Consider the following 112,030-nt stretch of genomic DNA (forward strand, 5'->3'; position numbering starts at 1 on the left):
GTACCGCCAGGTCACTTCCGCCACCCGCTTCGATGCCATCGAGAAAGGCGAGGTGGACCTGGAATGCGGCTCCACCACCAGCACGGCGCAGCGCCGCCAGCGCGTGGACTTCACCATCCCGCACTTCATCGCCTCCTCGCGCATGGTGGTGCTCAGCGCCAGGCCGTACGAGCGCATCGAGGACCTGGACGGCAAGGTGGTGGCCTCCACGGCCGGCACCACCAACATCGACTCGCTGGCCCGGGAGGCGCTGGCCAAGTCGGTGCGCCTTCGCATCGAGCCGGCGCGCGACCATGGCCAGGGCTTTGCCTGGGTGGTCGAGGGCAAGGTGGACGCCTTTGCCATGGACGACGTGCTGCTGTTCGGCCTGCGCGCCAGCCACAGCCGCCCCGAGGACCTCAAGGTGATCGGCAAGCCCATGACCATCGAGCCCTATGCGATCGCCTTCGAAAAGGGCAACCCCGCGCTCAAGGCCCTGGTGGACGCGGAACTGCGCCGGCTCATCGCGACGCGGGAGCTGCACCGCCTCTACGACAAGTGGTTCACCGCGCCCATCCCGCCGCGCGGCATCCACCTGGGCATGCGCATGCCGCACCTGCTCGTGGATTCGCTCAAGTACCCGAGCGACTACGTTCCCCCGTAGTGCCGAAAAGCCGTTCGCTGCCCCATGGGTTTGGGCGGGCGATGGCAGCCGCCGCGCAAACCGCCTAGACTGCGCGCTCGCCTTGCCCCATTCATTTTTGGAGATCACCGATGCTGAGCGACGACCACCGACAGGATGCCGAGGCCCTGGTACCCGGCCGCACCACCGACGCCGGCCCCTCGCGCCGCCTGGCCCTGCAGACCGCCCTGGGCCTGGGCTATGCCGCCGCGGCCACGCCGCTGATGGCGCAGACGGCCATTGCCACCCCGGCCGACGGCCTGACGGCGGGCGAGATCAGCTTCCCTGTGGGCGACTTCAAGGTGCCCGCCTACCGCGCCGCGCCGGCCGGCAAGACCGGCCTGCCCGTGGTGCTGGTGATCCAGGAGATCTTCGGCGTGCACGAATACATCGCCGACACCTGCCGCCGCTTCGCCAAGGCCGGCTACCTGGCCATCGCCCCGCAGCTCTACGCGCGCCAGGGCGACCCTTCCAAGTACACCGAGGCCGCCAAGATCACGGCCGAAATCGTCTCCAAGGTGCCCGATGCACAGGTCATGGCCGACCTCGACGGTGCCGTGGCCTGGGCCACCGCCAATGGCGGCGACGCCGCGCGCATTGGCATCACCGGCTTTTGCTGGGGTGGCCGCATCACCTGGCTGTATGCGGCGCACGGCCCGGTCAAGGCCGGTGTGGCCTGGTATGGCCGCCTGGTGGGCCAGCAGAGCGACCTCACGCCCAAGCACCCCGTGGACATCGCGCCCATCCTCAAGGCGCCGGTGCTCGGCCTGTACGGTGAAAAAGACACCGGCATCCCCCTTGACACGGTTGATAAGATGAAAACAGCCCTGGCCGGTGGCACCGCCGCCGGCAAGGCTTCGGAATTCGTGGTGTACCCCGACGCGCCCCACGCCTTCCACGCCGACTACCGCCCCAGCTATCGCAAGGAAGCGGCCGAAGACGGCTGGAAGCGTGCGCTGGCCTGGTTCAAGGCGAACGGCGTCGTCTGACCGACCGGCCGCTCTCCTACAATCAGCCGCCCCTGCATCCAGGGGGCGGCTTTTTTTGAGCCCGTGGTGCCCCCCGATTGACATAAGAACATCTATCTATCGCTCAATGGACGGTCACATACAGCTATGACTCTGATAGCAATCATCCTCGCCACCCTGGCCGCCGGCATCGGCAGCGTGTGGCTGGCCGCGCTGCTGATGCGCCTGGGCCTCGGCGGCCGCAGCGACAGCGTGGGGCCCCAGCACCTGCTGAGCCTGGCGGCCGGCGCGCTGCTGGCCACGGCCTTCATGCACCTGCTGCCCGAGGCCTTCGAGAGCCAGGCGGGCGCGCACGACCTGTTTGCCACGCTGCTGATCGGCGTGGTGTTCTTCTTTCTTCTGGACAAGGCCGAGCTCTGGCACCACGGCCATGAGCACAGCCATGCGGCGCCGGCCACCGGGCACGACCATGAACATGGCCACGACCACGGGCATGGCCACCACCATCACCATGGTGCCCCGCGTGCCGGCGGCTGGGCCGTGCTCACGGGCGACAGCGTGCACTGCTTTGGTGACGGCATCCTGATTGCCTCGGCCTTCATGGCCGACATCCGGCTGGGCATGATCGCGGCCGTCTCGGTGCTCGCGCACGAGGTGCCGCACCACATGGGCGACCTGGTGGTGCTGCGCCAGACCAGCCCGAACCGGCGCATGGCCCTGGTCAAGGTGTCGCTGGCGGGCGCCGTCACGGCCCTGGGCGGCATCGTGGGCTACTTCCTGGTGGGGCAGCTGCAGGACCTGCTGCCCTACTTCCTGGCGGTGGCATCGAGCAGTTTTGTCTACGTGGCCCTGGCCGACCTGATTCCCCAACTGCAAAAGCGCCTGTCCGCGCGCGAAACGGTGGCCCAGGTCGCCTGGCTGATCGCGGGCATGGTGATCGTCACCTTAGTCAGCGGCGCGGCCCATGCGCATTAGAGTGGCACCCCCTGAGTCGCTTCGCGCCTTCCCCCTCTCTCTCCTCGCTGCGCGAGTCGGGAGGGGGACGCTCCCAGCGCGGCGGGGCGGCCCTTGCGCGGGAGCACTGGCCTAAGCCATGGCAATTCAACGGCTGCCAACGGTGGCTCGCGAAGAGCTGAAAGACAAGAATCGATGACTACTACGATCTACCACAACCCCCGCTGCGGCACCTCGCGCAACACCCTGGCCCTGCTGCAGGAGCGCGGCGTGCAGCCTGAGATCGTCGAATACCTCAAGACCCCGCTGGACCGCGCCGCGCTGCAGGCGCTCATCGCTTCCATGGGTGTGCCTGTCATCGATGTGGTACGCGCCAAGGAGCCGGTGTTTGCCGAACTGAAGCTGGGCGAACCGGGGGTGAGCGACGAGCAGCTCATCGACGCCATGGTGGCCCACCCCATCCTCATGAACCGGCCCATCGTGGTCACGCCGCTGGGCGCGCGGCTGTGCCGGCCGGCCGAGGCGGTGCTGGAAATCCTGCCTCGGTAGGCTCAGCGCGCCAGCTCTTCGCGCACGGCCGCCACCTGGCGACGCGAGACGGTGAGCAGCTCCGTCATGCCCTGCAGGCGCACGGCCCAGCCGTCGCCTTCTTCCGGGTCGTAGTGCTTTTCGAGCGCGCGCACGGCGCGCCGCGCCACCAGCGCATTGCGGTGGATGCGCAGGAAGCGCGTGGGGTAGCGCGCCTCCAGCTCGCTCAGGGCCCCGTCCATGATGTAGCTGCGCGTGGCGGTGCGCACCGTCACGTACTTCTGCTCGGCCTTGAAATACAGCACTTCGGCCAAGGGCAGGCGTTCGGTGCGGCCGCGGTCCTGGATCACCAGGGCCTCGCCATCGGCGGCCGAAGGGGCGGCCGGGGTGTGCGTGGGGCGGGCGGAGCGCTGCACCTTGGCCAGGGCCTGCTGCAGGCGCTCGCGCCGCACGGGCTTGGTGAGGTAGTCCACCGCATCGAGCTCGAAGGCATTCACCGCATGGTCGGCATGGGCCGTCACGAAGACCACGGCCGGCGGGCGTGCCAGGGCCTGCAGGGCGTGTGCCAGGCCCAGGCCGTCCTGGCCGGGCATGTGGATGTCGAGCAGCACCAGGTCGAAGGCGCTGCCCCCGGTGGGGCCGAGCAGGGCCATGGCTTCGCCGGCATTGCCGGCCTCCGACACGGTGGTGTGCAGGGTCTCGGCGCAGTCGCCCAGCAGGGTGCGCAGGCGGCTGCGGGCCAGGGCTTCGTCGTCAACGATCAGGATGTTCATGGCGCGGCATTGCGGGTGGGGGCAGAAGGAGAGGGCGACGCGGCCGGCGCGGCGGGGCGGCCAGGGCGGCGGGGGCGGCTGGGCACGCGGGCCGGCCGGTCCTGCACGGGCAGGGTGATGCGCACCTGGTAGAGGCCGTCGAGCACGCCGGCCGTGAATTCGCCCTGCACATCGTGCAGCAGGGCCAGGCGCGCGCGCACATTGGCCAGGGCAATGCCATGGCCGCGCGGCACGTCGTGGTAGCGGATGTCGCTGGCCGGCAGGGTGTTGGTGATGCGCACCACCACGCGGTTGCCGCGCAGCTCGGTCATCACCTTGAGCTTGCCGCCGCGCGGGCTGGGCTCCACGCCATGCTTGACGGCGTTCTCCACCAGCGGCTGCAGCAGCAGGGGCGGCAGGCGGGCGCTGTCGGTGCGCGGGTCCAGGCTCCACTGCACCTGCAGGCGCTTGCCGAAGCGCACCTCCTCGATGCCCAGGTAGCGGCGCGCGAGGGTGATCTCCTCGCCCAGGGTGGTCACCTCGCCCTGCTCGACCAGGGCCACGCGGAACAGGTCGCTCAGGTCTTCGAGCAGTGACTCGGCCTTGGCCGGCTCCTTGCGCACCAGCGCGATCGCGCTGTTGAGCGTGTTGAACAAAAAGTGCGGGCGGATGCGCGACTGCAGCTCGGTCAGGCGGGCCGTGGTGGCCGCCGGCGTGCGCCCGCGCGCGCGCAGCACCAGGGCCGCGACCAGCAGGGCCGCGAGCAGGGCGCCGCTGGCCGCGCTGGCCACCCAGGGCGAGCGCTCGGCCACGCCGGCCAGGGTCAGCATGGCGCAGGCATACAGGCCCGCCAGGGCGCCCAGGGTCACGCCGGCCGCGTACTGCTGGCCCGTGCCCAGGCCTTGCAGCACGGTCTTGAGGCTGCAGGCCGTGATCAGCCAGGCCAGCGTGGCCGGCAGGGCGCCGCCCGTGACCAGGGCCATGCTGGCCAGCCACTCGGCGGGATTGCGGGCGCCGAACAGGGTGCCCACACCCACCACGACCTCGACGAACAGCACCGCCCGCAGCACCACGCCGACCTGGCAGGCGTCGAACACCAGGGCCCTGCCGGCCGCCGGCGGGCCACTGCGCGAAGGGCCTCTGGACGGGGCCGATTCGGCCTCGGGGGGCTGGGTCGATAAAATTTGCGTGTTTTGCATTGCGGCATCCGGATGTTCCGGGTGTCAGAACTACCGGATTATTGCCCTCCCATGTCCAACAGCCAAGCCAATAGCGCCCCGTCCGCGCCTTCCCACAACCAGCTCGACACCAAGGCCCAGGCCTGGTCGGCGCTCTTTTCCGAGCCCATGAGCGACCTGGTCAAGCGCTACACCTCCAGCGTGTTCTTCGACAAGCGCCTGTGGCAGGCCGACATCGCGGGCAGCCTGGCGCATGCCGAGATGCTGGCCGCGCAGGGCATCATCGGCGCCAGCGACCATGCCGACATCCAGCGCGGCATGGCGCAGATCACGTCGGAGATCGAGTCCGGCGGCTTCGAGTGGAAGCTCGACCTCGAAGACGTGCACCTGAACATCGAGGCGCGCCTGACCCAGCTCGTGGGTGACGCCGGCAAGCGCCTGCACACCGGCCGCAGCCGCAACGACCAGGTCGCCACCGACGTGCGCCTGTGGCTGCGCAGCGAGATCGACCTCATCGCAGACCTGCTCAAGGAGCTGCAGCGCTCCCTGGTGGACGTGGCCGAGCAGAACGTGGAAGTCATCCTGCCGGGCTTCACCCACCTGCAGGTGGCCCAGCCGGTGAGCTTTGGCCACCACATGCTGGCCTATGTGGAGATGTTTTCGCGCGACGCCGAGCGCATGGCCGACGTGCGCCGCCGCGTCAACGTGCTGCCCCTGGGCTCGGCCGCGCTGGCCGGCACCACCTACCCGCTGGACCGTGAGCGCGTGGCCCGCACCCTGGGCATGGACGGCGTGTGCCAGAACAGCCTGGACGCCGTGAGTGACCGCGACTTCGCCATCGAGTTCACCGCTGCCGCCAGCCTGTGCATGGTGCACGTGAGCCGCCTGAGCGAAGAGCTCATCATCTGGATGAGCCAGAACTTCGGCTTCATCCGCATCGCCGACCGCTTCACCACCGGCAGCTCCATCATGCCGCAGAAGAAGAACCCCGACGTGCCCGAGCTCGCACGCGGCAAGACCGGCCGCGTGGTCGGCCACCTGATGGGCCTGATCACGCTGATGAAGGGCCAGCCCCTGGCCTACAACAAGGACAACCAGGAAGACAAGGAGCCGCTGTTCGACACCGTGGACACGCTCAAGGACACGCTGCGCATCTTCGCCGAGATGGTCGGCGGTCAGCTGAACCCCGCCACTGGCCAGAAGGAGGGCGGCATCACCGTCAACGCGCCGGCCATGGAGCAGGCCGCGCTCAAGGGCTATGCCACCGCCACCGACCTGGCCGACTACCTGGTCAAGAAGGGCCTGCCCTTCCGCGATGCGCACGAAACCGTGGCCCACGCAGTCAAGGCCGCCGTCTCGCACCAGGTGGACCTGTCGGAGCTGCCCCTGGCCGTGCTGCAGGGCTTCCACCCGCAGATCGAGAAGGATGTGTTCGATGCGCTGAGCCTGCGCGGCTCGCTCAACGCGCGCAACACCCTGGGCGGCACGGCGCCGGCCCAGGTGCGTGCCCAGCTGGCACGCCACCAGGCGCGGCTGGGCTGAGCCCCGGCTGGGCGTGCTTCTTGCATGGCGAGGGTGCCGCCCACCGGCGGCGCATGACAGCGCAGCGGCGTGCGGCTACGATCCTCGCCTGTTGCATCTGATTACCTGTTGGAGCCCTCGCATGACCTCGCCCCGCCGCCGCCTTTTCGTGAACACCCTGCGCACCGGTGCGCTGCTGCTGGGCCTTGCGGCCGTGGGCCTGGCGTCGGCCCAGCCCAAGCCGATCCGGCTGTTGGTGGGATTTCCCGCCGGTGGCGGCACCGATGCCATCGCGCGCACCCTGGCCGACAAGCTCAAGGACGAGCTCGGCACCTCGGTGGTGGTGGAGAACAAGCCCGGCGCCGGGGGCCAGATCGCGGCCCAGACGCTCAAGGCCGGCCCGGCCGATGGCACGGTGTTGTTTCTCACCCACGACCACACCATCTCCATCCTGCCCCAGGTCGTGAAGAACCCGGGCTACGAGCCCGCGCGCGACTTTGTTCCCGTGGTCGGCCTGGCCACCTTCGTGAACGCCTTCGCGGTCTCGGGCGGCACGCCCGCCAAGTCGTTCAACGAATACGTCAGCTGGGTCAAGTCGGCCGGTGGCGGCAAGGGCGCCGTGGGCATCCCGGCGCCGGCGTCCACGCCCGAATTCCTCGTGAAGCTGGTCGGCGGCAAGTTCGGCATCGACCTGGTGTCGGCCCCCTACCGCGGCAGCGCGCCCATGATGGCCGACATGCTGGGCAACCAGATCGGCGCCGGCGTGGCCTCCATCCCCGACTTCATCGAGAACCACAAGGCCGGCAAGGTGCGCGTGGTGGCCGTGCTGGGCAAGAACCGCCAGGCCGCCATGCCCGATGTGCCCACCTTCGACGAACTGGGCCTCAAGGGCTTCGAGGACCTGCCCTACTACGGCATCTACGCGCCTGCGGGCACGCCGCAGAAGTTCGTCACCGACTTTTCCAACGCCGTGGCCAAGGTCATCGCCATGCCCGAGGTGCGCGAGCACCTCACGGCCATGGGCCTGACCGTGGGCCACATGCCGCCCGCGCAGTTCGCCGCGCGCGAGAAGGCCTACACCGCGGCCTGGACCAAGATCATCAAGGACACCGGTTTCGTCGCCCAGTAACCCTTCCCCTGCCGCCGGCCCCGGCCGGCGGCGGCTCCTCGCCATGCCCACCACCCGCTTGCCAACGCACTGGCAGCAGTCGCGCTACCTGCCCTTGCTGGCGGGGCTGTGCAGTGCTGCGCTGGCCATGCTGCTGGCCTGGCTGGTGATCGACATCTCGCACACCAAGGCGCGCACCGAGATCGTGGCCCGCGCGCAGTCCCATCTGCTCGAAATCCGCGACCGGCTGGACCGCCAGTTGCAGAGCACGCTGTCGGTGCCCGAAACCGTGGCGGCCTTCGTGGCCGCGCAGGGCCATATGCCGCCCGAGATCTTCGCCTCGGTAGTGGGGCGGCTGCTGGAGAGCCAGCGCAACATCCGCAACCTGGCGCTGGCGCCGGACAACGTGATCACCGACATCTACCCGCGCCTGGGCAACGAGAAGGCCCTGGGCCTGCGCTACCTGGACAACCCGCAGCAGCGTGGGGCGGTGGAGCGTGCCATCCAGACCCGGCGCACCGTGGTGGCCGGCCCCATCCAGCTGGTGCAGGGCGGGCTGGGCATCGTGAGCCGCACGCCGGTGTTCCTGGTGGGCGTGCCGGGCGCGGCCGTGGTGGCCGAGCCGCGCTACTGGGGCATCGTCTCGCTGGCGGTGAACGCCGACACCTTGTTCGCCGACGTGGGGCTCAACACCGAGCAGGCGGGCTTCCAGGTGGCTGCGCGCGGCCTCGATGCCCTGGGCGCCCAGGGGGCCGTGTTCGTGGGCCGGGCCGGCCTGTTCGATGAGAAGCCGGTCACGCTCGACGTGCCCCTGCCCGGGGGGGGCAGCTGGATTTTGGGCGCCGTGCCCGTGGGCGGCTGGAAGGCCGCGGGCAGTGCGCCGGCGCTGGTGGTCATGCTGTCCTATGTGTTTGCGCTGCTGCTGGGGTTGCTCAGTGCCTGGCTGGTGCGGGCGCACCAGCAGGTGCTGGCCCTGGCCAGCCACGACCGGCTCACCGGCCTGCCCAACCGCCGCCTGTTCGAGGACCGCCTGTCCCAGGCCGTGCTGGCGGCCCACCGCGACCGCCGCGCGGGCGCGCTGCTGCTGGTGGACCTCGATGGCTTCAAGGCCGTCAACGACAGCATGGGCCATGGCAGTGGCGACCAGGTGCTGGTGCGCGTGGGCCAGCGCCTGGCGGGCCTGGCCCGCGCCAACGACACCGCGGCACGGCTGGGGGGCGACGAGTTCGCGCTGGTGCTGAATGCGGTGACCTCGCCGCAGGCGGCGATGGAGGTGGCGCAGCGCGTCATCCAGGACATGGTGGCGCCCATCGGCCTGGACAATGGCGAGCATGTGCGCGTCGGTGTCAGCATCGGCGTGGCGGTGTTCCAGGGCGATGCGGCCGAGGCCCTGCCGGCCCTGATCGACCGGGCCGACCAGGCGCTGTATGCGAGCAAGCGCGCGGGCAAGGGCCAGGCAATGCTGGCGGCGCCGGCCGAACTGCACACCTACGCGACCCAGCCGATGAACGGCCCCAATTCACGTTGAAACCATCTGCCCGGATGGCCTGGGCAGTGCGTGGGGCTGGCCCGGCGTGGCACAGCCGCCGAAGGTGTAACACATCGGGCGGCCGCGGTGAAATTGCCGAAAATGGTCCCATCTGACAACGATGTACCACTTCCTGGAGCCCCTGCCATGAAGCGATTCCCCCGCCTTTCCCGGCTCGCCCGGCGCCTTGCGCTGTCGGGGGTGCTGGTGTCCAGCACGGCCGCGGTGCACCCTGCGCCCGTGGGGGGGCCGGGCCCTGCGCCCGGGTCCAAGACGGCGCAGTCGTCCTCCTCATCCTCCCACTACGCGCGCTGGCAGGCCAGCATGGATGCGTTTGCCGCCGCCGACAAGGCCCAGGCCCCGGCCGAAGACGGTGTGCTCTTCGTGGGCAGCTCCACCATCCGCTTCTGGACGCAGCTGCCGCAGGACTTTCGCGACGTGCCGGTGCTCATCAACCGCGGCTTCGGCGGCTCCACCATGGCCGACTGCCAGTATTTCGTGAAGCAACTGGTGCTGCAGTACCGGCCGCGCCAGGTCTTCGTCTACGCGGGCGACAACGACCTGGCCGAGGGCCGCTCGCCGCAGCAGGTGCTCGAAAGCTTCGAGGGCTTTGTCGCCGCCGTGCGGGCCGAGCTGCCCGGCACGCGCATCGCCTACATCTCCATCAAGCCCAGCCCGCTGCGGGCCGAGCTGATGCCCCGGGCGCGCGAGGCCAATGCCCTGCTGGCGGAGTATGTGCGCACCTTGCCCAACAGCGACTACATCGACATCTTCACGCCCATGCTGGGCATGGACGGTGCCCCGCGCGCCGAACTGTTCGGGCCGGACCGGCTGCACCTGAGCGATGCCGGCTACCGGCTGTGGCGCTCGGTGATCGCTGGCTATGTGGGGCGCGGCCCGGCCACGTTGCAGGCCGGCCCGGACAAGGCGGGCAAGAACGCCGCGGACGACACGGCGGCGGCAGCGCCGGTGGCCCTTCCGGCCACCGCGGCCGTCCAGGTCAGCACTGGCCGCTGAAGAGCCCGCCGCCTTATCCCGGAATCGCTTTTGCCGGGGGTGGATCCTGCGCTGCAGTGGTGCGGGCGGGCGCCGGCGGGTACATCGGGGGACGCCTCTGGCCTGGCGCCAGCACGGCGGGCGGCGTGGTGTCTTCCTTTTGGTGGCGTTCGAGCCACAGGGTCGCGCGGGCTACCGCATAGAGCACCCCGAAAGCGGCGGCGAGCAAGGCGATGTCCTGCACCCAGGGCCGGTCGTACTTCGCGCCCAGTCCGGCGAGCACCACCAGCACCAGCACCAGGTGGGCGCAGAACACGGGCAGCGAGGCCGAGCCCAGTGTCTCCAGCCAGCGCTGGCGCGGCATGCGGGCGGCCATCCGCGGGCCGTAGTGGATGGCGAGCACCACCAGCGCGAACAGGTTGAGCATGCGCAGGGGCCCCAGGGCCCATTTGTCGAACCAGGGGTTGAAGGCGGCGTACGGCCCATCGGGATGGAACGGGACCTGCCCGACCAGGTGGCGCCAGCCCATCAGGAAGAGGGCCAGCGCAATGGCCAGCAGCACGGACCAGCGCGGGAAGGCGAACGCCGGCGCATTCGGGTCGTTGCGCGTCGCACCCATCCACAGCCCCAGCATCCACAGGAACTGCCAGCTCCACATCACGAAGGCCCCGGTCTCGTTGAACGGCACGGGCAATGGCACGATGGCGTGGACCGCGTCGTAGACCTCCCGGGACAGCCCGAACTGCGCGAGCAGCCACACCAGGCCGCTCACGGCCATCACCGGCCGCCAGCCCCAGACGAAGGCGATGACCATCACCCAGGGGCTGGCCAGCATGAACAGCACGTACAGCGGCAGGATATCGAGGAGCGGCGGCTCGTAGAGCAGCAGCAGGCCGCCCACCAGGGCCGTGAAGGGCTGCTTGACGTAGAAGTTCAGCAGGTCCACCACGGCCGGCTGCTCGATGCGGATGCCGATGAAGGCGATCACCGTGAACAGGAAGATCAGCAGCGCCGCATGGCAGGCGTAGATCTTGAGGGCACGACGCCAGAAGGCGTGGTGCATCTCGGCCACGCTCCTGCGCCAGGCCACGCGGCCGTACACCATGCCCGCCATGTAGGCCGAGAGCAGCACGAAGCCCTCGGCCGCCGAGACGTAGCCGAAGGGCTGGCCCAGCGGCGAGGTCAGCCGCGTGGGCAGGTGCGTGACCGTCATCAACAGCAGCATCAGCCCCCGGGCTGCGTCGATTTCCCAACTGCGGGCGCTGGCGGGGGCGGGGGGCATGGCCGTGGTGCCTCAGGCGAGGGTGCGCACCTGGGGTTCACGCTCCCACTGGCGTGTCTGGGCGGCGGCGATGAAGGCCTGGGTGTCCTTGGGGTCCACCACCCCGGCGTCGGGCTCCACGCCGCCCGCCTGCAGAATGGCCCGTGTGCCCTGGCAGGCGGCAATGGCCTTGAGATGGCCGAAGGCATCGCGGAACCAGTCCACCGCCGCGGCCTCGCGTGCCAGCTTTTCCCCCATGGCGGGCGACAGGATGGAGGCCACGGCATCGAACACCGTGGACGGCGTGCCGGCCAGTTGCCCATCGGCCGGCAGGCGGCTGCCATCGTCGAGCACCGCGCCACCCACCTTGGGTGCGACGATCTTCACCGTGGCGCCGGCCTTCTCGACCGCCTTGCGCAGGGCGGCCACCGATTTCGCGCTGGATCCATCGTCCACCAACAGCCCCACCGAGCGGCCCTGCAGCGTGGGCTTCATGCGGTCGATGATGCGCAGCGCGGGCGACAGCGGCAGATCCTGCGGTTTCACGGCGGCGGGGGGCTTGGGCGGCATGGCCTCCATGCCCAGGCCGTCGGCCACGCGCTGGGCGAGGGCCGGGTCCACATGCTGCAGGTGGCCGACCACGGCTTCGCGCACATGCTCCGTGGCCACCTTGGACAGCTCGAACACGATGGCCGAGGCGATGTGCGCCTGCTCCAGCTCGCTCTGGCTGCGAAAGAACATGCGTGCCTGGCTGTAATGGTCGGCAAAGCTTTCGGCCCGGATGCGGCCCTTGGCACCCTCATCGGCAGGCTCGGCAAAGTGGCGGAATCCTTGCGCTTGCGACGCACGGGGCGTATCCCCCTGCAGGCTGCTGGGCTCGTAGTTCACGCGGCCCTTGGGCACGTTCATCTGCATATGGCCATCGCGCTGCATGTTGTGAAAGGGACATTGGGGCGCGTTGACCGGGATCTGCGCGAAATTGGGCCCGCCCAGGCGCGACAGCTGCGTGTCCAGGTACGAGAACAGCCGGCCCTGCAGCAGCGGGTCGTTCGAGAAATCGATGCCCGGCGGCACGTTGGCCGGGCAGTAGGCCACCTGCTCGGTCTCGGCAAAGAAGTTGTCGGGCCAGCGGTCGAGCACCATGCGGCCGATGGTCTTGAGCGGCACCAGCTCCTCGGGGATGAGCTTGGTCGGGTCCAGGTGGTCGAAGGGGAACTTCGCCGCCTCTTCCTCGGTGAACAGCTGCACGGCAAAGTCCCACTCGGGGTAGTTGCCGGCCTCGATGGCCTCGAACAGGTCGCGCCGGTGGAAGTCGTTGTCCGCGGCCTGCAGCTTCACGGCCTCGTCCCACACGGTGGACTGGATGCCCAGCCGGGGCCGCCAGTGGAACTTCACGAAGGTGCTCTGGCCCTTGGCGTTGATGAGCCGGAAGGAGTGCACGCCGAAACCTTCGATCATGCGCAGACTGCGCGGAATGGCGCGGTCGCTCATGGCCCACATCACCATGTGCAGGGTCTCGGGCATCAGCGAGACGAAGTCCCAGAAGGTGTCGTGCGCACTGCCGGCCTGGGGGTAGCCGCGGTCGGGCTCCATCTTCACGGCGTGCACGAGGTCGGGGAACTTCATGGCGTCCTGGATGAAGAACACCGGGATGTTGTTGCCCACGAGATCCCAGTTGCCCTCCTGCGTGTAGAGCTTGACGGCAAAACCGCGCACGTCGCGCGGCGTGTCCACCGAGCCGGCGCCGCCGGCCACGGTGGAAAAGCGGGTGAACACGGGCGTCTTCACGCCCACCTCGGTGAGCACGCGGGCCGTGGTGTACTTGGCCAGCGACTCGGTCAGCTCGAAATAGCCGTGCGCCGCCGTGCCGCGCGCATGCACGATGCGCTCGGGAATGCGCTCGTGGTCGAAGTGGGTGATCTTCTCGCGCAGGATGAAGTCTTCGAGCAGGGTGGGGCCGCGTGGCGTGCTGCGCAGCGAGTTCTGGTTGTCGGCGATCGGGATGCCCAATTGCGTGGTCATCACCGGGTGCGTGCCTCCCGCCTGTTGTTGCAATTCGTCACCGTTTCCGCGCTGTTCGGTGGCAGCTTGGGACGGAACTGGCTTGGCCGCAGAGGTGCGGCTGGCAGGGGACTTGGCCATGGATGCTCCAGAGATGGGTGTGTGGGGTGGGGGCTCCTGGCATCTTTCTGCGGCCTTGCCGGCAGGCGGGTAGGACCATGAGCCGTTCTGCTGTCGGCGGCGCAAAATGCGCCGAGGGCGTGAACTGGTGCACGCCATGGACACGTAAGTGCTTGCAACGCAGGTCAGCTTGCCATGCCGTTTTGTTACGCTTGCAGGTTCCTTTGGAGGGGATCGTGTGAAAGCCAAGAACTGGATGTTTGCCGCCGGCCTGTCGCTGGCGACCCTGGGGGCCATGGGCTCCGCCCATGCCCTGCAGATCACGAGCCTGTCCCCCCAGGGCGAGGTGGCGCGCGTGCGCCAGGTGGTGGCCAAGTTCGATGCGGCCGCCGTCAATTTCGGCGATCCCAAGGCGCCGCCGCCACTGAGCCTGAGCTGCAGCGATGCCGCCGCCACCAAAGGCAATGGCCGCTGGACCAGTGAGAAGGAATGGGTCTTCGACTTCGAGAACGACCTGCCGCCCGGCGTGCGCTGCACGGCCACGGCCAAGGCGGGGTTCAAGTCGGCATCCGGTACGGCGCTCACCGGCACCACCAGCTTCCAGTTCAACACCGGCGGGCCGTTCGTGCAGAACATGCGCCCCGGCACCTACCAGGAGATCGACGAAGAGCAGGTCTTCGTGCTGCAGCTCAACGGCCCGGCCACGCTGGACAGCATCAAGGCCAACACCTGGTGTGCGCTCGAAGGCGTGGGCGAGAAGGTGCCCGTGCGCCTGATCGAAGGCAGCCAGCGCGACGAGATCCTCAAGTCCCAGGGGCTGGACAAGCGGGCCGCCCAGCAGCCCCTGCAGTTCGCCACCCTGGCCTGCAATCGCCGCCTGACCTCGGGCTCGCGCATGCAGTTCGTCTTCGGCAAGGGCGTGGCCACGCCGAGCGGCGTGGCCAATGCGGTCGAAAAGCGCTTTGCCTACAAGGTGCGCGAGCCTTTCTCGGCCGAGTTCAACTGCGAGCGCGAGAACGCCCAGGCCGCCTGCCTGCCCATCCGCCCGATGAGCCTGTCCTTCAACGCGCCGCTGGCGCGCAAGCTGGCGGCCGGCATCCGCCTGAAGTCGGGCAAGGAAACCATCAAGCCTCAGCTCGAAGGCGGTGCCGACGAGGACAAGAACCCCGACTCCGTGGTCACCAGCCTGCAGTTCGCGGCACCGCTGGCCGAGAACACGCAGTTCACGATCGAGCTGCCCAAGGACTTCAAGGACGCCTCGGGCCGCACGCTGCGCAACGCCGACAGCTTCCCGCTCAAGGTGGCCACGGGCGGCCGGCCGCCGCTGGCCAAGTTTGCGGCCGCGCCCTTCGGCATCGTCGAGCGCTTCGCCGAAGGCCCCGAGGGCCCGGCGCTGCTGCCCGTGACGCTGCGCAATGTCGAGGCCGCCCTCAAGGTGCAGGGCCTGCAGGCGGGCACGGGCACGCCCGCGGCCCCCGCCGGCAAGGTGAGCACGCTGCGCCCGACCAGCGATTCGGACATCATCGCCTGGTTCCGCAAGGTCAAGCGCTACGACAACTACAACGTGGACCGCCAGGACGCGCGCCGCGACAGCAAGGTGCCGCTGCCCAAGGTGCTCGACAACGACCGCGACTATGTGCAGTCGCGCATGGTCTCGCTGCTGGGCGGGCAGAACGGCGTCAAGACGCTGGAGCTGCCCAAGCCCGCGAACAACGACCCGCGCCCCTTCGAGGTGGTGGGCATTCCTCTGGCGCCCGGCTTCCACGTGGTGGAAATCGCCTCGCAGTTGCTTGGCAACTCGCTGCTCGACGAGCGCCATGGCAATGCCCGCACCATGTATGTGCGCACTTCGGCCCTGGTGACCAACCTGGGCGTGCACTTCAAGCTCGGCCGCGAGAACGCGGCGGCCTGGGTGACCACGCTGGACAAGGGCCAGCCCGTGGCGAACGCCACGGTGCGCGTGTCCGACTGCAGCGGCCGCGAACTGGCCACCGGCACCACCAATGCCCAGGGCGTGGCCAGCATCGAAGGCCTGTCGCCCGAGCCCGAGGCCTGCGGCGAGGAGGGCGAGCGCTCCTACTTCGTCAGCGCGCGCAGCAAGGGCGCCGACGGGGTGGAGGACATGGCCTTCACCTGGACCGACTGGCAGCGCGGCATCGAGCCCTGGCGCTTCAACGTGCCCACCAGCAGCGAACCCAATCCCAACGAGCGCGCCCACACCATCTTCGACCGCACCCTGTTCCGCGCGGGCGAGACGGTGTCGATGAAGCACCTGCTGCGCACCGAGACGCGCAAGGGCTTCGACATCCCCGAGAGCCGCCCCACCACGCTGGTGATCACCCACACCGGCAGCGGGCAACAGTACACCCAGCCCCTGGCCTGGCGCAGCACGGCCACGGGGGGCTTCAGCGCGCAGAGCAGTTTTGCCGTGCCGCCCGCGGCCAAGCTGGGCATGTACTCGGTGGAGCTGCGCAATGCCGAAGGCAGCGAGCGCAGCTTCAGCTCGGGCATGTTTCGCGTGGAGGAGTTCCGCCTGCCCGTGCTCGAAGGCCGCATCGCCCCCGCCGACAAGAAGGCCCTGGTGCGCGTGCGCTCGGTGCCCACCGATGTGCAGATCAACTACGTGGCCGGCGGCGGCGCGGCCAACCTGCCGGTGCGCGTGTCGGCCATGGTGCGCAGCAAGTCCCTGCAGTTCAACGATTTCGACGCCTTCAGCTTCAACCCGCCGCGCAAGCGTGGCCAGGGCAGCAGCGGCAACAGCGACGATGAAGAAGCCGCCGCCAGCCAGGACAGCCGCGTCATCGCCGACAAGCTGGCCGTGACCCTGGACCGCAATGGCGCGGGCAAGGTCACCATCGACAACGTGCCCCAGGTGCGCCAGCCCCAGGACCTGGTGATGGAAGCCACCTACGCCGACCCCAATGGCGAGGTGCAGACCCTGCGCAGCACCCAGACCGTGTGGCCCGCGGGCGTGGTGGCCGGCATCAAGACCGAGGGCTGGGTCTCGGCCCAGCAGAAGATCCGCTTCCAGGCGCTGGCGCTGCAGCACAACGGCGCCATTGCGGCCGACGTGCCCCTGCAGGTCAAGGCCGTGGCGCGCATCACCACCACCACGCGCAAGCGCATGGTGGGCGGCTTCTACAGCTACGACAACCAGACCGAGACCAAGGACCTGGGCACCGTGTGCAGCGGCAAGAGCGACAGTCGCGGCCTGCTGCTGTGCGAGTCCAAGCTCGACGAGGCCGGCGAGGTGGAACTGGTGGCCATTGCCAGCGACCGCGACGGCAACACCAGCGAGGCCGCGTCCTCGGTCTGGGTGACGCGCCAGGGCGAACTCTGGTTTGGCGGCGAGGACCACGACCGCATCGACCTGCTGCCCGAGAAGAAGAGCTACCAGCCCGGCGACACCGCCAAGTTCCAGGTGCGCATGCCCTTCCGCTTCGCCACCGCCCTGGTGGCCGTGGAGCGCGAAGGCATCATCGACACCCGCGTGGTGCAGCTCAACGGCCAGGACCCGACCATCGAACTCAAGATCGAGGACGGCTGGGGGCCCAATGTCTACGTGAGCGTGCTGGCCCTGCGCGGCCGCCTGCGCGATGTGCCCTGGTACAGCTTCTTCACCTGGGGCTTCAAGTCGCCGCGCGAGTGGTGGAACTCGTTCTGGTACGAGGGCAAGGAATACCAGGCCCCCACGGCCCTGGTGGACCTGTCCAAGCCCGCCTTTCGCCTGGGCCTGGCCGAGATCCGCGTGGGCACCAAGGCCCACCAGATCGACGTGAAGGTGGTGGCCGACAAGGAAAGCTATGCCGTGCGCGGCAAGGCGCAGGTCACCATCACCGCCACCCTGCCCAATGGCAAGCCCGCGGCCAATGCCGAGGTGGCCCTGGCCGCCGTGGACCAGGCCTTGCTGGAACTGATGCCCAACACCAGCTGGAACCTGCTCGAATCCATGCTGCAGCGGCGCAGCTGGGGCGTGCAGACCTCGACCGCGCAGATGGAGATCATTGGCCGGCGCCACTACGGCAAGAAGGCCGTGCCCGCGGGCGGCGGCGGCGGCCGTGCGCAGACGCGCGAGCTGCTCGAGACCCTGCTCCTGTGGGAGCCTGCGCTCAAGCTCGACGCCAACGGCCAGGCCAAGGTGACGGTGCCCCTGAACGACGCGCTCACCACCTTCAAGATCGTCGCCGTGGCCGATGCCTCGGTGGGCCTGTTCGGCACCGGCAGCACCAGCATCCGCGCCACCCAGGACCTGCAGATCATCAGCGGCCTGCCGCCGCTGGTGCGCGAGGACGACCAGTTCCGCGCCCAGCTCACGCTGCGCAACACCACCAAGGCGGCCATGAAGGTCGAGGTGTCGCCGCGCGCCACGCTGCTCGACCTCAAGCCCCAGACCATCGACATCCCCGCGGGTGAGTCGCGCGAGGTGGCGTGGAACGTGACGGCCCCGGCGCAGCTGGCGCAGACCCGCGCCGAGGCCATCCTCTGGGAGATCGAGGCCAAGGACACGGTGAGCGGCGCGCGCGATGCGCTCAAGGCGCGCCAGCGCATCATCCCGGCGATTCCGCTCACGGTGCAGCAGGCCACGCTGGTGCAGGTGGACGGCAGCTTCAACCTGGACGTGAACCCGCCGGCCGACGCGCTGCCGGGCCGCGGCGGCCTCAAGATGTCGCTGCAGCCCAAGCTGGCCGAAGGCCTGCCTGGCGTGCGCGACTGGTGGGCCCACTACCCGTTTGCCTGCCTGGAGCAAAAGACCAGCAAGTCCGTGGGCCTGCGCGATGGCAAGCTCTGGCAGACGGTGGTGGCCCAGCTGCCCACCTACCTGGACAGCGACGGCCTGGCCAACTACTTCCCGCCGCGCGACGGTGATGCCAACCGCGGCAGCGACACGCTCACGGCCTACCTGCTCGCGGCCACGCACGAGGCCAGCAGCATCGACCCGGCCTTTGCCCTGCCCGACGAGGCGCGCGCGCCCATGGAGCGCGGCCTGATCGCCTTCGTCGAGGGCCGCATCCAGCGCGAGTTCTGGAGCCCGCGCAAGGACCTGGACATGCGCAAGCTCGCCGCCATCGAGGCCCTGTCGCGCTACGGCAAGGCCCAGGGCCGCATGCTCAGCAGCATCACCGTGGCGCCCAACCAGTGGCCCACGCACGCGGTGATCGACTGGGTCAACGTGCTGCGCCGCGTGGCCGATGTGCCCGAGCGCGACAAGCGCCTGGCCGAGGCCATGCAGATCCTGCGCAGCCGCCTGTCCTTCCAGGGCACCAAGGCCATCTTCAGCACCGAGCAGGACGATTACTGGTGGTGGCTGATGCAGAACGGCGACGTGAACACCGCGCGCCTGATGCTGGCCGTGATGGACGACCCGGCCTGGAAGGACGACATGGGCCGCCTGGCCAACGGCTTCATCAGCCGCCAGCAGGCGGGCGCCTGGCACACCACCACGGCCAACCTCTGGGGCGGCCTGGCGCTGGAGAAGTTCTCGGCCAAGTTCGAGGCCACGCCGGTGGCGGGCAGCACCAAGGCCAGCATGGGCGCCAATAGCGCCAGCGTGGACTGGAGCAAGGTCGAGCGCATCAAGACCAGCGATGCCAGCGGTGCCGCACACCAGACCACCTGGTTCGGCGCCCCGGCCGCACCGGGCAACCTGCGCAACAACGGCATGTTCCTGCCCTGGGCCGCTGCGGGCGGCAAGGAGAACCTGGCCGTGGCCCACCAGGGCACGGGCAAGCCCTGGCTCACGCTGCAATCGGTGGCCGCCATCCAGCTGAAAGCGCCGTTCGCGGCGGGCTACGCCATCAAGAAGACCATCACCCCCGTGGAGCAGGCCAACAAGTCGCTGCCCGCAGGCCAGTACACGCGCGGCGACGTGCTGCGCGTGACGCTGGAGGTCAACGCCAGCGCCGACATGACCTGGGTCGCCATCACCGACCCGGTGCCCGGCGGCGCCACCATCCTGGGCAGCGGCCTGGGCCGCGATTCCGAGATCGCCACCCAGGGCGAAAAGCGCAGCGGCAGCGGCTGGCCGGCGTTCGAGGAGCGCAGCTTCGAGTCCTTCCGCAGCTACTACCACTACCTGCCCAAGGGCACCGTCAAGATGGAGTACACGGTGCGTCTGAACAACGTGGGCGACTTCGCGCTGCCACCGAGCCGCGTGGAGGCCATGTACGCGCCCGAGATGTTCGGCGAGATCCCCAACGCCCGCATCAAGGTCGAGGCCGCCAAGTGAGCCTCCGGGGGCAGCAGCCGTGAACGCCAGCGTCTTCGTGGAACTGCGGTTCTGGCTGCTGGTGGTGTTCTCGCTGGTGCTGCCCGCGGTCATCTATGCGGTGCTGCTGCGCGTGCGCGCCATTTCGCGCCGGGCAGTGCTGTGCTTCGGCATTGCGCTGGTGCTGATCGCGGGCTTTGACGTGTACCTGCTGCAGAGCCTGGCCGCGCTGGCGCGCCAGACCCTCTCGCAGGCCGACGATGCGCTGTTCGCCTCCGAAGTGTCGATCGCGCTCTACGTGCTGCCGGCCGTGTTCGGCGGCATCGGCGTGAACCTGATCTCGCATGTGCTGCTGCGCCATCTGATCGAGGCCGAAAAGCGCTTCGAGCGGGAGCACCCCGATGCCTGAGGCGATGGCACCCCCGCGCGCCTGGGCTCCTGTCGCGGCCATGGTGCTGTCGTGCCTGGCCGCCATGCCGGCCCGGGCCCTGCCCACCTATGCCGAGGTGCGCCAGGACTTCAAACCCTCGGACACCCTCATCCTCTCGCGCGAAGGCGAGGTCGTGCAGCGCCTGCGCACCGATGCCACGGTGCGCCGCGGCCAGTGGGTGGCGCTGGCCGACATCTCGCCCGCGCTGCGTGCGGCCCTGGTGCTCAGCGAGGACAAGCGCTTCTACGAACACAGCGGGGTCGACTGGCGCGCCGCCTCGGCCGCGGCCTGGGGCAACCTGTGGAACCAGCGCACGCGCGGCGCGAGCACCATCACCATGCAGCTGGCCGGCCTGCTCGACGGCGACTGGCGCCAGGGCCCGGGGGGGCGCAGCGTGGTGCAAAAGCTTGGCCAGACCGTGGCCGCGCAGGTGCTGGACCGCCGCTGGCGCAAGGACCAGGTGCTGGAGGCCTACCTCAACCTGGTGCCGTTTCGCAGCGAGCTGGTGGGCATCGATGCGCTGAGCCGCACGCTGTTCGGCAAGGCCGCCCATGGCCTCGACGACCGCGAGGCCGCCGTGGCCGCCGCGCTGGTGCGCGCGCCCAACGCCCGGCCCGGGCTGGTGTCGCAGCGTGCCTGCGGCGTGCTGCGCGAGCTGCAGCAGCGCCCTGGCCAGGCCGCGGCGCGTGTGGACTGCGATGCGCTGGACCTGTTCGTCACCGCGGCCCTGCAGCGCCGGGCCTTCGACGCGAGCGAAGGCATTGCGCCCCATTTCGCGCGCTACCTGCTGCGCCAGCAGCAGGCCGTGCCGGGCGCGGCCCCGGTGCCCGAACGGGTGGCCAGCACCCTGCGCGCGCCCCTGCAGCGCTTTGCCGTGCAGACCCTGGGCCAGCACCTGCGCGAACTGCAGGGCCGCAATGTCGAGGACGGTGCCGTGCTGGTGCTCGACAACGCCACGGGCGCCGTGCTCGCCTGGGTCGGCTCCTCGGGCCAGCTCAGCCAGGCGGGCGAGGTCGATGGCGTGCAGGCGCTGCGCCAGCCGGGCTCCACGCTCAAGCCCTTTCTCTATGCCCAGGCGATCGCCGAGCGGCGCCTCACGGCTGCCTCGCTGGTGGACGACTCGCCCGCGCACATCGCCACCGCTGGTGGCCTCTACATCCCGCAGAACTACGACCGCCAGTTCAAGGGCTGGGTCTCGGCGCGCACCGCGCTGGCGGCCTCGCTCAATGTGCCGGCGGTGCGCACCCTGGTCATGGTCACGCCCGATGCCTTTCACCGCCAACTGGGCGCCCTGGGCCTGCCGCTGCGCGAAAGCGGCGATTACTTTGGCTACAGCCTGGCCCTGGGCAGCCCCGAGGTGCCGCTACTGCACCTGACCAATGCCTTCCGCTCCCTGGCCAACGGTGGCAGCCGCGGGCCGGTGCGCGTGTGGCCGGGCCAGCCGGGGGCGGCACCGGTGCGCGCCATCGATGCCGGTGCGGCCTTCATCGTGGGCGACATCCTGTCCGACGGCAATGCGCGCTCGCGCACCTTCGGCACCGACAGCGTGCTCGCCACGCGCTTCTGGTCGGCCGTGAAGACCGGCACCAGCAAGGACATGCGCGACAACTGGGCGGTGGGCTGGTCCGAGCGTTACACGGTGGGCGTGTGGGTCGGCAATGCCAGCGGCGCGGCCATGCACGACGTGAGCGGCACCAGCGGCGCGGCGCCCATCTGGGCCGCGGTCATGGGCTTTCTGCATGCGCGCGAGCCGAGCCGGGCCCCCGCAGCCCCCAAGGGCCTGGTGCGCCAGGCCGTGCAGTTCGGCGCCCTGCCGGCCGCGCAGGAGGGGGGGGCGCCACCGCTGCCGCTGGAGGCGGCGCGCGAAGAGTGGTTCGTGCCCGGCACCCAGCAGGCCCGCTTTGCCATCGACGCGGGGCCGGCGGACGAACCCCTGGCGGCGCGGCGCGGGGCCCGGCCCGTGCGAACCGCCGTACCGGCGGATGCGGCCGACGAGCAGCCCACGGCGCGCATCCTGGCCCCGGTGCCGGGCACCACCATCGCGCTCGACCCCGACATTCCGCCCGAGCGCCAGCGCCTGCAGTTCGTGGCCAGCGGCGGGCGCGACCTGCGCTGGCGCATCGACGGGCGCGAGCAGGGCCGCGGCACGCGCGCGGCCTGGCTGCCCTGGCCCGGGCGGCACCAGCTGGAACTGGTGGATGCACGCGGCAAGGTGCACGACACGCTGCAGTTCGAGGTGCGCGGGGCTGGCGTGCGGGCGGCCGGCGCCAGCCCGCCAGCGCGCCGATAAGCGCCGCAAAAGCCCGGCCTTTTCGCGCTATGCCTGGAATCCAGGCGACGTTACACTGTGTTGCAAATAACCGGGTCTGCATGACGCCTGCCCCGCAACGCACGCATGTCCATGCACTTCTCGCGCCAGTTTTTCTCGCACAGGCTGATCTGGCTGGCCCTGCTGGTGTCGCTGGGCATCGGCCTGCTGTCGGCGCGCACGGTCTGGACCATGCGCGCCGATGGCTGGGACTATGCCAGCCGCACCAATGCCAACCTGGCCAGCACGCTGGAGCGCAGCATTGGCGATTCGATCCGCTCGCTCGATGAATCGCTCAAGGGCGTGGTCGCCGGGCTGGAGCGCCCCGAGGTCATGGCCCTGCCGCCCGAGATCCGCAGCGGCGTGCTGTTCGACAGCTCCCTGCAGGTGCCGGGAGCGGGCGCGGTGCTGGTGGTCGATGCAAAGGGCAATGTGGTGTTGCACTCCTCCACGCTGACACCGCAGCAGGCCAACTTCGCCGACCGCGATTACTTTCTGGCGCTCTCGAAGGACCCGCAACTCGGCCTGCATGTCGGGCGCCCCGTGCCTTCGCGCATGAGCGGGCTGGCCATCCTGCCGCTGACGCGGGCCTACCACCACCGCGACGGCTCGTTTGCCGGCGTCGTGGTCGGGGCCATCCGCCTGAGCTACTTCGATGGCTTGTTCGGCTCGCTGGACCTGGGGGCCGGCAGCAGCGTGGACCTGTACCGCACGGATGGGCTGCCCATCTCGCGCTTTCCCCGCGCCGCGGACGACGCCTACGCCAGCATCGCCGGCACGGCGGCCCTGGCCCTGCTGCAGTCCGCCCCCACAGGCACCCATGGCGCAGAGCCCGAAGGCGCTGGCGGCGCGCGCCACCTCCAGGCCTGGAAGCATGTGGGCAGCTACCCCCTGGTCGTGAACGTGGCGCAGTCCGGCGATACCGTGCTGGCCAAGTGGTACCGCAGCGCCTGGGTGCTCGGGGTGTTCTCGCTGCTGCTGATGGCCGGCTGCGTGGGCCTGGCCATGCTGTTCGTGCGCGAGCTGCGGCGGCGCCAGGCCGTGAGTGCCGAGCTGCGCGTGGCCGAGCGCGACCGCCAGACCATCCTGGACAACCTGCCCTCGCTGGTGAGCTACTGGGATGCGGACCTCCATAACCGCTTTGCCAACAGCGCCTACGGCACCTGGTTCGGCGTGTCGCCCGAACAGTTGCGCGGCCGGCATTGCCGCGACCTGCTGGGCCCTGCGCAGTACGCGATGTGCGAGCCCTTTGTACGCAGCGCATTGCGCGGTGAGCGCCAGCTTTTCGAGTGCACCCTGGTCGACAAGGCCGGGGTGCAGCGCCATGCCCTGGTGTCCTATGTGCCCGACGTGGACGGTGGTGCCGTGCGCGGCGTGTTCTCGCAGACCATCGACATCAGCGACCGCAAGCGCATGGAGGAGCAGCTGTTCGAGGAGAAGGAGCGCATTCGCCTCACGCTGCAGGCCATCGGCGATGCCGTGCTCTGCACCGATGCACAGGGCCAGATCACCTACCTCAACCCGGTGGCCGAGCGCCTGACCGGCTGGCAGGCCTTCGATGCCGCGGGCAGCCGGGTCGAGGCCGTGGTCCGGCTGCAGGAGCCGGGCACGGACAAGCCCCTGCCCAGTGCCCTGCACAGCGCCATCCAGGGCCATGCGCCCGAGACGCCGGTGCGCGGCGTGGTGCAGCACCGCACCTCGGGCCAGCGCTTCGACGTCGAGGAAACGGCCCGCACCATCACCGACCGGCATGGCACGGTCACCGGTGCCGTGGCCGTGCTGCGCGACGTGACCGAGGCCGTGGCCATGCAGGCGCGCATGGCCCACCTGGCCCAGTACGACGCGCTGACCGACCTGCCCAACCGCCTGCTGCTGCAGGACCGCGCCCATCTCGCCGTGGCCCACGCCCGGCGCGATGGCCGTTGCCTGGCCGTGATGTACCTGGACCTGGACGGCTTCAAGGCCGTCAACGACCGGCTCGGGCACGACCTGGGCGACCGGCTGCTGGTGCAGTTCGCGCAGCGCCTCAAAGCCGCCGTGCGCGGCTCGGACACCGTGTGCCGCCAGGGCGGCGACGAGTTCGTGGTGCTGCTGCCGGGCCTGGACGGTGCGGAGGGCGCCTGCAGCGTGGCGCGCAAGATCCTGGCCGCTGCGGCCAGCCCCTTCGAGCTCGGGGGCGAGGCGCTGCGCATCGGCCTGAGCGGTGGCATCGCCATGTTCCCCGAGCATGGCGCCAGCTTCGAAGAACTCACGCAGCATGCCGATGCCGCCATGTACGCCGCCAAGCGCGCAGGGCGGCTGCAGTTCATGCTGTATGCGGGCCCGGATGCCGCACCGCAGCCTATCGGCCCGCCAGTGCCCGAGTAGCGCGCCACCACCTTCGCGGGCGTGCCCAGCGCGGCCGGCGGCATGCGTCTATGCTCGGCGGTTCTGTCCGCTTTTTCCTTGTTTTCCATGCATGCGCTCGCCCCGGTGTTGTTCGTCCTGATTTGGTCCACGGGATTCTTGGCGGGGCGCGGCGTGGCCAGCCATGCCGACCCGTTCTGGTTTTTGGCATTGCGCTTTGCCTGCGTGGCCGCCGCCTTCATCGGCGCAGCGTTCTGGGTGCGCGCAGCCTGGCCTCGGGGTGCACGGCGCATCGGCATGCACCTCTTGGCCGGCGCGCTCATGAGCGGGCTGTACCTGGGGCCGAGCTGGTGGGCCATGTCCAAGGGGCTGGCCGCCGGCATCATGTCGCTCATCGGTGCGCTGCAGCCCTTGTTCACGGCGCTGCTGGCCGTGGCCGTGCTGGGCCGGCGCCTGTCACCCGGCACCTGGGCCGGCCTGGCGCTGGGCTTTGGCGGTGTGGGCCTGGTGCTGCTGCCGCGCCTGCAGGCGGCCGATGCCAGCGCGCTCTCGCTGCCCGTGGTGCTGGTGGCGGCGGGCAGCATCTTCTCGCTCACCGTGGGCTCCATGGTGCAGAAATCGCCGCTGGCCGCGGGCGACGACCTGCGCAGCGCCAGCGCCGTGCAGAACATCGGCGCGGTGCTGGTGCTGCTGGCCATGGCGGGTGCGGTGGGCCAGCCGCACTGGGACAACTCGGCCGCGCTCTGGGGCTACCTGGCCTTCTCGGTGCTGGTGCTGTCCATTGGCGGGGCCACGCTGCTGATCTGGCTCATGCGCCAGGGCGAGGCCACGCGCACCACGGCGCTGCTGCTGGCGGTGCCGCCGCTGTCGGCACTGCAGGCCTGGTTCATCTTTGGCGAGACGCTCTCGGCCATCCAGCTCGTGGGTTTTGTCGTTGCCATTGCCGGCGTGGCACTCGCCCGGCGCTGAGCCGCCATGCAAAAATTTCAAGGCCTCCGTAAAAGCCTTCATGCCGCTGCACCGGGTGCGCGGCTACGATGGGCGCCGTCCTGACAACGCCTGAACCGAGGAAGCCCGTGCCCGATCTGTCCAAAATCACCTGCATCGAAGACCTGCGCGTGGTCGCCCAGCGCCGCGTGCCGCGCATGTTCTACGACTACGCCGATTCAGGCTCGTACACCGAGGGCACCTACCGCGCCAACACGGCCGAGTTCCAGTCCATCAAGCTGCGCCAGCGCGTGGCCGTCAACATGGAAGGCCGCAGCACCCGCACCACCATGCTCGGCCAGGACGTGGCCATGCCCGTGGCCATTGCGCCCACGGGCCTCACGGGCATGCAGCACGCCGACGGCGAGATCCTGGGCGCGCGCGCGGCCAAGGCCTTCGGCATCCCGTTCACGCTGTCCACCATGAGCATCTGCTCCATCGAGGACATTGCCGAGAACACCGGCCGCCACCCCTTCTGGTTCCAGGTCTACGTGATGCGCGACCGCGATTTCATCGAGCGCCTGATCGATCGGGCCAAGGCCGCCAACTGCTCGGCGCTGCAGCTCACGCTCGATCTGCAGATCTTGGGCCAGCGCCACAAGGACATCAAGAACGGCCTGTCTACTCCGCCCAAGCCCACGATCAGGAACCTGATCAACCTGGCGACCAAGCCGCAGTGGTGCATGGGCATGCTCGGAACGAAGCGCCGCACCTTCGGCAACATCGTCGGCCATGCCAAGGGTGTGGGCGACCTGTCGTCGCTGTCGTCCTGGACGGCCGAGCAGTTCGACCCGCAGCTCAACTGGGGCGACGTGGAATGGATCAAGAAGCGCTGGGGCGGCAAGCTGGTGCTCAAGGGCATCATGGACGCCGAGGACGCGCGCCTGGCCGTGGACAGCGGAGCCGATGCGCTGATCGTGAGCAACCACGGCGGGCGCCAGCTCGACGGTGCGCCCTCGTCCATCGCCGCGTTGCCGGGCATCGCCCAGGCTGTGGGCAAGGACATCGAGGTCTGGATGGATGGCGGCATCCGCAGCGGGCAGGACGTGCTCAAGGCCCGCGCCCTGGGCGCGCAGGGCACGCTGATCGGGCGCAGCTTTCTCTACGGCCTGGGCGCCTTCGGCGAGGCGGGGGTGACCCGCGCGCTGCAGATCATCCAGAAGGAGCTGGACATCACCATGGCCTTCTGCGGCCACACCAACATCAACAACGTGGACCGCTCGATCCTGTTGCCCGGCACGTACCCTGCCTGAGCTCAGGCCGGCAGCGGCAGGTCCGCCAGCCGGCCCTCGAACAGGCGCGGCACGTCGGGCGTGCCGTAGCGGGCCTGGTCGTCCGGGTAGCTGCGCACCTCGCGCAGGCCCAGCCAGCGGCAGGCGCCGGCCAAGTCGTGCGTGATGGTCAGGCCCGCGAGCAGGGCGCCGTGCCAGCCCGCGGCCCGGCGCGCATGCAGGGCCTGCAGCAGTTGGCGCAGGTTGGCGGCCGCCACACTGGGCGTGTTGCTGAACAGCGAATGCACGTAGACCACGGGCGCGCTCTCGGCATGGTCGGCTGCCAGCAAGTGCGCGGTGGTGATGGCACGCTCGTCCCAGCCCGTGTCGCGCAGCGCCTGGTAGTCGCCCGCGGCGATCACATAGCTCGCCGCATGGCCGCAGGCATGGCCGAAGCGGTCGGTCAGGCGCCAGTTGAGGTCGGGGAAGCGCGCGGCCGCCTCGCGCAGCAGCGCCGGCGCGGGGTACTTGCCCGTGGCGAACACGCGTTGCTGGAAGGCGATCACCTCGTTCTCGAACTGCGGCGACGCCAGGTTGCGCGCCAGGCCCTGGCCGGCACCGGTGTCGCGCAGCATGCGCTCGGGCTCGAACAGCGCCGCGTCCAGCGGGCTTTCCCCCGCATACCAGAAGCCCGCGTGGAAGCGCGAGGGCAGCCCCAGGTTGGCGGCCGCGAGCACGGGCAGGGGCAGCTGCAGCACCTCGGCCAGGCGGTGCAGGCCCCCTTCGGAGATGCTCGCGCCCCGGCCTTCCCAGCGCCGGTAGGCACGCTCGTCCATGTCCAGCAGCGCGCCGAAGGCCGCCTGGGTCAGCCCCATGGCCTGGCGGCAACTGCGCAGCAGTTCCCCCAGGGACGCGAAGGTCTGCAGGCCGTGGGCGGGGGCGGTGGTGGCGCTCATGCCCAGGCATTCTAGGAGGGGCGGGACAGGGCGTGCCGTGTCCTGTGCAAGCCGCGCGCCACGCCCTAGGCTGTGGGGAACAGCGCCACGCAAGGCGCGCGCCCTTCATTCCAGGAGACTTCTTCCATGCCCTTTTTCCGTCCCGCCCCCTGGGTTGGCATCGCGCTGGCTGCCACCTTGCTCGCGGCCTGCAGCAGCAGCCCGCCCACCGCGCCTGTGGCGCCCCTGCTGGCGCCCGGCGTGCACCAGCAGTCCACGCAATCCCCCGTGGCCGACCCGGTGGCGGGCACGGCCAGCACGCGTGTGGCCTTCACGGTCTTTGTGCCCGAGACCCCGGGCCCGCACAGCCTGGTGCTGATCGGCGGCGGCTTTGGCGAGGGCCGCACCACGGCGCTGCCCGGGCCCGACAACGAACCCGCGGCCAGCTACTGGCGCCGCATGCAGCGCCAGATTCCCAAACTCATGGCGCGCGGCCATGCGGTGATCTCCTTCGACTACCGCGGCCATGGCGACAGCGGCGGCGACCTGCGCATGCTGGACCCGGCGGCCGACATGCAGGACCTGCGCGCCATCATCGACTGGGCCGAGCGCCACCTGCACCTGGCACGCCGCGCCGGCAGCACGCGCAGCGACGACCCGCTGGTGGCCACCATGGGCGGCAGCTACGGCGGTGCCTACCAGCTGCTGCTGGCCCAGCTCGATCCGCGCATCGACGCCATCGTGCCCACCATGACCTGGAGCCGGCTCGACCACGACCTGCTGCCCGATGGCGTGGTCAAGAGCGGCTGGCTGCAGCTCGAATGCTTTCTGGGCCAGCGCGGCAAGGTGCGCGACGATGGCCGCTTCGTCAAGCTCTGCGGCCTGGCCAAGCCGCCCCAGCCGGCCACGCTCGGCGCCGTGCCGCCGGCCGATGCGCGCGGCTACGTCGACTACCTGGCCGGCAGCGGCTGGCAAGCCTGGCTGCGCCAGCAGGCACCTGGCCGGGCCCGCCCCGTGGACGCCTTGTTGGTGCAGGCCGACGAGGATGTGCTGTTTCCGCTGAACGATGCCTTCGAGAACTACCGCAGCCTGAAGGCCCTGGGCGGCGACGTGCGCCTCATCACCGTGCGCGCCGGCCATGTGAACAGCCTGGCGGGGCAGAAGAACCAGGCACCGGTGTGCGGCCAGGCCGTGCCCGATGCCTTCGACACCATGCTCGACTTCCTCGACGAGAAGCTGCGCAACGCCCCGCGCAAGGGCCTGCCGGCCGGCACGCTGTGCTTTGCCACCGGCGAGCGCAGCGCCGAGTGGCGGGCCGACCTGCCGCCCGATGCCGGACCCGCATCGCCGCGGGTCGACATCGCTGCCGTGGAGGTGGCTGGCGCGGCGCCGGTGTTCGTGCCGCTGGCCGCCGCATTGCCCGCAGGGCAGGTGCTGCTGGGCGTGCCACGCGCACGGCTGGACGTGGTGGGCGCGCCCGGTAGCGTGGCTTTGCTCGGCGTGGGCCTGCGCCGCGCGGGGCAGGCGCCCGTGCTGGTGTCCGGCCAGGTCACGGCGGTGCGGCCCGGCCCGGGGCGCGAGGTGGCGCTGCCCGCCGTGGCCCAGGCGCTGCAGCCCGGAGATGAACTGGGCGTGATGCTCTGGCCCACGCACCCGCAGTTCCAGCACATGCAAAGCGTGGCCGAGGCGGTGCCCGTGGGCGGCGTGCTGCCCGGCAATGCCGTGCGCGTGGGCGGGCAGGTGTGGCTGCCGGTGGCGCCCAGCACCGGCCCGCGCTGAGCGCGAAATCCGTCCTCGCGGTCGTGGAGGGCTGCCCTGCCCGTTGGTGTGGGCTGGCGGCTGCGCCACGGCGCTATAACCGCTGCATGACACTTGCATGGATGGCCTGGGCCTGGATTCCCCTCACCCTCTGGGCCGCGCTCGCCCAGACGGCGCGCAACGCAGCACAGCGCTCCGTCACGGCCGAGTTGGGCACGCTGGCGGCCACACTGGTGCGCTTTCTCTATGGCCTGCCGCTGGCCTCGGCCTGGGTGGCGGGGCTGACCTTCGTCGGAACGGGCTATGGCGTGCCGCATTTCTCGCTGCCCTATGCCGCCTGGCTGGCCATGGGCGCGCTCACGCAGGTGGGAGCCACGGCCTTTTTGCTGCTGGCGATGAAGGAGCGCAATTTCGTGCTCGCCGTGGCCTATTCCAAGACCGAGGTGCTGCAGGTCGCGCTGTTCTCGGCCGTGCTGCTGCAGGAGTTGCCGGGCCCGCTGGCCTTGGGTGCCATGGCCGTGGCCACCGTGGGCGTGGTGCTGCTCTCGTTGCCGGCGGGCGGCTGGCGCGCGCTGCGCGCGGGGGAGGGCAGCAGCGGCAAGCTGGTGGTCTATGGCCTGGCCTCGGGGGCCTGCTTTGCGCTGGCCAGCGTGGGTTTTCGCGGGGCCTCGTTGGCCCTGGGCGAAGGCGTGGCGCCCTGGGTGGCAGGGGCCTGGGGCGTGTTCTGGGCGCAGCTGCTGCAAACCCTGGTGCTGGGCGGCTGGCTGCTGGCGCGCCAGCCCGCCGTGGCGGGCGCGATTGCGCGCGCCTGGCGGCTGTCGGTGGTGGCCGGCTCCATGGGCGCCCTGGCCTCCATCGCCTGGTTCACGGCCTATGCAATGCGCCCGGCGTCCGATGTGCGCACCCTGGGCCTGGTGGAAGTGCTGTTTAGCTACCTGGTGTCGCGCCGCATGTTCCGCGAGAGCCTGTCGCGCACCGAAGGCATCGGCCTGGCCCTGGTGCTGGCGGGGCTGGTGGGCATCTGTGCGCAGTGGTAGACGGCACGGTGCAGTGTCAGGGCGCCGCGCTCAGCCGCCGCAGCGTGGCCAGATAGGCCACCACATCTTCGCGCTCCTGTGCATCGTCCAGGTGGTAGTCCATGGCCTGGCCCGGGATCAGCGCCTCGGGGTCGGTCAGCCAGGCCCGGAGCGTGGCGCGGGTCCACAGCAGCTTGCTGTCGCGCAGCGCGGGTGAGTAGTCAAAGTCCTTGAGGGCGCCCGCGCGGCGGCCCACCACGCCCCGGTGGGCCGGGCCTTCGCGGTGTACGTCCACGCTGTGGCAGCCGGCGCAGTGCTCCTGGTAGACGGCGCGGCCGCGCTCCACTGATTGGGCGGATGCGTGGGAGCAGGCGATGCCCAGCAGGCTGGCCGCCATTGCCGCAGCGCACAAGCTTCTCATTTCACCGGGCACCATGGTGGCGCCGCGCTGGCGTGTGGTGGGGTGTGCTGGTTCATGGGCATACGATTCGGATTTGGATTCGGAGTGGGGCCGGTGGCTATACGCAGCGCCGAGCCCGCTGGATGCAGCGAACGGGAGCCGACGTGGCGGGGAATGCGCTGGTGCATCCAGTCTGCAGTTTGTGGCGTATTCACCGCATACACCTTTACCCCCACCGTGACCTCTGGCCAATCCCAGACAATGGGCGCATGAGCAGCACCCTCACCCCAGACAGTGAACTGATGTACCTCCTCGACCGCATCGCCGCACAGGACGACTCCGCGCTGAAAGCCTTGTACGAGAGCACCTCGTCCAAGCTCTTCGGCCTGGCGCTGCGCATCGTGCGCCACCGCGACCTGGCCGAGGACGTGCTGCAGGAGGCCTTCCTGAGCATCTGGCGCGGGGCGGGCAGCTACCGCGCCTCGCTCAGCCCGCCCATGGCCTGGATGGGGCTGATCGTGCGCAGCCGGGCGCTGGACGCGCTGCGCAAGCGCGCTTCGGACCGCAGCGACGTCACGAACGAGTTCGACGACGAGATGGCCCAGACCCTGGAGGGCGATTCGCCCAACCCCATGGACATCACCCAGGCCAGCGAACAGGCCTTTGCCCTGCACCAGTGCCTGGGCAAACTCGACAACAAGCAGCGCGAGGTGGTGAGCCTGGCCTACCTGCGCGACCAGAGCCACAGCGAACTGGCCGAGCAGCTGCGGCTGCCGCTGGGCACGGTGAAGAGCTGGATCCGGCGCGGCCTGGAGCAGTTGCGCCAGTGCATGGCCCGCTACGTTTGACGAGGGCAGCATGAACCTCACCCAACACCCCGAACTGCTCGACCGCCTGGCGGCCAGCTATGCGCTGGGCACCCTGCGCGGCGGCGCACGCCGCCGTTTTGAAACCCTGGCCCGCGAGCAGGCCGCCGTGCGGGCGGCAGCCCTGGTCTGGCAGACCCACTGGTCGGGCCTGGCCGAGCTGCAGGAACTGGCAAAGCCCGACGCCGCCGTCTGGACGCGCATCCACAACCTGGTGCAGGCAGAGCGCCAGGCCCAGGCCCTGCAGGCGGCACGCCTGGCGGGCGAGCCGGCCCTGCCGGTGCCTGCGGGGGCCGGTGGCTGGCTGCGCAGCCTGCTGCTGTGGCGCGGTGCCGCCGCTGCGGGCGCCCTGGCCACCGTGGTGGCCGTGGTGGTGGGCCTGCAGGTCAACGGCGGCTTGCGTGCCAGCAGCGGTGCCCAGATCGCCGAATTGCGCCAGCAACTGCAGGCCGCGCCACAGATCCAGTACGTGGCCGTGCTGGCCGACGACAAGGCCGCCGCTTCGATGCTGGTGACCTTCGACCCCAAGAACAACCGGCTGGAGCTGCAGCGCGTGGGCGGCTTCCAGGAGGGGGCAGACAAGTCACTCCAGCTGTGGGCCTTGCCGCCCGCAGGCGGCCCGCGCTCCCTGGGGGTGCTGGGCCAGGAGCGGCTGCTCAACCTGACCGCGGGCGAGGCCGACGTGCGCCAGGTACCCGCCCTGGCCATCAGCCTGGAGCCCAAGGGCGGCGTGCCCAGCGCGGGCGGGCCCACCGGCCCCGTGCTGTTCAAGGGCGAGCTGATTCAGCGCATGTTGTAGAGCGAAGCACCCCCTGAGTCGCTTTGCGCCTTCCCCCCCTCTCATATTGCTTCGCAATCTGGGAGGGGGACGCCCCCAGCGCGGCGGGGCGGCCCTTGCGCGGGGGGCACTGGCTTGGGTCGCGCCAGTTGGGTAGGCCGGTGGCTTGTTCACTGTCATGTGGGCTGGCGGCGGTTGCCTCTCGACAAAGGGATCGAAGAAAAATATCTGTGGTTTTTGAATCCGTGGCGCACCAGATTGCGTAAGTAGGGTGCAACATCCTCTTACATCGCTTTCGTGCGGGAGCCCTCGATGACACACAGGCGTCCATTTTTCGCGTTCGCGGCCCTGGCCCTGGCGGCCGGGCTGGCCCAGGCCGATACCGGCAAGCTGCGGCTCACCGGTGGCGTGAACACCATTGCCGGGTCGGCCGGTGGGGGGCTCACGCCCTGGGCCGTGATCGGCAGCAATGCCACCGAGGGCGAGGTCGGCTTCAGCGGCTACGCCACGCGCGCCGGTACGCGCGACTACAGCCTCACCGGCTACGGGGTGGCCGTGGGGCTGTTCGACCGGGCCGAGCTGTCGCTGGCGCGGCAGGATTTCGATGCATCGCCCGCCCTGGCGCTCAACGGGGTGGCGGCTTTCGGGGTCACCCCGGGCCAGCACATCAAGATGGACGTGGTCGGCCTCAAGTTCCGCGTGGCTGGTGATGCGGTGCTCGATGCCGACAGCTTCATGCCGCAGATCGCGGTGGGCATCGAGCACAAGCGCGCCCACCCCGGCTCCATCCAGTCGGTCTACAACTTCCTCGGGGTGAAGAACCAGGGCACGGATGTCTATGTCAGCGCCACCAAGCTCTTCCTGGCCCAGAGCCTGCTGGTCAATGCGACGCTGCGCTCCACCAACGCCAACCAGAACGGCCTGCTGGGCTTCGGCGCGGCCGCGCCCGGCAAGAACGGGCGCAGCCTGCAGCCCGAGTTTTCGGTGGCCTACCTGCTGCGCCGCGACCTGGCCGTGGGCGCCGAGTACCGTTTCAAGCCCAACAACCTGCAGGCCCTGGGCGCAGCGGCCGGCCTGGGCGCCGGGCTGCGCGAGGACGACTGGAAAGACATTTTCATCGCCTGGGCCCCGAGCAAGCACTTCTCGCTCACGCTGGCCTATGTGGACCTGGGCCGCGTGGTGCCCGGCGTGACCCAGGGCCGGCGCCAGACCGGCTACTACCTCTCGGCACAGGCCGCCTTCTGACCCCTGGCATTTTCTGGAGACAGCCATGAAAAAGACCCTGATGGCCTTGGGCCTTGCCTGCGCCAGTCTGCTGGCGCTGCCCGCGCTGGCCCAATCCGCAGCATCTGCCGGCCTGTACCAGGCGCTGGGCGAGAAGGCCGGCATCGACCGCCTGGTGGACGACTTCGTCAACCGCGCCGTGAAGGACCCGCGCATCGGCGCGCACTTCAAGGACACCAAGCCCGCCGCGCTCAAGGAAAGCCTGGCCGACCAGTTCTGCCAGCTCAGCGGCGGGCCTTGCAAATACGAAGGCGCCGATATGAAATCGGCCCATGCCGACATGCAGATCAACAAGGGCCACTTCCATGCGCTCGTCGAGGTGCTGCAAAGCGCCATGGACGCGCAGGGCATTCCTTTCGCGCAGCAGAACCGCCTGCTGGCCCTGCTGGCGCCCATGCACCGCGACGTGATCACCGTCCATTGAGGGAGAAAACATCCGATGAAACACACGCTTCTTGCATTTGCCGCGGCAGCCCTGGCTGCGGGGGCCCAGGCCGGCAATGTCCAGATCCAGGTACTCGACAAGGAGGGCAAGCCCGTGCCCGATGCCGTGGTGGTGGTCTACCCGCCCGCAGGCAGTGCTGCCGCGCCCACCCTGGTGCCGCCCAGCCCGGTGATCGAGCAGGAAAAAATGCGCTTCGTGCCCGCGGTGACGGTGGTGGTGCCCGGCACCACGGTGCGCTTCACCAACCAGGACCGCTGGGACCACCATGTGCGCGGCAATGCCGCCACGCCGGCTGCCAGCGCCTCGCCCGGCACCGGTGGCTTTGAGCTGCGCCTGGCCGGCAAGACCGATGGCAAGCCCTCGAATTTCGCCGATGTGAAGCTCGATACCGCGGGCGTGGTGCTGCTGGGCTGCCACCTGCACGGGTCGATGCGCGGCCATGTGTTCGTGACCGACTCGGCCTGGACGCTCAAGACCGATGACAACGGCATCGCCCGCTTTGCCGGCGTGCCCGAGGGGGCTGCGCAGGTGCGTGTGTGGCATGCCGAGCAGCTGGTGGACCTGCCGCGCAAGGCCTTGCAGGTGGTGACCAGCCCGGTGCTCGATACGGTGCAACTGAGCGTGGTGCCGCGCGTGCGCCGCGCACCGCCGCCTTCCACCGCGCCAGGCGGCCCCATGGGCTCGTACAGCCTGGTGCAACCGGCCCACCAGCACACCCACTGACGGGCGGGCGCGGGGCGCGGCGCGCGGGCTGCTTCAGCGGTTCAGCGCCACCTCGGCTGCGGCGGGTGGGGGCATGCTGCCGTCGGTGGGCAGGGCCTGCAGATAGGCGTACAGGGCGCGCGCATCCACATCGCTCAGCTGGCCCAGGGACTCGAAGGGCATGACCTGGATGGGCGTGCCATCGGGCCGCTTGCCGTTGCGCAGCATGGCCACGAAGCTGTCTGCCGTCGGGTAGCGCGCCATGGAGCTGTCCTTGCCGGGGCGGATGTCGGCGGCTGCGGGCCAGTCCGGCGGGCCGCCAGGGATCTTGCCGCCCGCCAGGTTGGCGCCATGGCAGCCGATGCACATGTTGGCCACGTACTGGCCGTTGGCCACCGTCACGCCGGCCGGCACGGGGCGCGAGGGCGCCAGCTGGTGGTCGATGCGCCCGGCCGCATCGGGAATCACCCCCAGGCCGTACAGCACCCAGGCAGGGCGGGGCAGCTCGATGGCGGCAGGCGTGCCGCCTTCCTTGGCGGGCAACTGGCGGATGTAGGAAACCAGTGCGTTCAGGTCGTCGTTGGTCAGGCGGTTGTAGTCTTCGCTGGGCATCACCAGCAGCGGGCGGCCATTGGGCTTGACGCCGTGGCGGATGGCGCTGTTCCAGTCCTCGGGCTGGTAGCGGGCCACCACGCCGGCCGGCGTGATGTTGGGCCCCGCCAGGCGCGTGCCCTTGCCGTCATTGACGAACTCGCGGCCCGTGCCGCTGGCGCCATGGCAGTCGGTGCAGCCGCGCGAGGCGAACAGGTAGCGCCCGCGCTCGACGGTCTGCGCCTCGGTCGTGTAGGCCACGGGCCGGGGCTTGATGTCGATGTAGCGGTTGCGCTTTTGCTCGGCCAGGTACAGGCCGGTGGCAGCCGTGGCGGCGACCAGCACGCCCAGTACCAGGGCGCTGCCTGCCGTCCATTGGATCCAGCGTTTCATGGTGGGGAAGCCTTGTAGGAATGGGTTCAGAAACCCGATGGGGCGGATTCTGAAGTCCTGCAGGGCCATTTGGCGCACCAGCGGCGCCAGCTGCCGGTGCGGGTGGTGACATATGTCACGCACAACCCGCCCGCGTGGCCCACCAGGTCACCACGGGGCGGACCCACCCCCCGCCGGCTGTCGCCGATCAGCGCTCGATGGTCTTGTTCCAGCGCGTGTTCCAGGCGGGGCGGTTGGCGTTCACGGCGTCCCAGTCCAGCGTCACGGCGTTCTTCATCCACTGGCTGATCTGGGCCACCTGGGCCGCGCCTTCGCCCACGGCCGGGGCCTTGGGGTTGGTGGGGATCTGCGCGCCGAACTGCAGCACATTGGCCTGGGCCAGCGGGCTCAGCAGGAACTCGGCGAGCTTTTGCGCCAGCTCGGGCTCGCTGTTGTTGGCGATCACGCACTGGCCGACCATCAGCACCACCGAGCCTTCCTTGGGCTGGGCGTACTCCACGGGGATGCCCTTGGTCTTGAGCGCGGCCACGGCCGTAGGGGTCAGCGGGAACATCGCAGCCTCGCCGGTCTGCACCATCTCGGAGATCTTGGCCGAGCTCGGGATGTACTCGAGCACGTTCGGGCCGATGGTCTTGGCCCAGTTGTTGAAGCCCGGCTCCACGTTTTTGTCGTTGCCGCCCTGGATGCGGTTGAACATCAGAAAGCCGTGCAGGCCGAAGGACGAGGAGGGCATGGACTGGAACACCACCTTGCCCTTGTACTTGGGGTCGGCGAAGTCCATCCACGAGGTCGGCGGTGCCCAGCCCTTCTCGGTGAACATCTTGGTGTTGTAGGCAATGCCCGTCATGCCCAGGCTCACGCCGCTGGCCAGGTCGTCCTTGAAGCGCGCGGCCGGGTAGATCTCGGCCAGGTGCGGGTTGGGGCGCTGCTTCTGGCACAGGCCCATGCCCATGGCGCGCACCATGATGCCGTCATCGAGGAACATCACGTGCATCTGCGGCTTGTCCTTGTTGGCCTGGGCCTTGGCCAGGATGTCCGAAGACGTGCCCGGCACCACCACCACCTTGGCGCCATGCAGCTTCTCGAACGCCGGGAAGACGTACTGCGTGTACGCCTTCTCCATCGTGCCGCCGTTCATGCCGATGTAGATCGTTTTCGTCTGCGCTCCGGCCACGCCGCTGGCGGCCAGCGCCGCCGCGGCGGCGGCCGTGAACAGGGCACGGCGCAGGAATGAAGTCTGGCGAGAAGAGGTCATGGGTCTTTCCTTTCTGGGGGTTGAACGGTAGCGGTCAATGCACAGGGAATCAATGGGCAGTTGCGGCCGCCGGCGCATCTGCAAGGGCGAATCGGTCAATGGCAAAGGCATCGGTGGGCGTGCTGCTGCGGCCGTCACGCGCGAGTTCGGCCAGCACTTCGCCCACCGCGGGGCCGATCTGGAAGCCCGCGCCGGCAAAGCCAAAGCCGTGGATGAGCCCGGGCGTGGTGCGGCTGGTGTCGAGCACCGGCTGGCGGTCGGGCAGGTAGCCCTCGGTACCGCTCCAGGTGCGGATGAAATGGGCGTTCTTCAGGGCCGGCAGCAGCTCGATGGCCTGCACGGCCAGCGCGGCGATGGCGCTGCGCTCCGAGCGGGCGCGGTCGGCATCCAGCGCCACGCCCGACCCACCGCCCAGCACCAGGTTGCCGCGCGCCACCTGGCGGCAGTAGATGCCGCCGCCTTCCACGCCCAGGCTCCATTGCATGAAATAGGGCAGGGGCTCGGTCACGGCCATGGCCGGGTGGCCCGAACGCAGGGGAACCGCTTCGCCGAACTGCGCGGCCAGCGGGCCAGCCCAGGCCCCCGCGCAGTTGATCAGCACGGGCGCGCGCACCTGCAGCGCTGGCCCCGAGTGCAGCGTGAACTGCCGGCCATCGTGCTCCACCGCGGTCAGCGGTGTGCGTTCGAAGATGTGCGCACCGGCGCGCCGTGCCGCCAGCGCGAAGGCGGGCGACACCAGGCGCGGGTTGGCCTGCCCGTCGTCGGGGCACAGCGACCCGCCCACGGCGCGGCCTCCGAGCCAGGGGCAGCGCTCGCGCAGGCGGGCACCCGAGAGCAACTCGATCCCCAGGTCGAAGTCGCGGCTCATCGCCTGGTACTTCTCCAGCGAGGCCAGGTCGGCTTCGCTGCGCGCAATCTTGAAATGGCCCGTACGCTGGTACTCGCCATCGGTGCCCAGCAGCGCGGGCAGCCGGCCCCAGATCTCGTGGGCCCGCTGCGCGAGTGGCAACTGGCTCATGGGCCGGCCCTGGCGGCGCACGCCGCCGTAGTTCACGCCGCTGGAGCGCGAGCCGCACAGGTCGCGTTCGAGCAGCACCACGTCCACGCCGCGGCGGCGCAATGCCAGCGCGGCCGAGGCGCCCACGATGCCGCCGCCGACGATGGCCACTTCGGTGTCCACCAGGCGTGCTGCACTGGTCAGGTGGGGCGTGGCGGCGCTCATGCGGCACCTCCGATGGTCTGGCTGGCGGCCTGCAGGTGGATGGGGATGGGCTTGATCGGCGCCTGCCCGCGCAGCCGGCCCACCCGTTCCACGGGCTGGCCCGTGGCCTGCGCCAGGATCTCGGCCGCGGCCACCCCGCAGCTGCGCCCCTGGCAGCGGCCCATGCCCACGCGGGTCAGGGCCTTCAGGCGGTTCATCTCGTCGGCGCCAGACTCGCGCACGGTCTCGCGCAACTGGCCGGCGGTGATGTGTTCGCAGCGGCACACCACCAGCTCGTCGGGCGCGTGGGCTGCCCAGTCGGTGGGGAAGGGGAAGGCGCGCTCCAGCCCCTGGCGAAAACGCTGCAGGTGGGCGAGCTTGCCTTCCAGCGCCTGGGCGCGCGCGGCGTCCACCGGCACGCCCTGGTCGGCCAGCAGCGCCAGGGCGGCGCGTTCGCCGGCCCATTCGGCCGCATCGGCACCCATGATGCCCGCGCCGTCGCCGGCCAGGTAGACGTTGGCCACGCTGGTGCGGCCCGCGGCATCGCGCTCGGGCAGGTGGGCACGGTGCAAGGGCGCCCAGGCGAAGCGGCAACCCAGCAGGTCGGCCAGCTGCGTCTCCGAGCGCAGGGCATAGCCCAGGCCCACGGCATCGCAGGCCAGGGTGTGTTCGCGGGTGCCATCGCTCCACACCACGCCCTCCACGCGCTCGCTGCCGAGTACGCGCACGGGGCGCACGCCGGTGTGGATGGGCACGCCGTGTGCGCGCAGCCAGCCCACGTAGTACACGCCCTTGGCAAAGGTGGCGGGCTGGGTCAGCATGGCGGGCACGGCAGCCACCTGGTCGGCCAGGCGTGCGGTGTCGAGCACGGCGGCCACGCTGGTGCCGGCGCGTGCGTACTGGTAGGCCACCAGGTACAAGAGAGGGCCCGTGCCCATGAGCACCACGCGGCTGCCGATGGTGCAGCCCTGGAACTTGAGCGCCACCTGGGCGCCGCCCAGGCTGTACACGCCGGGCAGCGTCCAGCCCGGCACGGGCAGCACGCGGTCGGCCGCGCCGCTGGCCACGATGAGCTGGCCGTAGGGCAGGCTGCGCGTGGTCTGCGTGGGGCCGTGCAGCACATCGAGCAGGCCGCCCTGGGCGTTCCAGACCAGGCTGTCGGGCTGGTAGTCGATGCGTTCGGCGATGCCGTCGAGCGCGGCATGCACGGCCGTGGCGCGTGCCGCCTCGGTACCGTACAGCGCCGTGGCCGGGCGCTGGAAATGCGCGGGCGGGCGCCGGTAGATCTGGCCGCCGCCACGCGCCGCTTCGTCGAGCAGCACGGGGCGCACGCCATAGGCGGCCAAGGTCTGCGCCGCGCGGATGCCGGCCGGGCCCGCGCCCACGATGACGGCCTGCAAGGTCTTGCGGGTGTCGCTCATGCCGCGCCTTCCTGGGTGCACAGGGCCATGCCCGGCTGGATGAAGGTGGAGCAGGCGCGCAAACGCTCGCCGCCCTCGGTCTGCACCCAGCAGTCCTGGCAGGCGCCCATCATGCAGAAGCCGGCGCGCGGCTCGTGGCTGAATTCGTTGCGGCGCAGCTGCGCCTTCTGGGTCAGGATGGCCGTGAGCACGGTGTCGCCTGCGAGCGCGCTGGCCGGCTGGCCATCGAGCACGAAGGGCACGGCCTGGCGCGCGGTCTCGGCCACGCGGCGCAGCAGCGGCGATGCTAAAGAAGGGGTCATGGTCATCACGGTTTACTTGCGCCCCACCAGCACGCGGTCCAGGCCGTAGACCCGGTCCAGCAGCACCATGGCCAGGGCGGTCACGCCCACCATCAGCGCCGAGACGGCGGCCATCAGCGGGTCGATGGACTCGGTGGCGTACATGTACATGCGCACCGGCAGGGTCACGGTGCTGGGCGAGGTGACGAAGATCGACATGGTCACCTCGTCAAAACTGTTGATGAAGGCCAGCATCCAGCCGCCGGTCACGCCCGGCAGGATCATGGGCAGCGTGATGCGCGTGAACACCGTGGCCTGGCTTGCGCCCAGCGACAGGGCCGCATGCTCGGCGCTGCGGTCAAAGCCCACCAGCGCCGCCACCACCAGGCGCAGCGTGTAGGGCGTGACGATGAGCGCATGGGCCAGCACCAGCCAGCCGAAGCTGCCGCTGCCACCGACCAGCGCGAACAGGCGCAACAGGGCCACGCCCAGCACCAGGTGCGGAATGATCAGCGGCGAAAGGAACAGGCCGTTGAGAAAGCCGCGCCCGGGGAAGTCGTAGCGCGTGATGGCGATGCCCGCGGGCACGGCCAGCACCGTGGCCAGCGTGGCCGAGGCCAGGGCCAGCCACAGGCTGTTCCAGAACGACTGCACGAAGTCCGGGTGCTCGAACACCGCCTTGAACCAGCGCAGCGAGAACTCCGTGGTCGGCAGGGTCAGCGTGTTCTCGGGCGTGAAGGCCACCACGCACACGACCACCAGGGGCGCGAGCATGAAGGCGATGACCAGGGCGTTGAACGCCAGGGCAATGGGGCCGTTTTTGTGCATCTTCGGCGCTCCTTATCCGAGGGCTTTTTTGTAGCGGCCTTCAACCAGGCGGTTGTAGCTCAGCATCACCACCAGGTTGGCCACCAGCAGGGTCAGGGCCACGGCAGCGCCCAGGGGCCAGTTCAGTTCGTGCAGGTACTCGTCGTAGACGATGGTGGCCACCATCTTCAGGCGCCGCCCGCCCAGCAGGCCCGGGATGGCGAAGGAGCTGGCCGCCAGGCCGAACACGATCAGGCTGCCCGAGAGGATGCCGGGCAGCACCTGCGGCAGCACGATGCGCCGCAAGGTGGTGAAGGGCGAGGCCTTGAGCGAGAGCGCCGCGTTCTGCACGCCGGGGTCGAGCTTCTGCAGCGAGGTCCACACGGGGATCACCATGAAGGGCAGCATCACATGCACCAGCGCGATGATGACGGCGACCTCGGTGTAGAGCATCTTCACCGGCCCGATGCCGACCAGCTTGAACAGGCCGTTGACCAGGCCTTCGGGGCCGAGCAGCATGCTCCAGCCGAAGGCCCGCACCACCACCGATACCAAGAGGGGCGCCAGCACCACCAGCAACAGTACCGAGCGCCAGGGGTTGGCCATGCGGCTCAGGATGTAGGCCTCGGGCGCGCCGATGGCGACGCAGATCAGCGTGACCAGGGCCGAGACCCAGAAGGTGCGCCAGAAGATGGCGTGGTAGTACGAGTCCATGAACACATGGCCGTAGTGCTCCAGCGTGAACTCGCCAGCCTTCACGCCCGTGGCCGGGTCGAAGGCGTTGAACGACAGCACCGCCGTGAGGCCCAGCGGCACCAGCAGCAGCGCGGTGAACAGCAGCAGTGCCGGGCCCGAAAGCCACCAGGGCACGGCCTTGCGGAGGGGGCCGCTCATGGGGTGGCCTCCAGCTCGGCCAGGGCGCTCTCGTCGGCGGGCAGCAGGCGCATGCAGTGGTCGGGCCAGTCCACGCCCGTGCGCTCACCTTCGGCCAGTGCGTTGCGGCCATCGTTGGGGGCCAGCACCATCAGGTCGCCCACGGGGGTCACCACGCGGTACAGCCACTGGCTGCCCAGGAAGAAGCGCTCGCCCACTTCACCGTCGAGCCGACCCTGCACGGCCGGCACCAGCTGCAGCTTCTCGGGCCGCACACTGAGCAGCACGGCCACACCGGAGCGGAAGGCCGGGCCTTCGACCTCCACCGCCAGCGATCCCACACTCACATGGGTGCGTGCACCACTGCTGGCCGTGACCAGGCCGGGCAGCAGGTTGGCCTTGCCCACGAAGGTGGAGATGAAGCGCGTGCGCGGGTGCTCGTAGACGCGGTGCGGGTGGTCGATCTGCGTGGCACGGCCGGCCTCCATCACCACCACGCGGTCGCTGATGGACATGGCCTCGCTCTGGTCGTGCGTCACCATCACCGTGGTCGTGCCCACCTTGCGCTGGATCTGGCGCAGCTCGAACTGCATCTCCTCGCGCAGCTTGGCATCGAGGTTGGACAGGGGTTCGTCGAGCAGCAGCACGGGTGGTTCGATCACCAGGGCGCGGGCCAGCGCCACGCGCTGGCGCTGGCCGCCCGAGAGCTCGCGCGGGTAGCGCGTGGCGTGCTGGTCCAGGTGCACCAGCGCGAGGGCCTGGGCCACGCGCTCCTTGCGCTCGGCCTTGGCCACCTTGCGCATCTCCAGGCCAAAGCTCACGTTGTCGGCCACCGTCATGTGCGGGAACAGGGCATAGCTCTGGAACACGATCCCCAGGCCGCGCGTGTTGGCCTTGGCATGCGTGATGTCGCGGCCCGCCAGTTCGATGCGGCCGCTGCTCACGGCCTCGAAGCCGGCCACCATCTGCAAGGTGGTGGTCTTGCCGCAGCCCGAGGGGCCCAGCAGCGACACGAATTCGCCTTTTTCCACCGCCAGGTTCATGGCCTGCACCGCGCAGGTGCTGCCATAGAACTTGGTCACGTCGGTGAGTTGAAGGAAGGACATGCAGGGGCCTTTCTGGTCGGGGGTTCCATCGCCGCGCCGTGGCAGTCCTGCGGGGCCATGGCCTGCCTGCACCGAGGCGGTGCAGGAAAGGGCATTCCGTGGACTGTCTTGCGCTTTCGATTCAATGTATTGCAGTAATCAGGCCAGATCGCATCGGGTATTCCATTAATCAGAATATTTATTGAATTTATTCCGTTTAATGGAATATGATGCACGCAGAAAATGCCATCTATTCCACAGGAGCAGTGCATGGAACCAACGTCGACCTCCACGGGCGGAGTGCCCCGCATGTTTGCCGTCATCCGCGCCCTCGCCGAGGTGCAGGCCGAGGGCGGCCGGGTCACCCAATTGGCGCGCGCCGTGGGCCTGACCCAGGGCACGACGCACCGTTTGCTGCAGTCGCTGGTCGCAGAGGGCATGGCCGAGCAGGACGAGCGCAGCAAGCTCTACCGCCTGTCCACCGAGTTCTTCGCGCTCGCCGCCAAGGCCGGCAACCCGGGCGACCTGCGCACGCTGTGCCGGCCCGCGCTGCTGCGCCTGAGCGCGAGCCTGGGCGACAGCATTTTCCTGCTGGTGCGCAGCGGCTTCGACGCGATCTGCCTGGACCGCAGCGAGGGGCCGTTCCCCATCCGCTCCTTCACCGGCGACATCGGCGGCCGGGTGGCACTGGGCGTGGGGCAGGGGGCGCTGTCCATCCTGGCCTTTCTGCCCGAGGCCGAGCGAGAGGAGGTGATCCGCTTCAACCTCTCGCGCGTGCGCGAGTACGGCGTGTACGACGAGGTCTACCTGCGCACCGAGATCGAGCGCGTGCGCCAGAGCGGCTATGCCGCGCGCAACACCGGCCTGCTCGAAGGCATGGCCGGCGTGGGCGTGCCCGTGCTCGACCGCGAGGGCCGCGCCGTGGCCGCGCTGAGCGTGGGCACCATCTCGGCGCGCCTCAACGAAGACCGCCTGCCCACGGTGGTGGAACTGCTCAAGCGCGAGGCCGCGGCCATCGGCCCGCGCATCCACCCCTTCGATGCCACGCTGCGCCGGCCTGCGCAAAGCCTGGCGGGGCAGCAGCCCGAGCAGCGCCTGGTGCCGGGCAGCACGCCGGCTTCATCGGTCGACTGAGAGCACCTGGCGGGCGGCGTATGCTGCGGGTTCCTGCCCCGTCCCGGTGCCAGGGATGCGGCTTTCTTCACCCCCTCAGACCCAGGCTGCCATGAACCCCATTCTTGCCCTCGTCGTGTACTTCGCCATCATCACCTGGCTGCTGGTGGTGGTGGCCAGCCTGATCCGCGCCCGCGCGTGGACGCCCTCGGGCCTGCTGCTGGCCTTCGGCAACCGCGACCATCTGGATGACCCGGGGGCCTTTGCCGGCCGCGCCGAGCGCACGGCGCGCAACAGCTTCGAGAACCTGGTGTTCTTTGCCATCCTGGGCCTGGCGGCCACGGCCAGCAACCGTACCGGCAGCCTGGTGGTGCTGGGCGCCCAGGTGTTCTTCTGGGCGCGCATGGTCTACATCCCCGTGTACTACGTCGGCATCCCGTATGTGCGCACGGCGACCTGGGCCGTCAGCATCGCCGGGCTGGGGATGATGGCTGCCGCCCTGCTGTAGGCACCGCGGGCGGTGGGCCGCTCAGGCGGCCGTGGCCGCGCACTGCGCCAGCAGCCAGTCGCGAAAAGCCTTGACCAGCGGTGTCTGGGCGCGCGCCTCGGGGTAGACGAGGTAGTAGGCCTCGCTGCTGCGCAGCACCTCGGACGACAGTGCCACCAGCGCGCCCGAGGCCAGCTCGCCCTCGATCAGAAAGCGCGGCAGCACGGCCGCGCCCAGGCCCGAGACCGCTGCCTGCGCGATCATCGAGAACTGCTCGTAGCGCGGCCCGCGCAGCGCCAGGGGCGTGGGCGCGCCCACATGCTCGAACCATTCCGCCCACTGGGTGGGGCGGGTGTTCTGCTGCAGCAGCACGGCGCGCGCCAGGTCGGCCGGGCTGTGCAAGCCCTGCTGCGCGCGGTAGTGCGGGCTGCACACGGGCAGCACCTCCTCGTGCATCAGGTACTCGCACACCGCCCCCGCCCAGTGCGGGGCACCGAAGTGGATGGCCGCGTCCAGGGGCTCCTGGGCGAAGTCAAAGGGTTCCGAGCGCGCCGAAAAGTTCACCGTGGCATCGGGGTACAAGGCCATGAAGCCCGTCAGCCGCGGGATCAGCCAGCGCGTGCCAAGCGTGGGCAGCACGGCCAGGTTGAGCAGGCCGCCTGCGCTCGAAAAGGCCATGGCCTTCTGCGTGGCGGCCGACAACTGCTGCAGCAGCGCACGCACGTCGGCCGCATAGACGCGCCCGGCATCGGTCAGCACCACGCGCTGGCGCACGCGGTGGAACAGGGCCGTGCCCAGCTGTTCTTCGAGCTGGCGGATCTGGCGCGAGACGGCGCTCTGCGTCAGGTGCAGTTCCTCGGCCGCGCGCGACACGCTGGTGTGGCGCGCTGCGGCCTCGAAGGCCAGGAGGTCGGCCACGGGTGGCAGAAAGGTCTTGCGCAGCATCGCTGTTCATGCTCCTGGGGAATGATTCTCAGGGTTTCTACGGCTGGCGCACCGATATGGTGCTCTGTTTGCCCTGCAAGGGGGCAAGCACTTGAGTGGAGTTCATTCTATTTGTGAATCAAGTTGTTCCAATATTTTGCTATCGGCGCAGGCCCGATTGGGCGATATTGGGCGGATTGATTTCTGGAACACCGCCATGTCCGCACCCTCTGCTGCCCCTTCCTCCTCCCTCGTGACCGATGTCGATGCGCTGCTGCAGCGCCTGGGCGTGCCGCGCACGGCCTATACCGGCGGCGACCTGCCGGTGCGCTCGCCCATCACGGGCGAGGCTATTGGTGCCGTGCGCGAGGTGTCGGCAGCCGACGCCACCGCCGCCATCGCCCGCGCGCAGGCCGCCTTCCTGGCCTGGCGCAAGGTGCCGGCGCCGCGGCGCGGCGAACTGGTGCGCCTGCTGGGCGAGGAGCTGCGTGCCGCCAAGGACGACCTGGGCCTGGTCGTGACCATCGAGGCGGGCAAGATCCCGTCCGAAGGCCTGGGCGAGGTGCAGGAGATGATCGACATCTGCGACTTCGCGGTCGGCCTGTCGCGCCAGCTCTACGGCCTGACCATCGCCACCGAGCGCCCCGGTCACCGCATGATGGAAACCTGGCATCCGCTGGGCGTGTGCGGCGTGATCTCGGCCTTCAACTTCCCCGTGGCCGTGTGGTCGTGGAACGCGGCGCTGGCCCTGGTCTGCGGTGATTCGGTGGTGTGGAAGCCGTCCGAGAAGACGCCCCTCACGGCCCTGGCCACCCATGCCATTGCCCAACGCGCCCTGGCCCGTTTCGGCGATGCGCCCGAAGGCCTGCTGGAACTGCTGATCGGCCAGCGCGGCATCGGCGAGGTGCTGGTGGACGATGCCCGCGTGGCCGTGCTCTCGGCCACCGGCTCCACGGCCATGGGCCGTGCGGTCGGCCCGCGCCTGGCGGCCCGTTTCGCGCGCGCCATCCTGGAGCTGGGCGGCAACAACGCCGCCATCGTCGCCCCCACGGCCGACCTGGACCTGGCCCTGCGCGGCATCGCCTTCGCCGCCATGGGCACGGCCGGCCAGCGCTGCACCACGCTGCGCCGCCTGTTCGTGCACGACAGCATCTACGACAGCCTGGTGCCCCAGCTGCGCAAGGTGTACAGCAATGTGCAGGTGGGCGACCCGCGCACCGCCGGCACCCTGGTCGGCCCGCTGATCGACCGCGGCGCCTTTGACGGCATGCAGAAGGCACTGGACGAAGCCCGCGCCCTGGACGCCAAGGTGCACGGCGGCGAGCGCGTGCCGGGCCTGGGCGGCAGCGATGCCTACTACGTGCGCCCTGCACTGGTCGAACTGCGCAAGCACGAAGGCCCGGCCCTGCACGAGACCTTTGCGCCCATCCTTTATGTGGTGCGCTACAGCACGCTGGACGAGGCCATCGCCTGGAACAATGCCGTGGGTGCGGGCCTGTCGTCCTCGATCTTCACGCTCAACGTGCGCGAGGCCGAGCAGTTCATGTCCGCCGCAGGCTCGGACTGCGGTATCGCCAACGTCAACATCGGACCGAGCGGTGCCGAGATCGGCGGCGCCTTCGGTGGCGAGAAGGAAACCGGCGGCGGCCGCGAAGCCGGCTCCGACAGCTGGAAGGCCTACATGCGCCGCGCGACCAACACCATCAACTACTCCACCGCACTGCCCTTGGCGCAGGGCGTGAAGTTCGACGTCTAAGCGGTTCCAGTTCGCCGGCAGGAGCAAGCACCCCATGTCCATCGTGATCATCGGCGGCGGCGTCATCGGCAGCGCCATCGCCTACGAACTGACACGCCAGCGGCCGGGCTGTGAGGTCGTGGTGGTGGAGCGTGACCCGAGCTACGCGCAGGCCTCTTCGGCCCTGTCGGCCAGCTCCATCCGCCAGCAGTTTTCCACCGACATCAACGTGCAGATCTCGGCCTATGGCATCGGCTTTCTGCGCAACGTGGGCAGCTTGCTGGCCTGCAAGGGCGACGTGCCCGACATCGGCCTGCACGAGGGCGGCTACCTCTACCTGGCCACCGCCGCGGGCGAGGCCACGCTGCGCGACAACCATGGACTGCAAAAACGCCATGGGGCCGATGTGGCGCTGCTCACGCCGGCCGAGCTGGCCGCGCGCTTCCCCTGGCTGGCGCTGCAGGATGTGACACTGGGCTCGCTCGGCCTGTCGGGCGAGGGCTGGTTCGATGGCTACCTGCTGCTCACCGCCCTGCGCAAGAAGGCACAGAGCCAGGGCGTGCGCTATGTGGCCGACGAGGCCGTGGGTTTCGAGATGGCCACCAGCGGCGGCGTGCAGCATGTCACTGCCGTGCGGCTGAAAAGCGGTGCCACGCTGCCTTGCAGCCAGGTCGTGAATGCCGGTGGCCCCTGGGCCGGCGCCATCGCGGGCTGGGCCGGTATCGCGCTGCCCGTGGTGGGCAAGCGCCGCACCGTGTTCCATCTCTCCAGTCCTGCATCGTTGCCGCGTTGCCCGCTGCTCATCGACACCAGCGGCATCTGGCTGCGGCCCGAGGGCAGTGGCTTCATCGCGGGCTTCGCGCCGCCGGCCGACCAGGACGCGGACTTCGCCCCGCTCGACCCCGAGCACCACGCCTTCGAGGAGCATGTCTGGCCCACCCTGGCCGAGCGCATCCCGGGCTTCGAGGCGCTGCGCATGCAGGGCGCCTGGGCCGGCTACTACGAGATGAACACCTTCGACCACAACGCCATCGTGGGCCTGTCCCCCGATTGCGACAACCTGGTCTTCGCCAACGGCTTCTCGGGCCATGGCCTGCAGCAGTGCCCGGCCGTGGGCCGCGGCGTGGCCGAGCTGCTGCTCACGGGCGGCTACCAGAGCCTGGACCTCTCGCCGCTGTCCATCACGCGCATCGCACGCAACGCGCCGCTGCTCGAAAAGAACGTGATCTGAGCCCTGACGCAAGACACGCTTCACCCTTTTCCCAACCATAAGCACAAGGAGACGACGACATGGCATCTTTCCACAAGGTCACTTTCACCGCGCTGGCCGCAGGGCTGGCAATCGCCTGCATGGCCTTCGCGCCTGCGCATGCGCAAACAGCGGCCACCACCACGCTCGACAAGATCAAGGCGTCGGGCAAGGTGGTGCTTGGCGTGCGCGAGACCTCGCCGCCCATGGCCTATGCACTGGGCGCCAACGACAAGTACGTGGGCTACCACGTCGAGCTGTGCGAGCGCGTGCTCAAGGAGATCGCGCCCACCGCCAAGCTCGAATACATGGCCGTGACCGCGCAGAACACGCTGCCGCTGGTGCAGAACGGCACGCTCGACATCGGCTGCGGCCCCACCACCAACAACACCGCGCGCCAGCAGCAGGTGGCCTTCGCCGTGACCACCTACGTGAGCGAAGTGCGCATGGCGGTGCGCACGGACTCGGACCTGAAGTCCATCAGCCAGCTCGCGGGCCGCACCATCGCGGCGTCCACCGGCACCACGGCCGTGCAACTCTTGCGCAAGCAGGAGCGTGCCCTGGGCGGTGCACCCATCAAGACCGTGTTGGGCAAGGACCACCACGAAAGCTTCCTGCTGCTCGAATCCGGCCGCGCCGACGCCTTCGTGCTCGACGACAACCTGCTGGCCGGCATGATCGCCAACTCCAAGGACCCCTCGGCCTACCGCATCGTGGGCGAGCCGCTGGGCGCCGAGCCGATCGCGCTGCTGTTCCGCAAGGACGACCCGACCTTCAAGGCTGCCGTGGACGGCGTGCTCACCAAGCTCATGCAGAGCGGCGAGATGGAGAAGATCTACACCAAGTGGTTCGTCGCCCCCATCCCGCCCAAGAACGTGGGCCTGAACCTGCCGCTGGGCACCACACTGCGCCAGCTGTTCGCTGCCCCCAACGACAAGCCCCTGGAGACCTACCAGCAATGAACGCCGCCATCCCCGCCACGGCCTTTCGCGCGGCCGACCGCATCAGCGCCATCGGTGTCTCGGACATCGTGCGCATCACCCAGGCCGCCAACGAGCTCAAGCGCCAGGGCCAGCCCGTGATCGTGCTGGGCCTGGGCGAGCCGGACTTCGATACGCCCCTGCACATCCAGGAGGCGGCGCAGCAGGCCATGGCGCGGGGTGAGACCCACTACACCGTGCTGGACGGCACGCCCGAGCTCAAGGCCGCCATCCAGCACAAGTTCCGCAAGGACAACGGGCTGGAGTTCGCCACCCACGAGATCACGGTGGGTGCCGGTGCCAAGCAGGTCATCTACAACGCGCTGATGGCCAGCCTGAACCCCGGCGACGAGGTGATCCTGCCCGCACCGTACTGGACCTCGTACGCCGACATGGTGCTGATCGCAGGCGGCGTGCCCGTGGTGGTGCCCTGCAGCGAGGCCAACGGCTTTCGCATCACGCCCGAACAGCTCGACGCCGCGATCACGCCGCGCACGCGCTGGGTGTTCATCAACTCTCCCTCCAACCCCAGCGGCACGGCCTACAGCGCCGAACAGCTCCAGCCCATCCTGCAGGTGGTGCTGAACCACCCGCAGGTCTGGGTGCTGGCGGACGACATCTACGAGCACATCCTGTACGACGGCCATGCCTTCGCCACACCCGCGGCGGTGATGCCTGCGCTGCGCGAGCGCACGCTCACAGTGAACGGGGTTTCCAAGTCGTATGCCATGACGGGCTGGCGCATCGGCTACGGCGCGGGCCCGCGCGCACTGATTGCGGCCATGGCCGTGGTGCAGAGCCAGGCCACTTCGTGCGCCTCGTCCATCAGCCAGGCTGCGGCCGTGGCCGCGCTCACCGGCCCGCAGGACATCGTGGCCGAGCGCTGCCGCGAGTTCCAGGCGCGGCGCGACCTGGTGGTGGCTTCTCTCAACGCATCGCCCGGGCTGCGCTGCCGCGTGCCCGAAGGCGCGTTCTACACCTTCGCCAGCTGCGAAGGCGTGCTGGGCCGCACCACGCCGGGCGGTGCCACGCTGCGCAGCGATGCCGATTTCTGCGACTACTTGCTGCGCGAGTTCCATGTGGCCGTGGTGCCCGGCAGCGTGCTGGGGCTGGCGCCGTACTTCCGTATCTCGTACGCTGCGTCCATGGCCGACCTGCAGGAAGCCTGCGCGCGCATCCGCCGCGCATGCGAGGCGCTGCGCTGAGGCCCCTGTGATTTCCTTTTTCTGTTTCTCTCGTTCCGGACCTCTGACATGACCACGCCTTCCCCTTCCAGCACCACCACCGCCAGCCGCACGGGCGGCCAGATCCTGGTGCAGCAGCTCATCACCCACGGCGTCAAGCAGCTGTTCTGCGTGCCGGGCGAGAGCTACCTGGCCGTGCTGGATGCGCTGCACGATGCGAGCATCGCCGTCACCGTCTGCCGCCAGGAAGGCGGCGCCGCCATGATGGCCGAGGCCCAGGGCAAGCTCACGGGCCGGCCGGGCATCTGCTTCGTCACGCGCGGCCCGGGCGCCACCAATGCCTCGGCCGGCGTGCACATCGCGCACCAGGACTCGACCCCCATGATCCTGTTCGTGGGCCAGGTGGCGCGCGGGGCGCTGGGGCGCGAGGCTTTCCAGGAGCTGGACTACGGTGCCGTGTTCGGCACCATGGCCAAGTGGGTGGTGGAGATCGACGACCCGGCGCGCGTGCCCGAACTCATCTCGCGCGCCTTCCACGTCGCCACCTCGGGCCGCCCCGGCCCCGTGGTGGTGGCCCTGCCCGAGGACATGCTGACCGAGGCCGCCAGCGTGGCCGACGCGCTGCCCTACCAGGTGGCCGAGACCCACCCTGGCGCCGCGCAGATGGCCGAGCTGGCCGAGCGCCTGGGCAAGGCGAAGCAGCCCGTGGCCATCCTGGGCGGCAGCCGCTGGTCCGAGCAGGCCGTGCGCGAGTTCACGGCCTTTGCCGAAGCCTGGTCGCTGCCCGTGTACTGCTCGTTCCGCCGGCAGATGCTGTTCCCGGCCACGCACGCCTGCTATGGCGGCGACCTGGGCCTGGGCGTGAACCCCAAGCTGCTCGCGCGCATCCGCGCGTCGGACCTGGTGCTGGTCGTTGGTGGCCGCCTGTCCGAAGTGCCCTCGCAGGGCTACGAGCTGTTCGCCATCCCCAACCCTGTGCAGCCGCTGGTGCACGTGCATGCCGACGCCGACGAACTGGGCCGGCTGTACCGCCCCGCGCAGGCCATCCATGCCACGCCGCAGGCCTTCACGGCCGCGCTGGCTGCGGTACGCCCCACGGCCGCCATGCCCTGGGCGGCCCATGCCGAGGCCGCCCATGCCGAGTACCTGGCCTGGAGCGATACCGCCCCCATCCGCATCCCCGGTGACTTGCAGATGGGCCAGGTGATGCAGCACCTCAAGGAAGTGCTGCCGGCCGACACCATCTTCTGCAATGGCGCAGGCAACTTCGCCACCTGGATCCACCGCTTCTGGCCCTTCACGACCTATGCCAGCCAGCTGGCGCCCACCAGCGGCTCCATGGGCTACGGCCTGCCGGCCGGCGTGGTCGGCAAGCGCCTGTGGCCGCAGCGCGAGGTGGTGATCTTCGCGGGCGACGGCGACTTCCTCATGCACGGCCAGGAGTTCGCCACCGCCGTGCAGTACGGCCTGCCCATCATCGTGGTGCTGCTGGACAACGCCATGTACGGCACCATCCGCATGCACCAGGAGCGCGAGTACCCGGGCCGCATCAGCGCCACGGCCCTCAAGAACCCCGACTTCAAGGCCTATGCCCAGGCCTTCGGCGGCCATGGTGAGCGCGTCACCAGCACCGAGGAATTCGGCCCTGCATTGGCCCGAGCCCGTGCCAGCGGCCTGCCCAGCGTGCTGCACTGCCTGATCGACCCCGAGGCCATCACGCCCACGGGCACGCTGCAGGGCCTGCGCAACGCGGCCCTGGCCAAGAAGTAGTCGTACCGCATCCAACCCTGCTTTCGGCCGGGCGGCTGACAGCAGGGTGGCGGCGCTTTTGCGCACAATGGAGGCCGTGACCTCCGCCCCGCCCGACGAGCCTTCCGCACCGCGCCTGCGCCGCATTGCGCACCTCGACATGGATGCCTTCTTCGCATCCGTCGAGCTGCTGCGCTACCCGCAGCTCAAGGGCCTGGCCGTGGTCATCGGCGGCGGGCGGCGCAAGGTCGACGAGCTGCTGCACCAAAGCCCCGACGGCCAGGGCCTGCGCGAGCCGCACTTCATCCCGGTGGCCGACTTCCCCCTGCTCAAGGACTATGTGGGCCGGGGCGTCATCACCACGGCCACCTATGCGGCGCGGCAGTTCGGTGTGGGCTCGGCCATGGGCATGATGAAGGCGGCCAAGCTCTGCCCCGACGCCATCGTGCTGCCCGTGGATTTCGAGGAGGTGCGCCGCTTCTCGCGCCTGTTCAAGAGCACCATCACCGAGATCGCGCCCGTGATGCAGGACCGCGGCGTGGACGAGGTCTACATCGACTTCACCGATGTACCCGGCGGCCAGCGCGAAGGGGGCAGGGTGCTGGCGCGGCTGATCCAGAAGAGCATCTTCGACGTGACGGGCCTGACCTGCTCCATCGGCGTGGCACCCAACCGGCTGCTGGCCAAGATGGCCAGCGAGTTCAACAAGCCCAATGGCATTTCCATCGTTTACGAAGAGGATCTGAAGGACAGGATCTGGCCACTCAACGTGCGCAAGATCAATGGCATCGGCCCCAAGGCGGGCGAGAAGCTGGCGAGCCTGGGCATAGTGACCATTGGCCAGCTTGCGGCGCAAGACCCGCAGTGGCTCATCGAACGCTTCGGCAAGTCGAGCGGCGCCTGGATGCACCGCGTGGCCTGGGGCCGCGACGAGAGCCCCGTGGTCACCGAGAGCGAACCCGTGAGCATGAGCCGCGAGACCACCTTCGACCGCGACCTGCACGCCGTGCGCGACAGGGCGGAGCTGGGCCGCATCTTCACCGACCTGTGCGAGCGCGTGGCGGCCGACCTGCAGCGCAAGGGCTATGTGGGCAAGACCATCGGCATCAAGCTGCGCTACGACGACTTCAGGATCGCCACGCGCGACCAGACGCTGGACCGCTACACCCAGGACGCGGCCACCATCCGCCGCACGGCGGGCCTGTGCCTCAAGCGGGTGCCGCTGGACCGCAAGCTGCGCTTGCTGGGCGTGCGCGTGGGCACGCTGGAGCGCGAGGGCGATGTGCCCGACGGCCCGCCCGAGCCGCGCCCGCCCCGGTCGCGCGAGGCCGACCCCTACACCCGTCCGCTGTTCTGAGCCACATCGCTGCCGCCGCACCGGGGGGGCGCGATCTTGACGAATTCTTACGCCAGGCTTACATTGGAGTGCCCTCTGGCGGAGATGGTCATGACGCTCAACGAGCTCCAACGCATCAAGCAATGGCATGTGGACCACCGGGTCGAGCATCCGCTGGAATACCACCTGTGGGATCTGGTGCTTACGCTCTGGCTCATGGGCTGGGTGGGCTGGGTGCCCACGTGCGTGCTGGGCGATGCCTGGGCGGCGCCCCTGTGTCTTGCAGGTACCTTGCTGCCCAGCCTCTATGTGGCCTGGCGCGCCCGGGCGCACCGCTTGAACCGGTTGCGATGCGACTGGCTGAAGTAAACAAGCACCCCCTGAGCGGCTACGCCGCCTCCCCCTCTCTCATATTGCTTCGCAATCTGGGAGGGGGACGCCCCCAGCGCGGCGGGGCGGCCCTTGCGCGGGGGCACTGGCCTGGGTCGCGCCAGTATCGTGCGCCACGAAGCACCCAAGCCGTTGGGTTGGCTGCGCCGGCTCAGGTGCTCACTGTCTTGCCGTGCGCACGTTGCCTGGCAGGGCCTGGGGGTGGCTGGTGCGCAGCGGGTTGATGTCCAGGCCGCCGCGGCGCGTGTAGCGTGCGTAGACCGTGAGCTTGAGCGGCTTGCAGCGCGTCCACAGGTCCATGAAGATGCGCTCCACGCACTGCTCGTGGAATTCGTTGTGGTTGCGAAAGCTCACCAGGTACTGCAGCAGCCCCTCCTGGTCGATGGGCGCGCCGGTGTAGCGGATCTGCACGCTGCCCCAGTCGGGCTGGCCCGTCACCAGGCAGTTGCTCTTGAGCAGGTTGCTGGTGAGCACCTCGGTCACCGGGGGCTCGTCGTGCACGGCATGCAGCAGTTCGGGGGCGGGCTGGTAGTGCGTGCATTCCACATCCAGGCGGTCCAGGCTCAGGCCGTCGAGTTCGTGCACGGGCTCCTGGTCGAACATCTCGGGCAGCAGCAGCTTCACGCCCACCGTGGCCGGGTGTTCGGCACTGCGCCAGACGGCCTCGCTCACATCGGCGCGGATGCGCGCCTGCACCTCGGAGGGGTCGGCAAAGCGCGTGTTGTTGAAGCTGTTGAGGTAGAGCTTGAAGGACTTGCTCTCGACGATGTTGGGCGTCTCGCACGGGATGGTGATGTGCAGCAGGGCCACCTGCGGCTTGCCGCGCTGGTTGAGCCAGGACAGCTCGAACGCCGTCCACAGGTCCGCGCCGAAGAAGGGCGGGGCCGCGGTGATGCCGATCTCGGCGCGCTTGCCCGCGCGCGGGATGGGGAACAGCAGCGAGGCATCGTACTGGTCCACATAGGCCGAGGCCTTGCCCAGCTGGGATTGTTCGGGGGTGTTGTCGTTCATGGCGGGGTCCTCCTGTTGTCGGGCACAGGCACAGGCCTTATTTGAATTCGCGCTCGCGCAGCCACTTGGTGGCGATCCACTTCTCGCCGGCAATCACCGGTGCGCCACCGTGCAAGGTCTTGGTGGAGGGGTGGGCGCGCTCGTAGCTGAAGAACACGGCGTTGCCGCGCTGCGGGCCGACTTCGACATGCACGTCGGGGAAGGTGGTGCCGCCGCCTTTTTCGGGCGTGTTGAGGTACATGACCAGGGTGCCCACGCGCTGGCCGCCGCGCTTCAGGATGGTGGGTGTGCCCGGCTCGCCGGGGTCGAAATAGTCGTAGTGCGGTTTGTACTCGGCGCCGGGGCGGTAGTGCAGCACCTGCAGGCCTTCGCCGTTCTCGATGGGCCAGTCTAGCAGGCGCGCGATGCGCTCCTCGATGCGCTGCACCACGGCGTTCTCGCCGCGCTGGAAGAACATGCCATCGCTGGTGCGGTCGGCATTGATCTCCTCGCCGCCGGTCTTGGTGGCCACGGTGAGCGAGCGCGCCATGCGCGGCTCGGCGGCCGCGATCAGGGCGTCGCATTCCTCGTCGGAGAGCAGGTTGCCGAACACCACGACGCGCGGCTTGGCGATGGCGAGCAGCACCTTCACCACGCGGTCGCCGGCATCGACCTCGGCGGGCGATTCGTCCAGCAGGGGCTCGGGCACCTTCACGGCGGGCGGCTGGCCCTGCTGCTCGGCCAGGGCATTGAGGTGGTCCTGCAGCGTGATTTCCAGCGCTTCGGCGGCCACGTCCTCGTTCCAGCCCGCATCGCGCATGGATTGCAGCACCACGGGGGCGGCAAAGCCGGCCTCGGCCTGTTCGATGATCCAGCGGCGCAGCTCGGGCGTGATGGCCTGGCGCGCAGCAGCGGCGGTGGCGCTGGAAGGCGACTGTTCGGAAGACGATGCCATGGCAGATCTCACACGTTGGTCTTGCGCCGGAACACCAGGCGCTCAGGTTGGGAGGCGGCGGGAGCAAAAGTGTAGCCTTCCAGGTCAAAGCCCTGGAGCGCGTGCGGGGTCGCCAGGCGGTGGCCGATGGCGTAGCGCGCCATCAGCCCGCGCGCGCGCTTGGCGTGGAAGCTGATGATCTTGTAGGCGCCGCCCTTCCAGTCCTCGAACACGCATTCGATCACGCGGGCCTTGAGGGCCTTGGTGTCCACGGCCTTGAAGTACTCCTGCGAGGCCAGGTTCACCACCACGGGCGTGGTGTCGGCGCGCAGCCGGGTGTTCAGGTGTTTGGCGATGCGGTCGCCCCAGTACTGGTAGAGGTTGCTGCCGGCCTCGGTGGCCAGGCGCGTGCCCATCTCCAGGCGGTAGGGCTGCATCAGGTCCAGCGGGCGCAGCATGCCGTACAGGCCGCTCAGGATGCACACATGGTCCTGCGCCCACTGCAGTTCCTCGGGGCCCAGGGTGCGCGCGTCCAGGCCTTCGTAGACGTCGCCGTTGAAGGCCAGCAGCGCCTGGCGTGCATTGGCGGCCGTGAAGCGCGGCTTCCAGGCCTGGTAGCGCGCCACGTTCAGGGCAGCGAGCTTGTCGCTCAGCGACATCAGCGTGGCGATGTCCTGGGGCGACTTTTCGCGCAGCACCCGGATCAGGTCCTTGGATTGCGGCACGAACTGCGGCAGCGTGTGCGGCAGGTCTGGCGGCAGCGGGGTTTCATAGTCCAGCGACTTGGCGGGGGACAGCAGGAACAGCATGGTGGCGTGGTGGTTCGTAAGGCCCGGAAAAACAGCAGGCAGGGCAACGTGGACGTGGGCGCAAGGATACCGGCATCTGCGGCACGCCTGCACAAAGACCGGACCCCAAAGCAAGAAGGCGGCCGAGGCCGCCTTCTTGTGTGCTCAGCGCATCACGCCGCTGGGGGTTGCTCGAACGGGAGCTTCATCGCCGAGAGGTCGCGGCGGGTTTCCACCAGCACCAGCGGGCCTTCGTCGATCACCACCACGGGTGGGCGCTCGCGCGGCACATGGATGGGCTTGGGCTCTGCTGCGATTGCGGCCTGTGCGGCAGCGATCTTGGCGGCATCGGAGTTCACCCACTGCAGGCCCGACGATTCGGCGACCTGGTGCAGCTCGGCGAGCGGCAGGGTGAAGGCCTGCACGCGGGGCAGGCCGGTGGCGGGGGCTGGCGCAGCCACCACGGGCGCGGCGGCTGCCGGCACGGGGGCGGCCACAGGCGCTGCCACGGGGGCGGGCGCGGCGGCAACGGGGGCTGGAGCGCTCTCAGTCACTGGTGCCGTGACCGGGGCTGCTGCCACGGGTGCGGCGGCTTCGGCGGGGGCGCTGAAGTAGCTGCGGCGGGGCGCTTCGTCCTGGGATGCGTCCGTGGGGGCCGCGGCCGCCGAGGTATCGAAGTCCAGCAGCGGGGCGGCTGCCGGTGCGGCTGCGCCCTCGGCGTTCTCGCGCGGACCGCGCTCGCCGCGTTCGCGGCGGTCGCGGCCATAGCGGTCGCGCGAGCGGCGCTCGCGGCGCTGCTCTTCGCTGCCCGCTGCGCTGTTGGCCGACTCGTTGCCGGTCAGGTCCAGGTCGGGCAGCAGTGCCAGTGGCGAGGTGTCGGCGAAATCGCCTGCCGGTGCGGCCTGCTCGGCGCCCTCGGCATTGCGGGGCGTGCGCTCACCGCGATCGCCACGTTCGCGGCGGCCGGAGCCGTCACCGCGCTCGCGGCGGGGGCCGCGCTCGCCGCGTTCACCACGCGGGGGCTGGCCGGCGTTGGCGTCGCTGCCACCGCCGATCGGGCCTTCCACCTGGGCGCCGGCCACGGCGGCAGCCTGCTCGCCATTCAGTGCGTTGGCGTTGGCCTGGTTGCGGTTGTCGCCATCGTTGCGGCCACGGCCATTGCGGCCACCGCGTCCTTCACGGCCCTCGCCCTCGGGGCGGCGTTCGCCACCTTCACGCGGTGGGCGATTGCCCTGGCCTTCGGCGTCGCGCGGTGCACGGCCTTCGGCCGAGCGCTCGCCGCGGCGGCCACGGCCTTCTGCGGCGCCTTCGCGGTTGCCACCGTCACGGCCGCCGCCTTCGCGCTGGCCTTCGCTGCGGCCAGGCGCGTCGCGGTTGCTGCGGCGTCCGCCACGGTTTTCGCCACGGCCATCGCGGCGGGGTTCACGGGCCGGTGCCGCCTCTGCAGCAGGTGCGGGCGCGGGGGCCGGTGCTGCCACCGGCGCTGGCGCGGGGGCAGCGCCACCGAACAGGCTTCCGATGCTGCTCTTGAGCCAGGCAAAAAAGCCTTGCTCCTGCGGTGCGGCCGGGGCGGCAGCAGCCGGTGCCGGTGCGGGCGTGGGGGCTGCGGCAGGCGTGGCAGCGGGGCGCTGGCCTTGCTGGCCTGCGCGCGCAGGGCGTGCCGCGCCTTCGGGGCGGGGCTCGACCTGCGGGGCCGGGGCATCGGGCAGCACGCCCTTGATCACCGGGGTCTGCTTGTTGGTGGGTTCCTGCGAGCGGCGCGTCACCGAGGTGGGGTCTTCCACATCTTCGGCGAGCTTGTAGCTGGCTTCGATGTGGTCCAGGCGCGGGTCGTCGTGCTTGAGGCGCTCCAGGCGGTAGTTGGGGGTTTCCAGCGTCTTGTTGGGCACCATCAGCACGGCCACGCGCTGCTTGAGTTCGATCTTGGCGATCTCGGTGCGCTTTTCGTTGAGCAGGAACGAGGCCACTTCCACGGGCACCTGGCAGTGCACGGCGGCCGTGTTGTCCTTCATCGACTCTTCCTGGATGATGCGCAGGATCTGCAGGGCCGAGGATTCGGTGTCGCGGATGTGGCCCGAGCCGCCGCAACGGGGGCAGGGGATGGACGAACCTTCGGACAGCGCGGGCTTCAGGCGCTGGCGGCTCATCTCCATGAGGCCGAACTTGCTGATGGTGCCGAACTGCACGCGGGCGCGGTCCTGGCGCAGCGCGTCGCGCAGGCGGTTTTCCACTTCGCGGCGGTTCTTGCTCTCCTCCATGTCGATGAAGTCGATCACGATCAGGCCGCCCAGGTCGCGCAGGCGCATCTGGCGCGCCACTTCGTCGGCGGCTTCCAGGTTGGTGCGGGTGGCGGTTTCCTCGATGTCGCCGCCCTTGATGGCGCGGGCCGAGTTCACGTCCACGCTGACCAGCGCTTCGGTGTGGTCGATCACGATGGCGCCGCCCGAGGGCAGTTGCACGGTGCGGGCGTAGGCCGACTCGATCTGGTGCTCGATCTGGAAGCGGCTGAACAGGGCGGCGTCGTCGCGGTAGCGCTTCACGCGGGCGGCATGCTCGGGCATGACGTGCGCCATGAACTGCTGCGCCTGCTCGTAGATGTCGTCGGTATCGATGAGGATGTCACCGATGTCGCTGTTGAAGTAGTCGCGGATCGCGCGGATGACGAGGCTCGATTCCTGGTAGATCAGGAAGGCGCCCTTGCCACCCTTGGCGGCGCCGTCGATGGCGTTCCACAGCTTGAGCAGGTAGTTCAGGTCCCACTGCAGTTCGGGCGCGGTGCGGCCGATGCCGGCGGTGCGCGCGATGATGGACATGCCGTTCGGGTATTCCAGCTGGTCCATCGCCTCCTTGAGCTCGGCGCGGTCCTCGCCCTCGATGCGGCGCGATACGCCACCACCGCGGGGGTTGTTGGGCATCAGCACCACATAGCGGCCGGCCAGCGAGACGAAGGTGGTCAGGGCTGCGCCCTTGTTGCCGCGCTCTTCCTTTTCGACCTGGACCAGCAGTTCCTGGCCTTCGCGGATCACTTCATTGATGCGCGCCTGGCTGGGCGAGACGCCCGGGGCGAAGTAGCTGCGCGAGATTTCCTTGAACGGCAGGAAGCCGTGGCGGTCTTCGCCGTAGTCGACGAAGCAGGCTTCCAGCGAGGGCTCGACGCGCGTGACGACGGCCTTGTAGATGTTGCCCTTGCGCTGCTCGCGCCCTTCGATCTCGATCTCATAGTCGAGGAGCTTTTGTCCGTCGACGATGGCCAGGCGCCGTTCTTCGGGCTGCGTGGCGTTGATGAGCATCCGCTTCATGATGCGATTCCTTCTTGTGTTTCGCGGTGGGCAGCGGCGCAGCCATCAGGCCTTGCGCGGGCTGCCACCCGCAGTTCCAAACCATTGAACAAGCTCTACAGGAGCCGTGAATGCCTGGACTGACGCGTCGAAACGAAGGGAATTGCCGGGGATGCCGAAAGCCTGCCGCGCGTTAGCGCGGCAGCAAAAGGCAGGGGCGCGTGGAAGGGGGCGAGTGGGAGAGGCGCAGTTTTGCCACGAACAAGGCGGCTGGTTGCGCTTGCCGGGTGGCTGCCACAGGCCCTTGCCATTGCGCGCGCATGGCCAGGGGCATGCGCCACCGCCACAAGGTCACAATCCAGGCCATCAACAACCACATGCTCGCTTCGATCCGCTGGCAGACCTTGCCCTGGTGGGGCGCATCTGCCAGCTTGGGGGATTCCGTATCAGTGTTTCAATCTGTCAGCCCGCCGGCTGGCACCCAGGCCATTGCAGGCATCTGGCCTGCAATCTGCGTGGGCGACACCCGCTGGCATCGACCGGCCTGCGCACGTGTGGCGGTCGTGTGGACTAAACTCCAGACAAATCAACCACTTACACAGCAACGCGCAGGTGAAACACATTATAGGGGGCAAACCGCCATCCGGCCCCGCCCCGGCTTCCAACCCGCCGGCCGCCCGGCTCGTCGAGGTCGACGAGGACTCGGCGGGCCAGCGCCTCGATAACTTTTTGATACGCCACCTCAAGGGTGTGCCCAAGACGCATGTCTACCGCATCATCCGCAGCGGCGAGGTGCGCATCAACAAGGGCCGTGCCAGCGCCGACACCCGGGTGGAGACGGGGGATGTGGTGCGCCTGCCACCCGTGCGCGTCTCCGACAAGGTGGCGGAGAAGGCCGAGCGCCCTGCACCCGCGCGCGAATTTCCCATCCTGCTCGAAGACGAGCACCTGATCGCCCTGGACAAGCCGGCCGGCGTGGCCGTGCATGGCGGCAGCGGCGTCAGCTTCGGCGTGATCGAGCAATTGCGCCAGGCCCGGCCCGGCACGAAGTTCCTGGAGCTGGTGCACCGGCTGGACCGCGACACCTCGGGGATCCTGCTGGTGGCCAAGAAGCGCTCGGCGCTCACGCACCTGCAGGACCAGTTCCGCGAGCGCGAAACCGGCAAGACCTACCTGGCCCTGGTCACGGGGGTGTGGGCTGCCAACAACAAGGTCATCGACCTGCCGCTGCACAAGTACCTGCAGGCCGATGGCGAGCGCCGCGTGCGCGTGACCACGGCCGACGACCCCGAGGGCATGCGCTCCATCACCCTGGTCAAGGTGCGCCAGAAGGTGCCAGCGCGCCAGGAGCAGGGCCTGCCGGCCATGACGCTGCTGGAGGTGACCATCAAGACCGGGCGCACCCACCAGATCCGCGTGCACCTGGCCAGCCAGGGGCATGCCATCGTGGGGGATGACAAGTACGGCGACTTCGAGCTGAACAAACGCTTGCAGAAGCTGGGCATGCGGCGCATGTTCCTGCACGCCTGGAGGTTACAGTTCAACCACCCGGCCAGCGGCGAGCGCGTGGCACTGAATGCCGAATTGCCGCCCGAGCTGGCCGAATTTGTCCCTTCCTGACCGACCGACCGACCGACTGCCTGCATGCGCCCCACGTCCCGCCCCCGCCGTTTCGACCTGATTGCCTTCGACTGGGATGGCACCCTGTTCGACTCCACCCAGATCATCGTGCGCTGCATCCAGGCGGCCGTGAAGGACGTGGGCGGCAAGGTGCCCACGGACGAGGCGGCCTCGTACGTGATCGGCATGGCGCTGATGCAGGCGCTGGCCCATGCGGCGCCCGACGTGCCGCCCGAGAAATACACCGAGCTGGGCAACCGCTACCGTTTCCACTACCTGCAGCACCAGGACGACCTGAGCCTGTTCGAAGGCGTGCTGCCCATGCTGGCCGACCTGCGCGACGCCGGGCACCTGCTCACGGTGGCCACGGGCAAGAGCCGGCGCGGCCTGGACGAGGTGCTGCACTCCAAGGACCTCAAGGGCGTGTTCGATGGCTCGCGCACGGCCGACCAGACGGCCGGCAAGCCCCACCCCTTGATGCTGCAGGAGCTGATGGCCGAGTTCGATGTGCCGCCCGAGCGCGTGCTCATGATCGGTGACACCACGCACGACCTGCAGATGGCGCTGAACGCCGGCTGTCCCAGCGTGGGCGTGAGCTACGGGGCGCACGAGCCCGATGCCTTCCATGCACTGCAGCCGCTCGCAGTGGCCCATTCCGTGCGCGAGCTGCACGACTGGCTGCTGGCCAACGCTTGAGCGCCACCATGACGACCCCGGTCGAGTCCCATGCCATTCCCTTGTGCAACAGCGCCGAGCTGGTCGATGGCGGGCTGGCCGTGCCCTTTGACCTGGTCTATGCCGGTCAGACCTGCCGGGCCTTTGCCATCCGCTACCGCGGCGCGCCGCACGCCTACCTGAACCGCTGTACCCATGTGGCGATGGAGATGGACTACCAGCCGGGCCGCTTTTTCGACGACAGCGGCAACTGGCTGCTGTGTGCCACGCATGGCGCGGCCTACCTGCCCGACACGGGCCAGTGCGCGGGCGGGCCCTGCCGGGGCGGCCTGGTGAAGATCACCCTGTCGGAGTCCGGTGGCGTGGTGCACTGGCATACTGCGTACAACCTGCAGCCGGTCGAGTTCTAGATGACGAAGATGATCCGCCCTGGCGTGCCCTGTTTTCCGGCATCCATGCCTGCCATGGATGGCCCGGTGTCCCCAAAGGCCTGAAATGACCGAACCCCAACAGCCCGGAAGCCCGGGTTCCGACAAGAATTTCCCCCCGTCGCAGGACCTGTGGTCGCAGTCGGCCGCCCCCTCGGGCCCCCGCGCCCCTGCGCAGGAGCCCGGCTGGGAGCGCGCCACGCTGGAGAAACTGGCCTTTGCGGCCCTGAACGAGCAGCGCTCGGCCCGGCGCTGGAAGATCTTCTTTCGCTTTGCCTGGCTGCTCCTGATCGCCGCCCTGGTGTTTGGCGCCATGCGCCAGGCCTCGACCGGTGCCAGCAAGAGCACGCCGCACACGGCCGTGGTGGATGTCAAGGGCGAGATCGCCTCGGGTGCCGAAGCCAGTGCCGAATTCGTGGTCGCCGCCATGCGCAGCGCCTTCGAGGACGAGGGTTCGCAGGCCGTGGTGCTGTTGATCAACTCGCCGGGTGGCAGCCCGGTGCAGGCCGGCATCATCAACGACGAGATCGTGCGCCTGAAGGCCAAGTACAACAAGCCGGTGTATGCCGTGGTCGAGGAGACCTGTGCCTCGGCCGCCTACTACATCGCCGCGGCGGCCGACGAGATCTTTGTCGACAAGGCCAGCATCGTGGGCAGCATCGGTGTGCTCATGGATGGATTCGGCTTCACTGGCATCATGGACAAGCTGGGCGTGGAGCGCCGCCTGCTCACGGCGGGTGAGAACAAGGCCTTTCTGGACCCGTTCAGCCCCCAGACCGAAAAGCAGCGTGAGTACGCGCAGGCCATGCTCAACCAGATCCACCAGCAGTTCATCGCCGTGGTGAAGGCCGGGCGGGGTGAGCGCCTGAAGACCACGCCCGAGACCTTCAGCGGCCTGTTCTGGACCGGCCAGCAGGCGGTGGAGATGGGCCTGGCCGACAAGCTCGGAAACCTCGACTTCGTGGCGCGCGAGGTGGTCAAGGCCGAAGAGATCATCGACTACACCCGCCGCGACAACGTGGCCGAACGCCTGGCCAAGCGCTTTGGTGCGGCCATGGGCATCGGTGCGGCCAAGGCGCTGACCTCGGCCGGCCCTCAGCTGCGCTGAGGGCTGTCAGCTATCGAGGCCGCTCGCGGCCTTGCGCTGGCGTGAGCCGTCTTCAAGGATGGTGTCGTCGGCCGTGAGCTTGCCGGATTCATCCCACTGCTTGCGCGCTTCCAGCCGGGTGCGGCCCCGGGCATCGGGTGCGGTGTAGCGGTCTTCGCGGCCCAGCCGGCCGTTGGGGTGAAAGTACTGCTGCACGCCCGTGGGCTGCTGCTCGGCCGTGAGGAGTTCGCGCCGGGTGAGCTTGCCTTCGTCGTCGCGCAGCTCGCGCTGGATGCGTGTGGCATCGCCGGTGCCGCTCGTGGTGGAGCGCTCGCGTGGCGCGCCATTGAGGTACCAGCGTTCAAGCAGCACCTCGCGCCCATCGGCAAACGCGTGTTGTTCGGTCATTTGGCCGTTGTTGCCAAAGCGGCGCAGGCTGTGCAGCGGGCCGCGCGTATCGCGCAGGAAGCGCGGTGGTTGCTGCTGCGGGTCGTCGGCGGCGAAGATGCGTTCCTCGCGCAGCACGCTCTTGCCGCCCTCGGTGAAAAAGCTGCGGTGCACGCGCCGGCCTTCCTCGAACTGCATCTGCTGGGCGACCAGGCCGTCGCTGGTCCATTCGGTGGACAGCAGCAGCCGCCCCTGGTCGTAGCGCACCTGGCCCGCCTTGGCGCCCGCGCTGGTGAACAGCGGGGTGTCCGTGGCGCCCTCGAAGCCGCAGGGCTTGCGGTCTTCGGGCAGCACGCTGGTGCGTGGGCACTGCAGCCGCGTGGGCTGGCCGGCGCTGTTGTACTCCACCACGAACTGTTCCTGCCCCTCGGCGTGGAAGGACAGGCGCTCGGGCCGGCCGTTCGCGTCGAAACGGCGAACGGCGCCGGTGGTGCGCCCGTTTTCGGCGAATTCCTCGCGCTTGAGCTGGCCGTTGGGCCAGAACTCGGCCACCCGGCCCTGGCTGTTGCCGCGTTCGTTCACGCTGCGCTCGCGTTGCAGCTTGCCCTCGCGGTCGAAAAATCGCTCCTTGCCCAGGTACTTGCCGTCCCGGAGCTCCTGCTCGCGCTGCAATTGGCCGGTGTTCTCGTCGCGGCAGCGCAGCAGGCCGGTCAGGCCTGCGGTTTCGGCGCCATTGCTGGGGTTGACGGGCTTGCCATTGAATTCGCAGCGGATGATGGCGTGTGCACCCGTGGCGCAGGTGCCGAGTGCGAGCAGCAAAAGGGCAGGGAGGCGTTGCATGGCGTGGAGTGGACTCAGCGGCCCAGGGCAAACACGATGGGGGTGCGGTTGCTGGGCACCAGGGGCTGGGCGCGCCACTGGCGCACCAGCTGGCTGCGGATCTGGGCACTGGGCAGTGTCAGGCCGCTGGCCAGCGCCAGGCGGGTGTGGGGCTGCAGGGTCTGCACCAGGGCCTGCCACAGGGCGGGGTTGCGGTAGGGCGTTTCGATGAAGAGTTGGGTCTGGCCGGTCTTGAGGGCCAGGGATTCGAGCTCGCGGATGCGCTGCGTGCGCTCCTGCCCATCCTGGGGCAGGTAGCCGGCAAAGGCAAAGCCCTGGCCATTGAGGCCGCTCGCCGCCAGGGCGAGCAGCAGCGACACCGGGCCCACGAGCGGGACGACAGGGATGCCCAGGTCGTGCGCGGCGCGTACCACCGATGAGCCTGGGTCGGCCACGGCGGGCATGCCGGCCTCGCTGACCAGGCCCAGGGAATGGCCGAGCAGCGCGGGGGCCAGCAGGGGCTTGGCGTCGAAGCTGGCCGAGCCCTTGTCGCCATGGTCGCCTTTCTTGTGCACCTCGCGCGGCAACTCGGTGATCTGTTGCTGCTGCAGCGGCACCGCCAGCGGGTGCAGGGCGTCGATGCGCTTGAGGTAGGCGCGGGTGCTCTTGGCGTTTTCGCAGACCCAGTGGGTGAGCCGGGCCGCCTGCCGCAAGGTGCCGTCGGGCAGGGCCTCTTGCAGGGGCACCTCGGTCTCGCAGCCGAAGTCGAGCGGCGCAGGGACCAGGTACAGCGTGCCGGGGGTGGCGGTGCTCATGGCAGCACCACCCCGGCGGCGCGCAGCATGCGGCAGGTGCGGATCAGCGGCAGGCCGATGAGGGCCGTGGGGTCGTCGCTGTGGATGGCGTCGAGCAGGGCGATGCCCAGGCCCTCGCTCTTGGCGCTGCCGGCGCAGTCATAGGGCTGCTCGGCGCGCAGGTAGCGCTCGATCTCTTCGTCCGACAGGTCGCGAAAGCGCACCTCCACGGGGGCGATGTCCACCTGCTCGAAGCCGCTGGCCTGGCAGACGGTGGCCACGGCGGTCTGGAAAATCACGGTCTGCCCGCGCATCTGGCGCAGCTGCTGCACGGCGCGCTCGTGGGTGCCGGGCTTGCCCAGGGGCTGGCCGGCGAGGTCGGCCACCTGGTCGGAGCCGATGACCACAGCCTCGGGGTGCTGTGCGGCGACTGCGCGGGCCTTGGCCAGGGCCAGGCGCAGGGCCAGATCGCGGGGGGCTTCACCGGGGGCGGGGGTCTCGTCCACGTCGGGCGAAGCGACCTCGAACGGCAGGTTCAGGCGGGACAACAGCTCACGGCGGTAGCGCGAGGTGGAGCCCAATACCACAGGGCGTTGCGGGGCGGGGGATTGATGCATTCGCTGATTCTCTTACACTGCCGCCATGACCAAGGAATTCTCCGTGGACCGGCTCGACGTCAAGGCCTTTGCTTTGGCAGGCGCGCGCTTGGCCGGCCATGATTCCCTTTTGAAGTACGAGCGCCTGGCCCAGGAGGCCCGGGGGCTGCATCCCGACCTGCTGGTGGACTGGCAGGCCCAGGGCGAAGTGCGCACGGCGCTGGGGGGCGCCAGCCAGGTGTGGCTTGTGCTCAAGGTGCGCGCCACCTTTCCCATGGAATGCCAGCGCTGCCTCACGCCGGTGGACGTGCCTCTGGAGGTGGACCGGTCCTTCCGTTTCGTGGCCGACGAAGCCACGGCCGAGGCCCTGGACGACGAGAGCGAGGAAGACCTGCTGGCCATGAGCCGCGAGTTCGACCTGCACGAGCTGATCGAGGACGAGCTGCTCATGGCGCTGCCCGTGGTGCCCAAGCATGAGGAGTGCCCCACGGCCGTGCCGCTGGCATCGTCGGACGAGGACTTCGAGGAGGCGAACGCGGACAAGCCCAATCCTTTTGCGGCGCTGGCGGGCCTCAAAAAGGTCACTAGGAAGCACTGAACCGTTTGGGCTATAATCGAGGGCTTCGCGCGAATCCCCTCGTGTCTTCTATGGGCCCATCGCGTATTTACCAACCTATTTAAGACCAGGAGCCATCATGGCCGTTCAGCAAAACAAGAAGTCCCCCTCCAAGCGCGGTATGCACCGTTCGCACAATGCCCTGAATGTGCCGGGCATTGCTGTGGAACCCACCACCGGCGAAACCCATCTGCGCCACCACATCAGCCCCAACGGCTTCTACCGCGGCCGCCAGGTGCTCAAGAACAAGTCTGAAGCCTAAGCTTCAATACCCCTCAAAGGCCCGTTGCTACTGAATTTGTAGCGCGGGCCTTTGTTTTGACCGTTGTATCCATCTTCCGGCCCTGTCAGTGGGTTGGACAAGTCGCCCATGATCACACTGGCTGTTGACTGCATGGGGGGCGACCATGGCCCCCGCGTCACGCTCGCGGCGTGCCGTCAGTTCCTTGGCAATCACCCGGACGCCCGCTTGCTGCTGGTCGGTCTGGCGGACAGCCTGCACGATTTTTCGCATGACCGTGCCACCATCGTCCCTGCCACCGAGGTGGTGGCCATGGATGATCCGGTCGAGGTGGCCTTGCGCCGCAAAAAAGACTCTTCCATGCGTGTGGCCATCCAGCAGGTCAAGGATGGCACGGCGGCCGCGGCCGTCTCGGCTGGCAATACTGGCGCCCTGATGGCCATTGCGCGCTACCTGCTCAAGACCCTGGACGGCATCGACCGGCCTGCCATTGCCACCCAGTTGCCCAACAACGAAGGGCGTGCCACCACGGTGTTGGACCTGGGGGCCAATGTGGACTGCTCGGCCGAGCACCTGCTGCAATTTGCCGTCATGGGCTCCGCCCTGGTGTCGGCCTTGCGCGATGGCGGCGAGCCCACCGTCGGCTTGCTCAATATTGGTGAAGAAATCATCAAGGGCAGCGAAGTCATCAAGAAAGCCGGCGAACTGCTGCGATCTGCTGCCGAGGCGGGTGACCTCAATTTCTATGGCAACGTCGAGGGCAATGACATCTTCAAGGGCACGGTGGACATCGTGGTCTGTGACGGATTTGTCGGCAACGTGGCGCTCAAGGCCAGCGAAGGTGTCGCTGCCATGGTGATCGGGGGGCTCAAGAATGAGTTTTCTCGCAACATCTTCACCAAAGCTGCCGCCATCATTGCCTATCCGGTGCTAAAGGCACTCATGACGCGCATGGACTACCGGCGTTACAACGGCGCGGCCCTGCTCGGGCTGCGCGGGCTAGTGTTCAAGAGCCATGGCTCGGCCGATGCCATGGCCTTCGAGCAGGCCTTGAACCGGGCGTATGATGCAGCCCGCAACAACCTGCTTGACCGTGTCCGGACCCGGATTGCGCACGCGGCGCCTCTCCTGGCCCCTGCCGATGCCCAGCCCAGGCCCGCGGCGGCGACGACACATTAATGAGACGCTATTCCCGCATCACCGGCACTGGCAGCTATCTGCCACCGCGCCGGCTCACGAATGCCGACTTCGTGGACCTGCTGGCCCGTGACGGCATCGAAACTTCGGACGAGTGGATCGTCGAGCGCACAGGGATCCGGGCGCGCCATTTCGCTGCGCCCGACGTGGCGGCCAGCGACCTGGGTTTCGAGGCGGCCCGCAATGCCTTGCAGGCCGCGGGCCTGCAGGCCCAGGACATCGACCTGATCATCGTCGCCACGTCCACGCCGGACATGGTGTTTCCCTCGACGGCCTGCATCCTGCAGAACAAGCTGGGCGCCAATGGCTGCCCGGCGTTCGACGTCCAAGCGGTGTGCAGCGGCTTTGTCTACGCACTGTCGGTGGCCGACTCCATGATCCAGACGGGCGCCGCGAACCGCGCGCTGGTGGTCGGTGCCGAGGTGTTCAGCCGCATCCTGGATTTCAAGGACCGCACCACCTGCGTGCTGTTTGGTGACGGCGCTGGCGCCGTGGTGCTGGAGGCGTCCGAGACGCCGGGCATCCTGTCGAGCGACCTGCATGCCGATGGCAAGCATGTCGGCATCCTGTGCGTGCCGGGCAATGTCTCGGGTGGCAATGTGCTCGGTGACCCGTTGCTCAAGATGGATGGGCAGGCGGTGTTCAAGCTGGCCGTGGGGGTGCTGGAGAAGGCGGCCCATGCCGTGCTGGCCAAGGCGGGTTTGGCCGAAGCCGATGTGGACTGGCTCATTCCCCACCAGGCCAACATCCGCATCATGCAGGGCACGGCGCGCAAGCTCAAGCTGCCCATGGACAAGGTGGTGGTCACCGTGGACCAGCATGGCAATACGTCCGCGGCCTCCATTCCCCTGGCGCTGGACCATGGTGTGCGCAGCGGCCAGGTCAAGAAAGGCCAGACGCTGCTGCTCGAAGGTGTGGGCGGCGGCTTCACCTGGGGTGCCGTGCTCCTGAAGTTCTAGCCGGCCGCGTTGGGCGGTTGGCAGAATTCCATTCCCTCTTTCTATCTGTGCTGGCATGAAGTCATTTGCATTTGTTTTTCCCGGGCAGGGTTCGCAGTCGGTCGGCATGCTCGATGGCTGGGGTGACCACCCCGTGGTGGCCGAGACCCTGCGCGAAGCATCCGACGCGCTGGGCGAGAACGTCGCCCAGCTGATCAAGGAAGGCCCCAAGGAGGCGCTGGCCCTGACCACCAACACGCAACCGGTGATGCTGGTGGCTGGTGTGGCCGCCTGGCGCGTCTGGAATGCCGAGGGTGGTGCGGCGCCGGTGGCCCTGGCGGGCCACTCGCTGGGCGAGTACTCTGCGCTGGTCGCGTCGGGTGTGCTCACGCTGGCGCAGGCCGCGCCCCTGGTGCGCCTGCGTGCGGCCGCCATGCAGGAGGCCGTGCCCGTGGGCACGGGTGCCATGGCGGCCATCCTGGGCATGGAGGCATCCAAGGTCATCGCGGGTTGCGCCGAAGCTGCGGCTTCTTTCGGGCCGGGTACCTCCGAGGTGGTGGAGGCGGTGAATTTCAACGATCCCATCCAGACCGTGATTGCGGGCACCAAGGCGGCTGTCGACAAGGCCTGCGAGGTGCTCAAGGCCAGCGGCGCCAAGCGCGCGCTGCCGCTGCCGGTCTCGGCGCCTTTCCATTCGAGCCTGATGAAGCCCGCGGCCGAAAAGCTGCGCGAGGCGCTGGCCGGTGTGTCCCTGGCCGCCCCCGCCATCCCGGTGGTCAACAACGTGGACGTGGCCGTGCGCAGCGATGCCGATGCCATCCGCGAGGCCCTGTACCGCCAGGCCTTCGGTGCTGTGCGCTGGGTGGAGTGCGTGCAGGCGCTCAAGGCACGCGGCGTGACGCACATCGTGGAGTGCGGCCCCGGCAAGGTGCTGGCGGGCCTGACCAAGCGCATCGACCCCGAACTGGTCGGTGCGGCAGTATTTGATACGGCCTCGCTGGCCGAAGCACGGGAGTTGCTGGCATGACGGAATCTGTTCAACAAGCCGCCCAGGTGGCCCTGGTCACCGGGGCATCGCGCGGCATTGGTGCGGCGATCGCGCTGGAGCTGGCCGTGCGCGGCTACCAGGTCATCGGCACGGCCACCACGGACGATGGTGCTGCGCGCATCTCGGCCGCGCTGTCGGCCTACCCCGGCTCCAAGGGGGTCAACCTGAATGTGAACGATGGCGCGGCCATCGAGGCGACCATCGATGCCATCGTCAAGCAGCAAGGCGGCCTGCACGTGCTGGTGAACAATGCCGGCATCACGCGCGACACCCTGGCCATGCGCATGAAGGACGACGACTGGGATGCCGTGCTGGACACCAACCTCAAGGCGGTGTTCCGCGTCAGCCGTGCGGCCATCCGGCCCATGATGAAGCAGCGCTTTGGCCGCATCATCAGCATCACCAGCGTGGTGGGGGCATCGGGCAATCCAGGCCAGGCCAACTATGCGGCGGCCAAGGCCGGCGTGGCCGGCATGACGCGCGCACTGGCGCGCGAGCTGGGCAGCCGCAGCATCACGGTGAACTGCGTGGCCCCTGGCTTCATCGAGACCGACATGACCGCCGGCCTGCCCGAAGAGCAGCAAAAGGCCCTGCAGACGCAGATCGCGCTGGGCCATCTGGGCAAGCCTTCGGACATCGCACACGCGGTCGCCTACCTCGCTTCGCGCGAGGCAGGCTATGTGACCGGCCAGGAGTTGCATGTCAATGGCGGCATGTACATGTAATTGTTGAAAGATAACGCCGGTTCATCCGGACGGCGGGCTGCTGAGGGGCTTTACCTTAAGCGGCTAGAATCGCGGATTCATTCACAACCCCCAGAGGGAAACCATGAGCGATATCGAAGCACGCGTCAAAAAAATCATTGCCGAACAACTCGGTGTGGAAGAGTCCCAAGTCACCAATGAAAAGGCCTTCGTGGCAGACCTCGGTGCCGACTCGCTCGACACGGTGGAACTGGTGATGGCCTTGGAAGACGAGTTCGGCATCGAGATCCCTGACGAAGACGCCGAGAAGATCACGACGGTGCAAAACGCCATCGATTACGCCAACACCCACCAGAAGGCCTGAGTCGGCGCACTGCGCCTGACTTGAGCGATCAGCAGAAGGTTTTTACGCATGAGCCGTCGTCGCGTTGTCGTGACCGGCCTGGGTTGCGTCAGCCCCGTGGGCAACACGGTGGCCGATGCCTGGGCCAATGTCCTCGCTGGAAATTCCGGCATTGACCTCATCACCAAGTTCGACGCGTCGAACTTTGCCTGCAAGATTGCAGGGGAGGTCAAGGGGCTTGACCTGGAGTCGTACATCAGCGCCAAGGATGCGCGCTCGATGGACACCTTCATCCATTTCGGCATCGCCGCGGCGGCGCAGGCCGTGCAGGATGCAGGCCTGCCCACCGGCGAGGCGCTGGACGACGAGTTCGCCACGCGCATTGCCTGCGTGATCGGCTCCGGAATCGGAGGCCTGCCGCTGATCGAGGACACCCATGCCGAGCTGACCAACCGCGGACCACGGCGCATCACGCCGTTTTTCGTGCCGGCATCCATCATCAACATGGTGGCGGGCCATGTGTCCATGCGTTTTGGCTTCAAGGGGCCGAACCTGTCGGTGGTGACGGCCTGTACGACGGGCCTGCACTGCATCGGCGAAGGTGGCCGCATGATCGAGTACGGTGACGCCGACGTGGTGATCGCCGGTGGTGCGGAATCCACGGTGTCTCCCCTGGGCATTGGCGGCTTTGCCGCGATGCGTGCACTGTCCACCCGCAACGACGACCCCAAGACGGCCTCGCGCCCCTGGGACAAGGACCGCGATGGCTTCGTGCTCGGCGAGGGCGCAGGCGTGCTGGTGCTGGAAGAATACGAACATGCCAAGGCCCGCGGTGCCAAGATCTATGCCGAGCTCAGCGGCTTTGGCATGAGCGCCGATGCCGGCCACATGACGGCGCCGAACATGGACGGCCCGCGCCGCGCCATGATCAGCGCCATGCGCAACGCCGGCATCAACCCCGGGGATGTGGGCTACCTGAATGCACACGGTACGTCCACCCCCTTGGGCGACCTCAATGAAACCAATGCCATCAAGGCGGCATTGGGCGATGCCGCCTACAAGACGGTGGTCAGCTCCACCAAGTCGATGACGGGCCACCTGCTGGGCGGCGCGGGCGGGATCGAAAGCGTGTTCACCGTGCTGGCGCTGCACCACCAGAAGGTGCCGCCGACCATCAACCTGTTCAACCAGGATCCCGAGTGCGATCTCGATTACTGCGCCAACACGGCCCGGGATCTGAAGATGGACTATGCGCTCAAGAACAACTTCGGCTTCGGCGGGACCAACGGCTCCCTGGTGTTCAAGCGGGTCTGATGACCGGCCCCTGTCTGCGCGCCGGGCCCCTGTCCTGGGGGCTGCAGCGCATGCCGGCAGGCGATTTGCGGCAAACTGCGGGGCGATGATGCCCCGGCCTTCCCCTTTTCTTCCATGAACTCCATGGCACGCCAGGCTCCGGCGGTGCGCTATCCGGTGCGGCGCAGCCCTGCTGTCGGGGGTGTGTTGGCTGCAGTGGCGCTGCTCGCCGGGGTGGCATTGCTGGCCTGGTGGCTGCTGGGTACGGCGCAGAACACCGTGTCCGCCCTTGCCGGTGCGGCCTCCTGGTTGCTTGCTGTGGCGGCTGCCTGGCATTGGTGGTACCGCCAGTGGTGCGGAGAGCTGCACTGGGATGGCCAGCAATGGTGGCTGGACGGCCGCTTGCCGGGAAGCTCGCCGATGCCCTTGCACGGTGCGCCCGAGGTGCAGTGGGACCTGCAGGGCCACCTGTGGGTCTGTGTCCAGGCTGCCGCCGGTCAGGGGCGCACCTGGCTGTGGCTGGAGTGCCGCCAGCAGCCCGAGCGCTGGCCTGATCTGCGCCGTGCGGTATATTCGCGCGCCGGAACGGGCGCCGCGGGTGCTGCAGCGCCCGCACCGATCCACAGCCGACTGGCGTGAAGAACCCCCCAATTTGATGACCGCCCAAACGCCGCCTCCCACACCCGACAACAGCGATCTCCAACTGGTGGAGCGCACGGTGGCGGGCGACCAGCGGGCGTTCGAGCTGCTGGTCGTCAAGTACCAGCGCCGCATCGAGCGCCTGATCGGCCGCATGGTGCGCGATACGGACATCATCCAGGACATTGCGCAGGAAACCTTCATCCGGGCCTACCGGGCCCTGCACCAGTTCCGCGGGGATGCCCAGTTCTACACCTGGCTCTACCGGATCGCCGTCAACACGGCCAAGAAGGCGCTGATGGACATGAAGCGCAATCCGGTGGTGACGGAAAACGCCCTCAGGGGGGCGGATGACGAAGATGAAACTTCTCGTGTCGGACACGAACTAACCAGCGACGAGACCCCTGAAACGGTGCTGGCGGCCAATGAAATCGCCCAGGCGGTGAATGCCGCCATGGAGGCGCTGCCCGAGGATTTGCGCCAGGCCGTGACGCTGCGCGAGATCGAGGGGCTCAGCTACGAAGAGATCGCTGCTGCCATGGGCTGCCCCATCGGCACGGTGCGGTCGCGTATTTTCCGTGCGCGGGAGGCGATTTCAGCCCGCGTGCGCCCGATGCTGGAAAACCAGACGGGCAAGCGGTGGTGATGGTGCGGTGGATGGCAAGGGCGAAGCAGTGTCTGGCGGCGGATATGCAGGTGAAACCATGAACAATGATGTGACGACAAAGCGCGAACAGATTTCGGCACTGGCCGATGGCCAGCTGCATGGCGATGCATTTGCGGATGCCATGGCCTGCACGGATGACGACGAAGGCCTGGCCACCTGGCAGCTCTACCACCTAGTAGGGGATGTCCTGCGCTCGAACGAGTTGGCGCGTGCCGATGGCAGCAACCTGCTGCTGTCGCGCCTGCGCGAGCAGATGGCCCAGGAGGTGCCGGTGCAGCGCCCTGTGGCCCTGGCTCCGGAGCCAGCGCTGGCGGTGGTGGGCGAGGCCGAGGCGCCGGCCGCCAATGCGTCGGTTTTCCGCTGGAAGATGGTGGCCGGCGTGGCGTCCCTGGCGGCCGTGGCGGCCATCGGGTGGTCGTCCGTCGGCGCGCTGCAGGGCGGGCGTGGGGCGCCTGGCGCGCAGCTGGCGTCCGCCGGGGCGCCGGTGATCCAGGCTTCGCAGGCTCCCCAGGGCGTGGCGCCATCCGCACCCCTGGTGGCTGTGGCCGACAACGAGGGGCAGCAGGTCATGATCCGCGACCCGCGCCTGGACGAGTTGCTGGCCGCCCACAAGCAGTTTGGCAGCACATCTGCGCTGCAGATGCCTGCGGGCTTTCTGCGCAACGCCACCTTTGCTTCGCCCAACCGCTGAGAGCCGCCGCTTGCCTGGGGAATGGGATTGATGCCTGATCTTGCCCTTGTGGGGGCCATGGAACGCATGCGGTGGCGCCGCTGGATGGCAAGCGTGGCCTGCTGGGCATGCGCTGCCCTGGGGGGCGTGGCGAGTGCGCAGGCCCAGCCCGCGCAGGTGCCGCAGGCCTCCGCGCTGCCGCCGATGTCGGTGGTGACCCCTGCCAGGGATGTCGCCCAGTGGATCGAGCGCATGCACCAGGCGCCGCGCAAGCGCTCCTATGTCGGCACGTTCGTGGTGCTGTCGTCCTCGGGGGCCATGTTCAGCTCGCGCATCTGGAATGCCTGCGATGGCAAGCAGCAGTTGGAGCGCGTGGATGGCCTGAGCGGCACGCCGCGCAAGGTCTTTCGGCGCAATGACGAGGTGCGCACCTTCCTGCCCGAGGAGCGCACCGTGCGCACGGAGCGGGGGGATGCGCGCGGGCTGTTCCCGCAGCTGCCCTCGGTGCAGGGCACCTCGCTGGCCAGGCACTACGAGGCCCAGGTGCTCGGCCAGGAGCGCGTTGCCGGTCTGGATGCGGACGTGGTGTGGTTCAAGCCGCTTGACCCCCTGCGTTTCGGCTACCGCATCTGGAGCGAAAGGGAGTCCGGCCTGGTGGTCAAGATGCAGACCCTGGCGGCGGACGGCAGGGTGCTGGAGCAGGCCGCGTTCTCCGAGCTCGATCTCAACGCTGCCGTGTCCATGGACAAGCTCGCGCGCATGATGGACGATGTGTCGGGCTACAAGGTGATTGCTCCCGCCGCGGCCAAGACCACGGCGCTGGAGGAGGGGTGGCGGTTGAAGCAGCCGGTGGCTGGCTTCGTGCCCCAGAGCTGCCATCGCCGGTTGGCAGCTGCGGGGGCTGCCGAAGCGCCGCCGGTGCTGCAGTGCCTGTATTCCGATGGCCTGGCGACGGTGTCGCTGTTCATCGAACCCTTTGATGTGAAGCGGCACGGCACGCAGGGCCAGTTGGCCAGCGTGGGCGCCACGCAGATGATGGGCCAGCGCATGGCATCCGATGCCTGGGTGACTGCGGTGGGTGAGGTCCCCATGCAGACGCTGCGCCTGTTCGTGGGGGCGCTGGAGCGCGCGCGCTGAGCCCGTCCTGCGCAGGGGTGGGTTTCGGGAACCATTTGCCGCCCCTGCCTTCCCATGCAGTGACAGATTTTTGGCATTCCCCACATTTCATGAAAGGTCGATGATGTCCAAGTTTGATTGGAGTATGTTGCGCGCCCTGGCCATGTCGGGCATGGTGGCAACGGTGGCCAGCGTGGCCGTGCTGCCCCAGGGTGTGGCGATGGCGCAATCCGCGGTGGTGCGGGGCCTGCCGGACTTCACGGATCTGGTGGACCAGGTCGGTCCTTCGGTCGTGAACATCCGCACGCGCGAGAAGGCCTCGGACCGCTCGGGCGCGAACGGCATGGACGAGGAGATGCTGGAATTCTTCCGCCGCTTCGGCGTGCCCATCCCCAACATGCCGCGCCAGCAGCGTCCCCAGCGGCCCCAGCAGGACGAGGAGGCGCAGCCGCGCGGCGTGGGCTCCGGCTTCATCCTCACGGCCGATGGCTTCGTGATGACCAATGCCCATGTGATCGATGGCGCCGACGAGGTCATCGTGACGCTGACCGACAAGCGCGAATTCAAGGCCCGCGTCGTGGGGGCCGACAAGCGCACCGATGTGGCCGTGGTGAAGATCGAGGCCGCGGGCTTGCCGGCCGTGAAGGTGGGCGATGTGAGCCGCCTCAAGGTCGGTGAATGGGTCATGGCCATCGGCTCGCCCTTCGGCCTGGAAAACAGCGTGACGGCCGGCATCGTGAGCGCCAAGGCGCGCGACACCGGCGACTACCTGCCCTTCATCCAGACCGATGTGGCGATCAATCCCGGCAATTCCGGCGGGCCCCTGATCAACATGCGCGGTGAAGTGGTCGGTATCAACAGCCAGATCTACTCGCGCTCGGGCGGCTTCATGGGCATCTCGTTCGCGATTCCGATGGACGAGGCCATCCGCGTCAGCGAGCAACTGCGCACCTCGGGCCGTGTGACGCGCGGCCGCATCGGCGTGCAGATCGGCAATGTGAGCAAGGATGTGGCCGAGACCATCGGCCTGGGCAAGGCCCAAGGGGCGATGGTGACGGGCGTGGAGTCGGGTTCGCCAGCGGACAAGGCGGGCATCGAGGCGGGTGACATCATCACGCGCTTCGATGGCAAGCCCATCGAGAAGGTGGCCGACCTGCCACGCCTGGTGGGCAATACCAAGCCGGGGACCAAGAGCTCCATCACGGTGTTCCGCCGCGGCAGTGCGCGGGACCTCCAGGTGACGGTTGCCGAGATCGAGCCCGACAACAAGCCGGTGGCCAAGGCGGTGGAACGCGAGGAAAAGCCCAAGGCCTCGGCGGCCGCCCAGCAACTGGGCCTGTCCGTGCTCGAGCTCACCGACGCCCAGAAAAAGGAGCTCAAGCTCAAGGGCGGGGTGGCCGTGGCGTCGGCCACCGATGCCGCTGCGCGCGCCGGCCTGCGCGAGGGCGATGTGATCCTGTCGGTGGCCAATGCGGAGATCACAGGCCTCAAGGACTTCGAGGCGGTGGTGTCCAAGGCGGACAAGAGCAAGGCCTTGAGCGTGCTCTATCGCCGCGGCGAGTGGACCCAGTATGCGGTGATCCGCGCACTGCGCTGAGTGCGGCGTCCCCCGGGGTATTCCCTCTGGTTGCGCTGGGGTTTTCCGAAAAAACCACCCCGGAACCGGTGCCCATCTGCCACCCGAAAAAAAATTGAGAGGTTAGTTCTCGCTAACTTTTGAGGTAGGACATCAACCAGTTTCGATAGAATGCAGGGGTCTGTTCAACTGTTATATGCATATTGAACGGCTCCTGCTCCACCATGCGGGATGCTTCGGGCTCATGCACAGCTGATCCACAGCTCACCCACAAGTTGTTCATCGGCATGGGGTCTGGATCTGTGAATAAACTGTGTATAAAATCCCTGTTGCAGTCAGGCAACGACCCTTTTCCTGCCAGTGCCGGGCTGCTCTCGACACGCTTTTTGCCTACAATGAAGATCCAACTATCGCAGTTGCCAATGATTGTTGGTTCAGGGCGCGTCGCCACTCGACGCGCCCTTTTTTCTTGTGCGCGCCGTTTTAATTCAATTACTTGACGCTTCCCGTTGATGAACCACATCAGAAATTTTTCCATCATTGCGCACATCGACCATGGCAAGTCGACGTTGGCCGACCGCCTGATCCAGCGATGCGGCGGCCTTGCAGACCGCGATATGGAGGCCCAGGTTCTGGACTCGATGGACATCGAAAAAGAACGTGGGATAACCATCAAGGCGCAGACCGCTGCGCTGCAGTACAAGGCGCGTGATGGGCAGGTCTACAACCTCAATCTGATCGACACGCCGGGCCACGTGGACTTCTCCTACGAGGTGAGCCGCTCCCTGTCTGCATGCGAGGGCGCGCTGCTCGTCGTCGATGCGTCGCAGGGTGTGGAGGCACAGACCGTGGCCAACTGCTACACCGCGCTGGACCTCGGTGTGGAAGTGGTGCCGGTACTCAACAAGATGGACTTGCCCAACGCCGATCCCGACAACGCCAAGGCCGAGGTCGAGGACGTGATCGGCATCGATGCGACCGATGCCATCCCTTGCTCGGCCAAGACCGGCATGGGCATCGATGAGATCCTCGAAGCCATCGTGGCCAAGGTGCCCGCGCCGCGCGGCAATGCCGATGGTCCGCTGCGCGCGATGATCATCGACAGCTGGTTCGACAGCTACGTCGGCGTGGTGATGCTGGTGCGTGTGGTCGATGGCCGCCTGCTCAAGGGCGAGCGCATCAAGATGATGGCCACGGGGGCTGTGTATAACGCGGACAACCTGGGTGTGTTCACGCCCGCCAACGAGCCGCGCAACTCGCTCGATGCCGGCCAGGTGGGCTACATCATCGCCGGCATCAAGGAGCTGCAGGCCGCCAAGGTGGGCGACACCATCACGCTCGAAAAGAAGCTGCCCAACAACGCGGGCCCGGCCGAGGAAGCGCTGCCGGGCTTCAAGGAAATCCAGCCGCAGGTGTTCGCCGGCCTGTACCCGACCGAGGCCAGCGAGTACGACTCGCTGCGCGACGCGCTGGAAAAGCTCAAGCTCAACGATGCCTCGCTGCACTACGAGCCCGAGGTCAGCCAGGCGCTGGGCTTCGGCTTTCGCTGCGGCTTCCTGGGCCTGCTGCACATGGAGATCGTGCAGGAGCGCCTGGAGCGCGAATTCGACCAGGACCTGATCACCACCGCGCCGAGCGTGGTCTACCAGGTCGTGAAGGCCGACGGCGAGATCCTCATGGTCGAGAACCCGTCCAAGATGCCCGACCAGGGCCGGCTGGAGGAGATCCGCGAGCCCATCGTCACGGTGCACCTGTACATGCCCCAGGACTATGTGGGCCCGGTGATGACGCTGGCCAACCAGAAGCGCGGCGTGCAGATCAACATGGCCTACCACGGCCGCCAGGTCATGCTGACCTACGACATGCCGCTGGGCGAGATCGTGCTGGACTTCTTCGACAAGCTCAAGTCGGTCTCGCGCGGCTATGCGTCCATGGACTACGAGTTCAAGGAGTACCGCCCGTCCGACGTGGTCAAGGTGGACATCCTGCTCAACGGCGACAAGGTCGACGCCCTGTCCATCATCGTGCACCGCTCGCAGTCGCAGTACCGTGGCCGGGCCGTGGTCGGCAAGATGCGCGAGATCATCAGCCGCCAGATGTACGACGTGGCCATCCAGGCCGCCATCGGTGCCAACATCATTGCGCGCGAGACCATCAAGGCGCTGCGCAAGAACGTGCTGGCCAAGTGCTATGGCGGTGACATCACCCGCAAGCGCAAGCTGCTGGAAAAGCAGAAGGCAGGCAAGAAGCGGATGAAGCAGATCGGTTCGGTCGAGGTGCCCCAGGAGGCCTTCCTCGCCATTTTGCAGGTGGAAGATTGATGCAGCAGTTCATGCAAATTCTCACGGCGGCCATCCTGGCGGCCTTCGTCGGCTACATGGGCTCCTGGTACTTCGGCCTCATCGAGGGCAATTTTGCGCTGCTGCTGTTCCTGGCCACGGTGGTCACGGGCTCTTTCTGGCTGGCCGAACGCCTGTACTTCCTGCCCCAGCGCCGCCGCGCGGCCCAGGCGATCGAGGACGCGGCCGTGCAGCGCCGGGCCGAGCTGGACCGCATGGGCATCCAGAAGGTGGATGTGGACGTGCAGGAAGCCCAGGGGCGCCTGCTCATGCAGCCCTGGTGGCTGGACTGGACCGCCGGCCTGTTCCCGGTGATCGCCGCCGTCTTCGTGCTGCGCTCCTTCCTGTTCGAGCCCTTCAAGATCCCCTCGGGCTCGATGATCCCGACCCTGCTGGTGGGCGACCTGATCCTGGTGAACAAGTTCACCTATGGCGTGCGCCTGCCGGTGATCAACACCAAGATCATCGAGGGCAACAAGCCGGTGCGCGGTGATGTGATGGTCTTCCGCTACCCGCCCCAGCCCAACCTCGACTACATCAAGCGCGTGATCGGCGTGCCCGGGGATGAGGTGGCCTACCTGAACAAGCGCCTCACGATCAATGGCCAGGCCGTGCCCACCACGAACGCACCGGACTTCTTCGAGGAAGACACCATGCGCTACTTCAAGCAGTTGGAGGAGCAGGTGGACGGCAAGCCCCACCGGCTGCTGAACAATCCCGAGGTTCCTGCATTCATCCAGGGTGCCACGAACTTTGCCTACCGCGACAACTGCCGCTACAGTGTCGAAGGTGTCGTCTGCAAGGTGCCCGAAGGCCACTATTTCATGATGGGGGACAACCGCGACAATTCGCTGGATTCCCGCTACTGGGGTTTCGTGCCGGACGCCAACATTGTCGGCAAGGCCTTTTTTGTCTGGATGAATTTCGGTAATCTCAAGCGCATCGGACCGTTCCACTGACCGATCGCCCATTTCCACCAACATTGAGAGGGGAGAGCATGCATACCCATCGTTTTGCCAGCCGTTCGCGCCAGCGTGGCCTGTCCTTCATCGGGGTGATTTTCATCGGCCTGTTCTGCGTGGCGGCGTTCGCCATTGGCGGGCAGTCCATCCCGATCTTCCTGGAGTACCAGGCGATCAACAAGGCGGCAACCAAGGCAGCCAGGGAAGAGACAACGGTCTCGGGGATTCGGGGGGCTTTTGATCGAGCCGGAGCCATCGACAACATCAGCTCAGTTCAAGGCAAGGATCTCGAGGTCACCAAACGTGGAGACAAGACCGTCGTGAGCTTCAAGTACTCGCGCGAAATCCCCCTGGCTGGCCCCGCGTTCCTGGTTTACCGCTTTGAGGGACAGACCAAGTAGTGCCTCCCAGTCTTCTTGCGCTGCAGGACCGCCTGCAGCATCCTTTCTCCGATGCTTCCCTGTTGCAGCGTGCGATCACGCACCGCAGCTTTTCGGCCGACCACAATGAGCGGCTGGAGTTTCTCGGCGACTCCGTCCTGAACCTGGCAGTCGCCAGCCTGCTGTACCAGCGGCTGGGTTCGTTGCCGGAAGGCGATCTCTCCCGGGTGCGTGCCAATCTGGTCAAGCAGGACACCTTGCACCAGCTGGCCCTGCGCTTGCGCGTCTCCGAGGTGCTGCGCCTGGGCGAGGGGGAGTCCAAGTCCGGCGGTCAGCAGCGCCCCTCCATCCTGGCCGATGCCGTGGAGGCGCTGATCGGTGCCGTCTTCATCGACGCCGGCTATGGACCCGCCGAGGCGCTGGTGCACCGCCTCTACCAGGGGGTCGAGATCAATCCGCAGATGCAGGCGGCCTCCAAGGATGCCAAGACCGCGTTGCAGGAGTGGCTGCAGGGCCGCAAAATGAAGCTTCCGCAGTATGCCGTCGTGGCCACCGTGGGGGCGGCGCACCGCCAGACCTTTGACGTCGAGTGCGAGATTACCGAACTGGGCCTGACCGAGCGCGGCATCGGGGGTTCCCGCCGGGCGGGCGAGCAGGCTGCGGCTGCCGCCATGCTGGCCACACTGAAAGCAAAGAAGATATGAACGAAGCCACCAACGATCCGGCAGGCATTGCCGGCCAGTCGCCCGACGATCTCGAGGCGATGCTGGCCGCCGCGCGCGCCCCCGCTTCGGTGGAGGGCCAGCGCTGCGGTGTGATCGCCATCGTGGGCAAGCCCAACGTGGGCAAGTCCACGCTGCTCAACGCCCTGGTGGGCCAGAAGATTAGCATCACCTCGCGCAAGGCGCAGACCACGCGCCACCGCATCACCGGCATCCGCACGCGCGACCTCACACAGTTCGTCTTCGTCGACACGCCGGGCTTCCAGACCCGGCACGCCACGGCCCTCAACAAGTCGCTCAACAAGACCGTGATGGGCGCCATCGGCGACGTGGACCTGATCCTCTTCGTCGTGGAGGCCGGCAACTTCACCCTGGCCGACGCCAAGGTGCTGTCCCTGTTCAAGCCCGGCATTCCGACCCTGCTGGTGGCCAACAAGCTCGACATGGTGAACCGCCGCGCCGAACTGGCCCCCTGGCTCAAGAGCATGCAGGAGCGCCACCCGTTTGCCGAGTTCGTGCCCATGTCGGCCAAGAACAAGGGCGATATCGAGCGCCTGTTCGACATCTGTGCCAAGTACCTGCCCGAGCAGGGCTGGTGGTATGGCGAGGACGAGCTCACCGACCGCAGCGAGAAATTCCTCGCCAGCGAGACCGTGCGCGAAAAGCTGTTCCGCTTCACCGGCGACGAATTGCCCTACACCTCCACGGTGGTGGTCGACAAGTTCGAGGAAGAGGCCAGCAAGCAGCACAAGCGCCTGGTCAAGATCGCGGCCACCATCGTGGTCGAGCGCGACAACCACAAGATGATGGTCATCGGCGACAAGGGCGAGCGCTTGAAGCGCATCGGCACCGAGGCGCGCCAGGAGCTCGAAAAGCTCATGGACGCCAAGGTCTTCCTGGAGCTCTGGGTCAAGGTGCGCTCCGGCTGGGCCGACGACGAAGCGCGCGTGCGCTCCTTCGGCTACGAGTGAGGGCATGGGCGCCGGTGTGTCCGTGCTGCCGTGCCTGACCGGCTGAGGCGTAGCCATGGCCGTCGCCAAGCGCATCTCCGATGAGCCTGCCTTCGTGCTGCACAGCTACGACTGGAGCGAATCGAGCCTGATCCTGGAGGTGTTCTGCCGCCGCCAGGGCCGCGTGGCCCTGGTCGCCAAGGGCGCCAAGAAGCCCACCTCCAACTTCCGACCGGTGCTGCTGCCCCTGCAGCCCCTCATGCTCACCTATACGCTCTCGGGCGACGGCACGGCCGACATCCACACCCTCAAGGGGGCGGAATGGGTGGGTGGGCATGTCATGCCCACGGGCGATGCCCTGCTCTCGGGCATGTACCTCAACGAATTGCTGCTGCGCCTGCTTGCCCGGGCCGACGCGCACACGGCGCTGTTCGATGCCTACGCCGGCGTGGTGCGCGTGCTCGCCAGCGAGCATGGCGATGCGCTGGAGCCTGTGCTGCGCAGCTTCGAGCTGCTGCTGCTGCGCGAGATCGGCCTCTTGCCCAGCCTGGACGCCGAGACCATGACCTTCGAGCCCTTGCGCGCTGGTACGCGCTACATCCTGGTGGCCGAAGGGGGCTTGCGGGCTGCCTCGTCGGGCGACCGGGTTGCCCTTCCAGGAAGCGGGTGGACGGCGCTGCAGGCCGCGCTCGACACCGGCTACACCGCCACGCTGCGCGCCTGCGCACCCGTGGCCGCCGAGCTCAAGCCCCAGCTCCGGGCGCTCTTGCAATACCATTGCGGCAGTCCCACGCTGCGCACCCGCCAGCTCATGATGGACCTGCAGTCCCTTTGACGACTTCCATTCCCTCCATGGCACAACACCGCACCGCCCTGTCCGTCAACGTCAACAAGGTCGCCCTGGTGCGCAACACGCGCCACCTGGGTATCCCCAGCGTCACACGCGCGGCCGCGCTGTGCCTTGAGGCCGGTGCCCGGGGCATCACCGTGCACCCGCGTCCGGACGAGCGCCACATCCGCCGCCACGACGTGTACGAGCTGGCCGAGCTCATGAAGGCCTGGCCCGAGCGCGAATACAACATCGAGGGCAACCCCTCGCAGAACCTGATGGACTTCATCCGCCAGGTGCGCCCGCACCAGGCGACCTTCGTGCCCGACAGCGAAGACCAGTTCACCAGCGACCACGGCTGGAGCTTTCCGCAGGACGCCGAGCGTCTGGCGCCCCTGGTTGCCGAATGCAAGGCCCTGGGTGTGCGCGTGAGCCTGTTCATGGACCCCACGCCCGAAGCCATGGCGGCTGCCAAGGCCGTGGGCGCTGACCGCATCGAGCTCTACACCGAGCCCTACGCGGCCGCCTGGGGCACGCCGGACCAGGCCGTGCAGCTGGAGCGCTACCGTGCCGCCGCCCAGGCCGCCCTGGATGCCGGACTGGGCGTCAATGCCGGCCACGACCTCAACCGCGACAACCTCACCGCCTTTGTGCGCGGGGTGCCCGGCCTGCTCGAAGTCTCCATCGGCCATGCCCTGATCGCCGATGCGCTGGAGCTGGGTTACGCCGCCACGGTGCAGGCCTACAACGCCTGCATTGACGCCGCCTGAGCGCTGCTACCGATGATCTACGGTATCGGCACCGACATCTGCGACGTGCGCCGCATCAAGGCCAGCCTGGAGCGCCACGGCGACCGCTTTGCCGAGAAGGTGCTGTCCGAAGGCGAGCTCGCCACCTGGCGTGCGCGCACGGCCCGCTGGCCCGACCGCGGCCTGCGCTACCTAGCCACGCGCTTTTCCGCCAAGGAAGCCTTCAGCAAGGCCATCGGCCTCGGCATGCGCATGCCCATGACCTGGCGCCACTGCGAGGTTGCCAAACTCGCCTCGGGCCAGCCCGTGATCGTGCTGCACGGCGCGCTCAAGGCATGGTTCGAGGAGCGCGGCCTTACGGCCCACCTGAGCGTGACCGACGAGACCGACTACGCGGCCAGCTTCTGCGTCGTCGAAAAGGCGCCCTGATCCCGGCGGGCGGCCCGCCCTGGTGCGCCCACCTTTCCCATCCCCCCTTTCTTTCCAGCAACGCATGACCGAACACGCACCCGTTATTCTCGATGTGGCCGGCACCTCCCTGAGCGCCGACGACCGACGCCGCCTGGCCCACCCGCTCACCGGCGGGGTCATCCTGTTTGCCCGCAACTGGGAGAACCGCGCCCAGCTCTTGGGCCTGACCAGCGCCATCAAGGCCGTGCGCGACGACCTGCTGATCTGCGTAGACCACGAGGGTGGTCGCGTGCAGCGCTTTCGCACCGATGGCTTTACCCACCTGCCGCCCATGCGTGCGTTGGGCGAGCTGTGGATGGACGATGGCAAGGGTGCCAAGGCAGTTCCTGGCAGCGGCGCCCTGCGGGCCACCAATGCCGCCACGGCCGCGGGCTATGTGCTGGGCACCGAACTGCGCGCCTGTGGCGTGGACTTCTCCTTCACCCCGGTGCTCGACCTCGACTGGCAGGACGAAGCCAGCTCGCGCAGCGGCGTGATCGGCGACCGTGCCTTCCACCGCGATCCGCGCGTCGTGGCCCTGCTGGCCAAGAGCCTCATGCACGGCCTGCTGCAGGCCGGCATGGCCAATTGCGGCAAGCACTTTCCCGGCCATGGTTTCGTGCGTGCCGACTCGCACACCGAGGTGCCCGTGGACACGCGCAGCAAGAAGGCCATCCTGGCCGACGACGCCGCCCCGTACCCCTGGCTCAGCACCACGCTCACCAGCGTCATGCCCGCCCATGTCATTTACCCCAAGGTGGACAGCCGGCCGGCAGGCTTTTCGAAGCGCTGGCTGCAGGACATCCTGCGCCGCGAGATGCGCTTCGCCGGCGCCATCTTCAGCGACGACCTGAGCATGGAGGGCGCGCGCCGCCTGGACGGTCAGCTGGTCAGCTACACCGATGGTGCGCTCGCGGCGCTGGAGGCCGGTTGCGACCTGGTGCTGCTGTGCAACCAGAGCGTGGGCGATGGCAAGGCCGTGGACGAACTGCTCGACGGCCTGGCCGAGGCCCGGGTCCAGGGCCGCTGGCAGCCCAGCGTGGACAGCGAATCACGCCGCATCGCGCTGCTGCCCGAAACCATCCCCCAGGCCTGGGATGACCTCATGTACCAGCCCGCCTACCTGCAGGCTCTGGACCTGCTTCCCTGAGGATGCGCCGCAGCCCTGGTTCGGTTCAGGGCGCAGGCGTAGCGGGCGGAGATTCCTGCACCAGGGCGGCGGCCGGCAGAGTGGGCACCACCGGCGCCGCCGCTTCCACCGGGGCGGGGGGCGGCCCGCGCCAGCGCCGGATCACGCGCTGGAAGATCAGGGCATTGGGGATCTGCAGCCAGGTGCCCTCGGGGCCCGTGTGCAGGTGGTCTTCGAGCGTGGTGTACAGCAGGTTGATGTCCGCCACCCGGCCCTTGGCGCCGGGTTTCTCGGCCGTGTCCAGCACCTCGATGTAATCGCCCACGCGGAACGGCCGCACCGTGAAGATCAGCAGTGCACAGAACAGGTTGGACAGCACGCTCCAGGCCGCGAAGAAGGCCACCGCACCCACCGTGGCAAAGCCGGTGAGGGCGGTCCACAGCACCGTGGCCGATACCCCCATGCGTTCGAGCACCAGCAGGAAGGCGCTGGCCACGAGGATCCAGCGGATCAGGCCCTTGATGGGCACCAGCAGCTCATCGGGCAACTGGTAGTGGGCGGCGGCGCGTGCGACCAGGCGGCGCAGCAGGCGCTGCAGCATCCAGGCGACGAAAATGATCAGCAGGATCTGCAGGCCGGGCACGATGACCTCCAGCCAGTCCTGCACCCAGTCGGGCAGACGTGTCTTCAAAGCATGCAGACCAGTGGTGGCCATGGGAAAAGAGCGCGAGGCTCCGGAACAACAAAAATCGCCATCAGCCGCGCAACTGCTCCACGGTGTCCATCTGCATCTCGAAGCTGAAGAAGCGGTTGCGGCCCTGGGCCTTGGCAGCGTACAGCGCCTGGTCGGCGCGCATGATCATGCTCTCGGCATTGGTGCTGTCATCGGGCACGCAGGTGGTGATGCCGCCCGACAGGGTCAGCGTATCGCCCAGCGGAGAATCCGGGTGGGCCACGCCACGCACCTTGAGCAGTTGCCCCAGCGCGCGCGCAAAAGTCATGGCGCCGGAGCGCGGGGTGTTGGGCAGGATCAGCGCGAACTCCTCGCCACCATAGCGCGAGGCCACGTCGCGCGGCCGCACGCACACTTCGCGCAGCAGCCGGCCCACGTCCTTGAGGCAGGAATCCCCCTGCACATGCCCGCTGGCGTCGTTGAAGCGCTTGAAATGGTCCAGGTCGCAGAGCATCAGCGTCAGCGGCGTTCCGTCACGCCGGGCCGACAGGATCTCGTTGTGCAGCATGCGGTCGAAGCCGCGGCGGTTCACCAGGCCCGTGAGGGAATCCACCTCCACCATCTCGTTGAGGCGCTGGTTGGCCACATGCAGCTCGGCCGACACCGACACCAGCCGCCGGCGCATGTCCAGCAGGCGCTGCATGGCACGCAGCTTGGCCATCAGCACGATGGGCCGCACGGGCTTGACCAGGTAGTCGTCGCCTCCCACCTCGATGCCGCGCCAGACGTCGAGTTCGTTGTCCAGCCCCGACAGGAAGATGATGGGCGTCCAGTCCCCGGCCTCGCTCTCGCGCATCTGCTGGGCCACCCAGTAGCCGTCCTTGCCGGGCAGCTTGATATCGAGCAGCACCAGGTCCGGGCGCTGGGCCTTGAACAGGTGCAGCGCCGCCGTGCCCTCGGGGGCCTCGAAGATCTTGGCCACCCCGGCCTGCCGCAACTCGGCCACCAGGGCCGCGCGCACCGAATTCTGGTCCTCGACCACCAGCACCGAGAAGCTGTTGCGCGATGCCCCCTCGCCGGGGTAGGGGGCGCTGCTGGGAGTGGATGGCACGGTGACTCCTTGGTGCGGCTTTCCAAAAAGGCAGGCGGCAGCCGGTTGCTCAGGACTCCCGGCGCAGTGCAGGGAACAGTATCACGTCGCGGATGCTGGGGCTATCGGTCAATAGCATCATCAGGCGGTCGATGCCGATGCCGCAGCCGCCCGTGGGGGGCATGCCGTATTCCAGGGCGCGCACGAAGTCGTGGTCGTAGAACATGGCCTCGTCGTCACCGCTGTCCTTGGCGGCCACCTGGGCATGGAAGCGCGCAGCCTGGTCCTCGGCGTCGTTGAGCTCGCTGAAGCCGTTGCCGAACTCGCGCCCGGTGATGTACAGCTCGAAGCGCTCGGTCACCTCGGGGCGGGTGTCGTTGGCGCGCGCCAGCGGCGAGATCTCGGTCGGGTGCTCCATGATGAAGGTGGGCAGCCACAGCTTGTCTTCCACCGTCTCCTCGAAGTACAGCACCTGCAGGCTGGCCAGCGAACGGGTGGACAGCTTGTCCTTCTCCTCGTTCAGGCCCAGCTTCTTGAGCGCGCTGATGAGCCAGGCGGCATCGTCCACATGGGCGCCGGCCTCGGTGTACTGGAAGATGGCTTCGCGGATGGTCAGGCGCGCGAAGGGCTGCGACAGGTCCACCGCGCGGCCCTGGTAGGTCAGCTGCAGCGAGCCCGTGGCCTTCAGGGCCACCTCGCGGATCAGCGTCTCGGTGAAGTCCATCAGGTCCAGGTAGTTCCAGTACGCCGCGTAGAACTCCATCATGGTGAACTCGGGGTTGTGGCGCACCGAGATGCCTTCGTTGCGGTAGCTGCGGTTGATCTCGAACACACGCTCGAAACCGCCCACGATCAGGCGCTTGAGGTACAGCTCCGGCGCGATGCGCAGGTACATCTCCTGCTCCAGCGCGTTGTGGTGCGTCACGAAGGGCTTGGCATTGGCGCCACCCGGGATCGGGTGCAGCATGGGCGTCTCGACTTCGAGGAAGCCGTGCTCCACCATGAACTCGCGCAGGCCGCTCACGGCCTTGCTGCGCGCGATGAAGCGCTTGCGCGCCTGCTCGTCGGTGATCAGGTCCACATAGCGCTGGCGGTACTTCTGCTCCTGGTCGGCCATGCCGTGGAACTTGTCGGGCAGCGGGCGCAGGCTCTTGGTCAACAGGCGCAGGCGCGTGACCTTGATCGACAGCTCGCCGGTCTTGGTCTTGAAGGTCGTGCCCTCGGCACCCACGATGTCGCCCAGGTCCCAGTGCTTGAAGGCCGCATAGGCTTCCTCGCCCAGCGCGTCGCGCGTCACGTACAGCTGGATCTGGCCGCCGGTGTCGCCCAGCGAGCCGTCCTGCACCGTGGCGAAGCTGGCCTTGCCCATCACGCGCTTGAGCATCATGCGGCCGGCCACGCTCACCGTGGCGGGGCTGGCTTCCAGGGTTTCTGCATCCGTCGATCCATAGGTGGCATGCAGCTCGGCCGCCTTGTTCGCCGGCTTGAAGTTGTTGGGGAAGGCCACGCCGCCGCCCTGGGCCTGCACTTCGCGCAAGGCGCGGAGCTTCTCACGGCGTTCGGCCATGAGCTTGTTGTCGTCCGGGGGCACTGGAGGGGTGTTCTGTTCAGACATAGGTGCTGCTGTCAATGCGCTGCGCGCGTGGTGCGTCGTGGTAAGGGGCTGCCGTGGCGGTTCACGGCGGCGAACCCGCCATTTTATCGGCTTGGCGCGCGTTGCACGCTTTTTGCCCCCGCTGCCCGGGTTTTCGGTCGCTCAGCGGGGCTGGCCGGGGCCGTTGCCAGGGACTTGGGACGGCCTCAGCACGGCATGGGCCGTGCGCACCAGGATCACCAGGTCCTGCCACAGACTGGGACTTTGGGCATAGCGCGCGGCATAGTCCAGTTTCACGGGCAGGATGTCTTCCACATAAGTGCGCTCGGGGTCGGTGCTCTGTGCCAGGAGCGCACTCTCGTTGCGGAACGCGATGGAGGCCAGGTCGGTGATGCCCGGGCGCACGCTGAGCACCAGATCGTGCAGGTCCGCCGGGTACATCGCCACATAGCGCGGCACCTCGGGCCGCGGGCCCACCAGGCTCATGTCGCCGGTGAGCACGTTGAAGAGCTGCGGCAGCTCGTCGAGCTTGCTGTGGCGCAGCCAGTGGCCCGCACGCGTGATGCGTGCGTCCTCGCCCACCGTGATGGCCGGGCCTGCCTTGTCGGCCCCCGTGCACATGGTGCGGAACTTGTAGATCGTGAAATGCCGCCCGTGCCGGCCCACCCGCTCCTGGCGGAACAGCGCGCCGCCTGCCGAATCGCAGCGCACCCACAGCGCGATGGCCAGCAGCAGCGGGCCGAGCAGCAGCAAAGCGCTGCCAGCGACCACGATGTCCATCAGGCGCTTGAGCACCCTCATCCCAGCAACTGGTCCAGGGCCGCGATCACGCGGTCCTGGTCGGCATCGGCCATGGCCGTGAACAGCGGAATGCTCACCATGGCCTGGTAGGCCGCGTCCGCCTTGGGGAACATCTCGGGCGTGAGCGCATAGCGGTCGCGCCAGTAGGGGTGGCGGTGCAGCGGCACATAGTGCACGCTGGTGCCGATCCCCCTGTCCGACAGGCCCTGCACCAGCGCATCGCGCGACAGGCGCGCACCGGGCGCCAGGCGGATCACGTACAGGTGCCAGGCATGCACGTCGCCAGCGGGTGCCTCGGCCGGCAGCACCAGGGGCAGGTGCTTCAGGCCCGCGTGGTAGCGCTGCGCCAGGTGCTGGCGCCGCTGCACGAAGGCCGGCAGGCGCGCCAGCTGCTGCACGCCCATGGCGGCGGCCACATCGGTCATGTTGTACTTGAAGCCCGGTGCCACCACTTCGTAGTACCAGGCCGGTGTCTTGGAGGTGAAGCGGTCGAAGGCGTCGCGGTTCATGCCGTGCAGGCGCATCACGCGCATGCGCTGGGCCAGGTCGGCGTCGCGTGTCACGGCCATGCCGCCTTCGCCGGTGGTAATGGTCTTGTTGGCGTAGAAGCTGAACACCGTGACATCCGAGGCCAGCTGCCCCACCAGCGTGCCCTTCCAGGTCGTGGGCAGGGCGTGGGCCGCATCCTCCACCACCTTCAGGCCGTGCTCCTTCGCAATGGCCAGAATGGCATCCATGTCGCAGGCCAGGCCGCCGTAGTGCACCGGCATGATGGCCTTGGTGCGCGGCGTGATCGCGGCGCGCACCCGGGCCGGGTCCATGTTCAGCGTCACCGGGTCCACGTCCACCAGCACCGGGTCGGCGCCCAGGTAGCGCACCACCTCGGTCGTGGCGGTGAAGGTCAGCGTGGGCGCGATCACCTCGTCGCCCGGGCCGATGCCCAGCGCTTCCAGCGCCAGGTGCAGGCCCGCGGTGGCCGAATTCACGGCCAGGCTGTCCAGCCCGCCGCCCAGGTAGTCCGTGAAGGCCTGCTCGAAGGCCTTGGTCTGCGGCCCGGTGGTGACCCAGCCCGAGCGCATGGCTTCGGCAACGGCGTTCACCTCGGCATCGCCGATGTCGGGGCGCGCAAAAGGCAGAAAGGGCAGGGCGGGAGTGTCAGCGTTGGGCATGGTCGGGTGTCAAGGGGATGTCGGAGGGGCACCGCGGCCAATGGCGTGGTACTCCAGTCCTGCGGCCTGCGGTTCGGCCGGGTCAAAGAGGTTGCGGCCATCGAACACCACGCGTTCGCGCAGCGTGGCGGCCAGGTGGGCGAAGTCCGGGCTGCGGAACTCCTTCCACTCGGTGGCAATGACCAGCGCGTCGGCGCCTGTGAGTGCCGCATCGGCCTGCTCCACGAACGACAGGCCGGCACGCGGACCCAGCGCCACGCGCGCCTGGTCCATGGCCTGCGGGTCGTAGGCCACGACCTGGGCGCCCAGCGCCAGCAGGCGTTCGATGATGGCCAGGCTCGGCGCCTCGCGCATGTCGTCGGTGCCGGGCTTGAAGGCCAGGCCCCAGAGGGCGAAGCGCCGGCCCGCGAGGTCAGGGCCGAAGCGCGCGGCGATCTTGTCCACGAGCACCTGCTTCTGGCGCTCGTTCACGGCCTGTACGGCGGGCAGGATGTGGAACGCCTGCCCCGCGTCCTGCGCGGTCTTGATGAGCGCGCGCACGTCCTTTGGAAAGCACGATCCGCCATAGCCCGTGCCCGCGTACAGGAAATGCGTGCCGATGCGCGGGTCCATGCCGATGCCGGTGCGCACGTTCTCGATGTCGGCGCCCAGCTTCTCGGCCAGCAGCGCCAGCTCGTTCATGAAGCTGATGCGCGTGGCCAGCATGGCATTGGCCGCGTACTTGGTGAATTCGGCGCTGCGCACATCCATCACCACCAGGCGGTCGCGGTTGCGCATGAAGGGCGCGTACACGGCGCGCATGAGTTCGGTGGCGCGGTGGTCCTCGCTGCCCACGATCACGCGGTCCGGGCGCATGAAGTCCTGCACCGCGCTGCCTTCCTTGAGGAATTCGGGGTTGGACACCACGGCAAAGTCGGCTGCCAGGCCACGGCTTGCCAGCACGCCGGCCACCGTGTCGCGCACGCGGTCGGCCGTGCCCACGGGCACCGTGCTCTTGTTGACGATGAGCTTGTAGCCTGCCATGCGCTCAGCGATCGCGCGGGCCGCCGCCAGCACATGCTGCAAGTCGGCCGATCCATCCTCGCTCGGTGGCGTGCCCACCGCGATGAACTGCAGCAGGCCATGCGCCACGGCATGGTCGGTGTCGGTGGTGAACTCCAGGCGGCCGGCGCGCGCATTGCGCAGCACCACGTCCAGCAGGCCGGGCTCGTGGATGGGCATCTGCCCCTGGTTCAGCGATGCGATGCGGCGCGCATCGAGGTCCAGGCACACCACGTGGTTGCCCATCTCCGCGAGGCAGGCCCCGGTGACAAGGCCCACATAGCCGGTGCCGATGACGGTGATCTTCATGGGGGAAAACGTTCCAAATACAACAAGGCAGCACTCAGGCCGGCTTGGCCAGCCAGGTCAGGCGGTGGGTGCGCAGCGGGTACAGCAGTGCGGATGCGGGCGCCAGGCAGGCGGCAGGCAGCCTGCGCGCAATCGGGGGCGCCAGCGTGATCCGCCGCGACTGCGCCCGCGCCTTGGGGAACAGCTGTCGCAGCTCTGCCAGCGGTACGCCACGCACATCCGGGTTGTTGGGATTGTCCACCACGAAGTCGTAGACCAGCACGCCGCCGCCCGGTGCCGCCCAGCGCCACAAGGTCTCTGCCATGTGCCGCCGAAAGCCCGGGTCCAGCAGCGAGCTGAACAGGGTGAAGGCCAGCACCGCCTGCTGGCTGCCATCGGCAATCGGCGCCAGCGTGGCATCGCCTTCGGTGATGCGCACCGCGCCGGGCAGTGCGGTGCGTGCCTGGGCTGCGCGCTCGGCGATCAGCTCCAGCCCCTGCAGGCGTGCGGGGCTTGCGCCCAGGCGCAGCAGGTCTTGCAGGTTGCCGCCCGCGCCACTGCCCACTTCGGTGATGGCCAGGTCCGCCAGGCTGCTCCAGCCATGGGCGTTCCATAGCTTCACCTGGGCGCGCAGGCGTTCCTGCTGGGCCTGCAGGGCCGAGGCGCTGGCCATCAACTGGTAGCGCAGGGCATCCTGCGCGCCATCGCGGCGCGCATAGCGCGCCTGCACGGCCTGGGGTTCGGTGCTGCCATTCATCGCGTGATCCGGGCGAACTGGGCCGAGGGGGGGCGCGCGCGCAGCACGTCCCACAGGCCACGCCAGGTGCCCAGGCCATAGGCCAGGTGGTAGGCGGCAATCACCACGGGCAGGCGTGCGAGCAGGCCCCATTGGCCTGCGCCGCGCGCAGCCGCTACCGAGGCCCAGCCCACATAGGCGGCATAGAGGGCCACCAGTGCCGCCAGCGGCAGCACCGTCCAGGGCGTGCACAGCGCGAACAGCCCGAGCGCCGCTACAAAGGCCGCCGGCACCAACTGGCGCACTGAACCGGGCTGCCCGTGCTTGCGCATCACGAAGGGGCGCCAGTAGCCGTACTGGCGCTGCTGCGCGAACAGGTGGCCCAGCGAGTTGCGTGGGTGGTAGAGCGAATGGATCTGCGGGCTCTGCCAGATGCGCCCGCCCGCCAGGCGCAGGCGCAGGTTGTGCTCGTCGTCCTGGTTGCGCACCAGGGCCTCGTCGAAGCCGCCGATGCGCTCGAACACGGCGCGCGGCCAGCAGCCCAGGTAGACCGTGTCCACCGCGCCGTCGTACCGGGTGTCGCGCGAGCGTGCGCCACCCACCACCCAGCGGCACTGGAAGGCGGCGGCCACGGCCCGGCCCATGGGGCCCGTGCCCTCGGCCACCCAGGGGCCGCCCACGTTGTCGGCACCGGTGCGTTCCAGGGCCTCGATGCAGCGCGCCACATAGTCGGGGGCAAAGCGGGTGTGGATGTCCAGCCGCACGATGACTTCACCCCGCGCGCGGGCGATGCAGGCATTGAGCCCGGTGGAGACGATGCGCCCGGGGTTGTCCACCCACTGCAGCCGCGCGTCCGCTGTGCTGCGCGCAACCAGCAGCTCGCGCGTGCCGTCATCGCTGCAGCCATCGGCCACCAGCACTTCCATCTGCCAGCCCGGTGGCAGCACCTGTGCCAGCGCGCTGTCGCAGAAGGCGGCGATATGCCCTGCCTCGTTGCGGCAGGGGGCGATCACGCTGACCCAGCGCGGGTCGCTCTGGGATGCGCTCATGGTGTGCCCATCCGTTCTCGGTAAAGTCGGTCCATTCTGTCCATCTGTACGGCCCGGTCGCCGTCGCGTGCAATGCGCTGCACGTTCTCGTTTCCATGGCACTGCATGCGTGCATCGTCGGCGGCCAGGGCTTCCAGGCAGCGCGCCAGCGCCGCCGCATCGCGCGGCGGTACCAGCAGGCTGGCGTCCAGCCAGGCGTGGTTGGCGTCCAGGTCGCTGGCCACCACAGCAAGGCCGCAGGCCATGCTTTCGAGCACCGAGACCGAGGTCGCATCGCTCGTGGGCACCGACACCGAGATCTTGCACTGCGCGAGCACCCGCGCCATGCCCGCATCGTCCAGCCGGCCATGGAACACCACGTGGTCCTGCAGGCCGCGTGCGGCCACCAGCGTGCGCAGAGCGCCCTCCATCGAGCCGCCGCCCAAGAGGTGCAACTGAACGTCCGCTTCGGGCTGTTGGGCCACCAGGGCGGCCACGGCCTCGATGATGGTGTCGATGTTGTAGTTGGGCTCCCACGAGCGCAGGCTCACGATCTGCAGCCCGGCCTTGGCGGCCCAGGGCGCAGGCGCAAAGCGCGCCAGGTCCACGCCCCAGTGGATCTCCTGCACGGGGCAGGCGGGGCCGTAGCTGCGCGCGGCGTCGAGCAGGCTTTCCGAGTCGCCGGTGATGAGGTCGGCGCGGCGCAGGGTCCAGCCCGTGAGCCAGCGCATCAGCGCGCTCTGGTGCGGGGTTACCAGCAGGTCGCTGCCCCAGGCCGTCATCACCAGCGGGTGGCGACCACAGCGCGCACCCAGGTAGCCGTAGGAGGTGGTGTAGTGCGCATGCACGATGTCGGGCGCCAGGGCCTGCACATGGCGCCGCGCCTGCCCCACGCGCAGCAGCCAGTCGGTGGACCGGCGCACGGGCGCCAGCACCTTCTGCTCCACGCCCTCGATGGGGGCCGGGCGCGCCGTGACCAGCGACACGCGGTAGCCGCGCGCGCGCATCTCTACCGTCCAGCGCTGGATGTGCGGGCTCGTGCCATCGCCCAGCAGGCACAGGTGCTTGGGGGCTTCAGCCATGGGCGTTCGGCTCCGTGGCTTGGGGCAACTCGCCCGCCCAGGCGCGGTAGTGTTCGGCCCATTCGGGGTGTTGCGCCAGCAGGGCCGCATCGGCCGTGCGCACGTCGCCCACCTGGCGTGCGGGGGTACCGGCCATCACGGCGAAGTCCGGCACCTCGCCGCGCACCTGCGAATAGGCGCAGATGAGGGCGCCGCGCCCGATGCGCGTGCCGGCCTCGATCAGGCTGTGCGGCCCCACGAAGGTGTAGGCGCCGATGTGCACGGCGCCCTTCACATAGCCGGGCACCTCGCCGCCCGCATGGGTGGCGTAGCCACGCCCCAGCAGCCGGATGGAGCGGTGCGAGCTGTGGGTCACGATGCTCACGAAGTTGGTGATCTGCACGCCCTCGCCGATCGTGAGGCCTGCCCCGGCATCAAGGAAGTTGAACTGGCCGATGAACACATGGTCCGCGAGCACAAGGCCTTGTTCCCCCTCGATGCAGGTGCTGGGTGCGATGCGCGTGTGCGCCAGCAGCACACCGCCGGGCGTGCGCTCGCCAAACACCATGCGGTACATCAGCGCCTGCCAGATCCGGCGCCGTGCGCGGTTAAGCCAGGCTTTCATCGGGGATGTTTTTCCAGTGGGCAAGGGTGAGGAAGTAGTAGGCGAAGTAGGGCAGCATGGAGGCCGAGATGCCCCAGGCCGCGCCTGTGAGGCCACCCAGGGCCAGGCCGGCCAGCAGCCCGGCAAAGAAGGCCAATTGTCCCACCAGCGCGAGCTTGAGCGCCCAGGCCTGTGCGCGCCAGGCCAGCGTGGTCACCGACAGCGGCGAGGCGATGAAGTGCAGAGCGATGAAGGGCGCGATCGCGCGCACCAGCGGTCCGGCCTCGCTCCACTGTGCGCCGAATGCGGTGGTGAACAGCCAGGGCCCCCACAGCATGAGCACGGCCATCATCGGCAGGGCGATGGCGGCCAGCGCCAGCATGCTCTTGCGCACCAGGGCGCGGGCCTCGCCCGCCGTGCGGGCCTGCAGCAACTGGGGGTACAGCGCTTGCGACAGGGCCCCGCCCAGCAGCGTGGCCGGGGCCTTGAGGTAGCGCAGCGACAGGGCCCACAGGCCGGCCGCGGCACCGCCCGCCCAGGCCGCCACCGCGATGAGGGTCAGCGTGTCCTGCAGGGCGCCCATGAAGGCGTGCGGCGTGTTGAGCAGCGGGAAGTCGCGGTGCTTCGTGGCCATGGCCCGCAGCGATGCCACAGGTGTGCGCCACAACACGGCCCAGCCCCCGGCAGGGGCCGGCCGCGCCAGGGCGGCGGCGGCCACCAGCCCCGCGGCCACGGCGCCGGCCAGCAGGCCCGCAGCGCCGGTCTTGAGCAGGCCCAGCGCCAGCTGCAGCACCGCGCCGCCACCGTGCTGCACCAGCCGCGCCAGCGACAACAGGCCAAAGCGCTGCGAACGTGTAGCCCACAGGGTGAGCCACTGGGTGGCCGCGATGGCCAACACGGCCAGCGGCAAGGCCCAGGCCAGCGGCAGGCCCTGCACGGCCGCAACGGCTCCACCCGCTACCACCGCGCAGGCAGTGACCGCCAGCAGCACCCGCGCGCACAGTGCCATCAGTTCGGCCGCACCCGCTTCGGCTTTTTCCAGCGGCAGCGCGAATTCGTAGCGCGCACAGCCCACCACGGCCAGGTTGGTGGCAAGGGCCCACAGCAGCGCGAACTGGCCGAATTCGGTAGGGGAGTACAGGCGCGTGAGGGCCGGGCCCAGCAGCAGGGGCAGCGCATGGGCCGCCACACTGCCGGTCAGCAAGGTGGCCGTGGCGCGCAATAAGGGGGAACTCATGTCAGTTATCCATGGCGCTGCGAATGAGACCGACGCGGCCTAAGCCAGCGCCCCCGTGCAAGGGCCGCCCCGCCGCACTGGGGGCGTCCCCCTCCCAGATTGCGAAGCAATATGAGAGAGGGGTGAAGGCGCGAAGCGACTCAGGGGGTGTTTCATCTCAGGCTTGTTGGGGCTCCTGGTGGAAGCCCGGCACCAGTTCATGCAGCAGGGCCATCATGGCGCCGCGGTCGCCCTGGTCGATGGCCTGCTCCAGCGCCTGCAGGCGGCCCTGCAGCAGCTCCCAGGCCAGGTGCTCCTCATGGGCGCGCAGGATGCGCGGGTGCGAGGTGGGCAGGGCGCCGTCGCCGATCAGCAGTTCCTCGTAGAGCTTCTCGCCGGGGCGCAGGCCGGTGAAGACGATCTCGATGTCGCCCCCAGGGTGGCCCGGTGCGCGCACGCTCAGGCCCGACAGGGCGACCATGCGCTGTGCCAGATCCAGGATGAGAATCGGCTCGCCCATGTCGAGCACGAAGACCTCACCGCCCTGGGCCATGGCGCCGGCCTGCAGCACCAGCTGCGCGGCCTCGGGGATGGTCATGAAGTAGCGCGTCACCTCCGGGTGCGTCACCGTGACGGGGCCGCCCGCGGCGATCTGGCTGCGGAACAGCGGGATCACGCTGCCGCTGGAGCCCAGCACATTGCCGAAGCGCACCATGGAGAAGCGGGTGTGCGGAGTGCCGCCATCCGTGCGCGGCTGGCCTGCGCAAGAGGCGACCGCCTGCAGCACCAGCTCGGCCACGCGCTTGCTGGCGCCCATCACATTGGTGGGGCGCACGGCCTTGTCGGTCGAGACGAGCACGAAGTTCTCCACGCCGCTGGCCGTGGCGGCGCGCACCATGTTCAGCGTGCCGAAGGCATTGTTGCGGATGCCCTCGCCCGCGTTGGCCTCCACCATGGGCACATGTTTGTAGGCCGCCGCGTGGTAGATGGTGTGGGGGCGCTGTGCCTGGCACAGGTCCCGCATGTGCTGCGCGTTGGCCACGCTGGCCAGCAGCGGCACCAGCTCGCAGGCCATGGCTTCCTGCTGCACCATGGCCTGCAGCTCCTGGTGGATGCTGTAGAGCGCGAACTCGCTGTGGTCCACCAGCAGCAGCCGCGCCGCGCCCTGGCGCGCGATCTGGCGGCACAGCTCGCTGCCGATGCTGCCGCCCGCGCCCGTGACCATCACCGCCTGGCCGCGGATATGGCGGCCCAGCAGGGCAGGGTCGGGGGCCACGGGGTCGCGGCCCAGCAGGTCTTCGAGCTCCAGGTCCTGGAAGTCGGTCACCGTGACGCGGCCGCTGGCCAGGTCGGTGAGGCCCGGGATGGTGCGTATGCGCACGGGCAGATCGCGCAGGTTCTGGATGATCTGGTTGCGGCGCTGGCGTGGCACGCTGGGCAGGGCCAGCAGCACGTCGGTGATGCCAAAGCGCTGCACCACCTCGGCCAGGGCAATGGGCGCGTACACGCGCACGCCGTTGATGCTGCGGCCCACCTTGGCACGGTCGTCATCGGCAAAGGCCTCGAGCACATAGTTGCGCGCGCTCACCAGGCCGGCGGCCGTCTGGGCGCCGGCCGAGCCGGCGCCGTAGATCAGCAGGCGGTGCGGGGCGCGCGTGTTCTGCCCCGCCAGCCACAGCCAGCCCAGCGAACGGCTGGCACCCACCAGCAGCAGAAAGATCACCGGCTGCAGCACGCCCACGCTGCGCGGGATGCCGTTCCACTTGCCGACCAGCAAGATGGCGAACAGCAGTGCGCCGTAGATGGCAACGGCCTTGCCCGTGGTGATGAGCGCGTTGATGCCGGTGTAGCGGAAGATGGCCCGGTACAGCCCCAGGTTCACGAAGATGGGAAAGGCCAGCGCCGGTGCCAGCACATAGGCCAGCCACTGCATGCCTTCGTCGGGCCAGTGCAGGGTATCCAGGCGCAGGGTGAAGGCCAGCCACATGGCGAACAGGCCCATGGCGATGTCCAGCACCACCACCACCAGCCGCTTGACCGGCCGGGGCCACTCCAGGACATTGCTCAGCACGCAGCCCCCGGCGTCGGCAGGGCGCTCACTGCGCGATGCCCGTGCGTTCGAGCACGTCGCCCACCAGCTCCAGCCGCACGAGCGGGTTGTCCAGCTCCATGAGGCGTTGCTTGAGCTCCAGCGGCACGGGCAGCAGTTCGCACCAGCGGTTGGCGACCCAGCCGCAGTCGTCGAGCTGGGCGGCCGTGGGCACCAGGGCCGATGGGCTGTCGGGATCGCGCTGCTGCAAGGTGTTGAGCACCTGCGCCAAGGCCTGGGACGCCTTCTTCAGGTCATCGGGTACGGAAACGGGAAGGTCGGGGTCGATGTGCGTCACATCGGCAATCCACAGCCCGTGTGCCAGGTGGCTGCGTTGCACAATGCGAAAACGCTGGCTGCCGCGGCACTGCAGGGTGATGAGTCCGGCCTGCGGCATCTCCAGCTGTTCGATGACGGCCAGGGTGCCGATCTCGCTGAACTGCTCCTCGGGCGCGCCGGCCTGGCGCACCTCATGGCCCTGGGTGAGGGACACCACACCGAAGGGTGCGCCCATCTGGTGGCATTTGCGCACCATGTCCAGGTAACGCACCTCGAACACGCGCAGCGCCAGCAGCCCTTCGGGGAAGAGCACGGAACCCAGGGGAAACAGGGGCAGGGACGACAGGGAAAGGGGTTGAGTCATTGAGCGTTCCTAGAACCTGTTTACGATCTATCCGGGGTCGCGTTGGGGCGCAATCGGGATGAGTGGATGCTTCGGATGCGCCGCATGGGCCCATGCCCATGCAAGCAGCCGGGGCGTCCAATCGCCCGATTTCGCCCCAACCCTTCGGGCAAGTGCCTTGCCGGGCGGTCTGCGGCGTTGCGGCGCTTGCGCGGCCCCGGATAGATCGTAAACAGGTTCTTTAGCCCGCTATCATCCCATGGCACGGGCAGCTTTCGCACCGCCCGCTTTCCTTTTTGCCGCTCGCTCCCATGTTCTTCCAGATCGCTTCCTTCCTGCTCGATGTCGTCGGGGGCCTGCTCACGGGTGCCTGCCTGCTGCGCCTGTACATGCAATGGCAGCGCGTGCCCTTCGGCAACCCCATTGGCGGGCTGGTCTTTGCGCTCACGGACTGGATCATCCTGCCGCTGCGCAAGCTGATCCCGCCCGTGGGCAAGTGGGACCTCTCCAGCCTGGTTGCGGCGATCCTGTTCCAGGTGCTGCAGTATGTGCTGTTCCTGCTACTCGTCGGCCCGGCCGCCGCGTGGGCCTGGCTGCCCTGGCTGGCGCTGTTTGGCCTGGCCAAGGTGGCGGTGTCGGGGCTCATGGGCCTGCTCATCGTGCATGCCGTGATGTCCTGGATATCGGCCCGCTCGCCGCTGGCCGATGTGGTCTGGCGCCTGTGCGCTCCTGTGCTGCGGCCTTTCCAGAAGGTGATCCCCTTGCTGGGTGGCGTGGACCTGTCGCCGCTGGTCGTGCTGGTGCTGCTGCAGGTGCTGATGATCGTGCTGGCCAACCTCCAGGCCGGTGTCATGAGGTGAGAAGCACCCCCCTGAGTCGCTTCGCGCCTCGGTGCCACCGCCAGAGGCGGTGGCTCTTCGGGCACGTCCAAGCCTGCGCAGGCAGGCTTGGAGCCGCGGCCCTCAGCCCCCCTCTCGACTCGCTGTGCGAGTCGGGAGGGGGACGCCCCCAGTGCGGCGGGGCGGCCCTTGCACGGGGGCGCTGGCCTTGATCGTGCCAGTCCTCAGCGATGCTGGCTATACCACCCAAACAAAGCAAAAAGCGCCTGTCGAGAGACAAGGCGCTTTTTTCTGAGCAGACGAGGGACGGTTACAGCACCGCGTCGGCTGGCAGGCGTTGCAGCATGGCCAGGCTGCTGGCCACGGTGTTGCGCAGCTCGCGGCGGTCGCAGATGAAATCGACCGCGCCCTTGGTCTGCAGGAATTCGGCACGCTGGAAGCCCTCGGGCAGGGTCACGCGCACGGTGGATTCGATCACGCGCGGGCCGGCAAAGCCGATCAGGGCCTTGGGCTCGGCGATCACGATGTCGCCCACGAAGGCGAAGCCCGCGCTCACACCGCCCATGGTCGGGTCGGTCAGCACGCTGATGTAGGGCAGGCCCTTCTTGGCCAGGCGCGTCAGCGCAGCATTGGTCTTGGCCATTTGCATCAGCGACAGCAGGCCTTCCTGCATGCGTGCGCCACCGGTGGCGGTAAAGCAGATGAAGGGCACCTTCTGCTCGATGGCGGTTTCCACGCCGCGCACAAAACGTTCGCCCACCACGGAGCCCATGGAGCCGCCCATGAAGTCGAATTCGAAGCAGGCGACCACCACGTTGATGCTCTTGACCGCACCGCCCATGACGATCAGGGCATCGGTCTCGCCCGTGTTCTCCAGGGCTTCCTTCAGGCGCTCGGGGTACTTGCGGCTGTCCTTGAACTTCAGGGCGTCCACAGGCAGCACTTCCTGGCCGATCTCGTAGCGGCCTTCGGGGTCCAGGAAGGCGTCCAGGCGCGCGCGTGCGCCGATGCGGTGGTGGTGGCTGCAGTGCGGGCAGACGTTCTGGTTGTGTTCCAGGTCGGACTTGTAGAGCACCGTTTCGCAGCTCGGGCACTTGATCCACAGGCCTTCGGGCACCTGGCGGCGCTCGGTCGGGTCGGTTTGCTGGATTTTGGCGGGCAGAAGTTTTTCGAGCCAGGACATGGTGTTTCCTCGTCAATGACAGGGTCAAAGACCGTGTGTGAAGCAGCGGCGGGCGCCCCCACAGGGAGGGCGCCGCCAAACCCCTATTATGCGTCGAGCGCCTTGCGCACCCCGCGCAGGAAGTCGACCGTGATCGGCACGACCTTCTCGTGTGGCTGGTCCTCGATCAGCTGGATGATGCGCGTGCCGATCACCACCGCATCGGCCACCTTGCCGATGGCCTGGGCGGTCGCCGCATCGCGGATGCCGAAGCCCACGCCCACGGGGATCTGCACATGCTGGCGGATGCGCGGCAGCATCTGCTCCACGGCCGAGGTATCGAGCGCGCCCGAGCCCGTCACGCCCTTGAGCGACACGTAGTACACATAGCCGCTGGCCACGCGCGCCACCTGGGCCATGCGCTCGTCGGTGCTGGTGGGCGCCAAGAGGAAGATCAGGTCCATGCCCTGCGCGCGCAGGCTGGCCGCAAAGGCCTCGCATTCCTCGGGCGGGTAGTCCACCACAAGCACGCCGTCCACGCCGGCCGCCGCTGCGTCGCGCACAAAGGCGCCCGCGCCGTGCACCTGATCGTAGCGCTCCACCGGGTTGGCATAGCCCATGAGCACCACAGGGGTGGTGCTGTTGCGCTTTCTGAACTCGCGCACATGGTCCAGCACCTGGGCCATGCCGATGCCCAGGGCCAGGGCTTTTTCGCCCGCCTTCTGGATCACCGGGCCGTCGGCCATGGGGTCGGAGAAGGGCACGCCCAGCTCGATCACATCGGCACCCGCCTCCACCATGCCGTGCATGAGGGCGGGGGTGATGTCGGCGAACGGGAAGCCGGCGGTGACATAGGGCACCAGGGCCTTGCGGCCCTGCGCCTTCAATTGGTCAAAAGTGGTGCTGATGCGGTTCATGGCTTGGCCTCTGCGCCTTTCACGGTCAGTCCGCGCATGGAGGGGCGGTCGTAGAAATCCTCGCCCGACAGGTCGGCCACGGTGCCGATGTCCTTGTCGCCGCGGCCCGAGAGGTTGACCAGGATGGACTGGTCCGGGCGCATGGTCTTGGCAAGCTTCATGGCATAGGCCACGGCATGGCTCGATTCGAGCGCCGGGATGATGCCCTCGGCGCGGCACAGGTGGTGGAAGGCTTCGAGCGCTTCCTTGTCGGTGATGCCGACGTACTCGGCACGGCCGATCTCCTGCAGCCAGGCATGCTCGGGGCCCACGCCGGGGTAATCGAGGCCGGCGCTGATGCTGTGCGTCTCGGTGATCTGGCCGTTGGCGTCCTGCAGGATGAAGGTGCGGTTGCCGTGCAGCACGCCCGAGCTGCCGCGCTGCAGCGAGGCCGAGTGCTTGCCGCTGTCCAGGCCCTCGCCGGCGGCTTCCACGCCGATCAGGCGTGTCTTCTCGAACGGGATGTAGGGGTAGAAGATGCCCATGGCATTGCTGCCACCACCCACGCAGGCGACCACGGCGTCGGGCTGCTCGGCGGGCACCTTCTGCTCCACCAGCAGCGCGGGCATCTGTTCCAGGCACTCGTTGCCGATCACGCTCTGGAAGTCGCGCACCATCATCGGGTAGGGGTGCGGTCCCGCCACCGTGCCGATGATGTAGAAGGTGTTGTCCACATTGGCGACCCAGTCGCGCATGGCTTCGTTGAGCGCATCCTTGAGGGTCTTGCTGCCCGACTCCACGGGCACCACGGTGGCGCCCAGGAGCTTCATGCGGTAGACGTTGGGGCTTTGGCGCTTGACGTCCTCCGAGCCCATGTAGACCACGCATTCCAGGCCGTAGCGCGCGCAGATGGTGGCCGTGGCCACGCCGTGCTGGCCGGCGCCGGTCTCGGCAATGATGCGCGGCTTGCCCATGCGCCGGGCCAGCATGGCCTGGCCGATCACGTTGTTGATCTTGTGCGCGCCGGTGTGGTTGAGGTCCTCGCGCTTGAGGTAGATCTGCGCGCCACCCAGCTCGCGGCTGGTGCGCGCGGCATGGTAGACGGGCGAGGGCCGGCCCACGAAGTGCTTGAGCTCGTACTGGAATTCGGCGAGGAACTCGGGGTCGTGCTGGTAGCGCGCGTAGGCCTCGCGCAGTTCGTTGATGGCGTGGGTCAGCGTCTCGCTGACGAAGCTGCCGCCATAGGAGCCGAAATGGCCCGAGGGATCAGGTTGCTGATAGGAATTCATGGGGATTCTTTGCAAGTTGTGCATCGGCCGCACGCACGGCGGCAACGAAGCGTTGGATCTTGTCGGCGTCCTTGGTGCCCCGCAGGGACTTGCCATCGGGCCCCAGGGCCTCGACGCCGGAACTGACATCAACCGCCAGCGTGGTGCAACGCGGGCGCACTTGCAAAATGCCATCGGTCACGTTTGCAGGCGTGAGTCCACCAGACAAAACGAGGTGAGAGCCGACGCTTGGTGGAAGGAGTGACCAATTGAATGCCTTGCCGCCGCCGCCGTACCCCTCGACATGGGCGTCGAGCAGGATGGCCTGGGCGTTTGAAAAATCGTGCGCGTATTTTACGAGGTCGAATTGTGCCGCATCCGGGCCCAGGGGTATACGGGCGGCGCGCAGCCAGGGCCGGGCGCCGCCGCCCGTGGCGGCCAGGCAGTCTTCGGGCGTCTCGTCGCCATGGAATTGCACCGTGGCGCCCGCGATCAGCGCCGTGGCGGCCATCACCTCCTCTGCACTGGCATTCACGAACAGCAGCACCGGCGTGACGAAGGGGGGCAGGCGCCGCGCCAGCTCGGCCGCGCGTTCAGCCGTCACGGCACGGCCGCTGCTCTTGGCATACAGCACGAAGCCGACGGCATCGGCCCCGGCGGCCACGGCGGCATCCACATCCTGCTCGCGGGTCAGGCCGCAGATCTTGATGCGGGTGCGGCTGGCGGGCTGGGGGCTTTGGGGGGAGGCGGTGATCGGGCTCATGGGAGCCAATCATACGCAGCCGTGCGCTGGGGCAGCCCCCATGCGGCGTCGTAGACCGGTCCCTGGAAGTACAGGCCGTCGGGCGAGAAGGTGGGTGCCGCGGCATCGCGCGAGCGCGCCTGCAGCACCTCCTGTATCCATTCGGGCGGATGGTCGCCGCGGCCGATCGCCACCAGGCAGCCCATGAGGTTGCGGATCATGTGGTGCAAAAAGGCATTGGCCTCGAACTCGAAACGCCAGTAGCAGGAGCTCCAGCCCAGCTCGGCGTGGGGCTCGCCCAGGCCGCGCCGTGCAATGTCGATGCGCGTGAGCGTCTTGACCGGCGACTTGGCCTGGCAGGCCGAGGCACGGAACGAGGTGAAATCGTGCTCGCCCAGCAGGTAGTCGGCCGCCTGGCGCATGGCCGCATGGTCCAGGGGGTGGTAGACCCAGCCCACGCGGCCGGCGTCCACACTCGGGCGCACGGGCGATTGCAGCAGCACGTAGGCATAGCGGCGCGCCACGGCGCTGGAGCGGCAATGGAAGCTGTCGGGCACATGGCTGGCCCATTGCACCGCGATGTCGGGGGGCAGGAAGGTGTTGGTGCCGCGCACCCAGGACGAGGGAGGCCGGTTGAGCGGGGTGTCGAAATGCACCACCTGCATCAGGCCGTGCACCCCGGCATCGGTGCGGCCAGCGCACAGGGTGCTCACGGGGTGCGTGGCAAAGCGCGCGAGGGCCGCCTCCAGCTTGTCCTGGACGGTGTTGCCGGACAGCTGGCTCTGCCAGCCGCTGTAGCCCTGGCCGTTGTAACTGACACCCAGGGCCACCCTCATGGGCGGGCCTGGGAGAGGGTGGGGGAGCGGGTTGCCGGGGCCGACCGCATCAGCCCAGTTCGACCAGCATGCGCTGGGCGCGGGTCTTCAGGGCGCCGCTCGATTCGGCCACGACTTCCTCGATCAGCGTGCGTGCACCGTCGGTGTCGCCGATGGCGTTGAATTCCTCGGCCAGTGCCAGCTTGGTGGCCAGCGGGTCGTCCTGGGCGGCGGCCGATCCGTCGTCATCCGCCGAAATGGGCACGGCGGCCGTGGGAATCTCCGTTTCGCGCGACGAGGCCGGGGCGGCCATGGGCTTGGGGGGGGCCGTCAGGTCCAGCGACAGCTCGCCCAGGTCGAAGTCCATGGGGCTGGAATCCTGCGCTTCGGCCAGCGGCATGGGGCCGGTGGGCGCCATGGTCAGCTCGTCGCTGGGTGCTGCAGCGCGGGCCGCTGGCGCAGGGGCCGGGGCATTCCAGGCGGCATCGGCCGTCAGCTCGGGCAGTGCGAAATCGTCGTTGGAGATCACGGGCTCCATGCGCTGTGGTTCGCGTGGGGCCGGCGCTGCAACGGCGGCGGCACTTGCCGCTGCGGCCGCAGCAGCGAATCCGCCGGGGGCTGCCGGGGGCGCGTCGGTCAGGGCGTCGTCGGGCAGATCGAGGTCCAGGTCCAGATCCAGGTCGGGCGGCAGCGCGGCCGAAGGTGCCGGTGCGCCCGAGAAGGTGCTCACGAAGGCACCGGGGATCGAGGGGTTCTCGTCTTCCGCCTGCTGGCCGGGGCGGCCGCCGGGCTGGTACAGCGGGTTCTCGGGGTCGATGCCACGGCCCAGGTCCACGATGCGTGCCCAGTCGGGGCCTTCGCCCTGCGTGAGCTTGAAGACTTCACCCGCCACGGATTCCAGGGCCTTGCGGTCCTGGCGCTTGGCGTAGATTTCGGCCAGCTTCACGTGCACGGACACGCGGGCCGGGTTGTGGCGCACGGCTTCCTTGAGGATTTCCTCGGCCTGCAGGTCCCGGCCATAGGCCAGGTACACGTCGGCTTCGGCCACGGGGTCCACGTCGCCGCCGGCATCGAGCTGGCTGGGCGAGTAGGCCATGGACGAGCCGGTGGTCATCTCGCTGTTGGCGGTGTCCACGCGCTGGCCGCCGCTGGCGCCGAAGAAGGAGTCGGGCTGGATGCGGCTTTCCAGGAAGGAGCTGTCCACGCCCGCATTGTTGCGGCGGCGCTGGATCACGCGGTAGGCGCCATAGCCCAGCAGCAGGGCCAGCAGGCCGCCACCGGCCAGGGGGATCAGCGGATCGTCGAGCAGACCGTCGAAGAAGCCAGGCTCTGCCACGGGGGTGGGAGGTGGCAGCACGATGGGCTTGGAGGCCGGGGCGGCAGGCGGCGTGGCCGCTGCAGCGTCCGACGCGGGCGCAGCGCTGGCTTCGGCCGAGGCGCCGCTGGTGGGTTCGGAAGCGGCTGCAACTGGCGGGGCTTCGGGGGCGGCCGGCGTGGCAGGCACGCCGGGGACTGCCACCTGGGCCGGTGCGCTGGCGGCAGGGGCTGCGGGAGCGGGGGCCGGTGCAGCCGCAGGGGCTGGCGCGGCCGGCGTCGATGGGGCTGCGGCCGAGGCGGCGTTGAGCTTGTTCAGGTCGCTGATGTTCTTGGACAGCTCGGCCATGCGGGCCGATGCGTCGCTGGCCTGCTTGTCCTTGGCCAACTGGTCCTCGGCCGCCTTCTGGCCCTTGACCGAGCCCTTGGACAGGGTGAGCTTGTCGGGCGCCGTGGTGGCCGGCTTGCTGTCTTCCACGCGGGTCTGCACCGAGCCCTTGGCCGAACGCTCGGCCGATGCCACGGTGGTGGACGGGGCCGATTCGGCCAGCTTGCGGCGGAAGGCACCGAAATCGCGGCTCTGGGCGGCCAGGATCTGGCGCGCCTCGGGTGCCGTTGTGGACTGGGCCGTGGCCTGGTCCGGGATCTGCAGCACGGCGCCTGCCTTGATGCGGTTGATGTTGCCGCCGATGAAGGCATCGGGGTTGGCGCGCTGCATGGCCACCAGCATCTGGTCGAGCGACACACCGCTTGGGCGGTTGGCATTGGCAATGCGGCCTGCCGTGTCACCGGCCTGCACGGTCACCGAACCTTCGGTGGCGGCAGGGCGCGGGGCTGCTGCGGGTGCGGGTGCGCGGGGCGTTGCGGGGGCCGGTGCCGCTGCGGAAGGACGTCCCGCAACCGCGGGAGGGGTCTCGCCGCGCGCAGCGGGGGGCGTGATCTGGGGCGCTGCCGTGACCGCAGGCGCCGGGCGGCGCATCGCTGGCGGGTCGAACAGCATGGTGTAGCTGCGCACCAGGCGGCCGGAACCCCAGGAGGCATCGAGCACCAGGTCGACGAAGGGGTCGTTCACCGGGCGGTCGCTGGACAGGCGCAGCACGGCCGTGCCATCGGCGCGGCGTTGCAGTTGCACCTGCAGGTTGTTCATGGTGGGCGAGTACTCCATGCCCTGCGAGCGGAACACCTCGGGCGTGGCCGTGGTGGCCTTCAGGGTCTCGGCCTCTGCCGGAGTGATCTGCGGCAGGTCGATCTCGGCCCGCAGGGGCTCGCCCAGCGCAGATTGCACGGTGATGCGGCCCAGCGCAAGCGCGGACGCATCGGTGGCGTAGAGCCCGGCAGTTGCCACGGCCGCAGCCGCCAGCACAGAAAATTTCCAACGATGCATGTTTGCCATCAACTGATTGGGTTGTGCGGCTCGGTCGAGCGGTGCTGTTTTTCTCATGGTCTGGTCCCGCCCCGGCGCGTGAAAATATGTAAAAAGCACCATAGCATCAATGTTTTGCACTGACAAGCTGAGGTGGCGCAGAAGCTTTGCCCCCGGTGGTCATGCCCCAACTTGGGGCATTCAGATGTTGCCAATTGCCAACGTCACGTAACCGGGTGTGTCAAGCGTTTGGGCGCAAAAAAGCGCGCGCAACAGGCGTTGCGCGCGCTGGGGGCCGAGGCTCCTGCGAGCCCGGCGGAGGGGATTTTAAGCGCCCAGCAGGATGCGCAGCATGCGGCGCAGTGGCTCGGCAGCGCCCCACAGCAGCTGGTCGCCGATGGTGAAGGCACCCACGTACTCGGGGCCCATGGCCAGCTTGCGCACACGGCCCACGGGGATGGTCATGGTGCCGGTCACGGCCACGGGCGTCAGGTCCTTGATGGTGGCCTCGCGCGTGTTGGGCACCACCTTCACCCACTCGTTGTCGGCAGCGATCATGGCTTCCAGGTCGGCCACGGGCACGTCCTTCTTGAGCTTGAAGGTCAGCGCCTGGCTGTGGCAGCGCATGGCGCCCACGCGCACGCAGAAACCGTCCACCGGGATGGCGGCCGAGCCGAAGCCTTCGCCCTGGCCCAGGATCTTGTTGGTCTCGGCCATGCCCTTCCACTCTTCCTTGGACATGCCGTTGCCCAGATCCTTGTCGATCCAGGGGATCAGCGAGCCGCCCAGTGGCACGCCGAAGTTGGCCGTCTCGGCGCCGGAGAGGGCGCGCTGCTTGGCGATGACCTTGCGGTCGATTTCCAGGATGGCGCTCTTGGGGTCGTCCAGCAGGGACTTCACCTCGGCGTTCAGCGTGCCGTACTGCGTGAGCAGTTCGCGCATGTGCTGGGCGCCACCGCCGCTGGCGGCCTGGTAGGTCTGGGTGCTCATCCACTCGACGAGGCCGGCCTTGTACAGCGCGCCCACGCCCATCAGCATGCAGCTCACGGTGCAGTTGCCGCCCACCCAGTTCTTGCCGCCCTTGGCCAGCGCGTCCTTGATGACGGGCATGTTCACGGGGTCCAGGATGATCACGGCGTCCTGCTGCATGCGCAGCGTGGAGGCGGCGTCGATCCAGTGGCCGTTCCAGCCCGCGGCGCGCAGCTTGGGGAACACTTCGGTGGTGTAGTCGCCGCCCTGGGCGGTGATGATGATCTCGCAGCGCTTGAGGGCCTCGATGTCGAAAGCGTTCTGCAGCGTGGTCTCGTTCTTGGCGAACGCCGGGGCCTTGCCGCCCGCATTGGAGGTGGAGAAGAACAATGGCTCGATCAGGTCGAAGTCCTTTTCTTCGGCCATGCGATCCATCAACACCGAGCCGACCATGCCGCGCCAGCCGACCAAACCTACCAACTTGCTCATTTCAACGCCCCTTTTACAGATTAACAAACAGTGCCAGACCGGACTGCTCGCCTGGCTCGTCAGGCCAGGAAGGGCGCACGACGAACCAGGCTGGATCAGCCCTTAATGGTCGTGGTTTTGGTGATGGTTGCGCGCGCAGCCACACCGGCCGTGGCGGCGGGTGCAATGTTCAGGGCGAACGTGTGGGCGGCAAACATAAGCGGGTATTGTAGCGGATGCGGGATGGAGTCGTCCATCACCGGATGGTCCGGCGATCCCTGATCGGCCGCAAGCGGGCCGCCGGAGGAGTTTTTTCTCAAGCGAAGGTAGCAATGCAGCAGGTGATCGTTGTCGGGTCGGGCCAACTGGCCCAGGAGCTCATGGACTCCCTGGATGGGGGCGCTGGGGCTGCGGTCGTGCGCTGGCCGGTGGCGTCTGCCACGGCGCCATCCATCGTGGTCCATGCCGGTTCCGGGAGGGAGCTCGCCGCCGTTGCGGCATTTTGCGAGGCATCGGGCAGCCCCCTGGTGGAGCTGGCCACTGGCTCGGCACTGGAGCAGCGCAGCCACGGTTTTCCCGTGGTCCTGTGTCCCAATACCAATATCCTGATGCTCAAGTTCATGGGCATGCTGGAGCGCAGCGGGCACCTGTTCGGCGGCTACCGCATCGGGCTCGTCGAATCCCACCAGGCGCAGAAAACCTCTGTTCCCGGTACGGCGGTCGGCATGGCGCATTCGCTGGGTCTGGCGGCGCAGGCCATCCAGTCCGTGCGCTCTGCCGAGGTCCAGGCCGGTGCCTTGGGCATTCCCGAGGAGCATCTGGCGCGCCACGCCTACCACCGGATCGAGATCGAGGACGGGCTGTGCAGCCTGAAGCTGGAAACGCGCGTCTACGGCGATGCGCCCTACGCACAGGGCGTGGCCCGGATCGTTGCCGCGGTGCGTGCGCACCCCCTGGACAAGCGGCTCTATTCCGTCATGGAGTTCGTGCACAACGGCTGGTTGTAGGCCGCTGCAGGCCCGGTGCTGCGGCCCATGAAAAAAGCGCCGGCTGGCCGGCGCTTTGATGTGGGACCGCAGGAGTGGGCTCAGGCTGCGAGGGCCTTGACCACGGCGTCGCCCATCTGGGCCGTGCCGACCTTGGTCGTGCCCTCGCTCCAGATATCGGGGGTGCGCAGGCCCTGGGCCAGCACCTTCTGCACGGCCGCTTCGATGCGCTGGGCGGCGGCTTCCTGGTTCAGCGAGAAGCGCAGCATCATCGCGGCCGAGAGGATGGTGGCCAGCGGGTTGGCCACGCCCTTGCCGGCGATGTCGGGGGCGCTGCCGTGGCTGGGCTCGTACAGGCCCTGGTTGCTGCTGTTGAGCGAGGCCGAGGGCAGCATGCCGATGGAGCCGGTGAGCATGGAGGCCTCATCCGAGAGGATGTCGCCGAACATGTTGCCGGTGACCACCACGTCGAACTTCTTGGGTGCGCGCACCAGCTGCATGGCGGCGTTGTCCACGTACATGTGGTCCAGCTCCACGTCGGGGTATTCCTTGCCGACTTCGGTCACGATGTCCTTCCAGAACTGGAAGGTCTCGAGCACGTTGGCCTTGTCCACGCTGGTCACGCGCTTGCTGCGCTTGCGTGCGGCCTGGAAGGCCACGTGGGCGATGCGCTCCACCTCGGGGCGGCTGTAGCGCATGGTGTCGAAGGCTTCCTCGGCGCCGGGAAAGTGGCCGTCGGTGGCCACGCGGCGGCCGCGTGGCTGGCCGAAGTAGATGTCGCCCGTGAGCTCGCGGATGATGAGGATATCGAGGCCCGAGATCAGCTCGGGCTTGAGGCTCGATGCGCCCACCAGCTGCTCGTAGCAGATGGCAGGGCGGAAGTTGGCGAACAGGCCCAGGTTCTTGCGCAGGCCCAGGATGGCCTGCTCGGGGCGCAGGGG

General features: G+C 68.6%; 103 protein-coding genes (2 of these 103 running past the window's edge). 58 read left to right on the plus strand and 45 right to left on the minus strand.

Going from position 1 to position 112,030, the window contains the following annotated elements; translation table 11 throughout:
* The 4 genes from AC3WOH_RS10400 to arsC all read left to right on the plus strand — a co-directional run.
* Positions 1–643: the 3' portion of an amino acid ABC transporter substrate-binding protein gene (locus AC3WOH_RS10400; protein ID WP_492229281.1), read on the plus strand. Its footprint begins 302 nt before the window's first position; only the last 643 of its 945 coding nucleotides appear in the window; the start codon falls outside the window, past its left edge; it ends in the stop codon at positions 641–643.
* Positions 644–753: 110 nt separating this feature from the next.
* Positions 754–1,650 carry a dienelactone hydrolase family protein gene (locus AC3WOH_RS10405; RefSeq protein ID WP_492229282.1) on the plus strand — a complete coding sequence of 299 codons (897 nt, stop codon included), beginning with the start codon at positions 754–756 and terminating at the stop codon, positions 1,648–1,650.
* Positions 1,651–1,776: 126 nt separating this feature from the next.
* Positions 1,777–2,604 carry a ZIP family metal transporter gene (locus AC3WOH_RS10410; protein ID WP_492229283.1) on the plus strand — a complete coding sequence of 276 codons (828 nt, stop codon included), beginning with the start codon at positions 1,777–1,779 and terminating at the stop codon, positions 2,602–2,604.
* 174 nt (positions 2,605–2,778) lie between these two features.
* A complete protein-coding gene (gene arsC / locus AC3WOH_RS10415; protein ID WP_492229284.1) occupies positions 2,779–3,132 on the plus strand; it encodes an arsenate reductase (glutaredoxin) in 354 nt (117 codons plus the stop codon).
* A 2-nt stretch (positions 3,133–3,134) separates the two neighbouring features.
* Here arsC and AC3WOH_RS10420 read toward each other — a convergent pair whose 3' ends face one another.
* Entirely contained in the window at positions 3,135–3,884 is a 750-nt protein-coding gene (locus AC3WOH_RS10420; protein ID WP_184857983.1) for a LytR/AlgR family response regulator transcription factor, read from the minus strand.
* Entirely contained in the window at positions 3,881–5,062 is a 1,182-nt protein-coding gene (locus AC3WOH_RS10425) for a sensor histidine kinase (protein WP_492229285.1), read from the minus strand. The genes AC3WOH_RS10420 and AC3WOH_RS10425 overlap by 4 nt, the downstream gene beginning before the upstream one ends.
* A 51-nt stretch (positions 5,063–5,113) precedes the next feature.
* Here AC3WOH_RS10425 and argH point away from each other — a divergent pair, with 51 nt between their 5' ends.
* The 4 genes from argH (at position 5,114) to AC3WOH_RS10445 (ending at position 10,215) form a co-directional block, all read left to right on the plus strand.
* Positions 5,114–6,583, plus strand: a complete 1,470-nt coding sequence (gene argH / locus AC3WOH_RS10430) for an argininosuccinate lyase (RefSeq protein WP_492229286.1) — start codon at positions 5,114–5,116, stop codon at positions 6,581–6,583.
* A 121-nt stretch (positions 6,584–6,704) separates the two neighbouring features.
* Positions 6,705–7,691, plus strand: coding sequence for a Bug family tripartite tricarboxylate transporter substrate binding protein (locus AC3WOH_RS10435; protein ID WP_492229287.1), 987 nt, complete (start codon positions 6,705–6,707; stop codon positions 7,689–7,691).
* Between the two features lie 43 nt (positions 7,692–7,734).
* Positions 7,735–9,198: a diguanylate cyclase domain-containing protein gene (locus AC3WOH_RS10440; RefSeq protein ID WP_492229288.1), complete on the plus strand. Its 1,464-nt coding sequence runs from the start codon at positions 7,735–7,737 to the stop codon at positions 9,196–9,198.
* 147 nt (positions 9,199–9,345) lie between these two features.
* Positions 9,346–10,215, plus strand: coding sequence for an SGNH/GDSL hydrolase family protein (locus AC3WOH_RS10445; RefSeq protein ID WP_492229289.1), 870 nt, complete (start codon positions 9,346–9,348; stop codon positions 10,213–10,215).
* A 13-nt stretch (positions 10,216–10,228) separates the two neighbouring features.
* On the opposite strand, the gene opgC is transcribed toward AC3WOH_RS10445, so the two are convergent.
* Entirely contained in the window at positions 10,229–11,476 is a 1,248-nt protein-coding gene (gene opgC / locus AC3WOH_RS10450; protein WP_492229290.1) for an OpgC domain-containing protein, read from the minus strand.
* Between the two features lie 12 nt (positions 11,477–11,488).
* The gene (locus tag AC3WOH_RS10455; protein WP_492229291.1) at positions 11,489–13,597 is read right to left on the minus strand and encodes a catalase; all 2,109 of its coding nucleotides are present in this window, start codon (positions 13,595–13,597) and stop codon (positions 11,489–11,491) included.
* Positions 13,598–13,832: 235 nt separating this feature from the next.
* On the opposite strand from AC3WOH_RS10455, the gene AC3WOH_RS10460 reads away from it, so the two are divergent.
* From AC3WOH_RS10460 to AC3WOH_RS10485, 6 genes are all read left to right on the plus strand, one after another.
* Complete coding sequence (locus tag AC3WOH_RS10460) at positions 13,833–19,802, plus strand: alpha-2-macroglobulin family protein (RefSeq protein WP_492229424.1); 5,970 nt, start codon at positions 13,833–13,835, stop codon at positions 19,800–19,802.
* Positions 19,803–19,821: 19 nt separating this feature from the next.
* Complete coding sequence (locus tag AC3WOH_RS10465) at positions 19,822–20,190, plus strand: hypothetical protein (RefSeq protein WP_492229292.1); 369 nt, start codon at positions 19,822–19,824, stop codon at positions 20,188–20,190.
* 4 nt (positions 20,191–20,194) lie between these two features.
* Positions 20,195–22,501 (plus strand): penicillin-binding protein 1C, encoded by a 2,307-nt coding sequence (gene pbpC, locus AC3WOH_RS10470; protein ID WP_492229425.1) that lies wholly within the window; start codon positions 20,195–20,197, stop codon positions 22,499–22,501.
* A 111-nt stretch (positions 22,502–22,612) separates the two neighbouring features.
* Positions 22,613–24,886: a bifunctional diguanylate cyclase/phosphodiesterase gene (locus AC3WOH_RS10475; RefSeq protein WP_492229426.1), complete on the plus strand. Its 2,274-nt coding sequence runs from the start codon at positions 22,613–22,615 to the stop codon at positions 24,884–24,886.
* Between the two features lie 87 nt (positions 24,887–24,973).
* Positions 24,974–25,834, plus strand: coding sequence for a DMT family transporter (locus AC3WOH_RS10480; RefSeq protein WP_492229293.1), 861 nt, complete (start codon positions 24,974–24,976; stop codon positions 25,832–25,834).
* A gap of 107 nt (positions 25,835–25,941) precedes the next feature.
* Positions 25,942–27,105, plus strand: coding sequence for an alpha-hydroxy acid oxidase (locus tag AC3WOH_RS10485; RefSeq protein ID WP_311773827.1), 1,164 nt, complete (start codon positions 25,942–25,944; stop codon positions 27,103–27,105).
* Between the two features lie 2 nt (positions 27,106–27,107).
* On the opposite strand, the gene AC3WOH_RS10490 is transcribed toward AC3WOH_RS10485, so the two are convergent.
* Entirely contained in the window at positions 27,108–28,019 is a 912-nt protein-coding gene (locus AC3WOH_RS10490) for a helix-turn-helix domain-containing protein (protein WP_492229294.1), read from the minus strand.
* 126 nt (positions 28,020–28,145) lie between these two features.
* On the opposite strand from AC3WOH_RS10490, the gene AC3WOH_RS10495 reads away from it, so the two are divergent.
* A complete protein-coding gene (locus AC3WOH_RS10495) occupies positions 28,146–29,777 on the plus strand; it encodes an alpha/beta hydrolase (RefSeq protein WP_492229295.1) in 1,632 nt (543 codons plus the stop codon).
* Positions 29,778–29,863: 86 nt separating this feature from the next.
* On the plus strand, positions 29,864–30,793 hold the full coding sequence (locus AC3WOH_RS10500; protein WP_492229296.1) for a DMT family transporter: 930 nt from the start codon (positions 29,864–29,866) through the stop codon (positions 30,791–30,793).
* Between the two features lie 16 nt (positions 30,794–30,809).
* Here the strand turns inward: AC3WOH_RS10500 and AC3WOH_RS10505 are convergent, their stop codons facing one another.
* Complete coding sequence (locus tag AC3WOH_RS10505; RefSeq protein WP_492229297.1) at positions 30,810–31,193, minus strand: c-type cytochrome; 384 nt, start codon at positions 31,191–31,193, stop codon at positions 30,810–30,812.
* A 248-nt stretch (positions 31,194–31,441) separates the two neighbouring features.
* On the opposite strand from AC3WOH_RS10505, the gene AC3WOH_RS10510 reads away from it, so the two are divergent.
* The 5 genes from AC3WOH_RS10510 to AC3WOH_RS10530 all read left to right on the plus strand — a co-directional run bounded on the left by AC3WOH_RS10510 (position 31,442) and on the right by AC3WOH_RS10530 (position 35,268).
* Entirely contained in the window at positions 31,442–32,020 is a 579-nt protein-coding gene (locus tag AC3WOH_RS10510; protein ID WP_492229298.1) for an RNA polymerase sigma factor, read from the plus strand.
* A gap of 10 nt (positions 32,021–32,030) precedes the next feature.
* On the plus strand, positions 32,031–32,837 hold the full coding sequence (locus AC3WOH_RS10515; protein WP_492229299.1) for an anti-sigma factor: 807 nt from the start codon (positions 32,031–32,033) through the stop codon (positions 32,835–32,837).
* Between the two features lie 291 nt (positions 32,838–33,128).
* The gene (locus AC3WOH_RS10520; protein WP_492229300.1) at positions 33,129–34,061 is read left to right on the plus strand and encodes a DUF3034 family protein; all 933 of its coding nucleotides are present in this window, start codon (positions 33,129–33,131) and stop codon (positions 34,059–34,061) included.
* 25 nt (positions 34,062–34,086) lie between these two features.
* On the plus strand, positions 34,087–34,524 hold the full coding sequence (locus AC3WOH_RS10525; RefSeq protein ID WP_492229301.1) for a group I truncated hemoglobin: 438 nt from the start codon (positions 34,087–34,089) through the stop codon (positions 34,522–34,524).
* A 15-nt stretch (positions 34,525–34,539) separates the two neighbouring features.
* Positions 34,540–35,268, plus strand: coding sequence for a cupredoxin domain-containing protein (locus tag AC3WOH_RS10530; protein ID WP_492229302.1), 729 nt, complete (start codon positions 34,540–34,542; stop codon positions 35,266–35,268).
* Positions 35,269–35,301: 33 nt separating this feature from the next.
* Here AC3WOH_RS10530 and AC3WOH_RS10535 read toward each other — a convergent pair whose 3' ends face one another.
* The 8 genes from AC3WOH_RS10535 to AC3WOH_RS10570 form a co-directional block, all read right to left on the minus strand.
* Positions 35,302–36,231 carry a c-type cytochrome gene (locus AC3WOH_RS10535; protein ID WP_492229303.1) on the minus strand — a complete coding sequence of 310 codons (930 nt, stop codon included), beginning with the start codon at positions 36,229–36,231 and terminating at the stop codon, positions 35,302–35,304.
* Between the two features lie 187 nt (positions 36,232–36,418).
* On the minus strand, positions 36,419–37,486 hold the full coding sequence (locus tag AC3WOH_RS10540) for an ABC transporter substrate-binding protein (protein WP_492229304.1): 1,068 nt from the start codon (positions 37,484–37,486) through the stop codon (positions 36,419–36,421).
* 49 nt (positions 37,487–37,535) lie between these two features.
* The gene (locus AC3WOH_RS10545; protein WP_492229305.1) at positions 37,536–38,708 is read right to left on the minus strand and encodes an NAD(P)/FAD-dependent oxidoreductase; all 1,173 of its coding nucleotides are present in this window, start codon (positions 38,706–38,708) and stop codon (positions 37,536–37,538) included.
* Positions 38,705–40,108 (minus strand): FAD/NAD(P)-dependent oxidoreductase, encoded by a 1,404-nt coding sequence (locus AC3WOH_RS10550; RefSeq protein WP_492229306.1) that lies wholly within the window; start codon positions 40,106–40,108, stop codon positions 38,705–38,707. Before AC3WOH_RS10550 ends, AC3WOH_RS10545 begins: the two co-directional genes overlap by 4 nt.
* Positions 40,105–40,416, minus strand: a complete 312-nt coding sequence (locus tag AC3WOH_RS10555; protein ID WP_492229307.1) for a (2Fe-2S)-binding protein — start codon at positions 40,414–40,416, stop codon at positions 40,105–40,107. Before AC3WOH_RS10555 ends, AC3WOH_RS10550 begins: the two co-directional genes overlap by 4 nt.
* A gap of 6 nt (positions 40,417–40,422) precedes the next feature.
* Entirely contained in the window at positions 40,423–41,217 is a 795-nt protein-coding gene (locus AC3WOH_RS10560; protein WP_492229308.1) for an ABC transporter permease, read from the minus strand.
* A 12-nt stretch (positions 41,218–41,229) separates the two neighbouring features.
* Positions 41,230–42,090, minus strand: a complete 861-nt coding sequence (locus tag AC3WOH_RS10565) for an ABC transporter permease (protein WP_492229309.1) — start codon at positions 42,088–42,090, stop codon at positions 41,230–41,232.
* Complete coding sequence (locus AC3WOH_RS10570; protein ID WP_492229311.1) at positions 42,087–43,175, minus strand: ABC transporter ATP-binding protein; 1,089 nt, start codon at positions 43,173–43,175, stop codon at positions 42,087–42,089. The genes AC3WOH_RS10565 and AC3WOH_RS10570 overlap by 4 nt, the downstream gene beginning before the upstream one ends.
* A 249-nt stretch (positions 43,176–43,424) precedes the next feature.
* Here AC3WOH_RS10570 and AC3WOH_RS10575 point away from each other — a divergent pair, with 249 nt between their 5' ends.
* On the plus strand, positions 43,425–44,288 hold the full coding sequence (locus tag AC3WOH_RS10575) for an IclR family transcriptional regulator (protein WP_492229312.1): 864 nt from the start codon (positions 43,425–43,427) through the stop codon (positions 44,286–44,288).
* 91 nt (positions 44,289–44,379) lie between these two features.
* Entirely contained in the window at positions 44,380–44,775 is a 396-nt protein-coding gene (locus AC3WOH_RS10580; RefSeq protein ID WP_492229313.1) for an MAPEG family protein, read from the plus strand.
* Between the two features lie 21 nt (positions 44,776–44,796).
* Here the strand turns inward: AC3WOH_RS10580 and AC3WOH_RS10585 are convergent, their stop codons facing one another.
* The gene (locus AC3WOH_RS10585) at positions 44,797–45,699 is read right to left on the minus strand and encodes a LysR family transcriptional regulator (RefSeq protein WP_492229314.1); all 903 of its coding nucleotides are present in this window, start codon (positions 45,697–45,699) and stop codon (positions 44,797–44,799) included.
* Positions 45,700–45,895: 196 nt separating this feature from the next.
* Here AC3WOH_RS10585 and amaB point away from each other — a divergent pair, with 196 nt between their 5' ends.
* From amaB to AC3WOH_RS10620, 7 genes are all read left to right on the plus strand, one after another.
* Positions 45,896–47,434, plus strand: coding sequence for an L-piperidine-6-carboxylate dehydrogenase (gene amaB / locus AC3WOH_RS10590; protein WP_492229315.1), 1,539 nt, complete (start codon positions 45,896–45,898; stop codon positions 47,432–47,434).
* 34 nt (positions 47,435–47,468) lie between these two features.
* The gene (locus AC3WOH_RS10595; RefSeq protein ID WP_492229317.1) at positions 47,469–48,644 is read left to right on the plus strand and encodes an NAD(P)/FAD-dependent oxidoreductase; all 1,176 of its coding nucleotides are present in this window, start codon (positions 47,469–47,471) and stop codon (positions 48,642–48,644) included.
* Positions 48,645–48,703: 59 nt separating this feature from the next.
* Positions 48,704–49,624: an amino acid ABC transporter substrate-binding protein gene (locus tag AC3WOH_RS10600; RefSeq protein ID WP_492229318.1), complete on the plus strand. Its 921-nt coding sequence runs from the start codon at positions 48,704–48,706 to the stop codon at positions 49,622–49,624.
* Positions 49,621–50,847 (plus strand): pyridoxal phosphate-dependent aminotransferase, encoded by a 1,227-nt coding sequence (locus tag AC3WOH_RS10605; protein ID WP_492229319.1) that lies wholly within the window; start codon positions 49,621–49,623, stop codon positions 50,845–50,847. The genes AC3WOH_RS10600 and AC3WOH_RS10605 overlap by 4 nt, the downstream gene beginning before the upstream one ends.
* Before the next feature lie 48 nt (positions 50,848–50,895).
* Entirely contained in the window at positions 50,896–52,596 is a 1,701-nt protein-coding gene (locus AC3WOH_RS10610) for a thiamine pyrophosphate-binding protein (protein ID WP_492229320.1), read from the plus strand.
* Between the two features lie 67 nt (positions 52,597–52,663).
* Complete coding sequence (locus AC3WOH_RS10615) at positions 52,664–53,932, plus strand: DNA polymerase Y family protein (RefSeq protein ID WP_492229427.1); 1,269 nt, start codon at positions 52,664–52,666, stop codon at positions 53,930–53,932.
* 90 nt (positions 53,933–54,022) lie between these two features.
* Positions 54,023–54,280, plus strand: coding sequence for a hypothetical protein (locus AC3WOH_RS10620; RefSeq protein ID WP_492229321.1), 258 nt, complete (start codon positions 54,023–54,025; stop codon positions 54,278–54,280).
* Between the two features lie 180 nt (positions 54,281–54,460).
* Here the strand turns inward: AC3WOH_RS10620 and queF are convergent, their stop codons facing one another.
* From queF to AC3WOH_RS10640, 4 genes are all read right to left on the minus strand, one after another.
* Positions 54,461–55,312: an NADPH-dependent 7-cyano-7-deazaguanine reductase QueF gene (gene queF / locus AC3WOH_RS10625; protein WP_492229323.1), complete on the minus strand. Its 852-nt coding sequence runs from the start codon at positions 55,310–55,312 to the stop codon at positions 54,461–54,463.
* Positions 55,313–55,349: 37 nt separating this feature from the next.
* Complete coding sequence (locus AC3WOH_RS10630) at positions 55,350–56,246, minus strand: 2OG-Fe(II) oxygenase (RefSeq protein ID WP_492229324.1); 897 nt, start codon at positions 56,244–56,246, stop codon at positions 55,350–55,352.
* Between the two features lie 8 nt (positions 56,247–56,254).
* Positions 56,255–57,034, minus strand: coding sequence for a peroxide stress protein YaaA (gene yaaA, locus AC3WOH_RS10635; RefSeq protein WP_492229325.1), 780 nt, complete (start codon positions 57,032–57,034; stop codon positions 56,255–56,257).
* A 152-nt stretch (positions 57,035–57,186) separates the two neighbouring features.
* The gene (locus AC3WOH_RS10640) at positions 57,187–60,312 is read right to left on the minus strand and encodes an Rne/Rng family ribonuclease (RefSeq protein WP_492229326.1); all 3,126 of its coding nucleotides are present in this window, start codon (positions 60,310–60,312) and stop codon (positions 57,187–57,189) included.
* A gap of 591 nt (positions 60,313–60,903) precedes the next feature.
* On the opposite strand from AC3WOH_RS10640, the gene AC3WOH_RS10645 reads away from it, so the two are divergent.
* The 4 genes from AC3WOH_RS10645 (at position 60,904) to AC3WOH_RS10660 (ending at position 64,122) form a co-directional block, all read left to right on the plus strand.
* On the plus strand, positions 60,904–61,911 hold the full coding sequence (locus AC3WOH_RS10645) for an RluA family pseudouridine synthase (RefSeq protein ID WP_492229327.1): 1,008 nt from the start codon (positions 60,904–60,906) through the stop codon (positions 61,909–61,911).
* Between the two features lie 24 nt (positions 61,912–61,935).
* Positions 61,936–62,607: an HAD family hydrolase gene (locus AC3WOH_RS10650; RefSeq protein ID WP_492229328.1), complete on the plus strand. Its 672-nt coding sequence runs from the start codon at positions 61,936–61,938 to the stop codon at positions 62,605–62,607.
* 8 nt (positions 62,608–62,615) lie between these two features.
* Complete coding sequence (locus tag AC3WOH_RS10655; RefSeq protein WP_492229329.1) at positions 62,616–62,996, plus strand: Rieske (2Fe-2S) protein; 381 nt, start codon at positions 62,616–62,618, stop codon at positions 62,994–62,996.
* A gap of 85 nt (positions 62,997–63,081) precedes the next feature.
* Positions 63,082–64,122, plus strand: coding sequence for a S49 family peptidase (locus AC3WOH_RS10660; RefSeq protein WP_492229330.1), 1,041 nt, complete (start codon positions 63,082–63,084; stop codon positions 64,120–64,122).
* A gap of 6 nt (positions 64,123–64,128) precedes the next feature.
* Here the strand turns inward: AC3WOH_RS10660 and AC3WOH_RS10665 are convergent, their stop codons facing one another.
* From AC3WOH_RS10665 to AC3WOH_RS10675, 3 genes are read right to left on the minus strand one after another with little or no spacing between them, the layout of a single operon-like run.
* The gene (locus tag AC3WOH_RS10665) at positions 64,129–65,328 is read right to left on the minus strand and encodes a toxin-antitoxin system YwqK family antitoxin (RefSeq protein WP_492229331.1); all 1,200 of its coding nucleotides are present in this window, start codon (positions 65,326–65,328) and stop codon (positions 64,129–64,131) included.
* Positions 65,329–65,342: 14 nt separating this feature from the next.
* A complete protein-coding gene (locus tag AC3WOH_RS10670; RefSeq protein ID WP_492229332.1) occupies positions 65,343–66,122 on the minus strand; it encodes an SAM-dependent methyltransferase in 780 nt (259 codons plus the stop codon).
* Positions 66,119–66,718, minus strand: a complete 600-nt coding sequence (locus AC3WOH_RS10675; protein WP_492229333.1) for a Maf family nucleotide pyrophosphatase — start codon at positions 66,716–66,718, stop codon at positions 66,119–66,121. The genes AC3WOH_RS10670 and AC3WOH_RS10675 overlap by 4 nt, the downstream gene beginning before the upstream one ends.
* 25 nt (positions 66,719–66,743) lie before the next feature.
* On the opposite strand from AC3WOH_RS10675, the gene AC3WOH_RS10680 reads away from it, so the two are divergent.
* The 13 genes from AC3WOH_RS10680 (at position 66,744) to AC3WOH_RS10740 (ending at position 77,766) form a co-directional block, all read left to right on the plus strand.
* Positions 66,744–67,295: a YceD family protein gene (locus AC3WOH_RS10680; RefSeq protein WP_492229334.1), complete on the plus strand. Its 552-nt coding sequence runs from the start codon at positions 66,744–66,746 to the stop codon at positions 67,293–67,295.
* A 97-nt stretch (positions 67,296–67,392) separates the two neighbouring features.
* Positions 67,393–67,575: a 50S ribosomal protein L32 gene (gene rpmF / locus AC3WOH_RS10685; RefSeq protein ID WP_005794249.1), complete on the plus strand. Its 183-nt coding sequence runs from the start codon at positions 67,393–67,395 to the stop codon at positions 67,573–67,575.
* A gap of 108 nt (positions 67,576–67,683) precedes the next feature.
* A complete protein-coding gene (gene plsX / locus AC3WOH_RS10690) occupies positions 67,684–68,733 on the plus strand; it encodes a phosphate acyltransferase PlsX (RefSeq protein WP_492229428.1) in 1,050 nt (349 codons plus the stop codon).
* Positions 68,733–69,710, plus strand: coding sequence for a beta-ketoacyl-ACP synthase III (locus tag AC3WOH_RS10695; protein WP_492229335.1), 978 nt, complete (start codon positions 68,733–68,735; stop codon positions 69,708–69,710). Before plsX ends, AC3WOH_RS10695 begins: the two co-directional genes overlap by 1 nt.
* A gap of 55 nt (positions 69,711–69,765) precedes the next feature.
* The gene (gene fabD, locus AC3WOH_RS10700; protein WP_492229336.1) at positions 69,766–70,716 is read left to right on the plus strand and encodes an ACP S-malonyltransferase; all 951 of its coding nucleotides are present in this window, start codon (positions 69,766–69,768) and stop codon (positions 70,714–70,716) included.
* Entirely contained in the window at positions 70,713–71,462 is a 750-nt protein-coding gene (gene fabG, locus AC3WOH_RS10705; RefSeq protein WP_184858118.1) for a 3-oxoacyl-ACP reductase FabG, read from the plus strand. The genes fabD and fabG overlap by 4 nt, the downstream gene beginning before the upstream one ends.
* 103 nt (positions 71,463–71,565) lie before the next feature.
* Positions 71,566–71,805, plus strand: a complete 240-nt coding sequence (gene acpP, locus AC3WOH_RS10710; RefSeq protein ID WP_003058049.1) for an acyl carrier protein — start codon at positions 71,566–71,568, stop codon at positions 71,803–71,805.
* Between the two features lie 48 nt (positions 71,806–71,853).
* Positions 71,854–73,098, plus strand: a complete 1,245-nt coding sequence (gene fabF / locus AC3WOH_RS10715) for a beta-ketoacyl-ACP synthase II (protein WP_184858120.1) — start codon at positions 71,854–71,856, stop codon at positions 73,096–73,098.
* A 114-nt stretch (positions 73,099–73,212) separates the two neighbouring features.
* Positions 73,213–73,716, plus strand: a complete 504-nt coding sequence (locus AC3WOH_RS10720) for a hypothetical protein (RefSeq protein ID WP_492229337.1) — start codon at positions 73,213–73,215, stop codon at positions 73,714–73,716.
* A 16-nt stretch (positions 73,717–73,732) separates the two neighbouring features.
* Entirely contained in the window at positions 73,733–74,362 is a 630-nt protein-coding gene (gene rpoE / locus AC3WOH_RS10725; protein WP_184858125.1) for an RNA polymerase sigma factor RpoE, read from the plus strand.
* Between the two features lie 58 nt (positions 74,363–74,420).
* On the plus strand, positions 74,421–75,074 hold the full coding sequence (locus AC3WOH_RS10730) for a sigma-E factor negative regulatory protein (protein ID WP_492229338.1): 654 nt from the start codon (positions 74,421–74,423) through the stop codon (positions 75,072–75,074).
* An 84-nt stretch (positions 75,075–75,158) separates the two neighbouring features.
* Positions 75,159–76,190: a MucB/RseB C-terminal domain-containing protein gene (locus AC3WOH_RS10735; RefSeq protein ID WP_492229429.1), complete on the plus strand. Its 1,032-nt coding sequence runs from the start codon at positions 75,159–75,161 to the stop codon at positions 76,188–76,190.
* 124 nt (positions 76,191–76,314) lie between these two features.
* Positions 76,315–77,766 (plus strand): Do family serine endopeptidase, encoded by a 1,452-nt coding sequence (locus AC3WOH_RS10740; protein ID WP_492229339.1) that lies wholly within the window; start codon positions 76,315–76,317, stop codon positions 77,764–77,766.
* 112 nt (positions 77,767–77,878) lie between these two features.
* Here the strand turns inward: AC3WOH_RS10740 and AC3WOH_RS10745 are convergent, their stop codons facing one another.
* Positions 77,879–78,268: a hypothetical protein gene (locus tag AC3WOH_RS10745; RefSeq protein ID WP_492229340.1), complete on the minus strand. Its 390-nt coding sequence runs from the start codon at positions 78,266–78,268 to the stop codon at positions 77,879–77,881.
* Here AC3WOH_RS10745 and lepA point away from each other — a divergent pair.
* From lepA to nagZ, 9 genes are all read left to right on the plus strand, one after another.
* The gene (gene lepA, locus AC3WOH_RS10750) at positions 78,258–80,066 is read left to right on the plus strand and encodes a translation elongation factor 4 (protein ID WP_492229341.1); all 1,809 of its coding nucleotides are present in this window, start codon (positions 78,258–78,260) and stop codon (positions 80,064–80,066) included. The genes AC3WOH_RS10745 and lepA overlap by 11 nt on opposite strands.
* On the plus strand, positions 80,066–81,043 hold the full coding sequence (gene lepB / locus AC3WOH_RS10755; protein ID WP_492229342.1) for a signal peptidase I: 978 nt from the start codon (positions 80,066–80,068) through the stop codon (positions 81,041–81,043). The genes lepA and lepB overlap by 1 nt, the downstream gene beginning before the upstream one ends.
* Positions 81,044–81,081: 38 nt before the next feature.
* Positions 81,082–81,447, plus strand: coding sequence for a DUF4845 domain-containing protein (locus AC3WOH_RS10760; RefSeq protein WP_492229343.1), 366 nt, complete (start codon positions 81,082–81,084; stop codon positions 81,445–81,447).
* The gene (gene rnc, locus AC3WOH_RS10765) at positions 81,447–82,130 is read left to right on the plus strand and encodes a ribonuclease III (protein ID WP_492229344.1); all 684 of its coding nucleotides are present in this window, start codon (positions 81,447–81,449) and stop codon (positions 82,128–82,130) included. The genes AC3WOH_RS10760 and rnc overlap by 1 nt, the downstream gene beginning before the upstream one ends.
* Positions 82,127–83,119 (plus strand): GTPase Era, encoded by a 993-nt coding sequence (gene era / locus AC3WOH_RS10770; protein ID WP_492229345.1) that lies wholly within the window; start codon positions 82,127–82,129, stop codon positions 83,117–83,119. The genes rnc and era overlap by 4 nt, the downstream gene beginning before the upstream one ends.
* A 55-nt stretch (positions 83,120–83,174) precedes the next feature.
* A complete protein-coding gene (gene recO, locus AC3WOH_RS10775; protein ID WP_492229346.1) occupies positions 83,175–83,933 on the plus strand; it encodes a DNA repair protein RecO in 759 nt (252 codons plus the stop codon).
* Positions 83,934–83,950: 17 nt separating this feature from the next.
* Positions 83,951–84,697, plus strand: coding sequence for a pyridoxine 5'-phosphate synthase (locus AC3WOH_RS10780; protein WP_492229347.1), 747 nt, complete (start codon positions 83,951–83,953; stop codon positions 84,695–84,697).
* Between the two features lie 12 nt (positions 84,698–84,709).
* Complete coding sequence (acpS, locus tag AC3WOH_RS10785; protein WP_492229348.1) at positions 84,710–85,105, plus strand: holo-ACP synthase; 396 nt, start codon at positions 84,710–84,712, stop codon at positions 85,103–85,105.
* A 64-nt stretch (positions 85,106–85,169) separates the two neighbouring features.
* Positions 85,170–86,276: a beta-N-acetylhexosaminidase gene (gene nagZ / locus AC3WOH_RS10790; RefSeq protein ID WP_492229349.1), complete on the plus strand. Its 1,107-nt coding sequence runs from the start codon at positions 85,170–85,172 to the stop codon at positions 86,274–86,276.
* A gap of 25 nt (positions 86,277–86,301) precedes the next feature.
* On the opposite strand, the gene AC3WOH_RS10795 is transcribed toward nagZ, so the two are convergent.
* The 13 genes from AC3WOH_RS10795 to AC3WOH_RS10855 all read right to left on the minus strand — a co-directional run bounded on the left by AC3WOH_RS10795 (position 86,302) and on the right by AC3WOH_RS10855 (position 100,288).
* Entirely contained in the window at positions 86,302–86,970 is a 669-nt protein-coding gene (locus AC3WOH_RS10795; RefSeq protein ID WP_492229350.1) for a mechanosensitive ion channel family protein, read from the minus strand.
* 40 nt (positions 86,971–87,010) lie between these two features.
* Complete coding sequence (locus AC3WOH_RS10800; RefSeq protein WP_492229351.1) at positions 87,011–88,039, minus strand: GGDEF domain-containing response regulator; 1,029 nt, start codon at positions 88,037–88,039, stop codon at positions 87,011–87,013.
* Positions 88,040–88,088: 49 nt separating this feature from the next.
* Positions 88,089–89,633: a lysine--tRNA ligase gene (lysS, locus tag AC3WOH_RS10805; protein ID WP_492229352.1), complete on the minus strand. Its 1,545-nt coding sequence runs from the start codon at positions 89,631–89,633 to the stop codon at positions 88,089–88,091.
* Positions 89,634–89,774: 141 nt separating this feature from the next.
* Positions 89,775–90,407, minus strand: a complete 633-nt coding sequence (locus AC3WOH_RS10810; protein WP_492229430.1) for a sugar transferase — start codon at positions 90,405–90,407, stop codon at positions 89,775–89,777.
* 2 nt (positions 90,408–90,409) lie between these two features.
* Positions 90,410–91,582 carry a DegT/DnrJ/EryC1/StrS family aminotransferase gene (locus AC3WOH_RS10815; protein ID WP_492229353.1) on the minus strand — a complete coding sequence of 391 codons (1,173 nt, stop codon included), beginning with the start codon at positions 91,580–91,582 and terminating at the stop codon, positions 90,410–90,412.
* A gap of 9 nt (positions 91,583–91,591) precedes the next feature.
* Positions 91,592–92,932 carry a UDP-glucose dehydrogenase family protein gene (locus AC3WOH_RS10820; protein WP_492229354.1) on the minus strand — a complete coding sequence of 447 codons (1,341 nt, stop codon included), beginning with the start codon at positions 92,930–92,932 and terminating at the stop codon, positions 91,592–91,594.
* A gap of 34 nt (positions 92,933–92,966) precedes the next feature.
* Positions 92,967–93,668: a class I SAM-dependent methyltransferase gene (locus tag AC3WOH_RS10825; RefSeq protein ID WP_492229355.1), complete on the minus strand. Its 702-nt coding sequence runs from the start codon at positions 93,666–93,668 to the stop codon at positions 92,967–92,969.
* On the minus strand, positions 93,665–94,696 hold the full coding sequence (locus AC3WOH_RS10830; RefSeq protein WP_492229356.1) for a glycosyltransferase family 2 protein: 1,032 nt from the start codon (positions 94,694–94,696) through the stop codon (positions 93,665–93,667). The genes AC3WOH_RS10825 and AC3WOH_RS10830 overlap by 4 nt, the downstream gene beginning before the upstream one ends.
* Entirely contained in the window at positions 94,693–95,757 is a 1,065-nt protein-coding gene (locus AC3WOH_RS10835) for a glycosyltransferase (RefSeq protein WP_492229357.1), read from the minus strand. The genes AC3WOH_RS10830 and AC3WOH_RS10835 overlap by 4 nt, the downstream gene beginning before the upstream one ends.
* Positions 95,750–96,361 (minus strand): acyltransferase, encoded by a 612-nt coding sequence (locus AC3WOH_RS10840; protein WP_492229358.1) that lies wholly within the window; start codon positions 96,359–96,361, stop codon positions 95,750–95,752. The genes AC3WOH_RS10835 and AC3WOH_RS10840 overlap by 8 nt, the downstream gene beginning before the upstream one ends.
* The gene (locus tag AC3WOH_RS10845; protein ID WP_492229359.1) at positions 96,345–97,577 is read right to left on the minus strand and encodes a lipopolysaccharide biosynthesis protein; all 1,233 of its coding nucleotides are present in this window, start codon (positions 97,575–97,577) and stop codon (positions 96,345–96,347) included. The genes AC3WOH_RS10840 and AC3WOH_RS10845 overlap by 17 nt, the downstream gene beginning before the upstream one ends.
* A gap of 157 nt (positions 97,578–97,734) precedes the next feature.
* Complete coding sequence (locus AC3WOH_RS10850; RefSeq protein ID WP_492229360.1) at positions 97,735–99,627, minus strand: polysaccharide biosynthesis protein; 1,893 nt, start codon at positions 99,625–99,627, stop codon at positions 97,735–97,737.
* A 25-nt stretch (positions 99,628–99,652) separates the two neighbouring features.
* Complete coding sequence (locus AC3WOH_RS10855; RefSeq protein WP_492229361.1) at positions 99,653–100,288, minus strand: LON peptidase substrate-binding domain-containing protein; 636 nt, start codon at positions 100,286–100,288, stop codon at positions 99,653–99,655.
* 290 nt (positions 100,289–100,578) lie between these two features.
* Here AC3WOH_RS10855 and AC3WOH_RS10860 point away from each other — a divergent pair, with 290 nt between their 5' ends.
* Positions 100,579–101,127 (plus strand): YggT family protein, encoded by a 549-nt coding sequence (locus AC3WOH_RS10860; RefSeq protein WP_492229362.1) that lies wholly within the window; start codon positions 100,579–100,581, stop codon positions 101,125–101,127.
* A 289-nt stretch (positions 101,128–101,416) separates the two neighbouring features.
* On the opposite strand, the gene accD is transcribed toward AC3WOH_RS10860, so the two are convergent.
* The 8 genes from accD to AC3WOH_RS10900 all read right to left on the minus strand — a co-directional run bounded on the left by accD (position 101,417) and on the right by AC3WOH_RS10900 (position 110,468).
* Positions 101,417–102,289: an acetyl-CoA carboxylase, carboxyltransferase subunit beta gene (accD, locus tag AC3WOH_RS10865; RefSeq protein ID WP_007857093.1), complete on the minus strand. Its 873-nt coding sequence runs from the start codon at positions 102,287–102,289 to the stop codon at positions 101,417–101,419.
* Positions 102,290–102,375: 86 nt separating this feature from the next.
* Complete coding sequence (gene trpA, locus AC3WOH_RS10870) at positions 102,376–103,185, minus strand: tryptophan synthase subunit alpha (protein ID WP_492229363.1); 810 nt, start codon at positions 103,183–103,185, stop codon at positions 102,376–102,378.
* Entirely contained in the window at positions 103,182–104,453 is a 1,272-nt protein-coding gene (gene trpB, locus AC3WOH_RS10875) for a tryptophan synthase subunit beta (RefSeq protein WP_184858188.1), read from the minus strand. The genes trpA and trpB overlap by 4 nt, the downstream gene beginning before the upstream one ends.
* Entirely contained in the window at positions 104,431–105,195 is a 765-nt protein-coding gene (locus tag AC3WOH_RS10880; RefSeq protein ID WP_492229364.1) for a phosphoribosylanthranilate isomerase, read from the minus strand. The genes trpB and AC3WOH_RS10880 overlap by 23 nt, the downstream gene beginning before the upstream one ends.
* Positions 105,192–106,010 (minus strand): tRNA pseudouridine(38-40) synthase TruA, encoded by an 819-nt coding sequence (gene truA, locus AC3WOH_RS10885; RefSeq protein WP_492229365.1) that lies wholly within the window; start codon positions 106,008–106,010, stop codon positions 105,192–105,194. Before truA ends, AC3WOH_RS10880 begins: the two co-directional genes overlap by 4 nt.
* 49 nt (positions 106,011–106,059) lie before the next feature.
* Positions 106,060–108,687, minus strand: coding sequence for a motility hub landmark protein FimV (locus tag AC3WOH_RS10890; protein WP_492229366.1), 2,628 nt, complete (start codon positions 108,685–108,687; stop codon positions 106,060–106,062).
* 306 nt (positions 108,688–108,993) lie between these two features.
* Positions 108,994–110,124: an aspartate-semialdehyde dehydrogenase gene (gene asd / locus AC3WOH_RS10895; protein ID WP_492229367.1), complete on the minus strand. Its 1,131-nt coding sequence runs from the start codon at positions 110,122–110,124 to the stop codon at positions 108,994–108,996.
* Positions 110,125–110,219: 95 nt separating this feature from the next.
* The gene (locus AC3WOH_RS10900; protein ID WP_492229368.1) at positions 110,220–110,468 is read right to left on the minus strand and encodes a hypothetical protein; all 249 of its coding nucleotides are present in this window, start codon (positions 110,466–110,468) and stop codon (positions 110,220–110,222) included.
* A 15-nt stretch (positions 110,469–110,483) separates the two neighbouring features.
* On the opposite strand from AC3WOH_RS10900, the gene AC3WOH_RS10905 reads away from it, so the two are divergent.
* Positions 110,484–111,110 (plus strand): dihydrodipicolinate reductase, encoded by a 627-nt coding sequence (locus AC3WOH_RS10905; RefSeq protein ID WP_492229369.1) that lies wholly within the window; start codon positions 110,484–110,486, stop codon positions 111,108–111,110.
* Positions 111,111–111,190: 80 nt separating this feature from the next.
* Here the strand turns inward: AC3WOH_RS10905 and leuB are convergent, their stop codons facing one another.
* Positions 111,191–112,030, minus strand: the 3' portion of a protein-coding gene (leuB, locus tag AC3WOH_RS10910) for a 3-isopropylmalate dehydrogenase (protein WP_492229370.1). Its footprint extends 234 nt past the window's final position; only the last 840 of its 1,074 coding nucleotides appear in the window; its start codon lies off the right edge, out of view; it ends in the stop codon at positions 111,191–111,193.

The organism is Acidovorax sp. FW305-C-20-28 (genome assembly GCF_058783375.1).

Bases quoted from the DNA above. Each gene is read 5' to 3' on its own strand.
- AC3WOH_RS10405 (WP_492229282.1), top strand. From the start codon at position 754: ATGCTGAGCGACGACCACCGACAGGATGCCGAGGCCCTGGTACCCGGC.
- AC3WOH_RS10410 (WP_492229283.1), top strand. From the start codon at position 1,777: ATGACTCTGATAGCAATCATCCTCGCCACCCTGGCCGCCGGCATCGGC.
- arsC (WP_492229284.1), top strand. From the start codon at position 2,779: ATGACTACTACGATCTACCACAACCCCCGCTGCGGCACCTCGCGCAAC.
- AC3WOH_RS10420 (WP_184857983.1), bottom strand. From the start codon at position 3,884: ATGAACATCCTGATCGTTGACGACGAAGCCCTGGCCCGCAGCCGCCTG.
- AC3WOH_RS10425 (WP_492229285.1), bottom strand. From the start codon at position 5,062: ATGCAAAACACGCAAATTTTATCGACCCAGCCCCCCGAGGCCGAATCG.
- argH (WP_492229286.1), top strand. From the start codon at position 5,114: ATGTCCAACAGCCAAGCCAATAGCGCCCCGTCCGCGCCTTCCCACAAC.
- AC3WOH_RS10435 (WP_492229287.1), top strand. From the start codon at position 6,705: ATGACCTCGCCCCGCCGCCGCCTTTTCGTGAACACCCTGCGCACCGGT.
- AC3WOH_RS10440 (WP_492229288.1), top strand. From the start codon at position 7,735: ATGCCCACCACCCGCTTGCCAACGCACTGGCAGCAGTCGCGCTACCTG.
- AC3WOH_RS10445 (WP_492229289.1), top strand. From the start codon at position 9,346: ATGAAGCGATTCCCCCGCCTTTCCCGGCTCGCCCGGCGCCTTGCGCTG.
- opgC (WP_492229290.1), bottom strand. From the start codon at position 11,476: ATGCCCCCCGCCCCCGCCAGCGCCCGCAGTTGGGAAATCGACGCAGCC.
- AC3WOH_RS10455 (WP_492229291.1), bottom strand. From the start codon at position 13,597: ATGGCCAAGTCCCCTGCCAGCCGCACCTCTGCGGCCAAGCCAGTTCCG.
- AC3WOH_RS10460 (WP_492229424.1), top strand. From the start codon at position 13,833: ATGTTTGCCGCCGGCCTGTCGCTGGCGACCCTGGGGGCCATGGGCTCC.
- pbpC (WP_492229425.1), top strand. From the start codon at position 20,195: ATGGCACCCCCGCGCGCCTGGGCTCCTGTCGCGGCCATGGTGCTGTCG.
- AC3WOH_RS10475 (WP_492229426.1), top strand. From the start codon at position 22,613: ATGCACTTCTCGCGCCAGTTTTTCTCGCACAGGCTGATCTGGCTGGCC.
- AC3WOH_RS10480 (WP_492229293.1), top strand. From the start codon at position 24,974: ATGCATGCGCTCGCCCCGGTGTTGTTCGTCCTGATTTGGTCCACGGGA.
- AC3WOH_RS10490 (WP_492229294.1), bottom strand. From the start codon at position 28,019: ATGAGCGCCACCACCGCCCCCGCCCACGGCCTGCAGACCTTCGCGTCC.
- AC3WOH_RS10495 (WP_492229295.1), top strand. From the start codon at position 28,146: ATGCCCTTTTTCCGTCCCGCCCCCTGGGTTGGCATCGCGCTGGCTGCC.
- AC3WOH_RS10500 (WP_492229296.1), top strand. From the start codon at position 29,864: ATGACACTTGCATGGATGGCCTGGGCCTGGATTCCCCTCACCCTCTGG.
- AC3WOH_RS10505 (WP_492229297.1), bottom strand. From the start codon at position 31,193: ATGAGAAGCTTGTGCGCTGCGGCAATGGCGGCCAGCCTGCTGGGCATC.
- AC3WOH_RS10510 (WP_492229298.1), top strand. From the start codon at position 31,442: ATGAGCAGCACCCTCACCCCAGACAGTGAACTGATGTACCTCCTCGAC.
- AC3WOH_RS10515 (WP_492229299.1), top strand. From the start codon at position 32,031: ATGAACCTCACCCAACACCCCGAACTGCTCGACCGCCTGGCGGCCAGC.
- AC3WOH_RS10520 (WP_492229300.1), top strand. From the start codon at position 33,129: ATGACACACAGGCGTCCATTTTTCGCGTTCGCGGCCCTGGCCCTGGCG.
- AC3WOH_RS10525 (WP_492229301.1), top strand. From the start codon at position 34,087: ATGAAAAAGACCCTGATGGCCTTGGGCCTTGCCTGCGCCAGTCTGCTG.
- AC3WOH_RS10530 (WP_492229302.1), top strand. From the start codon at position 34,540: ATGAAACACACGCTTCTTGCATTTGCCGCGGCAGCCCTGGCTGCGGGG.
- AC3WOH_RS10535 (WP_492229303.1), bottom strand. From the start codon at position 36,231: ATGAAACGCTGGATCCAATGGACGGCAGGCAGCGCCCTGGTACTGGGC.
- AC3WOH_RS10540 (WP_492229304.1), bottom strand. From the start codon at position 37,486: ATGACCTCTTCTCGCCAGACTTCATTCCTGCGCCGTGCCCTGTTCACG.
- AC3WOH_RS10545 (WP_492229305.1), bottom strand. From the start codon at position 38,708: ATGAGCGCCGCCACGCCCCACCTGACCAGTGCAGCACGCCTGGTGGAC.
- AC3WOH_RS10550 (WP_492229306.1), bottom strand. From the start codon at position 40,108: ATGAGCGACACCCGCAAGACCTTGCAGGCCGTCATCGTGGGCGCGGGC.
- AC3WOH_RS10555 (WP_492229307.1), bottom strand. From the start codon at position 40,416: ATGACCATGACCCCTTCTTTAGCATCGCCGCTGCTGCGCCGCGTGGCC.
- AC3WOH_RS10560 (WP_492229308.1), bottom strand. From the start codon at position 41,217: ATGCACAAAAACGGCCCCATTGCCCTGGCGTTCAACGCCCTGGTCATC.
- AC3WOH_RS10565 (WP_492229309.1), bottom strand. From the start codon at position 42,090: ATGAGCGGCCCCCTCCGCAAGGCCGTGCCCTGGTGGCTTTCGGGCCCG.
- AC3WOH_RS10570 (WP_492229311.1), bottom strand. From the start codon at position 43,175: ATGTCCTTCCTTCAACTCACCGACGTGACCAAGTTCTATGGCAGCACC.
- AC3WOH_RS10575 (WP_492229312.1), top strand. From the start codon at position 43,425: ATGGAACCAACGTCGACCTCCACGGGCGGAGTGCCCCGCATGTTTGCC.
- AC3WOH_RS10580 (WP_492229313.1), top strand. From the start codon at position 44,380: ATGAACCCCATTCTTGCCCTCGTCGTGTACTTCGCCATCATCACCTGG.
- AC3WOH_RS10585 (WP_492229314.1), bottom strand. From the start codon at position 45,699: ATGCTGCGCAAGACCTTTCTGCCACCCGTGGCCGACCTCCTGGCCTTC.
- amaB (WP_492229315.1), top strand. From the start codon at position 45,896: ATGTCCGCACCCTCTGCTGCCCCTTCCTCCTCCCTCGTGACCGATGTC.
- AC3WOH_RS10595 (WP_492229317.1), top strand. From the start codon at position 47,469: ATGTCCATCGTGATCATCGGCGGCGGCGTCATCGGCAGCGCCATCGCC.
- AC3WOH_RS10600 (WP_492229318.1), top strand. From the start codon at position 48,704: ATGGCATCTTTCCACAAGGTCACTTTCACCGCGCTGGCCGCAGGGCTG.
- AC3WOH_RS10605 (WP_492229319.1), top strand. From the start codon at position 49,621: ATGAACGCCGCCATCCCCGCCACGGCCTTTCGCGCGGCCGACCGCATC.
- AC3WOH_RS10610 (WP_492229320.1), top strand. From the start codon at position 50,896: ATGACCACGCCTTCCCCTTCCAGCACCACCACCGCCAGCCGCACGGGC.
- AC3WOH_RS10615 (WP_492229427.1), top strand. From the start codon at position 52,664: ATGGAGGCCGTGACCTCCGCCCCGCCCGACGAGCCTTCCGCACCGCGC.
- AC3WOH_RS10620 (WP_492229321.1), top strand. From the start codon at position 54,023: ATGACGCTCAACGAGCTCCAACGCATCAAGCAATGGCATGTGGACCAC.
- queF (WP_492229323.1), bottom strand. From the start codon at position 55,312: ATGAACGACAACACCCCCGAACAATCCCAGCTGGGCAAGGCCTCGGCC.
- AC3WOH_RS10630 (WP_492229324.1), bottom strand. From the start codon at position 56,246: ATGGCATCGTCTTCCGAACAGTCGCCTTCCAGCGCCACCGCCGCTGCT.
- yaaA (WP_492229325.1), bottom strand. From the start codon at position 57,034: ATGCTGTTCCTGCTGTCCCCCGCCAAGTCGCTGGACTATGAAACCCCG.
- AC3WOH_RS10640 (WP_492229326.1), bottom strand. From the start codon at position 60,312: ATGAAGCGGATGCTCATCAACGCCACGCAGCCCGAAGAACGGCGCCTG.
- AC3WOH_RS10650 (WP_492229328.1), top strand. From the start codon at position 61,936: ATGCGCCCCACGTCCCGCCCCCGCCGTTTCGACCTGATTGCCTTCGAC.
- AC3WOH_RS10655 (WP_492229329.1), top strand. From the start codon at position 62,616: ATGACGACCCCGGTCGAGTCCCATGCCATTCCCTTGTGCAACAGCGCC.
- AC3WOH_RS10660 (WP_492229330.1), top strand. From the start codon at position 63,082: ATGACCGAACCCCAACAGCCCGGAAGCCCGGGTTCCGACAAGAATTTC.
- AC3WOH_RS10665 (WP_492229331.1), bottom strand. From the start codon at position 65,328: ATGCAACGCCTCCCTGCCCTTTTGCTGCTCGCACTCGGCACCTGCGCC.
- AC3WOH_RS10670 (WP_492229332.1), bottom strand. From the start codon at position 66,122: ATGAGCACCGCCACCCCCGGCACGCTGTACCTGGTCCCTGCGCCGCTC.
- AC3WOH_RS10675 (WP_492229333.1), bottom strand. From the start codon at position 66,718: ATGCATCAATCCCCCGCCCCGCAACGCCCTGTGGTATTGGGCTCCACC.
- AC3WOH_RS10680 (WP_492229334.1), top strand. From the start codon at position 66,744: ATGACCAAGGAATTCTCCGTGGACCGGCTCGACGTCAAGGCCTTTGCT.
- rpmF (WP_005794249.1), top strand. From the start codon at position 67,393: ATGGCCGTTCAGCAAAACAAGAAGTCCCCCTCCAAGCGCGGTATGCAC.
- plsX (WP_492229428.1), top strand. From the start codon at position 67,684: ATGATCACACTGGCTGTTGACTGCATGGGGGGCGACCATGGCCCCCGC.
- AC3WOH_RS10695 (WP_492229335.1), top strand. From the start codon at position 68,733: ATGAGACGCTATTCCCGCATCACCGGCACTGGCAGCTATCTGCCACCG.
- fabD (WP_492229336.1), top strand. From the start codon at position 69,766: ATGAAGTCATTTGCATTTGTTTTTCCCGGGCAGGGTTCGCAGTCGGTC.
- fabG (WP_184858118.1), top strand. From the start codon at position 70,713: ATGACGGAATCTGTTCAACAAGCCGCCCAGGTGGCCCTGGTCACCGGG.
- acpP (WP_003058049.1), top strand. From the start codon at position 71,566: ATGAGCGATATCGAAGCACGCGTCAAAAAAATCATTGCCGAACAACTC.
- fabF (WP_184858120.1), top strand. From the start codon at position 71,854: ATGAGCCGTCGTCGCGTTGTCGTGACCGGCCTGGGTTGCGTCAGCCCC.
- AC3WOH_RS10720 (WP_492229337.1), top strand. From the start codon at position 73,213: ATGAACTCCATGGCACGCCAGGCTCCGGCGGTGCGCTATCCGGTGCGG.
- rpoE (WP_184858125.1), top strand. From the start codon at position 73,733: ATGACCGCCCAAACGCCGCCTCCCACACCCGACAACAGCGATCTCCAA.
- AC3WOH_RS10730 (WP_492229338.1), top strand. From the start codon at position 74,421: ATGAACAATGATGTGACGACAAAGCGCGAACAGATTTCGGCACTGGCC.
- AC3WOH_RS10735 (WP_492229429.1), top strand. From the start codon at position 75,159: ATGGCAAGCGTGGCCTGCTGGGCATGCGCTGCCCTGGGGGGCGTGGCG.
- AC3WOH_RS10740 (WP_492229339.1), top strand. From the start codon at position 76,315: ATGTTGCGCGCCCTGGCCATGTCGGGCATGGTGGCAACGGTGGCCAGC.
- lepA (WP_492229341.1), top strand. From the start codon at position 78,258: ATGAACCACATCAGAAATTTTTCCATCATTGCGCACATCGACCATGGC.
- AC3WOH_RS10745 (WP_492229340.1), bottom strand. From the start codon at position 78,268: ATGTGGTTCATCAACGGGAAGCGTCAAGTAATTGAATTAAAACGGCGC.
- lepB (WP_492229342.1), top strand. From the start codon at position 80,066: ATGCAGCAGTTCATGCAAATTCTCACGGCGGCCATCCTGGCGGCCTTC.
- AC3WOH_RS10760 (WP_492229343.1), top strand. From the start codon at position 81,082: ATGCATACCCATCGTTTTGCCAGCCGTTCGCGCCAGCGTGGCCTGTCC.
- era (WP_492229345.1), top strand. From the start codon at position 82,127: ATGAACGAAGCCACCAACGATCCGGCAGGCATTGCCGGCCAGTCGCCC.
- recO (WP_492229346.1), top strand. From the start codon at position 83,175: ATGGCCGTCGCCAAGCGCATCTCCGATGAGCCTGCCTTCGTGCTGCAC.
- AC3WOH_RS10780 (WP_492229347.1), top strand. From the start codon at position 83,951: ATGGCACAACACCGCACCGCCCTGTCCGTCAACGTCAACAAGGTCGCC.
- acpS (WP_492229348.1), top strand. From the start codon at position 84,710: ATGATCTACGGTATCGGCACCGACATCTGCGACGTGCGCCGCATCAAG.
- nagZ (WP_492229349.1), top strand. From the start codon at position 85,170: ATGACCGAACACGCACCCGTTATTCTCGATGTGGCCGGCACCTCCCTG.
- AC3WOH_RS10795 (WP_492229350.1), bottom strand. From the start codon at position 86,970: ATGGCCACCACTGGTCTGCATGCTTTGAAGACACGTCTGCCCGACTGG.
- lysS (WP_492229352.1), bottom strand. From the start codon at position 89,633: ATGTCTGAACAGAACACCCCTCCAGTGCCCCCGGACGACAACAAGCTC.
- AC3WOH_RS10815 (WP_492229353.1), bottom strand. From the start codon at position 91,582: ATGCCCAACGCTGACACTCCCGCCCTGCCCTTTCTGCCTTTTGCGCGC.
- AC3WOH_RS10820 (WP_492229354.1), bottom strand. From the start codon at position 92,932: ATGAAGATCACCGTCATCGGCACCGGCTATGTGGGCCTTGTCACCGGG.
- AC3WOH_RS10825 (WP_492229355.1), bottom strand. From the start codon at position 93,668: ATGAATGGCAGCACCGAACCCCAGGCCGTGCAGGCGCGCTATGCGCGC.
- AC3WOH_RS10830 (WP_492229356.1), bottom strand. From the start codon at position 94,696: ATGAGCGCATCCCAGAGCGACCCGCGCTGGGTCAGCGTGATCGCCCCC.
- AC3WOH_RS10835 (WP_492229357.1), bottom strand. From the start codon at position 95,757: ATGGCTGAAGCCCCCAAGCACCTGTGCCTGCTGGGCGATGGCACGAGC.
- AC3WOH_RS10840 (WP_492229358.1), bottom strand. From the start codon at position 96,361: ATGAAAGCCTGGCTTAACCGCGCACGGCGCCGGATCTGGCAGGCGCTG.
- AC3WOH_RS10845 (WP_492229359.1), bottom strand. From the start codon at position 97,577: ATGAGTTCCCCCTTATTGCGCGCCACGGCCACCTTGCTGACCGGCAGT.
- AC3WOH_RS10855 (WP_492229361.1), bottom strand. From the start codon at position 100,288: ATGACTCAACCCCTTTCCCTGTCGTCCCTGCCCCTGTTTCCCCTGGGT.
- AC3WOH_RS10860 (WP_492229362.1), top strand. From the start codon at position 100,579: ATGTTCTTCCAGATCGCTTCCTTCCTGCTCGATGTCGTCGGGGGCCTG.
- accD (WP_007857093.1), bottom strand. From the start codon at position 102,289: ATGTCCTGGCTCGAAAAACTTCTGCCCGCCAAAATCCAGCAAACCGAC.
- trpA (WP_492229363.1), bottom strand. From the start codon at position 103,185: ATGAACCGCATCAGCACCACTTTTGACCAATTGAAGGCGCAGGGCCGC.
- trpB (WP_184858188.1), bottom strand. From the start codon at position 104,453: ATGAATTCCTATCAGCAACCTGATCCCTCGGGCCATTTCGGCTCCTAT.
- AC3WOH_RS10880 (WP_492229364.1), bottom strand. From the start codon at position 105,195: ATGAGCCCGATCACCGCCTCCCCCCAAAGCCCCCAGCCCGCCAGCCGC.
- truA (WP_492229365.1), bottom strand. From the start codon at position 106,010: ATGAGGGTGGCCCTGGGTGTCAGTTACAACGGCCAGGGCTACAGCGGC.
- AC3WOH_RS10890 (WP_492229366.1), bottom strand. From the start codon at position 108,687: ATGCATCGTTGGAAATTTTCTGTGCTGGCGGCTGCGGCCGTGGCAACT.
- asd (WP_492229367.1), bottom strand. From the start codon at position 110,124: ATGAGCAAGTTGGTAGGTTTGGTCGGCTGGCGCGGCATGGTCGGCTCG.
- AC3WOH_RS10905 (WP_492229369.1), top strand. From the start codon at position 110,484: ATGGACTCCCTGGATGGGGGCGCTGGGGCTGCGGTCGTGCGCTGGCCG.